The organism is Streptomyces sp. NPDC026659, from assembly GCF_040638245.1.
Classification (GTDB): domain Bacteria; phylum Actinomycetota; class Actinomycetes; order Streptomycetales; family Streptomycetaceae; genus Streptomyces.
Map to the genome: position 1 here is coordinate 1 of NZ_JBEZXY010000012.1, position 110,283 is coordinate 110,283.

The following is a 110,283-nucleotide window of genomic DNA, read 5'->3' on the forward strand; positions in this document are numbered from 1 at the left end:
CGACTCTATCAGATCGTTTTCCGATCCGATTTCCTCGGTGCTTTCCAGGTTCTCGCTTTCGCGTTTCCCTTTCCGGCGGTTCCGACTCTATCAGACGCTCTTCGGTGCCTGATTCCCGGCCGGCGGGATTGCCTTGGGCTTTTCGGCTTTCGCCGTTCGGCCTTTCGACATTCACTACGTTAGCCGATTCCCTCTCGGACTCATAATCGAGTCCCAGCGGATTCAATTCGGACATGCGGGCACGTCGAATCGACCCCCGCCAGGGGGAAGTCGTAGGTAGTGGGGTGGCCGCTTCCGTCTACTGGCGATTGCCGTACCCGGGTCAAGCGGCTCGGAGTACATTACGCATCTTCCAAGAGCGAGTCAACGTGACCTGCGTCTCGGTGCATGGGGGCGGTAGGGGCTCACCGTCGGGTCGCCGTCCACCCAGTAGCGCCAGGGGTGCACATCTCCGTCACCGCCGTCGCCGGCGACACCCGTCCTCGGGCCGTTGCGCACCTGGTCGGAAGGGACCGGGGTGCCGGTGAGGAGGTGGAGCGGGGAGGCCGCCGGGCCGCAGACGTCCGTGCCGTCCAGGGAGCGGTCGATGTCCAGGGCGGTGGCGAGGCGGGCCGGGCCCTTGGCCAGTTCCCTGTCGTTGCGGGCGGAGAGCCTGCGCTTCCGGGCCAGCTCGGCGCCCTCCACGATCTCGCCGGCGCGGAGCAGCACCCCGCTCGCCCGTCCCTCGGGGCCGCAGACGAGGTTCATGCAGTGCCACATGCCGTAGGTGAAGTAGACGTACGCGTGGCCGGGCGGGCCGAACATCACGTCGTTGCGGGCGGTGCGGCCGCGGAAGGCGTGGGAGCCGGGGTCGTTCGGGCCGTCGTACGCCTCGACCTCGGTGAGGCGGACGGTGATCGGGCCGTCGGGGGTGGTGCGCACCAGGAGGCGGCCGAGGAGGTCGGGGGCGACCTCGAGGACGGGACGGTCGAGGAACTCCCGGGGCAGTGGCGTACGGTCCGGTGGCGTGATCATGCCCTCCGAGGGTAGTGCAGCCCCGGTCGCCCTCATGGCGGAACCGGTCGGAGCCGGATCGCGTTTGTACGGGGCGAAGGCCCATTCGTAAGGGGAGAGTAAATGGCGTTCAAGAAGCTGCTCGCGAGCCTGGGGGCCGGGGGCGCCTCGGTGGAGACGGTGCTGACCGAGGTCAACGTGGTGCCCGGTGGTGTCGTGCAGGGCGAGGTCCACATCCAGGGCGGCTCGGTCAACCAGAACATCGAGGGGCTGTCGGTCGGTCTTCAGGCGAAGGTCGAGGTGGAGGGCGGCGACCAGGAGTACAAGCAGGACATCGAGTTCACGCGGGTGCGGCTCGGCGGTGCCTTCGAGCTGCAGGCGGGGGCGGTGCACGCGGTGCCGTTCGGCCTGGAGATCCCGTGGGAGACGCCGGTCACGATGATCGACGGGCAGCAGCTGCGCGGGATGCACATCGGTGTGACCACCGAGCTCCAGATCGCCCGTGCGGTGGACTCCTCCGACCTGGACCCGATCAACGTGCACCCGATGCCCGCGCAGAAGGCGATCCTCGACGCCTTCGTCCAGCTGGGCTTCCGCTTCAAGACCGCGGACATGGAGCGCGGTCACATCCGGGGCACGCGGCAGCAGCTGCCGTTCTACCAGGAGATCGAGTTCTACCCGCCGTCGCAGTACCGGGGTCTGCACCAGGTCGAGATCAGCTTCGTGGCGGACGAGCACGCCATGGACGTCGTGCTGGAGATGGACAAGAAGCCGGGCCTGTTCAGCGAGGGCTCCGACACCTTCCGTTCCTTCCAGGTGGGCCTGCACGACTTCCACACCACCGACTGGGCGGCGTACCTGAACCAGTGGCTGTCCGAGGTCGGCAGCCGCCGTAACTGGTTCTAGGCTCGGACCCACTGAACGGAATCGATCAGGAGGTACCGAGGTGACCGAGCTCAAGCGGCGGCCGCTCCCCCATGACTTCCATCCGCCCGTGCCGTCGTTCACGGTGACGAGTGAGGACATCGAGCCGGGCGGGGTGCTCAAGGGCGCCCAGGTCTATGCCGACGGGAACATCTCGCCGGAGCTGAGCTGGGAGGGGTTCCCGGCGGAGACGAAGAGCTTCGCCGTGACCTGCTTCGACCCGGACGCGCCGACCGGCAGCGGGTTCTGGCACTGGGTGGTGTTCGACATCCCGGCCTCGGTGACGTCGCTCCCGGCCGGTGCGGGCAGCGGGAAGTCCGACGGGCTGCCCGAGGGCGCGGTTCAGGCGCGCAACGACTACGGGACCAAGGACTTCGGCGGGGCCGCCCCGCCGCCCGGGGACGGACCGCACCGCTACGTCTTCACGGTGTACGCCGTGGACCAGGAGAAACTCGGTCCGGACTCGGATGCCTCGCCGGCCGTCGTCGGTTTCAACCTGCGGTTCCACGCGCTGGCGCGCGCCCAGCTGATCGGGGAGTACGAGAACCCCGCGCAGAGCTGATCGCCGCTTCGGTGTTTGCCCGCCCCTGGTCTTGGAAGTGATCAGGGGCGGGCGCTTTTTATTGCGTTGTCCATCTCGACGCGCCCGTCCAGAGTTGATCCACGTCCGCCGGGGGGTGGGCGGGCACACGGGAGGTGGGCTTGATGCGTGGCACCTTGGTCCTGAACGCGAGCTTCGAACCGCTGTCGACGGTGACGCTGAACCGTGCCGTCGTGCTGGTCCTCCAGGACAAGGCGGTCGTGGAGCAGGCGCACCCCGTGCTGCGGATGCGCGGCGTCGATGTGGACATACCCGCGCCCCGGGTGATCCGGCTGTGCAGGTATGTACGGGTGCCCTTCCGAAGACAAGCGCCATGGTCGAGGCGGGGTGTGCTGGTGCGGGACCGGCACCGGTGCGCGTACTGCGGGCGGTCGGCGAGCACGGTCGACCACGTGGTGCCCCGGGCGCAGGGCGGTGGGGACAGCTGGCTGAACACGGTGGCCTCGTGCGCGGAGGACAATCACCGCAAGGCGGACCGGACTCCGGAGCAGGCGGGGATGCCGCTGCTGTGGCAGCCGTTCGAGCCGACGCCCGCGGACGCGATGCTGCTCGCGCTGGGCAACGAGGACTTCGACGCGCTGCCGGACTGGCTGGCGCTGAAGGCCGCGTAGGCAGGAGACACGACAGCGGGGCCCGCCTTTCTGATGAAGGCCGGGCCCCGCTGTCGTACGGCGTCGTTCGTACCGGCGTCAGTCGATGGACGGGCGCTCGCGGCGGTCGGAGCCGGTGCCCTTGTTCTGCTGGGGTACGGAGCTGCCGCCACCGCCCCCGCCGAAGTTGCCGAAGTTGCCCATGGCGCCGGAGAGGCCCTTGAGGGCGTCGCCGATCTCGCTGGGGACGATCCAGAGCTTGTTGGCGTCGCCCTCGGCGATCTTCGGGAGCATCTGGAGGTACTGGTACGAGAGCAGCTTCTGGTCCGGGTCGCCCGCGTGGATGGCCTCGAAGACCGTACGGACCGCCTGGGCCTCGCCCTCGGCGCGCAGGGCGGCGGCCTTGGCCTCGCCCTCGGCGCGCAGGATCTGGGACTGCTTCTCGCCCTCGGCGGTGAGGATCGCGGCCTGGCGCGTGCCTTCGGCGGTGAGGATCGCGGCGCGCTTGTCGCGGTCGGCGCGCATCTGCTTCTCCATCGAGTCCTGGATGGAGGTGGGCGGCTCGATGGCCTTGAGCTCGACGCGGTTGACGCGGATGCCCCACTTGCCGGTGGCCTCGTCGAGGACGCCGCGCAGGGCCGCGTTGATCTCCTCGCGGGAGGTCAGGGTCCGCTCCAGGTCCATGCCGCCGATGATGTTGCGGAGCGTGGTGACGGTGAGCTGCTCGATCGCCTGGATGTAGCTGGCGACCTCGTAGGTGGCGGCCCGGGCGTCGGTCACCTGGTAGTAGATGACGGTGTCGATGTTGACGACCAGGTTGTCCTGGGTGATCACCGGCTGGGGCGGGAAGGGCACGACCTGCTCGCGGAGGTCGATGCGGTTGCGGATGGTGTCGATGAACGGGACCACGATGTTCAGGCCCGCGTTCAGGGTCCGCGTGTAGCGGCCGAAGCGCTCGACGATGGCGGCGCTGGCCTGTGGGATGACCTGGATGGTCTTGATCAGGGCGATGAAGACCAACACCACCAGAATGACCAGGACGATGATGACCGGTTCCATCGTGTTCCCCGTACCCCTCTCCGCTGTCGAAGATCTTGCTGGTCGAGTCTGTCAGACCGCTGCCCAACTCGGGGGCAGATGAATCAGATGACGAGCGCGGTGGCCCCCTCGATGTCCACGACGTCGACCTCCTGACCGATCTCGTAGGCGCGTGAGGCGTCGAGGGCGCGGGCCGACCAGATCTCCCCGGCGAGCTTGACGCGGCCGCCGGAGGCGTCGACGCGCTCCAGGACGACCGCCTGCTTGCCCTTCAACGCGTCCACGCCGGTGGCCAGTCGGGGGCGCTGCCGGTCGTGGCGCAGGGCGATGGGGCGGACGACGGCGATGAGGGCGACGGAGACGACCACGAAGGTGAGCACCTGGATCACCACGCCGAAGCCGAGCCCCGCGACGACGGCGGCGGCCACGGCTCCCACCGCGAACATGCCGAACTCGGGCATCGCGGTGATCACGAGGGGGATTCCGAGCGCCGCAGCGCCGACGAGCCACCACACCCATGCGCCGATGTCGTCCACGGGCTCATGGTAGGGCCGTGGGGCGGGCCGCCGACAGGGTGCGGGCGGGGGCCGCCCGGATCAGGAACGGCTCGGGAACGGATCAGGACAGGGGCAGGCCGCGCGCGGTCCAGCGGTCGCCGGCCTGCTCCACGACGAGCGGGAGGCCGAAGCACAGGGAGAGGTTGCGGGAGGTGAGTTCGAGCTCGATGGGGCCCGCGGTGAGGACCTTGCCCTGGCGGATCATCAGGACGTGGGTGAAACCCGGGGCGATCTCCTCGACATGGTGGGTCACCATGATCATGGAGGGGGCGATCGGGTCGCGGGCCAGCCGGCCGAGGCGGCGGACCAGGTCCTCGCGGCCGCCGAGGTCGAGTCCGGCGGCGGGCTCGTCCAGGAGCAGCAGCTCGGGGTCGGTCATCAGGGCGCGGGCGATCAGGGTGCGCTTGCGCTCGCCCTCGGAGAGGGTGCCGAAGCGGCGGTCGAGGAAGTCGCTCATGCCGAGGCGGTCGAGGAAGGCTCGGGCGCGCTGCTCGTCGACGTCCTCGTACTCCTCGTGCCAGCCCGCGGTCATGCCGTAGGCGGCGGTGAGGACGGTCTGCAGGACGGTCTGGCTCTTGGAGATCTTCTCGGCCATGGCGATGCCGGCCACGCCGACGCGGGGGCGCAGCTCGAAGACGTCCACCTTGCCGAGGGTCTCGCCGAGGATGGTGGTGGTGCCCTTGGTGGGGAACAGGTAGCTGGACGCGACGTTGAGGAGGGTGGTCTTGCCGGCGCCGTTGGGGCCGAGGATGACCCAGCGCTCGCCCTCCTTGACCGACCAGTTGACCTGGTCCACCAGAGCCCGGCCCTCACGGACCACGGATACGTCCTGAAGCTCCAGAACATCGCTCATGAGCGCGTTGTCTCCCCTTGCGTTGTGGCCGGTCTCGGCTGTCGCGTACGCCTGTGGCTCGGGCCGCCACGCCAATGGGCGCAGCCCATATGAAATCTACGCCACGAGTGTGGTGCTCCAATCCATCGGTCCGGTCCTTAGGGTGGGGGGATGCTCACGGAACCGCGTTCAGGACGCCTCGCCGCTTGGGGAAATGCCCTCTTGGCCGGACTTGTCTCCCCGGATGACGCCGTACTCGCCGTGGTGGGCGAAGACGCGGTGCACCGGGTCGAGGGGTTGCCGGGCGAGGAGGGCGTGGTCGGTCTCACGCTGGCGCTGGGGCGGCTGCGGGGGCTCGGGGTGACGGGTTTCCGGGTGGCGCTCCCCGCGCCGGGGCATCCGCTGGGGCTGAGCGGTCCGCCGGAGTTCAACGCGCGGGCGCTGGAGGCCGAGGAGGCGGTGGTCTGCTCCGGGGCGGCGTTCGGCCTGGTCCCGGAGGTGTACGAGGCGGGGCCCGAAGGTGACGTGCACACCGAGGTCGTCTGGCACGTGCTGCCGGTACGGGAGGCGCCGCCCGCGGACGTGCCCTCGCTGGGCGAGGCGGAGCGGGAGCTGGCGGAGGCGCTGCGCGACGCGACGGAGGTGCTGACGCGGCTGGACGTGGCCGCGTCGGGTCCGGTGGCCGAGGCGGCGATCGACGCGTACCGGGCACGGGCGGAGGCGCCGCGCCGTGCGGGGGCCCGGGTGACGGGCGGCCACGGGTACGACGTGCTGTCGCCGGGGTATCCGCCGCGTGCGGTACGGGTGCTCGAACTGGCGGAGCGCATCGGGCTGCTGGTGTCCCTGGCGTACGGGGGCGGGCACGGGGGTGCGGTGAGCGCGTCGGAGATGACGGCGCGGGCGGCCGCGCTGCGGCCGGTGGAGCGGACGGCCCGGCGGGCGCGGGTGGCGGCGTACAACTCGGTGGTGGAGGAGCGGGAACGGCACTGAGGCGCGGGCGCTCGCGCTGAGTTGCCGGGGCCCGGGGTGAGGCACCGGGGCTCGTGGCCGGGCTGCCGGTGATGGTGCCTGGCCGCCGGAGGTTCGTGGCAGACGCAGGGCCCCCGGTGGGGGTGCCGGGGGCCCTGCGAGTCTGTGGGGGTGCGTCAGCCGTTGATGCCCGTGTTGCCGAAGGCCGGGTTCAGCAGGCCGATGACGTTCACGGTGTTGCCGACGACGTTCACCGGGACGTGCACCGGCGCCTGGATGACGTTGCCCGAGACGACGCCGGGCGAGGCCGTGGCCGCGCCGGAGGCGCCGCTGCTGGCGGAGGCCATGCCCGCGCCCGCCGCGATCAGTCCGCCGGTCACCATCGTCACGGCCGCGGCCTTCTTCAGGTTCTTCATGTCCAACCCCTCCTTGGCATTCACCGCGGCGGTTCGCCGCAGCACGCACTGGAGAACGGCGGGGGCGGGACGAGGTTGCGCCGTACGGGTGACATTCCCACGACGGTATGAATCTCGGATCGGACGGTGACCTTTCGGATCGCCGTTCGTGGGGCGGAAGTTGACCGGGTTTCAGCCGGTCACACCGTGACGTACCGCCCACAGCGCCGCCTGGGTGCGGTCGGCCAGGTCGAGTTTCATGAGGATGTTGGAGACGTGCGTCTTGACGGTCTTCTCGGACAGGACGAGGGCGCGGGCGATCTCGCGGTTGGAGCGTCCGTCGGCGATCAGCCCCAGCACCTCGCGCTCCCGGTCGGTGAGTGAACCGCCCCTGCCCTGGCCGGGGTTGGTCTCCTCCTGGGAGAGCAGGGCGTCGGCGACCTCGGCCTGGAGCAGAACGTGTCCGGCGTGCACGGAGCGGATGGCGGCGGCGAGGGCGTCGGGGTCCACGTCCTTGTAGACGTATCCGGCGGCGCCCGCGCGCAGGGCGGGGACGACCGTGCGGCGCTCGGTGAAGCTAGTGACGATCAACACCCGGGCGGGGTTGGCGAGTTCGCGGAGTCTGCGCAGGGCCTCGATACCGTCCATGCCCGGCATCTTGACGTCCATGAGGACGACCTCGGGGCGCAACTCCTCGGCCTGGGCGACTCCTTCGGCCCCGTCGGCCGCCTCGCCGACGACCTCGATGTCGTCCTGCACCTCCAGGAAGGTGCGCAGGCCCCGGCGGACGACCTGGTGGTCGTCGACGAGGAGCACCTTGATCGGGTCAGCCACCGGGCACCTCCATCTCGATCGCGGTGCCCTTGCCGGGCGCCGATTCCACGGTCAGCGTGCCGCCGACCCCGCTCGCGCGGTCCCGCATGGAGACCAGTCCCAGATGGCGTCCGGCGCGGCGGACGGTCGTGGGGTCGAAGCCGTCGCCGTCGTCGGTGACGCGCAGGACGACGCCGTTGCCGCGCCGGGCCATGACGACTTGGACGTGGGCCGCGCCGGAGTGGCGCAGGGCGTTGTGCAGGGCCTCTTGGGCAACCCGGAGCAGGGCCTCCTCCTGGGCGGCGGGCAGGGCGCGGATGCCGTGGCCGGTGAAGGTGACGCGGGCGCTGTGGGCGCGGTCGAGGACCTGGATCTGGGTGCGGAGGGTGGCGACGAGGCCGTCCTCGTCCAGTGCGGCGGGGCGCAACTCGACGACGGCCGCGCGCAGTTCGTCCGCCGCCTCGGCCGCGAGGGCGGCGACCTGGTGCAGCTCCTCCTTGGCGCGGGCGGGGTCGCGGTCCACGAGGGCGGTGGCGGCCTGGGCGGTCAGGCGGAGCGAGAACAGCTTCTGGCTCACCGCGTCGTGGAGTTCGTGCGCGAGGCGGGAGCGTTCCTCGGCGATGGTCAGCTCGCGGCTGCGTTCGTAGAGGCGGGCGTTGGTGAGGGCGATGGCGGCGTGCTGGGCGAGGATGCCGAGCAGCTCCTCGTCCTCGGCGGTGAAGCCGCAACTTCCCTCCGGTTTCCGGCAGTTCTTGTTGGCGAGGAAGAGAGCGCCGATGACCTCGTCGCCGTCGCGGATGGGCAGGCCCAGGAAGTCGGCCAGTTCGGGGTGGGCGTCGGGCCAGCCCTCGAACCGGGGGTCCTGCCGTACGTCCGCCAGCCGCTCGGGGCGGGCCTCGCGCAGCATCGCCGCGAGCACGCCGTGCTGCCGGGGCAGCGGTCCGATCGCCTTCCACTGTTCGTCGCTGACCCCGTCCACGACGAACTGGGCGAAGCCGCCGTGGTCGTCGGGGACGCCGAGGGCGGCGTACTGGGCGTCGAGCAGTTCGCGGGCGGAGGCGACGATCGTCTTGAGGACGTCCCGCACTTCCAGATGCCTGCTCATGGCCAGCAGCGCGGAACTCACCGCGGCGAGGCCGGACCGGGTGCCGTGACTCATGTCCTCACGGTACCGGCGGGGTGCGCCGGGGCGGATCGGCCGGGTGACCTGCTGTTCGGGCCGCTGGACGTAGGGCCTGGGGCGTAGGCCGTCGGACCCCGTCGTCCGGTGGGGCTCCGGACGTACGGCGAAGGGACCGCGCGGGTCGGGGCCGCGGGCCGAGGTGGGCGGGGGCGGGCCGTTCCTAGGTTGGGGTCACCGCCCGCCGGGGCGGTCGAGTGTGACCCAAGGGGATGGTGAGGATGGCTGTCGCGATCATCACGGGGGCGTCGAAGGGGCTGGGCCGGGCACTGGCGAGTGCGCTGGCCGCGCGGGGCTGGGACCTGGTCCTCGACGCCCGGGGCGAGGGGGCGCTGAAGGAGGCCGCCGGGGCGGTCGCCGGGCACGGCACGCGGGTGGTGGCACTCGCCGGGGACGTCACGGACGGCGCGCACCGGGCCGCGCTGGTGGCGGCGGCGCACCGCCTTGGCGGGATGGACCTGCTGGTGCACAACGCGAGCGCGCTGGGCGCCGAGCCCCTGGTGGGGCTGGCGGAGCTGCCGCTCGACGGGCTGCGGCGGGCGGTGGAGGTGAACACGGTCGCCGCGCTGGGCCTGGTGCAGGAGGCGCTGCCCGCGCTGCGGGCCTCGGCGGTGGGCGCCGTGATCATGCTCAGCTCGGACGCGGCGGTGGAGGCGTACCCCACCTGGGGCGGTTACGGCGCCTCGAAGGCGGCCCTCGACCACCTCGCGGCGGTGCTCGCCGAGGAGGAGCCGGGGCTGCGCGTGTGGGCGGTGGACCCGGGCGACATGGCGACCGGGCTGTACGAGGCGGCCGTACCCGGGGACGATGCTCCACGCCCCGCGCCCGAGAGTGTGGCGCCCGCCTTCCTGCGGTTGCTGGAGGACCGGCCGGAGAGCGGGCGGTACACCGCCGACGCGCTGCTGGAGCGGCGATGAGGACGGCCACGGCCCTGCCGTGGGAAAAGGTGCCCCGGGAGCTGTCCGCGCGCGTCCCGGCCGAGCAGCGGGGCCCCGGGCTCGGCCGGGATTCCGTACGGCTGCTGGTCTCGCGCGGTACGGCGGTGACGCATCACGCGTTCGGGGAGCTGCCCCGGCTGCTGCGGGCCGGTGACGTGCTGGTGGTGAACACCTCGGCCACGCTGCCCGCGGCGGTGGACGGGCGGACCGGGTCCGCGCCGGTGGTGGTGCACTTCTCGACCCGCGGGGACGACGGACGGTGGGCCGTCGAGCTGCGGGAGCCGGACGGCCGGGGCACGACGCGCGCGCGGGCGGGCGGACCCGCGCGGACGGAGGTGGGGCTGCCGGGCGGGGCGCGGCTGGTCCTGGAGGAGCCGCTGGCGGGGGGCGGCGACGGCGCGCGGCTGTGGTGGGCGCGGGTGTCCGGGGCGCCGGTCGCCCGGGTGCTGAGCGAGCACGGCCGTCCCATCCGCTACTCCTATACAGAGCGGGACCAGTCGCTCGCGGCGTATCAGACGGTGTTCGCGCTGCCGTCGGCCGACGGGGCGGGGAGCGCGGAGATGCCGAGCGCGGCGCGGCCGTTCACGGCGCGCGTGGTGGCGGAGCTGGTGAGCCGGGGGGTGTGGCTGGCGCCGGTGACGCTGCACACGGGGGTGGCGTCGGTGGAGGCGCACGAGCCGCCGTATCCGGAGCGGTTCGCGGTGCCGGAGGCGTCGGCGCGGCTGATCGGGGCGGCGCGGGCCGGGGGCGGGCGGGTGATCGCGGTGGGGACGACGGCGGTGCGGGCCGTGGAGTCGGCGGCCGGGCCCGACGGCGTGGTGCGGGCGGCCGGCGGCTGGACGGAGCTGGTGGTCACGCCGGAGCGCGGGGTGCGGGTCGTGGACGGGCTGCTGACCGGGCTGCACGAGCCGGCGGCCTCGCATCTGCTGATGCTGCGGGCGGTGGCGGGGCGGGCGGCGGTGGACCGGGCGTACGCGGAGGCGGTGCGCGAGCGGTACCTCTGGCACGAGTTCGGGGACGTCCATCTCCTCCTCCCACAATGAGTGCTTACGCAAAGCACCCCGCCGACGACGGCGAGTGAGAAGGGGAGGTTACCGGTGTGAGCCCTCGCATAGGGCGCACATCACTTACGAACGGACATAGGAGACAAGGTATCCCACGATGAACGGGACAGATGCTCCAATCTGTCCCGTTTTGCCCTTACCTGATCCACTATGCAGGGTCGTACTTCACCTCGTTGCCATGGCATTTTGCGGCCGCTAAGAATTGCTCTCGTCGCTCAGCGCCGCGGGTTCCCCCCGCGGCGTTCGTGCGGGAGGAGCCGATTCCTCCGGCGGACGCAGGAGCGACCTCCGCGCTCACTCAAAGAGGTCCATCAGCCATGCCCAAGAACATCCTCGACACCGATCGTCTCAGTCGTTCCATGGACAAGCTCGGCGCCTTCGCCTCGGCGAAGGTGAGCAAGTTCAACGCGCTCGACAAGCAGCGCAAGATCGCGGTCGCCGGTGTGAGCACCCTCGGTGCCGCCGCCATCGCCCTCGCCGCCGTTCCCGGTGGCAGCACGGCCGTCGCCACCGGCGTCCCGGCCGCGCACACCCAGGTCGCCGCCGAGCACACCCAGGTCCAGGACCTGAAGGGCACGTTCACCGACCCGGCCGCCAACCAGCAGCTCAAGCTCGACGCGATCGCCGCCAAGGCGAAGGCCGAGGCCGACTCCGCCACCAAGAAGCGCTCCGCCGACGCCGACGCGAAGAAGAAGGCCGCCGCCGACGCCGCCCGCAGGGCCGCCGCGGCCCGCTCCGCCAAGAAGGCCGCGAGCCGGTCCGCCGAGCGCCCGCAGATGGAGACGGTCGCCGCGCGCACCTACTCGAACAACCTCGACGGGTGGATCCGCCACTCGCTCGACATCATGCACACCAAGGGCATCCCGGGCAGCTACAGCGGCCTGCACCGCAACATCATGCGTGAGTCCTCCGGCAACCCGCGTGCCATCAACAACTGGGACATCAACGCGATCAACGGCATCCCCTCCAAGGGTCTGCTCCAGGTGATCCCGCCGACCTTCGCCACGTACCACGTGACCGGTACCTCGTGGAACATCTACGACCCGGTCGCGAACATCACCGCCGCCGCCAACTACGCGGCCCACCGGTACGGCACGATCGACAACGTCAACAGCGCGTACTGAGGCCGGCGCGGACCTCTGAGACACGCACAAGGGCGGCAACCCTACGCCGGGGATGCCGCCCTTCACGTACCTCACCAGGCCGTCGCCCGTGGCCGCCCTACTTGCGCATGACCTCCGGCTCGTGCCGTCGCAGGAAGCGCGAGACGAGGAAGCCGCACAGCACGCCGAGCGCGATCAGCGCCACCATGTCCAGCGCCCAGGCCCCGGCCGTGTGGTCCCACAGCGGGTCCGTGCTGCTCGGGTCGTCGAGGTTCGGCGCGATGTTGTTGAAGTCCAGCGTGGCCCCCGCGGCGGCCACCGCCCAGCGCGACGGCATCAGGTACGAGAACTCGTTCACACCCGGGGTGCCGTGCAGGGCGAAGAGGCAGCCGGTGAACACGACCTGGACGATCGCGAACATCACCAGCAGCGGCATGGTCTTCTCGGAGGTCTTCACCAGCGAGGAGATCACCAGGCCGAACATCATCGAGGCGAAGCCCAGCGCCATGACCGGCAGGCACAGCTCGAGGAGCGTCGAGCCGCCGAACACCACACCGCGGTCGGGGATCTCCCGGCTGGAGAGGCCGATCAGGGCCACCATGAGGCCCTGGAGCACGGTGATCACGCCGAGCACGACCACCTTGGACATCAGATAGGCCGAGCGGGACAGACCGGTCGCGCGTTCCCGCTCGTAGATCACCCGCTCCTTGATCAGCTCACGGACCGAGTTCGCCGAGCCCGCGAAGCAGGCGCCCACGGCGAGGATCAGCATCACCGTCGTCGCCGTGCTGTTCGGGATGTGGATGCCGGTCTTGGGATCGACCGCGTTCACCAGCAGGCCCTTGCTGTGGTCGATGAGCAGGCTGACCGCGCCGATCACCGCGGGCAGCAGCACCGTCAGCGCCAGGAAGCCCTTGTCGGAGCCGATGACCGAGACGTACCGCCGGATCAGCGTCAGCAACTGGGAGCCCCAGCTCTGCGGCTTGGCCTTCTTGGTGGCCTTGGACGCCGAGAGGGCTACGGACTGCGGCGCGACCGCGTCGATGTCGGCGGCGTACATCTGGTAGTGCTGGGAGCCCTTCCAGCGCTCGGCCCAGTTGTAGTCGCGGTAGTTCTCGAAAGCGGAGAAGACATCGGCCCAGCTGTCGTAGCCGAAGAAGTTCAGCGCCTCGTCCGGCGGACCGAAGTAGGCGACCGAGCCGCCCGGCGCCATCACCAGGAGCTTGTCGCACAGGGCCAGCTCGGCCACCGAGTGGGTGACCACCAGGACCGTACGGCCGTCGTCCGCGAGGCCGCGCAGCAGCTGCATGACATCGCGGTCCATGCCCGGGTCCAGGCCCGAGGTCGGCTCGTCCAGGAAGATCAGCGACGGCTTGGTCAGCAGCTCCAGGGCCACCGAGACGCGCTTGCGCTGGCCGCCGGACAGGGAGGTGACCTTCTTGTCCTTGTGCACGTCCAGCTTCAGCTCGCGCAGCACCTCGTCGATGCGGGCGTCGCGCTCGGCGGGCGTGGTGTCGGCCGGGAAGCGGAGCTTGGCCGCGTACTTCAGGGCCTTCCGGACGGTCAGCTCCTTGTGCAGGATGTCGTCCTGCGGGACCAGGCCGATGCGCTGGCGCAGCTCGGCGAACTGCTTGTAGAGGTTACGGCTGTCGTACAGCACCTCGCCCTCGTTGGCGGGCCGGTAGCCGGTCAGCGCCTTGAGCAGCGTGGACTTGCCGGAGCCCGACGGGCCGATCACCGCGATCAGCGACTTCTCCGGGGCGCCGAAGGACACGTCCTTCAGGATCTGCTTGCCGCCGTCGACCGTGACGGTGAGGTGGCGGGCCGAGAAGGAGACCTCACCGGTGTCGACGAACTCCTCGAGCCGGTCGCCGACGATCCGGAACGTGGAGTGACCGACACCGACGATGTCGTCCGGGCCGAGCAGCGCCGTGCCGCCCTTGCCGATCGGCTGGCCGTTGACGAACGTGCCGTTGTGCGAGCCGAGGTCGCGGATCTCCGAGCGGCCGTCGGGCGTCGACTGGAACTCGGCGTGGTGCCGGGAGACCTGGAGGTCGGAGACGACCAGGTCGTTGTCCAGCGAGCGGCCGATGCGCATGACGCGGCCGAGCGCGAACTGGTGGAACGTGGTCGGGCTGCGGTCGCCGTACACCGGCTCGGCGGTCTTGTCGACGGACGCCGCGTCCGGGGCGGGGTGCTGGTGCGGAATCCGGCCCGACTGGTGGGGGTGCTGGTGGGAGCCCGGGTTCGCCCCCGGCCAGTCCGTGTCCGGCTGCGCCTGCGGGGTCTGCTGCGGTCCCTGGTTCCAGGCGCCGGCGCCCTGTGCGGCGTACGGCGTTCCCTGCTGCACCTGTGGCACCGCTTGCGTCGGCATCGCGTGGTGGGCCTGGTGGGCCTGGTGCGTCTGCTGGGGCTGCCCGCCGCCCGAGAGGTTCACGCGCGGGCCGTCGGTCGCGTTGCCGAGGTGCACCGCCGAACCGGCTCCCAGGTGCGCCTGACTGATCCGACGGCCTTGCACGAAGGTGCCGTTGGTGCTGCCGTGGTCCTCGATGACCCAGCCCTGGCCGTCGAAACGGACCGTGGCGTGCCGCCAGGAGACCCTGGCGTCTTCGAAGACGATGTCGCCCCGCGGATCACGTCCGAGGGCGTAGGACCTGGACGGATCGAGCGTCCAGGTCCGGCCGTTTGATTCCAGTACGAGTTCCGGCACTCCATGCCCCACTGAGTTGTCCCCCGAATTACCCCCGACACAGGGAGTTTAGGGATGTCGAACATCGTGGGGAACTATTCCAGGCGGAGGGCTGTCCTCCCAATCCGGCCCGGACGGGGGGCGCTTGCGGGTGGGGCGGCTCGCGCCGTTGACGGGGTGGAAAACGGGTCGGAAAGTGGTAATCCCGCCCGAGGGGGTTGCCTCCGGCGGATCGGGGGGGGTTGGGGGCCCGGGGGCTGGGGTTTGAGGCTGGGGCTGGGGCTGGGGGCTGGCGTGAGTTCTGTGGGTTCTCTGCGGGGTGGGGTCAACGGGGGTGCGGGGCGGGGGCGTTCGTTGCCCTGGGGGGACGCCGTTCTTTCCGCTGTCGCGGGGGTCGGGTGGGCGTTCGTGGGGATGGGGGTCACCGCCGCGCTCGGGTTGCATCTCGTCGGGGCGGATTCCCGGGGGGCGCTGGGGGCGCTTACGGCTGCCGTCGTGGCGCTTGCCGTGGGGGGTTCCGTCTCGCCTTCCGTCGACATGTCCGCCTTCGGGATGACGGGGGGCGAGGCGCATGTCGCCTTTCGGGCAACGCCGTTGGGGGTGAGTCTCGTGGGGGCGTTGTTGCTCGGGTGGTTCTTTCTGCGGTCCCTGCGGGTGGCGGGGGCGAGGGGTGGGGGCTCGGCGCGTGAACTCCTCTTCCGGGCCGGCGTGTTGGTGGTGCTGTTCGGCGCCGGGGTGCTGGGGCTTTCGTGGGTGGGGCGGGGGGTTGTCACGCTCGACGGCGATGCGCTGGGGCTGCGCCGCGTTTCGGGGGGTGGGGGGTGGCTCGGGGGGCTCGGGGGGTTGGTGTCGGATCAGGTGGGGGATCTGGCGCACGCCGAGGTTGCGGTTCGGTTCGCCGTGGACTCCGGGGGCACGGTGGTTGGTGGGCTGGTGTGGTGTGCGGGGGTGCTCGTCGTCGCCCTGCTCGCTTCGCGTCGCGTGCCTTTGCCTCCGAGGTGGGAGGGCTTGCTGAAGGGGGTGCGGCCTGCTGCTTCGGCTGTCGTCACCGTGTTGCTGGTCGCGGTTGTGGCGGGGGTCGCGGCTGCCGGTTACGCGGCTGTCGGGGACGATCATCCGGGGCGGATCGCGGGTGCGGCTCTGCTCGGGGCGCCCAATGGGGCTTGGCTCGCTGTGCCGTTGGGGTTGTTCGTGCCCTGGGACGGGAGGGCGAGCGGGGTTATGCGGATGGTGCTTCCGGACCCCGTCGACCAGTTCCTGACCGACTCCCCCGGTCACCCCGTCACCGTGGGGCGGTTGGCCGAGCTGGACGGGCGGGTGTGGCTGCTTGCCGTGGCTGCGGCGTTGCTGATGTTGACGGCGGGGGTGCTGACCGCCGTGCGTACTCCGGCGGGGACGCGGCGCTTGGCCTTGCGGTGTGGGGTTGGGCTGGGGGTGGCTACGGGCGTCGCGTTGCCGCTGCTTGTGTGGTTCACCGCTACGTCGGTTCAGGCGTCGGTGTCTGTGCTGGGCTTCGACGCCTTCGGTACGGGGGTTGAGTTGCGGGGGCGGGTGGGGGTGGCTGTGCTGGCGGGGGTCGTGTGGGGTGGGGTGGCGGGGGTTTTGGGGGCGTGGGTTGCGGGGCGTCGGGTGAGGGTGGCGGGTACGGGGGGTGACGGGGGTATGGGGTCGGTGTGCGGGACGGCCCGGTACGGGGGGCAGGGTGCTGTGGGTGGGCCCTATTCGCCCAGCCGGCCCTATCGGGCGCCCAACCCCGACACGAATCCGTATCTCCGGCTGCCGGAAGTGTCGCCGGAGGCGGGTGGGGACGACGTTTCCGGAGCGCCCACTGTTGCCAGTCCTACCCTTCCGTCTCCGCCTCGGCGGCGGCGTCGGTCCGGGGGGTCGTCCGATCAGGGGCCGCCGCCTCCCCCGCCTCGGACGCCGGGTGGCTGACGCGCCTCCGGTTCCGTGGGGGCGGGGCCGCGGCGGGGGGTATCCGTCCTCGGTCCGGCGGGCTCCCCGCTGACACAAGCACCCTGAGTTTTCGCCGGCCGCTGCGGGCGGACACCCCCCGCCACGTCCCCTCGCCGCCGTACGCGGCTGCGGCGCCGCCTCGCGACGGGCCAGGCAGGGAGGGTAATTGACCGCGGGATGCGCGACGGCCCTCGCCTCTGTGACGGCGGCAGGCCGGCAGCCGCTTGGTCGTCCGTCGACTGGTACTGGAATGGCGCTAAGGTCACCGACATACCTGTTCCGGCGTGGGGTCAGTGATGCAGAACGAGAGGAGCGCCGGAGTCATGCCCGACTTCATCCGTACCGGCCGTCTGTTCAGAGTGACCGGCTTCGATCCTTCGCACCGCCAGCTGATGCTGTGGAGTGAGGCGCTCGCCATGGATAAAACCACCACGCACGTGGAGGTCTACATCGGCCATGTGACGTTGATGCTCCTCAGGCCGTACTACCGGAGCGGCCTGCACATCAGGCGGGCCACCGAGGCGGAGTTCGCCGAGCTGAGCGAGCGGCACGGGTTGTCGGCCGACAACGCGCCGTGGACGTGGATGATCGCGGACGACGGCAGCTTCGTGGTCGGGGGTGCGCCCAGCTGGCGTGAGGCGGAGTACTCCCTGATGGACAGGGAGTCGCTGTTCGACTTCTCGAAGTCGTGGCCGCCGCCGTACCCGGCCGAGTGGGGGACCGTGGACTGAGGGTGCCGGGCCGGCGCTGAGGCGCGGGCCGGGGATGCGGGGCCGTCGGGCGATTCTTCGCCGGGCGGCCCCCGTCCGGTTGGCGGACCTGTCGGGCGGCGGGTGCGGGAGGCCGGATACGGTGGGGGGACCATGAGCGCTACGGAGAACGCCGCTGTGCAGGCTGTTGATGACCCGACTCTGTTGGTGAAGATATTCGGGAAGGACAGGCCGGGGATCACCGCCGGGCTGTTCGACACGCTGGCCGCTTTTCAGGTCGATGTGGTCGATATCGAGCAGGTTGTCACTCGGGGGCGGCTGGTGCTGTGTGCGCTGGTTTCTACGCCGCCGGCGGGGCTCGAGGGTGATCTCCGGTCGACCGTGCACAGCTGGGCCGAGTCGATGAAGATGCAGGCCGAGATCATTTCGGGGCGTGGGGACAACCGGCCTCGGGGGGTTGGGCGGTCGCTCGTGACCGTGCTGGGGCATCCGCTCACCGCTGAGTCGACGGCTGCCATCGCCGCGCGGATAGCCCAGGCCGGGGGCAATATCGACCGGATTTTCCGGCTGGCCAAGTACCCGGTGACGGCGGTTGAGTTCGCCGTTTCCGGTGTGGAGACCGGGTCGCTGCGGAGTGCGCTGGCCACGAGTGCGTCGGCGCTGGGGGTCGACATAGCCGTCGTGTCGGCGGGGCTGCACCGGCGGGCGCAGCGGCTCGTGGTCATGGATGTGGACTCCACGCTGATCCAGGACGAGGTCATCGAGCTGTTCGCGGCGCACGCGGGCTGTGAGGCCGAGGTCGCCGAGGTGACCGCCGCCGCGATGCGCGGGGAGCTGGACTTCGAGCAGTCGCTGCATGCCCGGGTCGCGCTGCTGAAGGGGCTGGACGCCTCGGTCGTCGACAAGGTGCGGGATCAGGTGCGGCTCACGCCGGGGGCGCGGACCTTGATCCGGACGCTGAAGCGGCTCGGTTATCAGGTGGGGGTCGTCTCCGGCGGGTTTACGCAGGTCACTGATGATCTGAAGGAACGGCTGGGGCTCGACTTCGCCCAGGCCAACACCTTGGAGATCGAGGACGGCAAGCTGACCGGGCGGGTCACCGGGGAGATCGTGGACCGGGCGGGCAAGGCGCGGCTGCTGCGCCGGTTCGCCGCCGAGGCCGGGGTGCCGCTGTCGCAGACCGTCGCGATCGGTGACGGCGCCAACGACCTGGACATGCTGAACGCCGCCGGGCTCGGTGTCGCCTTCAACGCCAAGCCGGTCGTCCGCGAGGCCGCCCACACCGCCGTGAACGTCCCCTTCCTCGACACCGTCCTCTACCTCCTCGGCATCACCCGCGAAGAGGTCGAGGCCGCCGAGACCCACGACGAGGACTAGTACCGGGAACAAGAAGGGGGGTCCCGTGCCGCTTGCGGTGCAGGACCCCCCTTCTTCTTCGGCTTTTCGTCATTCCGATGGGGTCCAGTACTCGGTCAGCGTCGCCTTGCCCGGTTCCAGGTTCTTCCAGTCGCCGTCGTACGACAGGACCGCGAAGCCCGCTGCGGGGAAGCCCCGGCGGTTCATGCGCTCGCGGGCGTCGTCCTCCGAGGAGCCCGCGAGGATGTCGGCCAGGTGGTGCACGCCGGGGTTGTGGCCGATGAGGATCAGCGTGCGGACGTCGTCCGGGGTCTCGTTGAGCACGGCGATCAGCTCGCCGGGTGAGGCGTCGTAGACCCGGTCCTCGTAGACCGTCCTCGGGCGGTGGGCCAGCTCGTGGACGGCGAGCTTCCAGGTCTCGCGGGTTCGCAGGGCGGTGGAGCAGACGGCCAGGTCGAAGGCGAGGCCGGTGTCGGCCAGTCTGCTGCCCGCGACCGTGGCGTCCGTGCGCCCCCGCTCGGCGAGGGGGCGCTCATGGTCGGAAACCTGGGGCCAGTCGGCTTTCGCATGGCGGAAGAGGACGATCCTGCGGGGTTCTGCGACGCTCATGGCACCCAGCTTCGCACGAAAGATGCGCCCTGGCGCAGGGAGTTGACATGCGGATTCACCGTACGAGCGAGGGTCTCGCACACCTTGGGCTCACCGTACGAGGAGGGCGCGTATCTGTTCGACGAGGTGGGCGATCACGGGTTCGCCGGTGGCCGCGTGGGCCTCGGACGGGTTCAGCATCAGCGCGAGCAGGATGGTGAAAGCCAGTACGGGCAGCGCCAGCGCCCACCAGGGCAGGCGGGTCCCGGTGCCGCCCGTGGTCGCCGGGTGGGGCCGGGGGTGGGTGCGGACGGACATCGTCGCCTCCGTCTTCGGAACAGGTCGCGACCCCGCGTCGCGGCACACTTCGAAGTTACGGAATCACCGTCCGTGGGCCCATCGGGAAAGCCACCCACTTCACCCTGACTCCTGTCCCCTAGGGGATGGGGGGTCAGCCCCAGGGGTTCTTGGCTCCGGTCCGGGTACGGGCCCCGGTCAGGGGGAGGCGATCGTCGCGATGATGCCGATGATCACGAAGACGGCGAGGAACGAGCCGAAGACGATCAGCATCTTCTTCTGGCCGTTCTTCGGGTTCGGGTCGAGCACAGGCTGCATGGCGTCAGTCTCGCACCCTTCGTCCGGTACGAGTCGGGCGGGGCCGGTCAGCGGGCCGCCTCGTCCTCCACCGTGCGGTCGCGGCCCGCGAGGACGCCGACGATCATCTGCGGCACCATGAGGCCCGCCATCAGGGCGAGCGGCACGCCCCAGCCGCCGCTGCGCTGATAGAGCACGCCGACCAGCAGCGGGCCCGGGATCGAGATCAGATAGCCGGTGCTCTGCGCGAACGCCGACAGCTGGGCCACACCGGGGCCGCTACGGGCGCGCATGCCGACCATGGTCAGCGCGAGCGGGAACGCGCAGTTGGAGACGCCGAGCAGCAGCGCCCACGCCCAGGCGCCGGAGGCGGGGGCGAGGTAGAGACCGGCGTAGCCCGCGAGGCCGCACGCGCCCAGGGTGAGCACGATCGGGCCCTGGTGGGGCAGCCGGGCGGCGACCCTCGGGATGACGAAGGCCAGGGGCACGCCCATCACCATGGTGACCGCGAGCAGGACACCCGCCGTGCCCGCCGGTACGCCCGCGTCCCGGAAGATCTGCGGCATCCAGCCCATGGTGATGTACGCGCCGGTCGCCTGGAGGCCGAAGAACACGGCCAGCGCCCAGGCCGTACGGCTGCGCGCGATCCGGAGGGGAGGCTGTTCCGTCGCGCGATGGGATGGCTCCGGGGCGGCTCCCCCAGGGACACCAGCACCCGCGTCCTCCTCCCGCTTCTTCAGCAGCGGCAGCCACGGCAGGATCGCCGTCCCCGCCAGTGCCGCCCAGATCGCGAGGCCGGACTGCCAGTGGCCGCCCAGGGCGTCCGTCAGGGGCACGGTGACGGCGGCGGCCACCGCCGTGCCCGCGGCGAGCGCCATGGAGTACAGGCCCGTCATGGAGCCCACGCGGTCCGGGAACCAGCGCTTGACGATGACCGGCATCAGGACGTTGCTGACGGCGATGCCCATGAGGGCGAGCGCGCTGGCGGCGAGGAAGCCGGGGGTGCCGCCGACGTAGGGGCGTATCAGGAGGCCCGCGGTGATGGCGGTCATGCCCGCGCAGACCACCGCGCCCAGGCCGAAGCGGCGCGCCAGGCGGGGCGCGGTGGCGCCGAAGACCGCGAAGCACAGCGGGGGGACGGAGGTCAGCAGGCCCGCCACGCTGCCGCTCATGCCGAGCCCGTCGCGGACCTCCTCCAGGAGGGCACCGAGGCTCGTGATGGCCGGGCGCAGGTTCAGCGCGGACAGGACGATGCCGACGACCAGCAGTCGCGTCATCCACGCGCGCGGGGACGCCGTGGCCTGTCCGTCCGTACCGCGCGCGGTGCGCGGCTCTTCCGTACGGGCTGCCACGGTCCCGGTTTCTTCACTCGCCATGCGGCCCATCATAGAATCATGGGATGATTGGTTGTCCATCCCCGGAGCGGCCGCACCCCGCGTTCGCGTGCGAAGGTGTGCCATGCCCCTGAGTCACCCCCGACGTTCGGCGCTGTCCGAGCAGGTCATCGCCGAGCTGCGGAATCAGATCACCTCCGGCGAGTGGCCGGTCGGCTCGCGCATCCCCACCGAGCCGGAGCTGGTCGAGCAGCTGGGCGTCGCCCGCAACACCGTCCGCGAGGCCGTCCGCGCGCTCGCGCACAACGGTCTGCTGGACATCCGCCAGGGCTCCGGGACGTACGTGGTGGCGACGAGCGAGCTGGCCGGTGTGATGCACCGCAGGTTCGCGGACGCCGATCCCCGGCACATCGCGGAGCTGCGGTCCACGCTGGAGTCGGCGGCGGCGCGGATGGCGGCCGAGCGGCGCACCGAGAAGGACCTCAAGCAGCTCGACGCGCTCCTGACCAAGCGCGAGGAGGCGTGGGAGACCGGGGAGGCGGAGGCGTTCGTGGCGGCCGACGCGACCTTCCACCTGGCCGTGGTGGCGGCCTCGCACAACGACGTCATGACGGCGATGTACGCCGACCTCGGCGAGGTCCTGCGCGACTGGCTGCGCGCCGACGTGAGCGACGGGCTGACCCCCGAGACGCACATGGACCATGCCCGTCTGGTGGACGCGATCCGCACGGGCGACGCGGAAATGGCCGCCATGGAGGCCGCCAGCTATCCGTTCCTGTGCCGCGCGGGCCGGTTCAGCGCACCCTCTGGTGGCTGATCCACACCGAGCGGATCTCCTTCCAGCAGCGGCCGGTCAGCCTGACCGTCATGGCCGCGTCGGTGTCCACGGGCGCGCTGTCGGTGTCGATGTCCCACCAGCGGGCGCACTCGATGTGCAGGCGGACCCGGTCGGTGTCCACGTAGGGGTTGTGGCAGTAGGCGACCACGTGCGAGCCCTCGACGGAGGTGCGGCAGGCGGCGCCGAAGGTGGGGGCGGGCGTGGAGTCGTCCGCGCGCGCGGGCGCGAGCGCGGCGGAGGGCAGGGACAGGACGACGGCCAGGGCCGCGGTCACCGGGGCCAGGCTGCGGGACAGGCGCACAAGGGAACCTCCTCGGCCGGGCTGCGGGAGGGGCGGGCGGGACAACGCCTGCTTCGAGCGTGCGGTGCGGGGCGCGGTACGGCCCGGCAGGCGAGCCGAACGAGTGATGCGGCTCGGGGTGGGCGGGCGTACCGCTTGTGGGTGACAGCCCCTACGGGCACGCCCCTGGAACCAGCGCCTGCGACCTACGGCACTCCCCTACGGGACGAGGCCCGCACCCCTTCCGGGATGCGGGCCTCGCAGGCACTGGTACGGCTCAGGCGCCGATCGCGTGCAGACCGCCGTCGACGTGGATGATCTCGCCGGTGGTCTTCGGGAACCAGTCGCTCAGCAGGGCGACGACGCCCTTGCCGGCCGGCTCCGGGTCCTTGAGGTCCCACTCCAGCGGGGAGCGGGTGTCCCACACGGCGGCGAGGTCGGAGAAGCCCGGGATGGACTTCGCGGCCATGGAGCCGATCGGGCCCGCGGAGATGAGGTTGCAGCGGATGTTCTGCTTGCCCAGGTCGCGCGCCATGTAGCGGCTGGTGGCCTCCAGGGCGGCCTTGGCCGGGCCCATCCAGTCGTACTGCGGCCAGGCGTACTGCGCGTCGAAGGTGAGGCCGACGACCGAGCCGCCGTTCTGCATCAGCGGCAGGCAGGCCATGGTCAGCGCCTTCAGGGAGAAGGCGGAGACGTGCATGGCGGTGGCGACCGACTCGAACGGCGTGTTGAGGAAGTTGCCGCCGAGCGCGTCCTGCGGGGCGAAGCCGATGGAGTGGACGATGCCGTCCAGGCCGCCCAGCTCCTCACCGACCACGTCGGCCAGACGCGCGAGGTGCTCCTCGTTGGTGATGTCCAGCTCGATGACCTTGGCGGGCTTCGGCAGCTTCTTGGCGATGCGCTCGGTCAGCGTGGGCCGCGGGAAGGCGGTCAGGATGATCTCGGCGCCCTGCTCCTGCGCGAGCTTGGCGACGTGGAAGGCGATGGAGGACTCCATCAGCACACCCGTGACCAGGATGCGCTTGCCCTCGAGAATTCCGCTCATGGTGATCAGTGACCCATTCCCAGTCCGCCGTCAACGGGGATGACGGCTCCAGTGATGTACGAGGCGTCGTCCGAGGCGAGGAAGCGCACGGCGGCGGCGACCTCCTCCGGCTGCGCGTAGCGGCCGAGCGGCACCTGCGACACGATGCCCTTGCGCTGCTCGTCGGTGAGCGCCTTGGTCATGTCGGTGTCGACGAAGCCGGGGGCGACGACGTTGAAGGTGATGTTGCGCGAGCCCAGCTCACGGGCGAGGGAGCGCGCGAAGCCGACCATGGCGGCCTTGGAGGCGGCGTAGTTCGCCTGCCCGGCCGAGCCCAGCAGACCGACCACGGAGGAGATCAGGACGACGCGGCCCTTCTTGGCGCGCAGCATCCCGCGGTTGGCGCGCTTCACGACACGGAAGGTGCCGGTGAGGTTGGTGTCGACGACCGAGGTGAAGTCCTCCTCGGACATGCGCATCAGCAGCTGGTCCTTGGTGACGCCCGCGTTGGCGACGAGGACCTCGACCGGGCCGTGCTGCTCCTCGATCTCCTTGTACGCCTGCTCGACCTGCTCGGCGTCGGTGATGTCGCACTTGACGGCGAGGAAGCCCGCCGGGGGCTCGCCCGAGCGGTACGTGATCGCGACCTTGTCGCCGGCGTCGGCGAAAGCGCGGGCGATGGCGAGGCCGATGCCCCGGTTGCCTCCGGTGACGAGAACCGAGCGGCTCAACGGATCACCCTTTCGATTAGCGGTCTGCAGCGTTCCGACAATCCGCCCGGACGAATCGACGTCCGTCGGACAGGCGGCTTCACCGAAAACCTATCGGTCGCGCCGCGTCCGAGGGCAAGCGGGCACCGACAGTGGCTCACGGCGAGTGCTGTGGGGTTCCTACAGGCTGGGGTGTCGTCAGTCCGCCATGCCGGGGGCGCAGGCGGGCAGCCCCTCAGCGCGGGCCGTTTCGAGCATCCTGCGGTCATACGTCACCACGGCTGTCAGGTCGTCGCGCAGCGACAGCGCACTGGCCACATGGATCGCGTCCAGCGTCCGCAGCCGTCCGACCAGCAGCGCCGCCCCGTCACGCACCTCCCGGGTGAGGAGGATCTCGGTGATCCGGGCGTCCAGATCCTCCATCGCCTTCGGAAAGTGCCCCATGAGATCCAGTGTCCGTACGGTCTCCACGAAGCCGAGGGTGCTGGTGGCGAGTATCTCGGTGACCTGCTGCCGCAGGAAGGCGTCCAGGTCACCCCAGTGATTGCGGCGGGTCATCCACGTGACCAGCGCGGACGTGTCCATGTAGATCAACGGTCGTCCTCCTCACGCTCGGCCAGGAGCAGCGCCAGAGGATCGATGTCTTCGGGCACCTCGTAATGCGGCATGTCGTGCCGTTCGGCAGCGGTGACCGGCTTCAGCTTGATCTTCCCTTGGGCCACCAGGTGCGCGTACCGCTCCATCGGGCCACCGGCCGGAGACAGTATGGCGATCACGTTGCCGTGCCGGGTGACCTGAATCGCCTCCCCCTTCTCGACACGGGCGAAGACCGCGCTGGGGTTGTACGAGAACTCGCGGACGGAGATCGTGCTCATACCGGGCTCCCTCGCCTCGACAGCGGATTGTGCCTACATCATCTCGATAGTACCCACATCCACGCCTCCAGCCTGCGCGGCCTTCCGCGCCGTCGCGCACGTATGAACAGTGGCAGCCTGGCGAGAGGACGGCCGGAGCGGTGAAGGAGCTGAGGCAATGACGGCGACGTCTCACACATCCGGTGCCGGGCGGCCGGTCGTGTATCTGCTGGTCGGGCTGACCGGCTCCGGGAAGACGACCTACGCCCGGCGGAAGCTGGAGCCGTTCGGGGTGACCCGGCTGTCGGTGGACGAGCTGGTCTACGAGCGGCACGGACGGTACGGCGTCGACTACCCGGAGCCGAGGTACTTCGAGTTGGAGACCCCGGTCGTCGCCGAGGTCCGCGAGCGACTGGCCGAACTCGTCGCCGCCGGGAAGGACGTCGTCCTCGACCACGGGCTGTGGCTGCGCCCGGCGCGCGAGGAGTGGAAGAGGCTGGTCGAGGACGCGGGTGGGCAGTGGCGGCTGTTGTACTTCCCCGTCAGACGGACCGAGTTGCTGCGTCGTCTCGCGGAGCGGAACCAGCGGGAGGACGCGAACGCGTTGCTCGTCACCGAGTCCGCGCTGGACGACTTCTCCGCCCGGTTCGACGTTCCCTCCGGGGAGGGTGAGTTGATCATCGAGCCCGGGTGGCTGCGCTCGGCGTGACATGGTCGCCATCTGCGGCCTGCCTCGCAAGAGTCACCGCGCACTCCGCCCACACCGTCTTGCCCGGGCCCTTGCGCGCGTTGACGCCCCAGCGGGCGGAGAGCGCCGCCACGAGGAGGAGACCCCGGCCGCCGTCCGTCTGCGCGGGGCTCAGCATCGGGTGAGCCGGGTGAGTGTCGGACACCTCTACGCGGACGGTGCCGGCGGAGTCGTAGCGGAGGCAGAGTTCGAAGTCCCGTCCGGGTACGCGGCCGTGGAGTACGGCGTTGGCGGCGAGTTCCGCGACGACCAGGGCGACGGTTTCCGAACCCTCGCTGCCGTACGGCACGTTCCATTCGTCGAGCTGGTGTACGGCCAGTCGTCGCGCGAGTCTCGCTCCGAGCCGGGTCGCGGAGAGCCGCTGCACGAACACACTTACGGTGACGGCCTCTTGGGCCTCTGGTACGGACATGGTGTCCAGGGTTCTGATTCCGCCGAGCCATCAACAGGCACAAAGCCCATACAGAGGTGGCTGTACCAGTGCACACTCTGGGCTGGGTGAGTTACTCAATGTAACGAGTTGAGCGACACGGGAGGCGGCTCGGATGGCGGCGGACCAGGGCAGGGGTAGCAACAATGTCGAGATCGAACCTTCCGAGAGCCTCAAGACCTTCGGCGCGGTGCTGAAGTCGCTGCGGGAACTTGCTGGTCTGACACAGGAAGAGTTCGCGAAGCGCGTGGGTTACTCGGTCGCGTACATCGCCAAAATCGAGCAGGGGAAGCGATTCCCGCCCACGGATCTACCGGGGCGGACAGAGGAGGCTCTAGGGCCTCTGGCGCCCAAACTCCTTGCAGATGCAGCGAAGACCCTGACGAGGCGGACGGGGGTGGCTTCCTGGTTCCAGCAGTGGGTTGGGATCGAAGAGGAGGCGGTCACCTTGTACGCGTACGAATGCCGTGCGGTGCCAGGGCTGTTGCAGCCGGAGGCGTACATCAGGGCGTTGTTCGACTGTCGGCTGCCGCCCGTGGACCAGGAGCAGATCGACCACTACGTGAATGCCCGGCTGGATCGGCAACTGATCATCTCCACCCGGCCCACCACCGAGTTCGGCTTCATCATCGAGCAGTGCATCCTTGATCGGCGCGTGGGGGGCCGCGAGGTGACAAAGCAGGTCATCGACCATCTCCTTGAGATGGGTGCCCGACGTAATGTCGCGATCCAGATCATGCCCAGAGTCCAGGAAGACCACGCTGGCGTCGAGGGCACGATGTACCTGGCCGAGACTCCCGCCAACCAGTGGCTCGCTTACACCGAAGGGCAGCGGTCGAACAATCTGATCCCCACGCCAAAAGACGTAAGCATGTTGCTTAAGCGCTATGGCAAGCTGCGTTCCCAGGCTTTGGACCGCCGGGCTACCGTGGAGCTACTGGAACAGATGCGAGGAGCGCTATGAGCACCACCGATGAGTCGGCGTGGTTCAAGAGCAGCTACAGCGACACCTACGGCGGCAACTGCGTTGAAGTAGCCATGCACCCGGAGGCGGTCCACATCCGCGACTCCAAGAACAAGCACATCCAGCCCCTCACCGTCACCCCCACCGCCTGGGCCGCGTTCACGAGCCTCGCGTCGACAGCTCGCCGCACGGCTGTGAGCACTATCGTGCCCCCATGCCCGGTGACCTGATCCGCATCGTCTCCCGCAACTCCCCGATGGCTCTCGCGCAGGTGGAGCGTGTCCGCGCGGAGCTGGCCGCGCTCCATCCAGGTGTGCGTACCGAAGTCCTGCCGGTGACGACCACCGGCGACCGGTGGATGGGAGACCTCGCCCAGGTCGAGGGCAAGGGCGCCTTCACCAAGGAGGTCGACGCCGCTCTCCTGCGTGGCGACGCCGACCTCGCCGTGCACTGCATGAAGGACGTGCCCGGCGACCGGCCGATCCCGGCGGGCACCCTCTTCGCCGCACACCTCAAGCGCGACGACATCCGGGACGCTCTGGTCGACCCGCAGGGCCGCACCCTCGACCAGCTCCCGGCCGGAACGCGGATCGGCACCTCATCGGTGCGCCGTGTCGCACAGCTCGCCGCCTCCCACCCCCACCTCGCATGCGTGCCCATCCGGGGCAACGCGAACAAGCGCCTGGAGAAGATGGCGGCGGGAGAGGCCGACGCGCTCGTCCTGGCCGTGTCCGGCCTGGAGCGCATCAGCCGCACGGACGCCATCACCGAGGTGCTGCCTCTGGAGACGATGCTCCCGCCGATCGGTGCCGGGGTTCTCGCCCTGCAGTGCCGGGAGGACGACACCGGGACGATCGACATCGTCAGCGGCCTGGGTGACCCGGCCACCCACCGGGAGACCAGCGCCGAGCGGATGCTCCTCCACGTCCTCCAGGGACACTGCAACTCACCGATCGCCGGGTACGCCCGCACCGAGCGCTCCGGTGAACTGTCGCTGCGCGCCGCCGTGTTCACCCCGGACGGCAAGACCGTCCTCCACGCACACGAATGGGCTGGGCGCCTCGACCCCGCGACGCTGGGCACTTCCGTCGCCGTCGCCCTGCTCCGCCAGGGTGCCCGGGAACTCATCGACGGCATCGCCCACTGACCGACCAGCCTCACCGTCCGGTGATTCCCCGGGCGGCCGCACAGCGCCCATCCGGCCCTTGTCATCACCGAAAAGGCGTATCCTCCTGTGCCGCCCCTCATCGTGCCCCGGACGCCTGGGCCGCGTTCATCGCCCTCACCGACAAACCGAGCCGGCGTCTGCCGAACCCCACGGGCGGGTACAGGAGTTGGTTCTGTGCCCGCCCCTTGCGTGGCCAACTGCTGAAGGGAACCCCCGTGCCCCAAGACATCGACCCCTCCTTCCTTGCCCTACCACTCCGCGCCCTCGCCGACGCCGCCCTCGCCCGTGCCCGCGCACTCGGTGCGGAGCACGCGGACTTCCGGCTGGAGAAGGTCCGTAGCGCCTCCTGGCGGTTGAGGGATGCCAAGCCGGCCGGGTCGTCCGACACCACCGACCTCGGGTATGCCGTACGGGTGGTCCACGGGGGGAGTTGGGGGTTCGCCTCCGGGGTGGACCTGACCATGGACGGTGCCGCCAAGGTCGCCTCGCAGGCTGTTGCCATGGCGAAGCTGTCCGCGCAGGTCATCAAGGCGGTCGGGTCGGACGAGCGGGTGGAGCTGGCGAACGAGCCCGTACACGCGGACAAGACCTGGGTGTCCTCGTACGAGATCGACCCCTTCTCGGTGCCGGACGAGGAGAAGGCCGCGCTGCTCGCGGAGTGGAGCAACCGGCTGCTCACGGCCCAGGGCGTGAGCCATGTCGACGCCTCGCTGCTCACCGTGCACGAGAACAAGTTCTACGCGGACACCGCCGGGACCGTGACCACGCAGCAACGCGTCCGGCTGCACCCGGAGTTGACGGCCGTCTGCGTGGACGACTCCAGCGGCGAGTTCGACTCGATGCGGACGCTCGCTCCGCCGGTGGGGCGCGGCTGGGAGTACCTGAAGGGCACCGGCTGGGACTGGGACTCCGAACTGGAGCAGATCCCGGAGCTGTTGGCCGAGAAGATGCGCGCGCCGAGCGTGGACCCGGGGCTGTACGACCTGGTGGTGGACCCGTCCAACCTGTGGCTCACCATCCACGAATCCATCGGCCACGCAACGGAGTTGGACCGCGCCCTCGGCTACGAGGCCGCCTACGCCGGTACCTCCTTCGCCACCTTCGACCAGCTCGGCAAGCTGAAGTACGGCTCCGAGCGGATGAACGTCACCGGTGACCGTACGGCCGAGCACGGTCTCGCGACCGTCGGGTACGACGATGAGGGTGTGGCCGCGCAGTCCTGGGACCTGGTGAAGGACGGCACGCTGGTCGGGTACCAACTGGACCGGCGCATCGCCAAGTTGACCGGCTTCGAGCGGTCCAATGGGTGCGCCTTCGCGGACTCCCCCGCGCATGTGCCGGTGCAGCGCATGGCCAACGTGTCGCTCCAGCCGGACCCCGCCGGGCTCTCCACCGAGGATCTGATCGGTGGCGTGGACCGGGGGATCTATGTCGTCGGTGACCGGTCCTGGTCCATCGACATGCAGCGGTACAACTTCCAGTTCACCGGGCAGCGGTTCTTCCGGATCGAGAACGGGCGGATCACCGGGCAGCTGCGGGACGTCGCCTACCAGGCCACGACCACCGACTTCTGGGGTTCGATGGCCGCCGTGGGCGGTCCGCAGACCTACGTGCTCGGCGGCGCCTTCAACTGCGGCAAGGCCCAGCCGGGCCAGGTCGCGGCCGTCTCGCACGGTTGCCCCTCCGCTCTGTTCAAGGGCGTCAACATCCTCAACACCACGCAGGAGGCCGGTCGATGAGCCCGCGCACCAGCAAGCCGCACGAGGTCGTCGAGCGGGCCCTCGCGCTGTCCCGGGCCGACGGCTGCGTCGTCCTCGCGGACGAGTACTCCACCGCCAACCTCCGCTGGGCGGGCAACGCGCTCACGACCAACGGGGTGACCCGGGGCCGTACCCTCACGGTGATCGCGACCGTGGCCGGGCAGCAGGGCACCGCCTCCGGGGTCGTGTCGCGGTCCGCCGTCACCGACGAGGACCTGGAGCCGCTGGTGCGGGCCGCCGAAGCCGCCGCCCGTGCCGCCGGTCCCGCCGAAGACGCGCAGCCGCTGGTCACCGGCGTGCCGCACTCCCCCGACTTCGCTGACGCGCCCCTGGAGACCTCCTCCGCCGTCTTCGCGGACTTCGCGCCCGCCCTGGGCGAGTCCTTCGCGCGGGCCCGCGCGGGCGGCCGTGAGCTGTACGGCTTCGCCAACCACGAGATGGTCTCGACCTACCTCGGCACCTCCACCGGGCTGCGCCTCAGGCACGACCAGCCGACCGGCACCCTGGAGCTGAACGCCAAGTCGCCCGACCGCACCCGTTCGGCGTGGGCCGGGCGCTCCACGCGGGACTTCAAGGACGTCGACCCGGCCGCGCTGGACACCGAGCTGGCCGTACGCCTGGGCTGGGCCGAGCGGCGCGTGGAGCTGCCCGCCGGGCGGTACGAGACGCTGCTGCCGCCGTCCGCCGTGGCCGACCTGCTGATCTACCAGCTGTGGTCGTCCTCGGGCCGGGACGCGGCCGAGGGGCGCACGGTGTTCTCCAAGCCGGGCGGCGGCACCCGGGTGGGCGACCGGCTCAGCGAGCTGCCGCTCACCCTGCGCAGCGACCCGAACGAGCCGGGGCTCGAATGCGCGCCGTTCGTGGTGGCGCACTCCTCCGGCGGCGACCAGTCCGTCTTCGACAACGGGCTGCCCGTCCACCCCACCGACTGGATCGGGGAGGGCGTCCTGCGCAACCTCACCACCACCCGGCACGGCGCGGGCCTCACCGGTCTGCCCGTCGCCCCCGCCCTCGGGAACCTGATCCTGGACGGCGGCGAGGACCGCTCGCTGGACGAGATGGTCGCGAACACCGAGCGCGGGCTGCTGCTGACCTGCCTCTGGTACATCCGCGAGGTGGACCCCGCGACCCTGCTGCTCACCGGTCTGACCAGGGACGGCGTGTACCTGGTGGAGAACGGCGAGGTGACCGGGCAGGTGAACAACTTCCGGTTCAACGAGTCGCCGGTCGGACTGCTCGGGCGGGCCTCCGAGGCCGGGCGCACCGAGCGCACGCTGCCCCGCGAATGGAGCGACTGGTTCACCCGGGCCGCGATGCCCGCGCTGCGCATCCCGGATTTCAATATGAGCTCTGTCAGCCAGGGCGTATAACCTCGTAGTCGGCTGTCACCCGACTGCCGACTGATCTTCAAGGAGACACGAGAACCGTGACGGACATCGTCGACGAACTGAAGTGGCGCGGGCTGATCGCCCTCTCCACCGACGAAGACGCGCTGCGCAAGGCGTTCGCGGACGGTCCCGTCACGTTCTATTGCGGCTTCGACCCGACCGCGCCCAGCCTGCACCTCGGCAACCTGGTGCAGATCCTGACCATGCGCCGTATCCAGGACGCCGGTCACCGCCCGCTGGGCCTGGTCGGGGGCGCCACCGGTCTGATCGGTGACCCGAAGCCCACCGCCGAGCGCACGCTGAACGCGCCGGAGATCGTCGCCCAGTGGGTGGAGCGGCTGCGCGCCCAGATCCAGCCGCTGCTGAACTTCGAGGGCCCGAACGCGGCCGTCATGGTCAACAACCTGGACTGGACCCAGGGCATGTCGGCCATCGAGTTCCTGCGCGACATCGGCAAGCACTTCCGGGTGAACAAGATGATCGCCAAGGAGGCCGTCTCCCGCCGCCTGAACTCGGACGCGGGCATCAGCTACACCGAGTTCAGCTACCAGATCCTCCAGGGCATGGACTTCCTGGAGCTCTACCGGCGCTACGGCTGCACGCTCCAGACCGGCGGCAGCGACCAGTGGGGCAACCTCACCTCGGGCACCGACCTGATCCACCGGGTCGACCCCGATGCCGTGGTGCACGCCCTGGGCACCCCGCTGATCACCAAGGCGGACGGCACCAAGTTCGGCAAGACCGAGTCGGGCACGGTGTGGCTGGACGCGGAGATGACCACGCCGTACGCCTTCTACCAGTTCTGGCTGAACGCGGACGACCGTGACGTCTCCAAGTTCCTGCGCATCTTCAGCTTCAAGTCCCGCGAGGAGATCGAGGAGCTGGAGAAGCAGACCGAGGAGCGTCCGCAGGCCCGTGCCGCCCAGCGCGCGCTGGCCGAGGAGCTGACCACGCTGGTGCACGGCGCCGACCAGACGGCCGCCGTGGTCGCCGCGTCCAAGGCGCTGTTCGGCCAGGGCGAGCTGGCGGAGCTGGACGAGCGCACCCTCGCGGCCGCCCTCTCCGAGGTCCCGCACATCCAGGTCGCCGAGCTGGGCCTGGTGACCGACCTGTTCGCCGAGGTCGGTCTCGTGGCGAGCAAGTCGGCCGCGCGCCGCACGGTGAAGGAGGGCGGTGCCTACGTGAACAACGTCAAGGTCGCCGCCGAGGACGCCGTACCGGCCGCCGAGGACCTGCTGCACGGCCGCTGGCTGGTGCTGCGCCGGGGCAAGAAGAACCTGGCCGCCGTCGAGGTCACCGGCGCCTGAGCATGGACCGAGGGGGTGACTTCCGCCGTGGAAGTCACCCCCTCGGCATGTCCGCCGGGCCTCGGAACCGGTGTTCTCAGAACCGGCGTTCTCAGACCTGGCGCTGCTTTCGCTTGCCCAGCGTCTCCATGTAGAGCCGGTCGACCACGAACACGATGATGATCGCGGCGACGAGCTGGAAGAGATGCCGGGTCCAGTCGATGCCCCGGGTCTCCCCGACGCCCACCGCGCGGGCGACCGCGTTGCCGACCAGGCCGCCGATCGTGCCGCAGATGACGGTCAGCCACAGGGGGCTGTGCTGCTTGCCGGGGATGACCGCCTTGGCAATGACGCCCAGCACGAATCCCACGATGATCGCCCACAGCCAGCCCATGGCCGCCTCCTCGTAACGGTCCGACACGGTCCGGCCTGGTCCTCTCCCGCGTCCTCGGCCCCAGTCTGGGCGCGCCCCTCGCCCCGCGCACACCGGGTGCGCCGTATGCGCCGGGGCATCCACCGTGTCGCCGCAGGCGGGGGCGGCCCCGGTATCGAGCCGGAGGGCGGGGCGGCGTACCGTGGGGGGTGTTCCGGACCGGTTTCCCCGACGGGCCGGACGCTCGTACGGGACGGGGACGAGTCCCTTGCGGTCGGATGGTGGACTGAGATGCTCAAGCAGCGCGGCGACGGACAGGTGTTCCGGATCACCGGCGCCCGGACCGGACTCGCCGAGGACGTGCGGGGCCGGCAGCGGCGGTACGTCATCTCCATGTCGATCCGGACCGTGTCGGTGATCCTCGCGGCCTCCCTGTGGAACGTGGAGCGGTACGTCGCCATCGTGGCGCTGGTGCTCGGCGCCCTGCTGCCGTACATCGCCGTGGTCATCGCCAACGCGGGCCGGGAGCGGCCGCCGTCGCTGCCCTCGACCTTTGTCGTCACGCCGTCCAAGCCGATGATCGCGCCCGTCGCGGACACCGGGCGGGCACGGTCGGAATCCGGCCCCGGCGGCGCGTCGGAGGGCCCTGCGCCGGAGGCACGCGGCGAGCGGCCGGATAGATCCTGAGCAGGGAAGACGCCCGAAAAGCGGAAGACGACTTCCCGCCAAGCTCAGGAAAAGCTCAGTTCAATCGCGCTGTTCCGGTGCCGGGTCGCGGGTGACCCGTGACATACTTCGTACGCGCTCCGCATCCCCCGTCGGAGCGACGGACCGACGCCGGGCAGCTCCCCCCGTGGCTGCTCGGCGTCGCCATGTTCAGAGCCTTTTCGCAGCCGCTTCGCTGCCCTTCCGCAGCCGTTCTTGTGAGACGACATCGTGAGTGACACACCGATCTGCTCCGCCAAGGGCTGCCGCGTCGACGCCGTCTGGGTGCTGGCGTGGAACAACCCGAAGATCCACACGCCGGAGCGGCGGAAGACCTGGCTGGCCTGCGAGGAGCACCGCGAGCATCTGTCGCAGTTCCTCGGGTTGCGGGGCTTCCTGAAGGACGTCGTGCTGCTGACGGAGTGGGAAGAGCAGGGCCCGGCCGAAGGCTGAGCCTCAGCCGCCGATCGCCGACATCGGGCGGTCGGGCTGCACGAACGACGGGTCGTCCAGGCCCGCGCCCGCCTTCTTGCCCCACATCGCGGTGCGCCAGATGTCCGCGATCTCCTTGTCCTCGGCGTCCGAGCGCAGGGCCGCGCGCAGGTCGGTCTCCTCGGTGGCGAACAGGCAGGTGCGTATCTGTCCGTCGGCCGTGAGCCGGGTGCGGTCGCAGGCCGCGCAGAACGGGCGGGTGACCGAGGCGATGACGCCGACCCGCTGCGGGCCGCCGTCCACGAGCCAGCGTTCGGCCGGTGCCGAGCCGCGCTCGCCCGCGTTCTCGTCGGTGAGCTCGAAGCGGGTGCGCAGCGAGGCGAGGATGTCGGCCGCGGTGACCATGCCCTCGCGCTTCCAGCCGTGCTGGGCGTCGAGCGGCATCTGCTCGATGAAGCGCAGTTCGTACTCGTGCTCCAGGGCCCAGGCGAGCAGGTCGGGGGCCTCGTCCGCGTTCAGGCCCGGCATCAGGACCGAGTTGACCTTGACCGGGGTGAGTCCGGCGTCGCTCGCGGCCTTCAGTCCGTCCAGCACGTCCTGGTGGCGGTCGCGCCGGGTGAGGGTCTTGAAGACGTCGGGGCGCAGGGTGTCCAGGGAGACGTTGACCCGGTCGAGTCCGGCCGCCTTGAGGGCCTCGGCGGTGCGCTTGAGGCCGATGCCGTTGGTGGTGATCGACATCTGGGGGCGCGGCTCCAGGGCCGCGACGCGCTCGACGATGCCGACCAGGCCGGGGCGCAGCAGCGGCTCGCCGCCGGTGAAGCGGACCTCTTCGATGCCGAGCAGGCGTACCGCGATGTCGATCAGGCGGACGATCTCGTCGTCCGTGAGCAGGTCGGGCTTGGCGAGCCACTGCAGGCCCTCTTCGGGCATGCAGTACGTGCAGCGCAGATTGCACCGGTCGGTCAGCGAGACCCGTAGGTCGGTGGCCACTCGGCCGTAGGTGTCGATGAGCACGTGGGCCCCCTCCCTCGCTTCCCGGTCTGGACCGATCGTGTTCCGGACCGCTCTTTTTCCGTCACCTGCGAGCCTACGCGAGAGTGCTGACATCGACAGCCGCGAGCGGGCGTGGGTGTGGAGAAACGGTCCGGCCGCGCCGTACGGGCGAGGAGCCCGCGCGGCGCGGCCGTGATGTCCTACAGCGCTCGGCGCATGCCCATACGGCGCTCAGTGCGCCCCGGTGCCGGTCAGGGACCGTACCTCCAGCTCGGCGTACTTGCCCGCGTCCGGGACCTCCTTGGAGAGCAGGGTGCCGACCGCGCCCAGCAGGAAGCCGACCGGGATCGAGATGATGCCGGGGTTCTCCAGCGGGAACCAGTGGAAGTCCACGTCGGGGAACATCGAGGTGGGCTTGCCGGAGACGACCGGCGAGAACAGCACCAGGCCGACGGCGGTGACCAGGCCGCCGTAGATCGACCACAGGGCGCCGGTGGTGGTGAACCGCTTCCAGAACAGGCTGTAGAGCAGCGTCGGCAGGTTTGCCGAGGCGGCGACGGCGAAGGCGAGCGCGACCAGTCCGGCCACGTTCAGGTCGCGGGCGAGCGCGCCGAGCACGATGGAGACGGCACCGATGCCGACGGTGGCCCAGCGGGCCGCGCCGACCTCCTGCTTCTCGGTGGCCTGGCCCCTCTTGATGACGTTGGCGTAGATGTCGTGGGCGAAGGACGACGAGGAGGCCAGCGTCAGGCCCGCGACCACCGCGAGGATGGTGGCGAAGGCGACGGCGGAGATGGTCGCGAGGAGGACGGCGCCCCAGTTGGAGTCGACCCCGCCGAGATGGAGCGCGAGCAGGGGCGCGGCCGTGTTGCCCGCCTTGTTGGAGCCGATGATCTCGTCGGGCTTGATGAGCGCGGCGGCGCCGAAGCCGAGGGCGAGGGTCATCAGGTAGAAGGCGCCGATCAGGCCGATGGCCCAGATCACGGACTTGCGGGCGGCCTTGGCGGTGGGAACCGTGTAGAAGCGGATCAGGATGTGCGGCAGACCGGCCGTGCCGAGGACCAGGGCGATGCCGAGCGAGATGAAGTCCAGCTTGGTCGTGCCGGTGGCGCCGTACTTCAGGCCGGGCTCCAGGAAGCCCGCGCCCTTGCCGCTGGTCTCGGCGGCCTTGCCGAGCAGCTCGGAGATGTTGAAGTGGAACTTCAGCAGCACCAGGAAGGTCAGCAGCAGGGCTCCGACGATCAGCAGGACCGCCTTGACCATCTGGACCCAGGTGGTGCCCTTCATGCCGCCGATGGTGACGTACACGATCATCAGGACGCCGACCAGGGCGACGATGCCGATCTTGCCGCCGTCGCTGGTGATGCCGAGCAGCAGCGAGACCAGGACGCCCGCGCCGGCCATCTGCGCGAGCAGGTAGAAGATCGAGACGACGATGGTGGAGACACCGGCCGCCGTGCGGACCGGGCGCTGGCGCATCCGGTAGGCGAGCACGTCGCCCATCGTGTAGCGGCCGGAGTTGCGCAGCGGTTCGGCGACCAGGAGGAGCGCGACCAGCCAGGCGACCAGGAAGCCGACGGAGTACAGGAAGCCGTCGTAGCCGAAGAGCGCGATGGCGCCCGCGATGCCGAGGAAGGACGCGGCGGACATGTAGTCGCCGGAGACGGCGAGTCCGTTCTGGAAGCCGGTGAACTGGCGGCCGCCCGCGTAGAAGTCGGCGGCGCTCTTGGTCTGGCGGCCCGCCCAGACGGTGATGACGAGGGTGGCGAGAACGAACACCGCGAACAGGCTGATGATCAGCGGCCGGTGCTCGCTCGCCTCTCCGGCGGCGAGCAGGGTGTGCTGTGCGGAGACCGTGTGCTGTGCGGGGCTCATGCGCCGCCCTCCATCCGGGACTTGATGGCCTCGGCCCTGGGGTCGAGCTTGGCGGCGGCGTGGCGCGCGTACCACCAGGCGATGAGGAACGTGGTCAGGAACTGGGCCAGGCCCAGGACGAGCGCCACGTTGACGTTGCCCACGACCTTGGTGCCCATGAAGCCCTCCGCGTAGCAGGAGAGCAGGACGTAGAGCAGGTACCAGGCGACGAAGGCGATCGTCAGGGGGAACGCGAAGGAGCGGTGCGCGCGGCGCAGTTCACCGAACTCCGCGCTCTGCTGTACCTCGGTGAACTCCTCGGTGGAGGGAAGTGATGGTTGGGGCTTCGCGGGGGGCGGTGTCTCGGTGGCCACTCAAGTCTCCTCGCGTCCGGGCGTGCGCTTGCCGACCTCATGGGACGTGATCACGTTACCCGGAGTCAATGACCGGCTCCGTAACGTGATCCCGCCGGGGGCACGTGATCCGCACGGCCCCCTCTCAGGGGGCACGGCGCCCCGGTCGGGACGGTTCAACTCCCTTTCGCCCTTTCGGAGATCGCGTCGACAGAGATAGTTTCGCTCTGCCCACCCGTCATGTACCTGCCCGGCGGCCCCGCGTGTCCCGGGCGGTCCTTCATCCGGATGATGTGGAGTTTTCATGGCTCATCTGCGCTCCCGGCGCCGTTTCGCGCCGGCCGTGCCGCTCGTGCTCTCCCTGACCGCCTCGCTCGGCTTCCTGCCGGCGACGGCCTCGGCGGCGGCGCCGACGGCCCCGGCCGGGCAGGAGTCGGACGCCTCCGCCCGCGCGTACGACGGCCCCGCGCTGTCGTACGTCGTCAACACCTCGGCGGACCGTCGCACGATCGAGTCGGTGCGGCGCGCGATAGGACGCAACGGCGGCACGGTCGTCACGAGTTACGACCGCATAGGCGTGATCGTCGTCCACTCCGCGAACCCGGACTTCGCCCAGGCCATCCGCCGTGTGCACGGCGTCGATTCGGCCGGTGCCACCCGCAACGCCCCGCTGCCCGCCCAGTCCACGGCCGACCTCGGCACGCCGAAGGCGCTCAGCGCGGCGCAGCTGGCCGACGCGGAGAAGTCCGCCGCGCAGGGCCAGGACCCGCTGGAGCCGCTCCAGTGGGACCTGCCCGCCATCAAGGCCGACAAGGCGCACGAGAAGACGCTCGGCAGCAGCAAGGTCACCGTCGCGGTCATCGACACCGGTGTGGACGACACCCACCCGGACATCGCGCCCAACTTCGACCGCTCGGCCTCCGTCAACTGCGTCTCCGGCAAGCCGGACACCACGGACGGCGCCTGGCGCCCGAACGCCGGGGAGAGCCCGCACGGCACGCATGTCGCCGGTGAGATCGCGGGCGCCAAGAACGGCGTCGGCATCACGGGCGTGGCCCCGGGTGTGAAGGTCGCGGGCATCAAGGTCTCCACCCCGGCCGGCTACTTCTACACCGAGGCCGTGGTCTGCGGCTTCGTCTGGGCGGCCGAGCACCACGTGGACGTGACCAACAACAGCTATTACACCGACCCCTGGTACTTCAACTGCACCGGCGACCCCGACCAGAAGGCCCTGGTCACCGCCGTCCGGCGGGCCTCCCAGTACGCCGAGCGCAAGGGCACGGTCAACGTCGCGGCGGCGGGCAACGAGAGCTACGACCTCGCGGCCGACTCGATCACCGACCCGGTCTCCCCGAACGACGGCACCCCCTCGGACCGGACGATCGACCCGCGCAAGTGCTTCGACATACCGACCCAGCTCCCGGGCGTGGTCACCGTCGCCGCGACCGGCGCCAAGGGCCTGAAGTCCTCCTTCTCGAACTACGGCCTCGGCGTCATCGACATCGCCGCGCCCGGCGGCGACTCGACCGCCTACCAGACCCCCGCTCCCCCGGCCACCAGCGGCCTCATCCTCGGCCCGCTGCCCGGCGGCACCTGGGGCTACATGGCCGGTACGTCGATGGCGACCCCGCACGTCGTGGGCGTGGCCGCGCTGATCAAGTCGACCCACCCGCACGCCACTCCGGCCCAGGTCAAGGCCCTGCTCTACGCGCAGGCGACGCCCACCGCCTGCGACGACCCGTACGACATCAACGGCGACGGCAAGGTGGACGCGGTCTGCGAGGGCGCCAAGAACCGGAACGGGTTCTACGGGCGGGGCATCGCGGACGCGCTGAAGGCCGTGACGCGCTAGCGAAGGTTCCGGCCGTGGGGCCGGTGGACGCGCAGGGGGAGGCGCGCGGCAGACGGGCGCCTCCTTGTCGCTCACCGGCGGCTGATCCATAGTGCCTCCATGACCGATCCCATGATCAAGTCCGCCTGGGCCGCGCTGGGCGGCGATCCCGAGCTGCTCGCGCGGCTGGTCTCCGTGGAGCGCCCCGCGGCTCTGATCGCCCATCTGCCGGTGCAGCGGCTGGCGCGCGCGTGCGTGGGCACGTGCGCGCTGGCCGCGGCCGAACTGGGCGCACTGCGGGCGGGGCTCGGCGCGGTGCCGCGTGCCGTGGTGGACGACGGGGCGGTCGTCACCGCCTTCCACAGCGAGCGGGTGCTGCGGATCGACGGCCGCGCCCCGGTCAACTTCGCACCGCTGTCGCGCTGGTGGCGGGCGGGCTACGGCTGGGTGCGCACCCACGCCAACTATCCGCACCACCGGCTCCGTCTCCTCGGCGCGCTGGGCCTGCCCGACGGCGCGGACCCCGAGGACGTGGAGCGGCTGTTCCTGGAGCGCTCCGCCCTGGAGATCGAGGAGGCGGTGTACGCCGCCGGGGGCCTCGCGGTGGCCCTGCGCACCCCGGGCCAGTGGGCGGCGCATCCGCAGGGCGCCGAGGTGGCGCAGCGGCCACTGGTGGAGCGCGCCCCGATCGGCGCCGCCTCGGCACGCGAACTCCCGCCTCTGGAAGGCGAGTCCGTGCCTCTGCTGCCTGCCGCCGGGCTGCGTGTCCTGGACCTCACCCGGGTCCTCGCCGGGCCCGTGGCCACCCGTACCCTCGCGCTGCTCGGCGCCGACGTGCTGCGCGTGGACGGGCCCGAGCTGCCCGAACTGCCCGACCAGCACGCGGACACGGGCTTCGGAAAGCGGTCGACCACCATCGAACTCAGCGCCGACACGAAGGTGTTGGAGGAGCTGCTGGCCTCGGCGGATGTGGTCGTCACCGGCTACCGCCCCGGCACCCTCGACCGCTTCGGTCTCTCCCCCGAGGCACTGTCCGAGCGGTATCCCGGCCTGATCGTCGCGCAGATCTCGGCGTGGGGCGCGTACGGGCCCTGGCGCGAGCGGCGCGGCTTCGACAGCCTCGTCCAGGTCGCGACCGGCATCGCGGCCACCGAGGGCTCGACCATGGAGCCCGGCGCGCTGCCCGCACAGGCCCTGGACCACGGCTCGGGCTATCTGATGGCGGCGGGCATCCTGCGGGCCCTGGGCGAACGGTCCCGCGACGGCCAGGGGCGCCTGGTGCGCCTCGCGCTCGCCCGGACCGCGCACTGGCTGACCCACGAGGCCGGTCCCGACCCGTCCCTGGGCGGCCCGAAGTACGAGGAGGAGGCATGGCTGGCCGAACGGGACAGCCCCCTGGGGCGGTTGCGGTACGCCCGGCCTCCGGTGTCGTTCACGGGCGGCCCGACGGACTGGGCCGCTCCGCCGGTTCCGTGGGGGTCGAGCGCGGCGACGTGGAGTTAGGACGCCTCAACCAGCTTCCACATAGGCGCACTTGTCCGGCGAACACCCAATTGGCCAGTATCTTCACGTGAGTTCTCCGCGTGCCCCTTCCGCCGCCTCCCCGGAGGTGCGGGCCGGTGTGCGGCGGGGCGTGGCGGTGCTGGCCCTCGTACTACTCGCCGCGCTCATACCGCTGTTGGGGCCGGAGGTCGCGCTGCACGACACCGGGGAGGCGACGGCGCCCGGTGCGGGTGGTACGGCACTGCTGCGCGGGGTGCTGTTCGCCGCGCTGAGCGTGTCGCTGGGCGAGCTGTTCGCGGGGAGGCTGGCGGCCGGGCTGCCCGGTGCTCCCAGTGAACGGCCGCGCTCCTGGGCGCCGTTGGCGAACACGGCCGGGTTCCTCGCCGCGCTGGCCCTGGCCTCCGTCGTCGCGACCGGCAACCTCGTCCCGCGCGGCCTCGGCCAGATCGACCTCGGTGGTCTCTACGCCTCCCGCGACGGCAGGCTGGCCCTCCTGGAGGTCAACGCCTTCCTGCTGGCCGCGCTGTGCGCCCGCTCGCGCCGCCCCGGGCTCCAACTGTGGCCGCTGACGGCCGTGTTGGTCGCGGAGGCGCTGCGCGCGCATCCGTCCGCCGAGCACGGCCCGCTCACCGGCTCGCTGCTCACGCTCACGCATCTGACCTGTGCGGCGCTGTGGGTGGGCGGACTGCCGTACACCCTGCGGACGTTGCGGGTGTGGCGGGGCGGCACCGCCGGGGCCGCGCTGCTCGGGCGGTACGCGCGCGTGGCCGCCGCACTGCTCGCCGTACTGACCGCGACGGGGGTGTGGAGCACGCTGCGCCGGATGCCGCCGGGCACGGTCCTGGACCAGCTGACGACGACGGCGTACGGGCGCACCCTGTTCGCCAAGGTGCTGCTCGTCGCCGCCGTCGCCGTGCTCGCGCTGTGGGCGCGGGTGCGGCTGGGGCGGAGCGGTGACCCGCTCGCCGCGGCCGCGCCCGCGCGGGCCGAGGTGGCCGTGCTGGGCGCGGTGGTGGCGGTCTCGGGGCTGCTCACGGCGCTGCCGCTGCCGATCCGCTGGTCCTGACCGGCCGCGCCCCCCCGTAGGGGCGGTCAGCCGTTGGTGACGAGCACCTTGAGGGCCGTGCGCTCGTCCATCGCCTTGTAGCCGTCCGGGACGCCCTCGATGTCCACGGTCATGTCGAAGACCGGGGAGGGGTCGATCGTGCCGTCGAGCACGTCGGGCAGCAGGTCGGGGATGTAGGCGCGGACCGGGGCGACACCGCCGCGCAGGGCGATGTTCCGGTCGAACATGACGCTGAGGTCGAGGCCGGTGCCGCTGCCGTGGGGCACGCCGACGTAGCCGATGGAGCCGCCGTCGCGGGTGATGTGGACGGCCGTGCTCATGGACTGCTCGGTGCCGACGGCCTCGATCACGCAGTGCGCGCCCTGGCCCCGGGTCAGCTCGCGGACGGCGGCGACGGCCTCCTCGCCGCGCGAGGCGACCACGTCGGTGGCACCGAAGCGGCGGGCGATCTCGGTGCGGACCTCGTGCCGGCCGAGCGCGATGATCCGCTCGGCGCCGAGCCGCTTGGCGGCGAGCACGGCGCACAGGCCGACCGCGCCGTCACCGACGACGGCGACCGTGGAGCCGGGGCGGACGCCCGCGCCGAGGGCGGCGTGGTGACCGGTGCCGAGCACGTCGGACAGGGTGAGCAGGGAGGTCAGCAGGTGGTCGTCGGCGGCCGCCTCCTTGGGCAGCTGGACCAGCGTGCCGTCGGCGAACGGCACGCGCACGGCCTCGCCCTGGCCGCCGTCGTAGCCGACGGAGCCCCAGAAGCCGCCGTGCACACAGGAGGTGGTCAGGCCCTCGCGGCAGTACTCGCAGGTGCCGTCGGACCACATGAACGGGGCGACGACGAGGTCCCCGCGCTTGACCGTGCCGACCTCGGAGCCGGTCTCCTCGACGATGCCGAGGAACTCGTGACCGATGCGCTGTCCTGCCTGGCGGGCGGCCTCGCCGCGGTAGGCCCACAGGTCGCTGCCGCAGATGCAGGCGCGCAGCACCCGTACGACGGCGTCGGTGGGCAGCTGCACCACCGGCTCGGGCACGTCCTCCACGCGCATGTCGAAGGGGGCGTGGATGGTGGTGGCGCGCATGGTGCGGGTCTTTCTGGTGCGAGGGGGCTCGGCGGTGGTCGAGCGCCTCTCACGGTACGCCGTGCCGGGGGCGTGCCGCGCCCCCAGGGGGCACCGGACCAGGGCAAAGGGGCACCCCGCGCGAACTCGGCACCGGCTCGGCGGGGTTCACGGGACACCGCCGCCCGGGTCCGTACGGCGTCCCCGCCCCGGGCACGAACAGGCGCTCGCCCGGGGCCGTACAGGCATACGAGGGCCGGCCCGGGAGGGCGGGGAGTCCGCCCCTGGGGGCCCTGGATGTCGGCGGCGGCCCGTATCCTCAATGACCATGCTCGAAGACCGTGCGACCGTTGTGTCCTCCTCCACCCCGTGGCCGGCCGTGTATCCGAAGGGATACGCGGTCGTTGACGTGGAGACCACCGGCCTGGCCCGCGACGACCGGATCATCTCGGCCGCCGTCTACCGCCTGGACGCGCGCGGCGAGGTCGAGGACCACTGGTACACGCTGGTCAACCCCGAGCGCGATCCGGGCCCGGTGTGGATACACGGGCTGACGAGCGAGGTCCTCGAAGGGGCCCCGCTCTTCGCGGAGGTCGCGGAGGAGTTCGCGGCGCGGCTCGCGGACCGCGTGCTGGTCGCGCACAACGCGGTCTTCGACTGGCAGATGATCGCGCGGGAGTACGCGCGCGCCGACAAGGAGCCCCCGGTGCGGCAGCGGCTGTGCACCATCGCGCTCTCCAAGGAGCTGGGGCTGCCGCTGCCCAACTTCAAGCTGGAGTCCCTCGCGGCGCACTTCGGCGTCGTACAGCAGCGCGCGCACCACGCCCTGGACGACGCGCGGGTGCTGGCCGAGGCGTTCCAGCCGAGCCTGCGCGCGGCCGCCGCGGGGAACGTACGGCTGCCGCTGCTGGAGTGCCGTCCGCTCACCGAGTGGTCGGACGCGCCCCGCATCGGCCGCCAGGGCGGGGGCGGTTACGGGGGCTCGTCGAGCTGGCGTCCCGCGCGCAAGCGGCCCGCGTGTCCGTATCCCAACCCCGGACGGTACGAACCGGGCAAAAGACTCAAGCAGGGCATGCGGGTGGCGTTCTCCGGCGACACCTCCACCGAGCGCGACCTGCTGGAGGACCGGGCGACCGAGGCCGGACTGCACGTGGCCACGAGCCTGTCCCGGCTGACCAGCCTGCTCGTCACCAACGACCCCGATTCGGGCACCTCCAAGACGGCCAAGGCCCGCCAGTTCGGCACGCCGGTGGTGGACGAGGCGGCGTTCGGGCAGCTGCTGCGGGACGTGGAGTCGGCCGACGGAGAGGCGTAGTCGGCGCGGACGGAGTCGACGACGGGGGCGCGGCCGACACGGAGGCGTGGCCGGCGCGGACGGATGGGCATGCCAGGCGTCCGGGCGGACGGGTGATTCGCCGCGAGTCGCCCCCACCCCCGCTCGCCCACCGGCCCGGGACGGCTCACGCTGAGCCGTATGGCGAGATGCGAAGTTTGCGGCAATGACTACGGAATGACCTTCGAGGTCCACGCGCAGGGCGCGGTGCACGTCTTCGACTGCTTCTCCTGTGCGATTCACCGCATGGCCCCCATCTGCGAGCACTGCCGGGTGCAGATCATCGGGCAGGGCGTCGAGGTGGAGGGCCACTGGTACTGCGGTGCCCACTGCGCGCGGGCCGAGGGCAGGACGGGGGTGGTCGACCGGGTGTGACCTGGTGCCCGGGTGTGACCCGGTACCCGCCCGAATGCGCCCCACGGCCCGGGGGTACCGTCGTGGGGTGCACCGCTACCGCTTCCTGCTGACCCCCCAGTGGGTGATCCTCACCCTCGTCGCGATCGCGCTGATCCCGACGATGATCAAGCTCGGTTTCTGGCAGCACCACCGCTACGAGGAGCGCACCGCCCGCAACGACCTGGTCTCGCGGGCGCTGCACGCGGACCCCGTCCCGGTCGAGCGGCTCACCTCCCCCGGGCACGCCGTGACACGGCTGGACAAGTACCGCACCGTCACCGCGACCGGCACCTTCGACACCGCCCACGAGGTGGTCGTCCGGCGCCGCACCAACTCCGACGGCGAGGTCGGCTTCCACGTCCTGACCCCGCTGCGGCTGACGGACGGCACGGTCCTGCTGGTCAACCGGGGCTGGATTCCCGCCAACGGCGTGCAGACGGCCTTCCCGAAGATTCCGGCGCCCCCGGCCGGGCAGACGACCATCACCGGGCGGCTCAAGGCCGACGAGACGACCGCGGCCAGCGGCATCAAGAACGTCAAGGGTCTGCCCGACCGCCAGATCATGCTGATCAACAGTGCGGAGGAGACCCGGCGCCTCGGCGCGAGGGTGCTCGGCGGCTATGTCGAGCAGACCGCGCCCACGCCCAGGGGCGACACCCCGGAGCAGATCTCCAGCCCGGGCAGCGAGGACGCTCCGCTGAACTACGCGTACATGATCCAGTGGTGGCTGTTCGCCGCCGGTGTCCCAGTGGGCTGGTGGTTCCTGGTCCGCCGCGAGATCCGGGACCGGGCGGAGGCGGCTGCGGGGGGCGACGCGGAGGGCAGCTCCCCGGAGACCGAGCCCGCCGCCGTATAGCGCCCGCGCCCGGCGGAGCCCGGCGCCCGGCTCCGCGGTACGGGCCCCGTACGGAGCCCGTACCGCGCGCCCCGGGGCGTCACTCCCCCGGCCGCACCGCCTGATTGCCCCTCAGACCCGCCGGGAACGCGCTTCCCGTGAACGCGCGCATCGAGGACTACGCCCTCATCGGGGACGAGCAGACCGCGGCCCTGGTCGGCCTGGACGGCTCGATCGACTGGCTGTGTCTTCCCCGCTTCGACTCCGGCGCCTGCTTCGCCCGGCTCCTCGGCGACGACGACAACGGCCACTGGCGGATCGCCCCGAAGGGCGCGCACCTGTGCACCCGGCGCGCCTACCGGCCCGACACCCTCGTCCTGGACACCGAGTGGGACACCCCCGACGGGACCGTGCGCGTCACCGACCTGATGCCGCAGCGCGCCAGGATGCCCGACGTCGTACGGATCGTGGAGGGCGTCAGCGGGCGGGTCACCGTGCACAGCACCCTGCGGCTGCGCTTCGACCACGGCTCGATCGTGCCGTGGATGCGGCGCTCGGACGGGCACCGGGTGGCCGTGGCGGGGCCCGACTCCACGTGGCTGCGCACCGAGCCGCCGGTGCGCACCTGGGGGCAGGACTTCGGCACGCACTCGGAGTTCACCGTCGGGGAGGGCGAGCGGGTGGCGTTCGTGCTCACCTGGCACCCCTCGCACGAGCCGCGCCCCCGGCTGATCAACCCGTTCGAGGCGCTGGAGTCCAGCGTGCGCGACTGGCGGAGCTGGGCGGGGCGCTGCCGGTACGAGGGGCCGTACCGCGACGCCGTGGTCCGCTCGCTGATCACCCTCAAGGCGCTCACCTACCGCCCGACCGGCGGGATCGTGGCCGCCGCGACCACCTCGCTCCCGGAGAAGCTCGGCGGAGTGCGCAACTGGGACTACCGCTACTGCTGGCTGCGCGACTCCACCCTGACCCTCGGCACGCTGCTCGCGGCGGGGTACCACGAGGAGGCCGAGGCGTGGCGTGACTGGCTGCTCCGGGCGGTCGCGGGCAGCCCCGAGGACCTCCAGATCATGTACGGGGTCGCGGGCGAGCGGCGGCTGCCGGAGAGCGAGCTGCCCTGGCTCGCCGGGTTCGCGCGCTCGGCGCCGGTCCGGATCGGCAACAGCGCCGTGGACCAGCTCCAGCTGGACGTGTACGGCGAGGTGATGGACTCCCTGTGGCTCGCACACCGGTCTGGTCTGTCGCCCCGGCCGCACATGTGGTCCCTCCAGCGCGCGCTGATCGAGTTCCTGCGCTCGGAGTGGCGGCAGCCGGACGAGGGGCTGTGGGAGGTGCGCGGGGGCCGCCGGCAGTTCACGCACTCCAAGGTGATGGTGTGGGTGGCCGTCGACCGCGCCGTACGCACCCTGGAGGAGCACCCCGGTCTCGAAGGCGACCTCACGGGCTGGCGGGAGCTGCGGGACGACATCCACCGGGAGGTGTGCGCGAAGGCGTACGACCCGGAGCGCAACACCTTCACCCAGTACTACGGCTCGCGCACCCTGGACGCCGCGCTGCTGCTGATCCCGCGCGTGGGCTTCCTGCCGCCGGACGACCCCCGGGTGATCGGCACCGTGGACGCGATCCGCGCGGGGCTCGGCCAGGACGGCTTCGTGCGCCGCTACGACACCGAGGACCCCGGGGGCCCGGTGGTGGACGGGCTGCCCGAGGGCGAGGGCGCCTTCCTGGCCTGCTCGTTCTGGCTGGCCGACGCCCTGCACCTGACCGGCCGCACCGAGGAGGCCAAGGATCTCTTCGCGCGCCTTGTCGACCTGTCCAACGACGTGGGGCTGCTGGCCGAGGAGTACGACCCGGCGGACGGCCGCCAGCTCGGCAACTACCCGCAGGCGTTCAGCCACATCGCCCTGGTGAACACCGCCCGCACGCTCTACGGAGGCGAGGGGGCAGGATAGGGGCCATGGATCTTGGACTGAAGGACCGGGTGTACATCGTGACCGGGGCCTCGCGGGGGCTCGGCAACGCCGCCGCGCGGCAGCTGGTCGCCGACGGGGCGAAGGTGGTCGTCAGCGGGCGGGACGAGAAGCGGGTGGCCGACGCGGCCGCCGAGCTGGGCCCGAACGCGGTGGGCGTGGCCGTCGGCAACGCCGATCCGGAGGCGCCGCAGCGGCTGATCGCGGCCGCCCGTGAGCACTTCGGGGGCTTCGACGGCATCCTCGTGAGCGTGGGCGGTCCGCCGCCCGGCTTCGTGGCGGACGTGACCGACGAGCAGTGGCGGGACGCCTTCGAGTCGGTGTTCCTGGGCGCGGTGCGCCTGGCCCGCGCGGCGGCGGCCGAGCTGGAGCCGGGCGGGGTCATCGGCTTCGTGCTGTCCGGCTCGGTGCACGAGCCGATCCCGGGGCTGACCGTCTCCAACGGGCTGCGCCCCGGGCTCGCCGGGTTCGCGAAGTCCCTCGCGGACGAGCTGGGCCCGCGCGGCATCCGGGTCCTCGGGCTGCTGCCGGGCCGTATCGACACCGACCGGGTGCGTGAGCTGGACAGTCTGTCCGCCGACCCCGAGGCGACCCGGAGGGCCGCCGAGTCCCGTATCCCCGTGCGCCGTTACGGCACCCCGGAGGAGTTCGGCCGGGTGGCCGCCTTCCTGCTGTCCCCGGCGGCGTCCTATGTGACGGGCGTGATGGTGCCGGTGGACGGGGGGATGCGGCGCGGGTTCTGACACGCCGTCAATTCCCCGCGCGGTTCTCGCGGGGAGTCAACTCCCTTGTCCCGGGCGTCAGGTGACGCGTCCGGCGCGGTGCCTGATCACCCGCAGCCGGACCTCGGCGGGCAGCGCCGCCAGGCCCGCCGAGTCCCGGGCGCGGGCCAGGGGGCCGGAGGTGAACTCCGCGAGCGCGGCGCCGGGGGGCATGTCCGGCTCCAGCCGGAACCACGCCCGTACGGCGGGGGCGCCCCGGCGACCGGTCAGCAGGACGTCGCTCTGGGCCATGCCCTCCTGGCCCGAGGCGTCCCGGGAGAGGGCGTTCTCCAGGGCCGAGCCGCGCAGCCGCGCGGTGCCGCCGTCGCCGGTGTCGACCCGGACCTCGGCCACGCGGTGCCGGCGCAGTGCCGACACCAGCCACCACACGCCGATCAGGAACAGGATCGCCAGGCCCGCGATGAGGGCGGGCCACCACCAGCCGGTGTCCCGGAAGCCGGTGCGCTCGGCCCGGCTGAGCAGTACGTCGTGCGTGCTCGTGTGGATCCACCAGCGCGGGAAGGGCGCGCCGAGTCCGGCGGCGAGGACCACCCCGCCGAGGGCGAGCAGCAGCAGGCCCGCCACGGCGAGCAGGACCCGGTTGACCGTGCCGGTGCGCATCGCGCTCACCCCTTCCGTCCGGGCCTGCGGACCCGTACCGACAGCTTCGGCGGGCGGCTCAGCCCCAGCTCGCGGACCGCGCCGCCGAGCGTGGTGTCCAGGTCCGCGCGGACCTCGTCCGGTTCGCGGAAGTGCGAGACCACCTTCACGTCCGCCTTTCCGCGGCCGACGCGCACACGGGCCTCGCGGACGCCGGAGATGTCCATGGCGCGGTCGCGCAGCAGCACGGCGGCGGCCTCGCGGCGCAGCGCGGCACGCACGTCGGGGTGCGGGCGGCTCATGGGCAGCAGGCGGCGCAGTCCGGGCGTGAGCGCGAGGAGGAGCAGCCAGAGTCCGACGGCGGCGACGAAGGCCGCGCCCGCCAGCACCGGGATCGCGTCGACCCGCTGCTCGGCGAGTTGCCGGGCCAGTTCGCGGCGCCAGTACATCGCGGGGTGCCCGGCGCGCACGGCGGCCACGTCGTACAGCAGCAGGCCCGCGCCGCCGAGCAGGCACAGGGCGACGAGGGCGGCCGGGACGCGGCGCGCGGACCAGAAGCGGCCGCTGCCCTGCTCGGGCGGGGGTGTGGGCTGCTCGCCGGGGTCGAGGACGGGCAGGCGGTGGGTGGTGTGCTCGCTCATGACGTCCTCCCGTGCGCGTCACCGGGCGCGGCCACGTGATGCAGCCGCTCGACCTGGACGACCACCTCGGGCACCGTCATGTCGACCAGCGAATTCACCCGTTCGATGACCCGGCGGCGTACGGCGGCGCAGCGGGCGCCGATGTCGGCCGGGTAGGCGAGTTCGAGCGAGACCCGCACGCGTGCCGTGCCGACCGGGCCGTCCTCGCCGCGCGCGGCGCCGGAGCCGTGCGGGCGGACGGCGACCGTGGCGTGCGGCCGGGCGGCGCCCGGCGGCAGCGGGGCGATCGCCTCGCGGGCCGCCTGCGCGGCGATCTTCGCGACGACCTTGTCCGCGATCCTGGTGGCGCCGCGCTCGGCCACCGGGGTGGGCTCCGCGGCCGGGCGGCCGGCCGCCGTCGCGCTCACGGCGCTCACCGCCGCCGGTCGCGCCGGCCGTCGCGGGCGCGGAAGAAGTCGCCCGGTTCCAGGTCGCCGTCCAGCACGCGGCCGACGACGAACCCGACGGCCCCGAGCGCCGCCACCAGCAGGAAGGCCCCGAATCCGCCGAAGTACCCGGCGAATCCCAGCGCCAAGCCGGCGATCATGCCGGCCACGGCCATGCTCATAGCGCTCCTCAGTTCGTCAGGCCCCTGTAAGCCGGATTCCCCCTACGGCCCGGTGAATACGCGCGTCTCACTGAATACGCGGCTGGGCCGGCTCCTCCTCGTCCTCCTCGTCGGGGAGCTTGACGTCGCTGACGGCGATGTTGACCTCCACGACCTCCAGCGAGGTCATGCGTTCCACGGCGGCGACCACGTTCTCCCGCACCGCGCGGGCGACGTCGCCGATGGAGTAGCCGTACTCCACGACGATCTCCAGGTCGAGCGCGGTCTGCACCTCGCCGACCTCGGCCTTCACCCCTCGGGTCACGGCCTTGGAGCCACCGGGCAGCCGGTCGCGCGCGGCACCGAAGGTACGGGCGAGCCCGCTGCCCATGGCGTGCACACCGACCACGTCGCGTGCGGCCATTCCGGCGATCTTCTCCACCACGCCGTCCGCGATGGTGGTACGGCCACGGGCCGCCGGGTCACCGCCGCCGCGCCGCGTGGTCTTGCGGGTGGACACCTGCGACTCGTTGTCTCCGCCGGGGCTCGTCGTCGTCTCGGTCATCGCCGTAGGTCCCTTTCGGTCGTGGTTCCCCGCCCACCGTAAGCACGGCTGCGCGAATGCGCGCCAGGTATACGGCAGGCTGGAGGAATGACGTCGGAGTGGACACAGGCGGTACGGCAACGGCTGGGCGTGGGCAGACTGTTGCCGCTCGGCGGCGGCCGGGACGGCGCGTGGATCTCGGAGCAGGCGGCCGGGGCGGTGCTGGGGAGCGCGGCCAGGGACGAGGTGCCGGGGGTACGCCTCGGCGGGCTCAGGATCGGGCTCGCCGATCCGGCGGACGCCGGGGAACCGGTCGTACCGCCGCCGCCGAGCGCGCTGCCGCCGGGGGCCCTGCGGGTGACGGCGGACTTCGCGGCGACCACCGAGCGGCCGCTGCCGGTGACGGCGGAGCTGCTGCGGACGGCCCTGACGGATGCCGCGACCGAGCGTCTCGGGCTCGCGGTCACGGAGGTGGACCTGCGGGTGACGGATCTGCTGGGCCCGGCCGACGCGGGGCCCGAGCCGAGCCCCGCACCCGGTCCGCCGTCGGCCGCCGAGGCCAAGGACCCCGACGGCTATCTGGTGGCCACCGCCGCGCGGGCGGTCCCCGGGGTGACCCGGCTGACGGCCGTGCTCGGGGACCGCTGCGGGGTGGTCCGTACGGAACGGCCCGCCGTGCCCGCGTCGCTCCCGCGCCGCCATGTGTGCGTGGAGCTGGCCGCCGACCCCGTCCACCGCACCGTCGAGGTGGCCCGCGCGGTCCGCACGGCGGTGCGGGACGCGCTGGAGGACCGTCCGACGGTGGCGGTGCTGGTGACGGCGGTGGAGGAGCCGGAGGCGGAGTCGGGGCCCGTCACGTGACGTGAACGGCTGGGTGCTCAGTCGCCGATGCCCGCCAGGTCGCGCAGGCGGCGGGTCTGGGCGGCACGTTCGGCCGTGCGCTGGTCGTCGTAGGTGCGCTCGGGGGCGCCGCGCAGCAGGGCCTTGGTCTCCACCACGGCGTCACGGGGCGCGGCCAGGAGCGCGGCGGCCAGGTCGGCGGTCGCCGCGTCGAGTTCGGCGGCCGGGACCGCCGCGTTGGCCAGCCCGGAGACGACCGCCTCCTCGGCGTGCACGAAGCGGCCCGTCGCGCAGATCTCCAGGGCGCGGGCGTACCCGACCAGGCCGACCAGCGGGTGGGTGCCCGTCAGGTCGGGCACCAGGCCCAGGCTCGTCTCCCGCATGGCGAACTGCACGTCGTCCGCGACGATGCGCAGGTCGCAGGCGAGCGCGAGCTGGAATCCGGCCCCGATCGCATGGCCCTGGACAGCGGCGATGGACACGAGGTCGTTCCGTCGCCACCAGGTGAAAGCCTCCTGGTACTCGGCGATGGTCGCGTCGATCCCGGCGTCGTCACGGCGCGCGAGATCGATGAAGGTCGGCTCGCCCTCGATCCCCTCCGGGGTGAACATGCGTCGGTCGAGCCCGGCGGAGAAGGACTGGCCCTCGCCGCGCAGCACGACGACACGCACGGTGCCCGGCAGCAGCTTCCCCGCCTCGGCCAGCGCCCGCCACATGGCGGGGCTCTGCGCGTTGCGCTTGGCCGGGTTGGTCAGCGTCACCGTGGCGAGCGCGTCGTCGACGGTGAGCCGTACGCCGTCCTTGTCGAGTACAGGAACGAGGTCCTTGTCGGGCGAAGCCATGGGGCGCCTCCGATGGGTGCGGTCAGCACGCGGTGCCGTACGGCACCGCGAAGTGACTGCACAGTAACCACCCGGGCGATCACACGACCGACCGGGTGGCCACCATCGAAGCCGATGGGCCGCCCGGAGTCAGGACGTCGCGGCCTTCTTGCCCCGGGTCGCTCCGCCACGCCCACGCAGCGTGACGCCCGACTCGCTGAGCATCCGGTGTACGAAGCCATACGAGCGGCCGGTCTCCTCGGCCAGCGCCCGGATGCTCGCACCGGAGTCGTACTTCTTCTTCAGGTCTGCCGCGAGCTTGTCGCGCGCGGCGCCGGTCACCCGGCTGCCCTTCTTCAGAGTCTCGGCCACCCGTGCCTCCTCATGGGAAGTGCGCTCTGGTCTTCTCATGATCACCCCTCCGGGGCGGGATGGCCACCCATTCGGCAAGGTCCGTGAGACAAGGTTGTGACGACAGGAGCACATCCCCACATGCGGAGTCCTTGATTCCACGGCCGGGTGCACGGACCTTCGGCGCGTTCTTCGGGTGAAGCACCAGGTCACAGACGCGAAGCGGCCGGCCCCTCCGCCATGGAGGGACCGGCCGCGAAATCCGTGTACGACACACCTCGGTACGAGGAGATCTCACACAGATGAGGGATCACGGATCGGCCGAATGATCCATCCCCGGTGGATCACGCCAGGGCGACGAGGTCCGCGTAGTCGGAGCCCCAGAGGTCCTCGACGCCGTCCGGGAGCAGGATGATCCGCTCCGGCTGGAGCGCCTCGACGGCGCCCTCGTCGTGGGTGACCAGGACGACGGCGCCCTTGTAGGTGCGCAGGGCGCCGAGGATCTCCTCGCGGCTGGCGGGGTCGAGGTTGTTGGTGGGCTCGTCCAGGAGCAGCACGTTGGCCGAGGAGACGACCAGGGTGGCGAGGGCGAGGCGGGTCTTCTCGCCGCCGGAGAGGACCCCGGCGGGCTTGTCCACGTCGTCGCCGGAGAAGAGGAACGAGCCGAGCGTCTTGCGGACCTCGACCAGGTCCAGGTCCGGCGCGGCCGAGCGCATGTTCTCCAGGACCGTGCGCTCGGGGTCCAGGGTCTCGTGCTCCTGGGCGTAGTAGCCGAGCTTGAGGCCGTGGCCGGGGACGACCTCGCCGGTGTCGGGCTGCTCCGCGCCGCCGAGGAGGCGCAGCAGGGTCGTCTTGCCGGCGCCGTTGAGGCCGAGGATGACGACGCGGGAGCCCTTGTCGATGGCCAGGTCGACGTCGGTGAAGATCTCCAGCGAGCCGTACGACTTCGACAGGCCCTCCGCCATCAGCGGGGTCTTGCCGCAGGGGGCGGGCTCGGGGAAGCGGAGCTTGGCGACCTTGTCGGACTGGCGGACCGCCTCCAGGCCGGAGAGCAGCTTGTCGGCGCGCTTGGCCATGTTCTGCGCGGCGACCGTCTTGGTGGCCTTGGCGCGCATCTTGTCGGCCTGCGAGTGCAGGGCGGCGGCCTTCTTCTCGGCGTTCTGCCGCTCGCGCTTGCGGCGCTTCTCGTCGGCCTCGCGCTGCTGCTGGTAGAGCTTCCAGCCCATGTTGTAGACGTCGATCTGGGCGCGGTTGGCGTCCAGGTAGAACACCTTGTTGACGACCGTCTCGACCAGGTCGACGTCGTGGGAGATCACGATGAAGCCGCCGCGGTAGGTCTTGAGGTAGTCGCGCAGCCAGGCGATCGAGTCGGCGTCGAGGTGGTTGGTGGGCTCGTCGAGGAGCAGGGTGTCGGCGTCCGAGAAGAGGATGCGGGCCAGCTCGACACGGCGGCGCTGACCGCCGGAGAGGGTGTGCAGGGGCTGGCCGAGCACGCGGTCGGGCAGGTTGAGCGCGGCGGCGATGGTCGCGGCCTCGGCCTCGGCGGCGTACCCGCCCTTGGTGAGGAACTCCGTCTCCTGGCGCTCGTACTGCTTGAGCGCCTTCTCGCGGGTGGCGCCCGAGCCGTTGGCGATGCGCTGCTCGTTCTCGCGCATCTTGCGGATCAGTACGTCGAGGCCGCGCGCGGAGAGGATGCGGTCGCGGGCGAGCACGTCGAGGTCGCCGGTGCGGGGGTCCTGCGGCAGATAGCCGACCTCGCCGGAGCGGGTGATCTGACCGGCGGCCGGGATGCCCTCGCCGGCCAGGCACTTGGTGAGGGTGGTCTTGCCGGCGCCGTTACGGCCGACCAGACCGATGCGGTCGCCCTTGGCGACACGGAAGCTGGCGTTCTCGATGAGGATGCGGGCACCGGCGCGCAGCTCGATACCGGAGGCGGAGATCACGGACAGGCTCCTGGGCGTACGGGACGGGATCGTCGGACGGTCTGCTGAGGGCGTTCCCGCCGTCTAATGCGCGAGGAGAAAGGCCATGCGGGCAATTCTAACGGGGGCGGGCAAGGGGTTTTCCGGACGTGGACCCTCCGGGGGTTGGCGGGGGCCTGGGGCCGAGGGGTGGGCCCCACAGGGGTCGCGGTGGTCGTCGAGGGGTGGACGGGTAAGGATGGCGGCAGGGCGTCGGACGAGGGTGGCGCCGGGACGGGAGGCGAGGGGCCGGTGCAGTTCGACGATGACGCGAATCTCGACACGTCCGAGGTGCAGGACGCGCGCGGGAGCCGGATTCCTGGTGGCCGGATGACCATCGGGGGTGGCATCGGGGGGCTGATCGCCCTGTTGCTGGCGCTGTTCCTGGGGGTGGGGCCGGACCAGCTGGGGCTGTCGTCCGGCGGTGACCAGGCGGCGTCGCAGCCGTCGTCGCTCGGTGACGTCCAGGAGTCCTGCCGTACCGGCAGGGACGCGAACACGCGGACCGACTGCCGGATGGTGGCGGTGGTCAACAGCGTGCAGGACTACTGGTCGCAGGAGTTCCGCGGCCGGGGACAGACCTACACCCCGGCGCCGACCGTGCTCTTCACCGGCCAGATCCGCACGGCCTGCGGGGCGGCGACCGCGGCGGTGGGGCCGTTCTACTGCCCCGGTGACCGCAAGGTCTATCTGGACCTGGGCTTCTTCGACGAGCTGCGGACGAAGTTCGGGGCGAGCGGGGGCCCGTTCGCGCAGGCGTACGTCGTCGCGCACGAGTACGGCCACCACGTGCAGGACCTGGAGGGCACCCTCGGCCGCACCCAGGACGGGCTGACCGGCGAGAACAGCAACTCGGTGCGCACGGAGCTCCAGGCCGACTGCTACGCCGGGGTGTGGGCCCACCACGCGACGACGACGCCGGACCCGGCGACCGGGCGGCCGCTGATCACCAGCCTGACCCCGGAGGACATCAAGGACGGGCTGAACGCGGCGGCGGCCGTGGGCGACGACCGCATCCAGCAGGAGTTCCAGGGCCGGGTGACCCCGGAGACCTGGACGCACGGCTCCTCGCTCCAGCGCCAGCAGTGGTTCGACCAGGGGTACAGCACGGGCGACCCGTCCCGGTGCGACACCTTCGGCTGACGGGGGCGGGGAAACGGCCCAGGCGTTGTCAGTGGCGGGTGTCACACTGAGCGGCGAGTCACCACAGATCCGGGCAGGACGTCCGGAGGTACCCGGCGCACAAGGGAGTGAATCGCCATGACGGCAGCGGACGGACGGCCGAGTGTCTACCCGACGGTGCTCTACGCGGACGCGAAGGCCGCGATCGGACAGCTGACGGAGGCCCTCGGCTTCACCGAGCTGACGGTGTACGAGTCGGAGGACGGCATGGTGCTCCACGCCGAGCTGGCCCAGGGCAACGGCGCGGTGATGCTCGGCTCCAAGGGACGCGGCGGCCTCTTCGACTCGGTGATGAAGGACGCCGGGCCCGCGGGGGTGTACATCGTCGTGGACGACGTGGACGCCCACCACCAGCGGGCCGTGGAGCACGGCGTGGAGATCCTGATGCCCCCGACGGACCAGGACTACGGCTCGCGGGACTACATGGCGCGGGACGCCGAGGGCAACGTCTGGAGCTTCGGGACGTACGCCCCGGCGATCGCGCTCTGAGCCGTTGAGCCCCTGAGCCGCCGACCGCGTGGGCCCCCGCTAACCGCCCGTGTGCACCTGGAAGGCGGCGCGGCGTACGGCCTTGGCGAGGGCGGGGTCGGGGTGCGCGGCGGCCAGCGCGACCAGTACCTGCACGGTGCGGGGGTGGCCGACGGCGCGCACCTCCTCCAGCAGGGCGGGGACGGTCGGCTGCACGGATGCCTCCAGGTGCCGTACCAGCATCTCCGTCTCACCGTGGTCGGCGACGGCCGCGGCGGTGTCGACCCAGAGCCAGGTGGCCTCCTCGCGGGTGAGCACCTCGTGCGCGTCCTCGGGGTCCACGCCGTCGTGCTCGGCCAGCCACAGCAGGGCGTACGGCCGCAGCGCGGGCTCCTCGACGACCGCGTGCACGTCCGGCTCGGCGGGGGCGCCGACGACGCGCAGCGCCTCGAAGGCGAGTCCGCGCAGCAGGGCGTCCTCACCCCGGGCGGCCTCGATGAGCTGGCCGACGGCACCGCCGACGGGGCGGGCGGCGAGCCAGGCGCGGTACTCGGCGCGGGCCGCGTTGGGGCGGAGCTGGGCGCAGCCGCGCAGCATGTCCTCGGCGGACTGCTCGATGTTCCCGGCGGGGCTCTGGGCGGCCACGCAGATCTGCTCCAGCTTGACCCAGACGGCCCAGCTGCCGAGGGGGGTGAGGGTCGCGTGGCCGTCGCCGTGGGTCAGGGCGCCGACGGAGGCCAGCGCCTGGACGGCCCAGTCGAGGAGGGGGGCGAGGGGGGCGTCAACGGGCGCGTCGTCCGGGGCGGCGAGCGGTGCGGGGACGCCGGGGGCGTAGGAGACCTCGCAGCGCTCGGTGCGCAGTTCGGTGACGCGCTGCTCCAGCAGGTCGAGCAGCTGCTCGACGGGCACGGGTCCGGCGGAGAGCTGGAGGAAGGAGAGCACCTGGGGCATGGCCGAGACGACCTCGGCGACGGCGGCCGGTTCGTGGTCCGCCGGTTCGGGGCAGGCGAGCGACCAGGCGTCGAAGAGGGCGACCCAGCCGCGCAGTACGGCGCTGTCGTCGCGGTCCCAGGCGCGCAGGCGCCAGCCGGGGCGGGCGCTGTCGCCGTGCACCTCGACGAGTCCGGCGAGGCGGGCGGTGTCCCAGTCGGCGCGGATCTGACGGGTGGAGAGGCCGAGGTCGGCGGCCGCGCGGGCGGCGGTCGCGTCGGAGAGGGTGGCCTTGCCGTCGGCGGTGGCGGCGTCGCTGCCGGGGCCGAGGGCGGCGTCGGCCCAGCGTGCGACGCGGACCGGGCCTGCCAGGCCGGTGCGTGCCATTCTGGCCAGTTCGGCGGGGGCCGGAGTGCCCTCCGGGGGCCGGGGTGCGGCGCGGCGCGGGCGCCGCTGGTTCACAGCTGTGGGGGCGGCGGCCAGGGGTCGCGGTCGGACGAGTCGGAGCCTGGAGTCGCGCGGGATACGGGACGTCACGGGTGCAGTCTTCCGGTTGACGGTCCGAAAACCCAAACGGGATGTCACGGGCGGCTACGGAGAAGGCCAACGCACCAGGTCGGAGGAGGGGCGCGGAGTCAGGATCAGGCCATGGGCGCGGGGGCCTCCGACGGGGGACGAAGCGGTACGGAACCGGGGATTCCGGCTCGTTGAGGGGCCGTCGGCAGAGTTCACGCCGACGGAAGGCGGGCGCTCACATCAGCGGAACGCGGACGCTCACATCAGCGGAACCAGGAACCGGCGCAGCCGCTCCTCGTACTCCTCCGGGTCGGCGTTCCACATCGCGGCGTGCGGGGCGCCGGGGACGGTGTGCAGGGCGACCAGGTCGGGTCTGCGGTCGGCCAGGCGGCGGGAGTGCAGCCAGGGGGCGACGGTGTCGCCGGGGCCGTGGATGATCAGGGTGGGCGCCGGGACCTCGGGCGGGCCCGAACCGGCCGCTCCGGCGGCGCGGCCGGGGCGCAGTCCGGCCCGGCCCTGCGCGGCGCGCACGGCGAGCGGCAGCAGGGGGCGCGGGAGGTGGCGGGCGCGGGCGAGGGCGCGCAGCGTGGACTCCCAGTCGAGGACGGGCGAGTCGAGGATCAGCCCGGCGACGCGGTCGGCCAGCGGGGAGTGCTGGGCGGCGCGCAGGGCCATGGTGGCGCCGGTGGACCAGCCGAGCAGGACGACCCGCTCGGCGCCGTGGCCCACGGCCCAGCGGATCGCGGCGTCCACGTCGCGCCACTCGGTCTCCCCGAGGTGGTTGATGCCGTCGGGCGGGGCGGGCGCTCCAGGGTCGCCCCGGTAGGACAGCGCGAGCACCGGAAGGCGCAGCGCGTGCAGGGCGCGCAGCACGTTCAGCGACTGCTCGCGGGTGGCGCCGAGTCCGTGCACGGCGATCACCCAGGTGTCCCGCTGTCCGGGCACGAACCAGGCGGGCAGCAGGCCGTTCTCGCCGGGCACCTCGACGTCGGCGAAGTCCAGGCCGAGCGCGGTCCGCGGGTCTCCCAGGTGGACGTTCGGGGTCAGCCGTACCGCCTCGCCGGGGGTGAGGGTGCCGTGGGTGACGCGTTCGAGGCGGCGTACGACCGTGTCGGCGGTGTGCTCGGCCGAGTCCAGCACGGGTCCGACGACCGCGTGTGTGCCATGGCCCGTGATCCCGTAGGTCCCCCGCCGCAGCGAGGCCAGATCCCGGGTGAGCGTGATCCGCCCGGCCTGCGTGGCGTGCACGGTGAGCCGCGGCTCGGTCGGCAGCGGCCGCCCCGCGGGCGCCTTGAGCGCGGCCCCGCTCGCATACCGCCCCACGGCCAGGGACACGGCCCCCGCCGCGACGACGGCACCGACGACGGCAGCGGACACTTTGACTGTACGCACGGCTCCAGTGTCGGGGGGCGGGGCGGGGGCGGCCAGTGGAAGCGGGCCGGGACCGGTCAGCCCCGCTGCCCGTACCCCTGCAGGCGATCCGTCACCTCGGCCAGTTCCGCCTCCGTCAGCAGGGACGGGGTGTGGCCCGGCACCGAGGACGCGGTGAGCCAGAGCCGGCACATCCACTCCAGCTGGGCCGTGCGGTCGTAGGCCTCGGCGAGGGTGGCGCCGTAGGTGAGGGTGCCGTGGTTGCGCAGGAGGCAGCCGGTGCGGTCGATCAGGGCGGCGACGGCGTGGGCGGCGAGTTCGGGGGTGCCGTAGGCGGCATAGGGGGCGACCCGTACGGGGCCGCCGAGGGCGCAGGTCATGTAGTGGATCGGGGGCAGCTCGGGGACCAGCGTGGAGACGGCGGTGGCGTGCACGGCGTGGGTGTGGACGACGGCGCGGGCGTCGGTGGCGCCGTAGACCGCGAGGTGCAGGGGGAGTTCGCTGGTCGGTCTCAGCGTGCCGAGCACCTGGCGGCCGGTCGGGGCGACGCCGGTGATGTCGTCGGGGCCGAGTTGGTCGTAGGGCACGCCCGTGGGGGTGACCAGCACCGTGTCGCCGACGCGTGCGGAGACGTTCCCCGAGGTGCCGACGACCAGGCCCTCGGCGGCCGTGCGCCGCGCGGTGGCGACCACCTCCGCCCACGCCTCGGCCTCCGCCGCGCCGATCCGTCCCGTGTCACCCCGCTGCCGGTCCATGCGCCGATCCTGCCAGCCGGGCGCCGATGACGGGCAGCACTCCCGCGACTCCGGGACCGGCCGTCCCGTACGTCCGATCGAACGAAAATCATGACACAACACCGCAAATCACCCTCCCCCTCCCGCCCCACCCCTTGAATTGGGCCTCCGCCGACCGACCGGACGACGACGTTTCACCGCCACCCGGGGAGACGCATGGCCCTCTCTGCCCACCGCCGCGCCGGAGTCCTCGCGGCGGCCACCGCGGCGCTCGCCCTGACGGGCGCCCATCCCACCGCCGCCGGACCGCTCCACACCACCACCACCGCCGCCGCACCGCCCGGCGCCGCCCTCCCGGCGCTCCCCCGGGGCCACGACGTCTCCTCGCACCAGAAGCGCGTGGACTTCAACCGCGCCCGCGCGAGGGGCGCCCGGTTCGCGTACGTCAAGGCGACCGAGTCGACGGGCTACCGCAACCCGTACTTCGCCGGGCAGTACGACGGCGCCCGCCGGGCGGGCCTGATCCGGGGCGCGTACCACTTCGCCCGCCCCGACCGCTCCTCCGGCGCCCGCCAGGCCGCGTACTTCGTGCGGCACGGCGGCGACTGGCGCGCCGACGGCCGCACGCTGCCGCCCGCACTCGACATCGAGTACAACCCGTACGACAAGCACCACAAGTGCTACGGCCTGAGCCACCAGCGGATGGTCCGCTGGATCTGGTCGTTCAGCGACGAGGTCCGCCGCCTGACGGGCCGCCGCCCGGTCATCTACACCACCGCCCACTGGTGGAACGCCTGCACGGGCCGCAGCCGCGCCTTCGCCGCGAGCCACGCGCTGTGGGTCGCCGGACACGGCTCGTCGGGCCCCGGAAAACTCCCCGCAGGCTGGCGTTACTGGACGTTCTGGCAGTACGGCGTCAAGGGCCGGCTGCCGGGTGACCAGGATCTCTTCAACGGCTCCGTGAACCACCTGAAGACCTTCGCCCGCGGCTGGTGACCCAAGGGGCGCCCGGGCTGTGCGGAATCCTTGATTCCGGTCGGAATCCGGCCCCCCGCTTCCGACACCGTGATGCCCGGCCGAGTTCACCTTCCGTTCACCCAGGTTGCCTACGTTCATCCAGCCAATGACGCTCGAACGATTGCCTGGGTAAATGGAAAGCTTCTCGCTGATCCTCGCGATTGTGGTGATAACCGCACTTGCGTTCGATTTCACGAACGGTTTCCACGACACCGCCAACGCGATGGCCACGACCATCTCGACCGGTGCACTCAAGCCCAAGGTCGCGGTGGCCATGTCGGCCGCCCTCAACCTGGTGGGCGCTTTTCTCTCGGTGGAGGTCGCCAACACGATCTCCAAGGGTCTCGTCGACGAGACCGGCATCCGTCCCGAGGTCATCTTCGCCGCGCTGACCGGCGCGATCCTCTGGAACCTCCTCACTTGGCTGGTCGGCCTGCCCTCCAGTTCCTCGCACGCCCTGATGGGCGGCCTGATCGGCGCCACCGTCGCGTCGGCGGGCCTCGGCGCCGTCCACGGCGACGTGCTGGTCACAAAGGTGCTGCTCCCGGCCGTCGCCGCCCCCGTGGTGGCCGGTCTCGCCACCATGCTCGCCACCCGTCTGTCGTACGGCGTCTCCCCGAACTCCGGCGGCGAGGCCACCCGCAAGGGCTACCGCACCGGCCAGATCGCCTCGGCCGGACTGGTCTCCCTGGCCCACGGCACCAACGACGCGCAGAAGACGATGGGCATCATCACCCTCGCGCTGATCGCGGGCGGTGCCATCGCCCCCGGCTCCAACCCGCCGGTCTGGGTCGTCCTCTCCGCGGGCCTGGCCATCGCGGCCGGTACCTACATCGGCGGCTGGCGCATCATCCGCACCATGGGCACCGGCCTCACCGACCTGGAGCCGCGCCAGGGCTTCGCCGCCCAGACCAGCGCCGCCACCGCCATCCTGGCCTCGTCGCACCTCGGCTTCTCCCTGTCCACCACCCACGTCGTCTCCGGCGCGGTGATGGGTGCGGGCCTCGGCCGCAAGGGCGGTGTGGTCCGCTGGTCCACCGCGACCCGGATGTTCGTCGCCTGGGCGCTGACCCTGCCGGCGGCCGCCCTGGTCGGCGCGGGCGCCGAGTCGGTGACCGACCTGGGCGACTGGGGCACCGCCGCCGTCGCCGTCTTCCTGGTCGCCGCGAGCGCCGCGATCTGGAAGATCTCCCGCCGCGAGGTCATCGACCACACCCACGTCTCCCCCGTCGGCACGCACGACGAGCCCGCCGGTGTGGTCACCACCGCCATGGCCGCGGTGACCCCGCCCCCCGCGGGCACCGTCACCGCGGGCACCGTCGCCGAGGGCCTGACGGCCACCATCCCGGCCCCGGCCGTCGTCGAACCCGCCACCGCGACCCCCGTCGCCCCGCCCGCCTCCGCGGCCTGACCCGGAAACCGAAGGAGCAACCCCATGAAGATCGACTGGGCGGCCATCGGTTCCGTCTTCGGTGTCAGCCTCGTGGCGAGCGTGGCCCTGGTGGTCCTGTTCACCCTGGGCGTCGGCGGCCTCGCCCGCCGCGAGAAGGCCGCCGCGCGCGGCGAGTCGGCCGCCCTCGCGGTGACCGGCGCGTACGTCTGCTTCGCCGCGTGCGCGGCGGCGGTGACGTACGGGTTCTATCTGATCGTGGCCAAGGCCTGAGCCAGTAGCCCCGACCGAGCAGCATGTGTGTGAGGCCCCTTCCGGCACCCGCCGGGAGGGGCCTCATCACTTTGCCGAGCCCCGGCGTACGCCCCGCCCGCGCCTGATATGGCCTCGATGTGGGCCCGCCCACACTCTCCCCCCGCAGGTCAAGGGCAGGTTGACGGCCCTTCGGGGGCCGTGGTGGACTTCCGAGGCCATGTACGGCGGCAGAAGAGGAAGCCGGTGCGAATCCGGCGCGGTCCCGCCACTGTCACCGGGGAGTGATCCCCGGGAGCCAGGAACTCCTGCCGCCGGTCTCGTCGAACCAGGGCGTGGACACCCTGAGTGAGGACATACCGCCATGCCCGGCTGCCCGTTGAGTACCTCTCCAAGGACCGCTCCCGCGCCCACGGCCGGCTGAGCCGATGGGTGCCGATCGCTCTTACGCGTACGGCGCCGCCGCCGGCCTCCTGGGCGACCTGCTCCTCGGTGATCCCCGCCGCCGCCACCCCGTGGCCGCGTTCGGACGCGCCGCCGGGGCCGTCGAGCGCGCGCTGTGGCACGACCACCGCGGCTGGGGCGCCCTGCACACGCTGGTGTGCGCCGGGGGCGCCGTCGCGACGGGCACGCTGGCCGAACGCGCCGTACGCCGCTCCCCCGCCGCGTCGCTCGCGCTGACCGCCGCCGCCACCTGGGCCGTCGTCGGCGGCACCTCGCTGGCCCGGGAGGCGCGCGCCGTCGGCCGCGCCCTGGCCGACGGTGACCTGACCGCCGCCCGCGCCCGGCTTCCGCACCTGTGCGGCCGCGACCCGCAGGCGCTGGACGCCGACGGGATCGCCCGCGCCGTGGTCGAGTCGGTCGCCGAGAACACCTCCGACGCCGTCGTGGGCGCCCTGGTGTGGGGCGCCGCGGCCGGGGTGCCCGGGCTGCTCGGTTTCCGGGCCGTCAACACGCTCGACGCCATGGTGGGCCACAAGTCGCCCCGGCTGCGCCGCTTCGGCTGGGCCGCCGCCCGCCTGGACGACGTGGCGGGCTGGCCCGGCGCCCGCCTGACCGCACTGCTGGCGACGCTGGCCGGACCCGACCCGCGCGGCGCCGTCCGCGCCTGGCGCGCCGACGCCCACCGGCACCCGAGCCCCAACGCCGGTCCGGTGGAGGCGTCGTTCGCGGGCGCCCTCGGCGTACGTCTCGGCGGCACGCTGTCCTACGGCGGCCGGATCGAGCACCGGCCCGTGCTCAACGGCTCCGGGCGCCCGGTCCGGGTCGCCGACATCGACCGGGCGGTACGGCTCTCCCGCCGCGTCGGTCTGCTCGCACTCGGCGTCACGGCCGGGGCGAGCCTGATCCTGAAGGGACGCGGAAGGTGAACGGTGGTCTCCTCGTCGCGGGTACGACCTCCGACGCGGGCAAGAGCGTCGTGACGGCCGGGATCTGCCGCTGGCTGGTCCGTCAGGGCGTGAAGGTGGCGCCCTTCAAGGCGCAGAACATGTCCCTCAACTCCTTCGTCACCCGCGAGGGCGCCGAGATCGGACGCGCGCAGGCGATGCAGGCCCAGGCGTGCCGCGTCGAGCCGACCGCGCTGATGAATCCCGTGCTGCTCAAGCCCGGTGGCGAACAGAGCAGCCAAGTGGTGCTGCTGGGAAAGCCGGTGGGCGAGATGAGCGCGCGCGGCTATCACGGCGGACGCCAACAGCGGCTGCTCGGAACGGTGTTGGACTGTCTTGCCGAGTTGCGGGGCACGTATGACGCGGTGATCTGTGAGGGGGCCGGTTCGCCCGCCGAGATCAATCTGCGGCGCACCGACATCGTGAACATGGGGATCGCGCGCGGCGCGCGGCTGCCCGTCCTCGTCGTCGGCGACATCGACCGCGGCGGCGTCTTCGCCTCCTTCTACGGCACACTCGCCCTCCTCTCCCCCGAGGACCAGGAGCTGGTCGCCGGGTTCCTGGTGAACAAGTTCCGGGGCGATGTCTCGCTGCTGGAACCGGGGTTGGACATGCTGCGCGGCCTGACGGGACGCGACACCTACGGCGTGCTGCCCTTCCAGCACGGGCTCGGCATCGACGAGGAGGACGGACTCCGCGTCTCCCTGCGCGGCACCGTCCGCGAGTCCACGGTCGCCCCGCCGGTCGGCGAGGACGTGCTGCGGGTCGCGGTGTGCGCGGTGCCGCTGATGTCCAACTTCACCGACGTGGACGCGCTGGCCGCCGAACCCGGTGTGATCGTGCGGTTCGTGGACCGCCCGGAGGAACTGGCCGACGCCGACCTGGTGGTGGTGCCCGGCACGCGCGGGACCGTACGGGCGCTGGCCTGGCTGCGCGAGCGCGGCCTCGCGGACGCGCTGGCCCGCAGGGCGGCCGAGGGCCGCCCGGTCCTGGGCATCTGCGGCGGCTTCCAGCTCCTCGGCGAGCGCATCGAGGACGAGGTGGAGTCGCGCGCCGGGACGGTCGAGGGGCTCGGCCTGCTGCCGGTGCGGGTGCGGTTCGCCCGCGAGAAGACCCTCACCCGGCCGACCGGCGAGGCCCTCGGCGAACCGGTCGAGGGGTACGAGATCCATCACGGCGTCGCTCAAGTCCTGGGCGGAGAAGCCTTCCTGGACGGCTGCCGGGTCGGCCAGGTCTGGGGCACCCACTGGCACGGCTCACTGGAGTCGGACGGCTTCCGGCGCGCCTTCCTGCGTGAGGTCGCCGCCGCTACCGGGCGCCGCTTCGTCCCGGCCCCCGACACCTCGTTCGCCGCGCTGCGCGAGGAGCAGCTCGACCGGCTCGGCGACCTCATCGAACAGCACGCGGACACGGACGCGCTCTGGCGGCTCATCGAGTCCGGCGCGCCACGAGGACTGCCCTTCATCCCCCCGGGAGCGCCCGCATGAGCACAGTGTTGTTGTTGTCGACCGCCGACACCGATCTGCTGGCCGCCCGCGCCAGCGGTGCCGACTACCGGATCGGCAACCCCGTCCGCGTGGACGTCACCGGCGAGCTGCCGGGGCTCCTGGAGGGCGCCGACCTCGCGGTCGTACGGCTCCTCGGCGGCAAGCGCGCCTGGGAGGACGGGCTCGCCGCGCTGAAGGCGGCCGGGGTGCCGACCGTGCTCCTTGGCGGCGAGAGCGTGCCGGACGCCGAGCTGATGGCCGAGTCGTCGGTCCCGGCCGGAGTCGTGGCGGAGGCGCTGCGCTACTTGGTCGAGGGCGGCCCGGAGAACCTGCTTGAGCTGTCCCGGTTCCTCTCGGACACCGTGCTGCTGACCGGCGAAGGCTTCGAACTCCCGCGCTCGATGCCGGAGTTCGGGGTGCACGGCTCGTATGCGCTGCGAGACGGCCGCCCGACGGTGGGCGTGCTCTTCTACCGCGCCCACGAACTCAGCGGCAACACCGGCTTCGTGGACACCCTGTGCGAGGCGATCAAGGCACGCGGCGCCAACGCCCTTCCGGTGTACTGCGGTTCACTGCGCGGCGCGGACCGGGCGCTGTACGAACTGCTGGGCCGGGCCGACGCCCTGATCGCCACGGTGCTCGCCGCCGGAGGGACGCACGCCTCTCAGGCTTCGGCGGGCGGCGACGAGTCGTGGGACATCGGCGCGCTCGCCGACCTCGACATCCCGGTGCTGCAAGGACTTTGCCTCACCTCCTCGCGCGCCGCGTGGGACGCCTCGGACGCGGCCCTCTCCCCCATGGACGCGGCGATGCAGGTCGCCATCCCGGAGTTCGACGGCCGTCTGATCACCGTGCCGTTCTCCTTCAAGGAGCAGGGCCCCGACGAGGTCCCGGTCTACGTCGCCGACCCCGAGCGGGCCGCACGGGTCGCCGGAATCGCCGTACGCCACGCGGCCCTTCGGCACAAGCCGAACGCCGAGAAGCGGGTCGCGCTCGTCTTCACCGCCTACCCGACCAAGCACTCCCGCGTCGGCAACGCGGTCGGCCTCGACACCCCCGCCTCGGCGGTACGCGTCCTGGACGCGCTGCGGGACGCCGGGTACGGGGTGAGCGGATACCCCTCCGGGGGCGACGAGTTGATTCACCGGCTCATCGAGGCGGGCGGCCACGACGTGGAGTGGCTGACCGAGGACCAGCTCGCGGCCGCGCCCGCGCGGGTGCCGCTCGCGGACTACCGGACGTGGTTCGCCACGCTCGACCCGTCGCTGCGCGAGGCCATGGTGGAGGCGTGGGGCGAGCCGCCGGGGAACCTGTACGTGGACGGCGACGACATCGTGCTCGCCTCGCTCCGGTTCGGGAACGTCGTCGTGATGATCCAGCCGCCGCGCGGCTTCGGGGAGAACCCGATCGCGATCTACCACGACCCCGACATGCCGCCCTCCCACCACTACCTGGCCGCCTACCGCTGGCTGGAGAACAGCTTCGGCGCGGACGCCGTCGTCCACATGGGCAAGCACGGCACGCTGGAATGGCTGCCGGGCAAGGGACTTGGGCTGTCGGGCGGCTGCGCCCCGGACGCGGTGCTCGGTGAACTCCCGCTGGTCTACCCGTTCATCGTCAACGACCCCGGCGAGGGCACCCAGGCCAAGCGGCGCGGGCACGCCACGGTGGTCGACCATCTGGTCCCGCCGATGGCCCGCGCGGACACCTACGGCGACCTCGCCAAGCTGGAGCAACTCCTCGACGAGTACGCCCTCGTGTCCGACCTGGACCCGACGAAGGCGCCCGCCGTCCGCGCCCAGATCTGGACCCTGGTCAAGGCGGCCGAGCTGCACCACGACCTGCACGTGGACGAGCAGCCGGAGGACGGCGATTTCGACGCGTTCGTGATGCACATCGACGGCTATCTGTGCGAGATCAAGGACGTACAGATCCGCGACGGCCTCCACATCCTCGGCGGCGGCCCTCTCGGTGAGCCGCGCGTGAACCTGGTGCTGGCCGTGTTGCGCGCCTCCCAGGTCTGGGGCGGCCAGGCGAACGCCCTGCCCGGCCTGCGGGCCTCACTGGCGGCCCATTTCGGGCTGGTGGAGAAGGAGTTGCTGGCCGAGCCGGGCGCTGCGGTGAAGGTGCCGGTGGAGCTGACCGCGCTGGTCGAGGGCCCGGCGCGGACCGGTGCCGACGCGATCGACCTGCTGGAGCAGTTGTGCCGCCTGATCGCGGAGCGGATGGAGACGCGGCGCTGGAACGGAGCGGCCGTACCGGCCGTGCTGGACGAGGTGCTCGGCTTTGAACTTGCCGAGGCTGCGGTGGTGTTGGAGTTCGCCTGCACGGAGGTAGTGCCCCGGCTCGCGCGCACGAGTGACGAGATCGGGCACATTCTGCGTGCGCTGGACGGGGGTTACGTCCCGGCGGGCCCTTCGGGTTCCCCGACGCGCGGCCTGGTCAACGTCCTTCCGACGGGCCGGAACTTCTACTCCGTCGACCCCAAGGCGATTCCCTCCCGGCTGAGTTGGGAGGTCGGCCAGTCGCTGGCGGACTCACTGGTGCAGCGGTATCTCACCGACACCGGCGGCTACCCGCAGTCGGTCGGCCTCACGGTCTGGGGCACCTCCGCCATGCGCACCCAGGGCGACGACATCGCCGAGATCCTCGCCCTGCTCGGCTGCCGCCCGGTGTGGGACGACGCCTCGCGCCGGGTGACCGGCTTCGAGATCGTGCCGCTCTCGGAGCTGGGGCGTCCTCGCATCGACGTCACGGTCCGTATCTCCGGCTTCTTCCGCGACGCGTTTCCGCACGTGGTGGGTCTGATCGACGACGCGGTGCGGGCGGTGGCCGAGCTGGAGGAGCCGGCGGAGTCCAACTACGTGCGGGCGCACGTGGACGAGGACGCGGCCGAACATGGGGATCGGCGGCGTGCGACGGCGCGCATCTTTGGCTCCAAGCCGGGGGCTTATGGCGCGGGTCTGCTGCCGCTGATCGACGCGCGGAACTGGCGGTCGGACGCGGATCTGGCCGAGGTGTATGCCGTGTGGGGCGGCTACGCGTACGGGCGCGGGCTCGACGGGCGGGCGGCACGTGGGGACATGGAGACGGCGTTCCGGCGGATCGCGGTGGCGGCGAAGAACGTCGATACCAGAGAGCATGACTTGGTCGACGCGGACGACTACTTCCAGTACCACGGCGGCATGGTCGCCATGGTGCGGCACCTGACGGGCGACAACCCCGAGGCGTACGTGGGTGATTCGGCGGTGCCGGATCAGGTGAAGACCCGGACGCTGGGCGAGGAGACGCACCGGGTCTTCCGGGCGCGCGTGGTCAATCCCCGCTGGATGGCGGCCATGCGGAGGCACGGGTACAAGGGCGCCTTCGAGATGGCGGCGACCGTGGACTACCTGTTCGGGTACGACGCCACGGCGGGCGTGGTGGACGACTGGATGTACGAGAAGCTCAGCGCCGAGTACGTCTTCTCGCCGGAGAACCAGGACTTCATGAAGAAGTCCAACCCCTGGGCCCTGCGGGGCATTACCGAGCGCCTGTTGGAGGCGGCGGACCGGGGGCTGTGGGCGGAGCCTGACCAGGACACGCTGGAGCGGCTGCGGACCACGTACCTGGAACTCGAAGGGGAACTGGAGGGAGACGAGTGAGCACGCAATTCCCGTTCACCGCCGTGGTCGGGCAGGAGGACCTGCAACTGGCCCTTCTACTCAACGCGGTGGCGCCGAAAATCGGTGGCGTCCTCGTGCGCGGCGAGAAGGGAACCGCCAAGTCCACGGCCGTACGCGCCCTTTCGGCGCTGCTGCCGGAGGTGAACGTGGTCCCCGGGTGCCGTTTCTCCTGTGACCCCGCATCCCCCGACCCTTCTTGCCCGGACGGCCCGCACACCCCGGGGTCGGCCGCCGCGCGGCCCGCGCGGATGGTCGAGCTGCCCGTCGGCGCCTCCGAGGACCGGCTCGTCGGTGCGCTGGACATCGAGCGGGCGCTCGCGGAGGGCGTGAAGGCGTTCGAGCCGGGGCTGCTCGCCGCCGCGCACCGGGGCATCCTCTACGTGGACGAGGTCAACCTGCTCCACGACCACCTGGTGGACCTGCTGTTGGACGCGGCCGCCATGGGTGCCTCGTACGTCGAGCGCGAGGGCGTCTCCGTTCGGCACGCGGCGCGGTTCCTGCTCGTGGGGACCATGAACCCTGAAGAGGGGGAACTGCGGCCGCAGTTGCTCGACCGGTTCGGGCTGACCGTGGAGGTCGCGGCCTCGCGGGAGACGGACCAGCGGGTGGAGGTCGTGCGGCGCAGGCTGGCGTACGACGACGATCCCGCCGGGTTCGCCGCGCGGTGGGCCGGCGAGGAGTTCGCCGTACGACAACGGATCGTGGCGGCCCGGGAGTTGTTGCCCAGGGTGCGGCTCGGGGACGGGGCGTTGCGGCAGATCGCGGCGACATGCGCGGCCTTCGAGGTGGACGGGATGCGGGCCGACATCGTGATGGCTCGCACGGCGACAGCGCTGGCCGCTTGGGCGGGGCGAACCGACGTACTCGCGGAGGACGTGCGGCAGGCCGCGCTCTTGGCACTGCCCCACCGACGGCGGCGAAACCCCTTCGACGCGCCCGGACTTGACGAAGACAAGCTCGACCAGACCCTGGAGGAGTCCTCGGAGTCTTCCGGGGACGACGATCCCGACCCCGACGGTCCCGGTGGTGGCGGTCAGCCGTCTCCTGACGCGGGGCCGCAGGACGGTGACGGGGGTGCCGCCGCTTCCGAGGGCGGGGAGTCGGAGGGCGCCGGTGCCGGGGCGGGTGAGCAGGCTCCCGTACGGGCCGCCGAGCCGTTCCGCACCAAGGCGTTGAACGTGCCCGGGATCGGTGAGGGCGCGGCCGGGCGGCGTTCGCGGGCGCGGACCGCGCAGGGGCGGACTACGGGGGCCCGACGGCCTCAAGGCGCCCTGACCAAGCTGCACTTGGCGGCGACCGTGCAGGCGGCGGCGCCGCATCAGCGGGCGCGGGGGCGCTCCGGGGCCGGACTCGTGCTGCGGCGGGACGACCTGCGGCAGGCGGTGCGGGAGGGGCGGGAGTCGAATCTCGTGCTGTTCGTCGTGGACGCCTCGGGGTCGATGGCGGCCCGGCAGCGGATGAGTGCGGTGAAGGGTGCCGTGCTGTCGTTGCTGCTGGACGCGTATCAGCGGCGGGACAAGGTGGGGCTCGTGACCTTCCGGGGTTCCACCGCGGATGTGGCGCTGCCGCCCACCTCGTCCGTCGATGCCGCCGCCGCGCGACTGGAGTCGCTGCCCACCGGTGGGCGTACGCCGCTGGCGGCCGGGCTGCTGCGGGCGCACGAGGTGTTGCGGGTGGAGCGGTTGCGTGATCCGGCACGGCGGGCGCTGGTCGTGGTGGTGACGGACGGGCGAGCGACCGGTGGTCCGGAGCCGGTCGCCCTGGCCGGGCGGGCGGCGCGGCTGTTCGCGGCCGAGGGGGTCGCTTCGGTGGTCGTGGACTGCGAGTCGGGGCCCGTGCGGCTCGGACTCGCAGGGCGGCTCGCGGGTGAACTGGGCGGCACGGCGGTGACGTTGGACGAGTTGCGGGCGGATTCCATCGCCGGGCTCGTGAGGGATGTACGGGGTACGTCGAGGAGGGCCGCGTAGTGCCGCAGGGACAGCCGAGTGTCGTACCGGACGACGGATTGACGACGCGTCAGCGACGCAACCGGCCGTTGGTCGTCGTGCACACCGGGATCGGGAAGGGTAAGTCGACGGCCGCTTTCGGGCTGGCGTTGCGGGCCTGGAATCAGGGGTGGCCGATCGGGGTGTTCCAGTTCGTCAAGTCGGCGAAGTGGAAGGTCGGCGAGGAGAACGCGCTGCGGGTGCTGGGGGCTTCCGGACAGGGCGGGTCGGTCGACTGGCACAAGATGGGCGAGGGCTGGTCCTGGGTGCAGCGAGACGCGCAACTCGACAACGAGGAGAAGGCGCGGGAGGGGTGGGCGCAGGTCAAGCGGGATCTGGCCGCCGAGACGTACCGGCTGTACGTGCTGGACGAGTTCGCGTACCCGATGCACTGGGGGTGGGTGGACACGGAGGAGGTCGTCGAGGTGCTGCGGGGCCGGCCGGGCAACCAGCATGTGGTGATCACCGGTCGTAACGCGCCTGCTCCGCTGGTGGAGTTCGCGGATCTGGTGACCGACATGTCCAAGGTCAAGCACCCGATGGACGCGGGGCAGAAGGGGCAGAGGGGCATCGAGTGGTGACGTCCGTACCCCGGCTGGTCATCGCGGCGCCTTCGTCGGGCAGCGGGAAGACGACGGTCGCCACGGGGCTGATGGCCGCGTTCGCCGCGCGCGGGCTCGCGGTGTCTCCGCACAAGGTGGGGCCGGACTACATCGATCCCGGGTATCACGCGCTGGCCACCGGGCGGGTGGGGCGGAACCTCGACGCGTATCTGTGTGGGGCGGAGTTGGTGGCTCCGCTGTTTCTGCATGGGGCTCGGGGGTGTGATCTCGCCGTTGTCGAGGGGGTGATGGGGCTCTTCGACGGGGCGGCCGGGCAGGGGGAGCTTGCGTCTACGGCGCAGGTGGCGAAGTTGCTGCGGGCGCCGGTGGTGTTGGTGGTCGATGCGTCCTCGCAGTCCCGGTCGGTTGCCGCGCTGGTGCATGGGTTCGCTTCCTGGGACACGGGGGTGCGGATCGGGGGCGTGATCCTCAACAAGGTCGGTTCGGACCGGCATGAGGAGTTGCTCCGGGAGGCGCTGGAGTCGGTGGGGGTTCCGGTGTTGGGGGTGTTGCGGCGCTCGGTTGGACTGGAGACGCCTTCTCGGCATCTGGGGTTGGTGCCTGTCGCCGAGCGGCGGGCTGCTGCAGTGGAGGCTGTGGCGGCGATGGGGGCGGTGGTCTCCGAGGGGTGCGACCTCGATGCGCTGCTGGCGCTGGCTCGGGGTGCGGGTGCGGTGTCGGGTGCGGCTTGGTGTGCGGCTGAGGTCACAGACTCGCCCACCCACGACCACCCGTCTCGGTCGGCTGAAAAGGCAACGTCCGGTCCGGATCCGTCCGCCGAGAAGTGCACGACCCGTTCGGATCGGCCCACTGCGAAGACTCGGCCCCGTATCGCCGTAGCCGGTGGGCCCGCCTTCACCTTCTCCTACGCCGAGCACACCGAGTTGCTGGCCGCCGCCGGGGCCGAGGTCGTCACCTTCGACCCCCTGCGGGACGAGGAACTGCCCGACGGATGTGCCGGGTTGGTCATCGGGGGTGGGTTCCCCGAGGTGTACGCGGCCGAGTTGTCGGCCAACGACAGGCTGCGGAAGGCCGTCGCGGAGCTCGCGGGGAGCGGGGCGCCCATAGCCGCCGAGTGTGCCGGACTGCTGTACCTGTGCCGGGAGTTGGACGGTGCGCCGATGTGCGGGGTGCTGGACGCGTCCGCGCGGATGAGCGAGCGGTTGACGTTGGGGTACCGGGACGCGGTGGCGGTCGGCGACAGCGTGCTGGCGGCGGCCGGTACCCGGATGCGGGGGCACGAGTTCCACCGGACCGTCGTGGAGCCCGGTGCCGGTGCGGCTCCCGCCTGGGGGGTGCTCTCGCCTGCCCGGCGGGTGGAGGGCTTCGTACAGCACGGCGTGCACGCGAGTTATCTGCACACCCACTGGGCGGCCGAGCCGTCGGTGGCCCGTCGGTTCACGGAGAGGTGCCGTACGTCATGAGCAGCAGGTTGATCGGGGTCGGGGTGGGTCCTGGCGATCCGGAACTGGTGACGGTGAAGGGGGTCAACGCGCTGCGGGCCGCCGATGTGGTCGTCGTACCGGTGATGGACTCCGGGGAGCGGGGGCGCGCCGAGGCGACGGTGCTGCACTACGTGGACGCCGCGAAGGTGGTCCGGGTGGTGTTCGCGCTGAACGAGCGGACCGACCGGGCGCGCCGGGAGGCCGCGTGGGACGCGGCGGGGGCGCGGGTCGCGGGGCTCCTGGAGGAGTACGGCTGCGTCGCGTTCGCCACCATCGGTGACCCCAACGTGTACTCGACGTTCACGTACCTCGCGCAGACCGTCGCGGGGCTGGTGCCCGGGGTCGTGGTGGAGACGGTGCCGGGGATCACCGCCATGCAGGATCTGGCGGCGCGGTCGGGCGCCGTGCTGACGGAGGGCACCGAGCCGCTGACCCTCGTGCCGGTGACGGCGGGCGAGTCCGCGCTGAAGGAGGCGCTGGCCGGTCCCGGCACGGTGGTGGCGTACAAGTTCGGCCGCCGGGCCGGCGAGGTCGCCGAGGCGCTGCGTGAGTCCGGCCGTCTCGACGACGCGGTCTGGGGGTCCGCCCTCGGTCTCCCGGAGGAGTCGATTCGCCCGGCCGCCGAGCTGGACGGCGCCACGCTGCCGTACCTGTCGACGCTGATCGCGCCGCCGCGACGGGACGGCGGCCGGGGCGGGAAGCTGTGAGGGGGCCGCGCGCGGGGGCCGCGGGCCGGGCGGTGTCAGCCGCCCGACAGCCCCACCACCAGCCAGATGAACGCCGCGCCCGCCACCGTGCACAGCAGCGTCGAGCGGGCGGGGTGGTCGTGGTGGGCCTCCGGCAGGATCTCCGCGGCGGCGAGGTAGAGGAGGGCGCCGCTGAAGAGGCCGAGGTAGCCGCCGAGCAGGGGCTCGGGGATGTGCACGAAGACCGTGGACAGGGCGCCCAGCATGGGTGCGCAGGCGTCGGCGACGAGCATGGCGACGGCACGGCGGCGGGCGTTGCCGTAGAGGCTCGTGATGGTGAAGGTGTTGAAGCCGTCGGCGAAGTCGTGCGCGATGACGGCGAGGGCGACGGAGAGGCCCATGCCGCCGCCGACCTGGAAGGCCGCGCCGATCGCGACGCCGTCCATGAGGCTGTGGCCGACCATCGCGGCGGCGGCCGTGAGGCCGACCTCGGGGGCCCGGTGGCGGTCGTGCTCCTCCCCGCCGTGCGCGGCCTGGCGTGCGGCGAGGAGACGTTCCACCAGATGGGCCAGCAGGAATCCGCCGACGAAGAGGAGCAGGGCGGCGGGTACGCCGAAGACCTCGCGGCCGGCCGCGCGCAGCGCCTCCGGCAGCAGGTCGAGGCCGACCACGCCCAGCATCAGGCCGCCTGCCAGGCCCAGCACCAGGTGGCGACGGTCGGTCACACGCTGTGCCGTCCAGCCGCCGGCCAGCGTCATCAAAAACGCGCCGAGCGCGACGAGGACCGCCATAACGACCTTCGTATCCGATGAAGGGCCCTCCGCGCACATCCGACGCCTGTGAAACCTCCCCAGACCCTGACATTTCGCTCACTTCTTTTCGTACGAGAGGACCTTTCCTCATGGCCGAGCCCCAAGCCGAGCCCCAAGCCGCGCCGCAGGACGCGTCGCAGGCCGCTCCCGTGGCCGGGCCCCCCGCCGCCGCCCCCGCCACCGGCAAGGTGACCTTCGTCGGTGCCGGTCCCGGTGCCGCCGATCTGCTGACCTTCCGCGCCGCCCGCGCGATCGCCGAGGCCGACGTGGTGATCTGGGCGGCGAGCCTGGTCCGGGCAGAGGTCCTGGAGCACGCGCGCGCGGACGCGGAGATCCTGGACTCGGCCACGCTGTCCCTGGAGGACGTGGTGGCCGTCTACCGGCGTGCCCTGGCCGAGGGGCTCAGGGTGGCCCGCGTCCACTCGGGCGATCCGGCCCTGTGGGGCGGCACCCAGGAGCAGCTGGACCGGTGTACGGAGATCGGGATCGCGACGGAGATCGTGCCGGGGGTGTCGTCGTTCTCGGCGGTGGCCGCGCTCGCGGGGCGCGAGCTGACGATCCCCGAGGTGGCGCAGTCGGTCATCCTGACCCGGCTCGGCGGCGGCAAGACGCCGATGCCGCCGGGCGAGGAGGTACGGGAGTTCGCCCGGCACGGTACGACCATGGCGGTGTTCCTGTCGGCGGCACGCAGCGGCCAGCTGGTGCGGGAGCTGCTGGAGGGCGGTTATCCGACGAGCACACCGGTGGTGGTCGCCCATCAGGTGACCTGGCCGGAGGAACTGGTGGTGCGCTGCACCATCAGCACGCTGGAGGAGACGGTCAAGGAGCACCGGCTGTGGAAGCACACGCTCTTCCTGGTCGGCCCGGCCCTGGACGCCCAGGGCACCCGCTCACACCTCTACCACCCCGGCCACTTCCACGGCTTCCGCAAGGCGGACCCGGAGGCGCGGCGGGCGCTGCGGGAGCGGGGGGCGAGCAGTTGACGCGGGACGCGGAAACGCCGCCCCTCACGGGCACGGCCACGGACAGGGGCGCGGGTACGGGCGCGGACACGGGCACGGGCGCCCCGCTGATCACGGTCGTCGGCACCGGCACCGGCGCCCCCCTCTCCACCGACGCCCTCGCCAAGGCCGCCCTGGTGATCGGCGGCCAACGCCACCTGGACGCCGCCGGCCTCCCCGAGGACGTCCAGCGCATCGCGCTCGGCCCCCTGTCCCCCGCCCTCGACGCGATCGCCAAGACCCTGGCCAAGGACCTCCCAGTGGTCGTGCTGGCCTCCGGCGACCCCGGTTTCTTCGGGATCGTCCGCGTGCTGGCCGAGCGGTTCGGTCCGGAGCGGCTGGACGTACGGCCCGGGGTGTCCTCGGTGGCGGGCGCGTTCGCGCGGCTCGGGCTGACCTGGGACGACGCGGTGGTGGTGAGCGCGCACGGGCGTGATCCGCGTACGGCGGTGCAGCTGTGCCGGGCGTATCCGAAGGTGGCCGTGCTGACCGGGCCCGGGTCCGGACCGGCCGAGCTGGGTGCCCGGCTGGCCGGCAGCGGGCGGACGCTGGTCGTGGTGAGCGACCTCGGTGAGCCGGAGTACGAGCGGGTGGAGCGGGTGACGCCCGCCGAGGCCGCCCGGCGGAACTGGGGCACGGCGGTGAACGTGGTGCTGTGCCTGGACGAGTCCCGGGCGCCACGCGGTCCGCGCACGATGGCGGGCCCGGCTCCAGGCCCCGGCCGCTGGGCCCTGGAGGAGGACGCGTTCGCGCACCGGGACTCGATGATCACCAAGTTCGAGGTGCGCGCGCTGGCGCTGGCCCGGCTCGGGCCGCGCCCCGGTGACCTGGTGTGGGACGTGGGCGCGGGGTCGGGCTCGGTGGCGGTGGAGTGCGCGCGGCTGGGCGCGGCCGTGGTCGCGGTGGAGAAGACCGAGGACGGCTGCGAGCGGGTCCGGGCCAACGCGCGCGCCCATGACGTGGACGTGTCCGTGGTGCACGGCACGGCTCCGGAGGCCCTGGCCGCCCTGGCCGACGACCCCGACGCGGTGTTCGTCGGCGGCGGGGGCCGTGAGCTGGGCGCCGTGGTGGAGGCGTGCGCGCGGCGGGCCCGGCGCGTGGTCGTGGTCGCGATGGCCGCGCTGGACCGGGTGCCCGAGGCGCGCGCGGCCCTCGCGCGGGCCGGATTCGGCTGCGCCGGCGTGCTGTTGCAGTCCTCACGGCTCGCGCCGCTGCCCGGTGACGTGACCCGGCTCGCGGCCACCAACCCCGTTTTCCTGCTGTGGGGCGAGCGCGCCTCCCGGCCGAACGAAGGAGCAGTTCAGTGATCGGCCTGATTTCCGCCACCTCGGCGGGGGCGGCGGCCCGGGACCGGCTGGCGGCCGCGTGGCCGGACCGTACCCGGGTGTACGAGGGCCCGGTGGGCGACGCGGTGCGGACCGCGTTCGCGGAGTGCGAGCAGCTGGTGTGCTTCCTGGCGACGGGTGCGGTGGTCCGTCTGGTCGCGCCGCTGATCGGGGACAAAGCGGCCGATCCGGGTGTGGTGTGCGTGGACGAGGGCGGCCGGTTCGCGGTGTCGCTGCTCGGCGGGCACGCGGGAGGCGCCAATGAACTCGCCCGTGAGGTAGGTGAGTTGCTGGGCGCGGAGCCGGTGGTGACGACGGCCACGGACGCGGTGGGTGTGGCCGGTCTCGACACGCTCGGCCTGCCCTGCGAGGGCGCGGTGGCGGCGGTGTCGCGGGCGCTCCTGGACGGTGAACCGGTGGCTCTGGAGGCCGAGTTGGCGTGGCCGCTGCCTCCGTTGCCGGTGGCGGAGCGCGGGGCGTACACGGTACGGCTCACCGACCGCGCGCTCGAACCGGGGCCGCGCGAAGTGCTGTTGCGGCCGCCGTCGCTGGTGGTCGGGGTGGGCGCCTCGCGGGGTGCGCCCGTGGAAGAGGTACTGGAGCTGATCGAGTCCACGCTCTCGGAGGCGGGGCTCTCGGTGCGGTCGGTGGCACAACTCGCCACGGTGGACGCCAAGTCGGAGGAACCGGGGCTGGTGGGTGCCGCCGAGCGGTTGGGCGTACCTCTGATCGCTTACCCGGCCGAGGAGTTGGCGTCGGTCGCCGTGCCGAACCCGTCCGACGCGCCGCTCGCGGCGGTCGGCACGCCGTCCGTGGCGGAGGCGGCCGCGCTGCTCGGCGGGGGTGAACTCCTCGTGCCCAAGCGGAAGTCGGCGGGCAGTCCGGCGATGGCGACCTGTGCGGTCGTACGGCGTCCCGCGCGCGGGCGGCTCGCGGTGGTGGGGCTCGGTCCCGGCGCCCGGGATCTGCTCACCCCGCGCGCGGTGGCCGAACTCCGGCGCGCCTCCGTGCTGGTGGGGCTCGACCAGTACGTGGACCAGATCCGCGATCTGCTGCGTCCGGGCACGCGGGTGCTGGAGTCGGGGCTCGGCGCGGAGGAGGAGCGGGCGCGTACGGCCGTCACGGAGGCCCGTGCGGGCCACGCGGTCGCGTTGATCGGGAGCGGGGACGCGGGGGTGTACGCGATGGCGTCCCCGGCGCTCGCGGAGGCGTCCGACGACATCGACGTGGTGGGCGTGCCCGGGGTGACGGCGGCGCTGGCGGCCGGGGCGCTGCTCGGGGCGCCGCTGGGCCACGACCATGTGTCGATCAGCCTGTCCGACCTGCACACGCCGTGGGAGGTCATCGAGCGGCGGGTGCGCGCGGCGGCCGAGTCGGACCTCGTGGTGACCTTCTACAACCCGCGTTCGCGTGGCCGTGACTGGCAACTCCCCAAGGCGCTGGCCACCTTGGCGGAGCACCGGGCGCCGACGACGCCGGTCGGCGTGGTCCGCAACGCCTCCCGTCCCGACGAGTCGAGCCGGGTGACCACGCTGGCCGCCCTGGACCCGGCGTCCGTGGACATGATGACCGTGGTGACCGTGGGCAACACCGCGACCCGGGAGATCGCCGGGCGCATGGTGACCCCGCGCGGCTACCGCTGGCAGGCGAGCGCCGAGGAGGGTGCCCGGTGAACCGTGTGGTCCATCCCATCGAGCAGGAGTCCTTCCGGCGGCTGCGCGCCCGCCTGGACACCTCCGAACTGCCCTTGCTGACCAGGGCGGTGGTGGAGCGGGTGATCCACTCCGCCGCCGACCTCGACTACGCGACCGATCTCGTCATGGCCGAGGCCGACCTCGTACGCGGACATGCCGCGCTGCACGCGGGCGCACCCGTCGTCGTCGACGTGGAGATGGTCGCGGCGGGGATCACCCGGCGCGAGACGGTCTGCCGTCTGCGCGACGCCAAGTCGGGCCCTTCACTTACCCGTTCGGCTCATGCCGTGCGGCTCGCGTACGAGGAGGTCGGGCCCGGCGCCCTGTGGGTGATCGGCTGTGCGCCGACCGCTCTGGAGGAGCTGCTGACCCTGGACGCCGATCCGGCGCTCGTCATCGGTCTGCCCGTCGGCTTCGTCGGCGCGACCGAGTCCAAGGAGGCGCTGCGCGCGAGCGGGCTGCCCGCCGTGAGCAACGTTTCCGAGAAGGGCGGTTCGGCGGTGGCCGCCGCCGCGCTCAACGCCCTGCTGTACCAACCGATTTCCCCCGAGGAGAAACAGTGACCACCCAGCCGCCCGCCCTGCTCGTCGCCGGACACGGCACCCGGGACGAGGCCGGAGCCGAGGCCTTCCGTGACTTCGTAAGGGAGTTGGGCCGCCGTCGTCCCGAACTGCCCGTGGCGGGCGGCTTCATCGAGCTGTCCCCGCCCCCGCTCGGCGATGCCGTCGCCGAGCTGGTCGAGCGGGGCGTTCGGAAGTTCGCGGCCGTGCCGCTGATGCTGGTCTCCGCCGGGCACGCGAAGGGCGACATCCCCGCCGCGCTGGCCCGCGAGAAGGAACGGCACCCGGGCATCTCGTACACCTACGGCCGCCCCCTCGGCCCGCACCCCGCCCTGCTGCGCGTGCTGGAGCGACACCTGGACGAAGCCCTCGCGGGCACCGACCGCGGCGACGTCACCGTGCTCCTCGTGGGGCGCGGCTCCACCGACCCGGACGCCAACGCCGAGGTGTGCAAGGCGGCCCGGCTGCTGTGGGAGGGGCGTGGATACGCCGCCGTCGAGACGGCGTTCGTCTCGCTCGCGGCGCCGGACGTGCCGAGCGGGCTCGACCGGTGCGCCCGGCTGGGGGCGCGGCGGATCGTCGTCCTGCCGTACTTCCTGTTCACCGGCATCCTCCCGGACCGCGTACGGCGCCAGACCGAGGAGTGGGCCGCCGCGCACCCGGAGACCGAGGTGCGCTCCGCCGAGGTCATCGGACCGGAGCCGGAGCTGCTCGACCTGGTGCTGGAGCGGTACGAGGAGGCGGTGCGGGGGGATCTGCGGATGAACTGCGACTCGTGCGTGTACCGGATCGCGCTGCCGGGCTTCGAGGACAAGGTGGGGCTGCCCCAGCAGCCGCACTTCCATCCGGACGACGATGGGGCCGACGAACATGGACACGGGCACGGACCTGGGCATCACCACCATGGCGGCCACACCCACAGCCATGCGCACTGAGGAGGGCGGCGGCAGCCTGGACCTCCGGCATCACGGGGACGCCGAGGTCCGCGACGACGGGGCGGCCCTGGTCGACCTTGCGGTCAACGTCCGCACGGGGACGCCCCCGCCGTGGCTCCGCGAGGAGATCGCCGCGTCCCTGTCCTCTCTCGCGGCCTACCCGGACGGCCGTGCCGCGTGGGCGGCGGTCGCCGCGCGGCACGGCGTACCGGTGGAACGGGTCCTGCTGACCGCCGGGGCGGCCGAGGCGTTCGTCCTGCTGGCGCGGGCGCTGAAGGTACGGCGCCCGGTGGTCGTGCACCCCCAGTTCACCGAGCCGGAGGCGGCGCTGCGGGACGCGGGCCACACCGTCGACCGTGTCCTCCTCCGCGAGCGGGACGGCTTCCGACTGGCCCCCGAACTCGTCCCCGAGGACGCGGACCTGGTGGTCGCCGGCAACCCGACCAACCCGACCTCCGTACTGCACCCGGCGTCCGCACTGCTGCGGCTCGCCCGGCCGGGGCGGACGCTCGTCGTGGACGAGGCGTTCATGGACGCGGTCCCGGGCGAACGGGAATCCCTGGCCGGGCGCTGCGACGTGCCCGGCCTCGTGGTGCTGCGAAGCCTCACCAAGACATGGGGGCTCGCGGGGCTGCGGATCGGCTACGTACTCGCGGAGCCGGAGATCGTCTCGCAACTGGAGCGGGCCCAGCCCCTGTGGGCGGTCTCCACGCCGGCACTGGTGGCGGCCCGGGCGTGCGTTTCGCCCCGGGCTGCCGCCGAGGCGGAAGCGGCCGCGCGGCAGATCGCCGTGCACCGGGAGTTCCTGATCAAGGGACTGGCGGAGCAGGGCGTACAGGTGGCCGGTCCCGCGGAGGGGCCGTTCGTGCTGGCCCGGATTCCCGGCGCCGTCGATGTACGGTCGCGGCTGCGGGACTTGGGCTACGCGGTCCGCCGCGGCGACACCTTCCCCGGCCTCGGGCCGGAGTGGATACGGGTGGCGGTACGCGACGCGGCCACGACGACGGGGTTCCTGACGGCACTCGGGACTGCCTTGAGCTGAGCGGCATTGACCGCTGACGTCACCGAGGCCGTATTCCGGAACACATGGCCCGGGACCGCCGATTCACTCGGCGGCCCCGGGCCAACTCGCTCAGAGAGCGCCCCCGTTGCTCAGCCCCTTCGGCGCCGCGCCACGACCGCCGCTCCCCCGCCGAGCAGCAGCAGCGCCAGCGCGCCGCCCGCCAGGTACGGCGTCGACGAGCTCGCGCCCGTTTCCGCGAGGTCGCTCTTCGTGCCGCCCTGGGGCTTCACGTCGTTGGCGGGCTTGGCGGGGGCGGGTGAGCCGGTGTCGGAAGGCGGGGTGGGCTTGGTGCCCGGGGCGGTGCCGCCGTCGCTCGGGGGTGTGCTCTGGGTCGGCTCCGAGTCGTCGCCGGGCTCGTCCGTCTGCGGCGGGACCTGGCCGTCGTCGCCGTCGTCGTGGCCGCCGCCACCGGGGCCGCCCCCGTGACCGCCGCCGCCCCATCCGCCGCCGCGAGGCGTCTCGCAGGTGGCCTTCGCCAGCGTCACCGTGCCCTCGACCTCCGCGACGTTCAGCCTCAACGGGTTGACGGAGACCTTGAGTTCGAGGGCGGTTGCGGCGGCCGTGCGGGAGGTGGTGCGGCGCTGGGAGAGGTCGAGGCGGACCTCGCCGACGCCGGGGACCTTGACCACGGAGGGGCCGCCCGCCGTGAGGTTCACGTGCTTGCCGAGGACGGTGACGCCGCCGAGGACGTTCGCCCTGGCCTCCGGCCGCTCCCCCGCCTCGCAGGTGGCGCGGGCGGTGACCGTGCCGACCTCGATGAGGGAGAGCAGCGGGAGGCCGGGGACGTGCACGCGGGCGTGGACCAGCCGTACGGAGCCCTCCGCGCGCTCCGCCGTGGCGGTCGCGCGGGCCTGGGCGACCTCCGCGCCGAGGACGGAGAAGGGCCGGCCGTCGTTCACCCCGTCCAGCCGGGCCGTGAGCGCCGTGCGGTCGGCGTCGCCGGGCGCCTCGACCTCGTTGAGGCTGACCTCGAGCGGGACGTCGAGGGACTTGTGGAGCAGGGACACATCGAGCCCGGTGCGCAGGACGACGGCGGAGGCGTGACCGTGCCGGCCGGTGGCGTGCGCGGTGCCCGCGCCCAGGACCGCGGGACCTGCGGTGAGGGCGGTGACGGTCGCGACGGCGGCCAGACGGCGTGCGGGCATGCGGAAGTTGAGGCTGTTCAAGGCGGTGGGCTCCCGAGAAGGAACTTGCTTGGGACGCGTCAACTTTTACGCACTGTGGGTGAACGGTCAGCAATCCTGGGTTACTTCACTCCATCGTGGAGTTCCCGCACTCCTCTTCGATTCCTGGGGCACAGGAGTTCTCCCACGCCCCGGCAGGTCACTGCGTGACTCGCCCGTTCAACACCACGCGACGCGGGGCGGCCAGTACTCGTACATCGGCGCGGGGGTCGGACTCGTAGACGACGAGATCGGCGGGCGCGCCCTCTTCGAGGCTGGGGCGGCCGAGCCAGGCGCGGGCGCCCCAGCTGGTCGCGGAGAGCGCGGCCAGGGGCGGGATGCCCGCGGTGACGAGTTCCTCGACCTCCGCCGCGACCAGACCGTGGGGCAGCGAGCCGCCCGCGTCGGTGCCGACGTACACCGCGATCCCGGCGTCATAGGCGTCGCGCACAGTGTCGTAGCGGCGTTCATGGAGGCGGCGCATATGTGCGGACCACCGGGGGAACTTGGTGTCGCCCCCTGCGGCCAGGCGCGGGAAGGTCGCGATGTTGACCAGGGTCGGGACGATCGCCACCCCGTGCTCGACGAAGAGCGGGATCAGCTCGGGGGTGAGGCCGGTGGCGTGTTCGACGCAGTCGATGCCGGACTCCACCAGGTCGCGCAGCGAACTCTCCGCGAAGCAGTGCGCGGTGACGCGGGCGCCCTGCCGATGGGCCTCGGCGATGCCCGCCGCGACTGCCTCGCGCGGCCAGCAGGGGGTCAGGTCACCGAGGTCGCGGTCGATCCAGTCACCGACCAGCTTGACCCAGCCGTCCCCGCGCCGGGCCTCCTGGCGGACGTAGGCGACGAGGTCCTCGGGCTCGATCTCGTGGGCGTAGCCCCGGATGTAGCGGCGGGTACGGGCGATGTGCCGCCCGGCGCGGATGATCTTCGGCAGGTCGTCGCGGTCGTCGATCCAGCGGGTGTCCGAGGGCGAACCGGCGTCGCGGATCAGCAGGGTCCCGGTCTCCCGGTCGGTCAGCGCCTGCTTCTCGGCGGTCTCGGCGTCCACGGGCCCCTCCGCGCCGAGCCCCACATGGCAGTGCGCGTCGACCAGGCCGGGCAGCGCCCACCCCGACACGGTCGTCACGTCCCCGGCGCCCACGGGACGGTCGTAGGTGACCCGCCCCCCGACCACCCACAGCTCGTCCCGGACGTCCTCGGGTCCCGCGAGCACCCGTCCCCTGACGTGCAGCACCGCCTGATCGCTCATGTACGGCACCTTAAACCGCCTTCCCGGCGGCGCGGCAGGTCCGGTAACGTCCTCGGCGTGAACACCGGACCGGCCCTGGCGGGCCACTCACGGACAGGCGACCCGGTGGGTAGCTGATCGCCACACGTGTGCGCCGCACACACCCCCGCACAGCGCATCCCCGCCACCCGTCCCGCGGACCTCCCCGCGCCCGAGCACCGAGCATCCCTTTTCTCCGTGCCGGACCACAGCGAGGTCAGCCGTATGACAGTCACGTTCAACCACACCATCATCGCCGCCAAGGACAGGGACGAGTCCGCGCGCTTCTTCCGGGAGCTGCTGGAGCTTCCCGAAGCTCCGTCCTGGGGGCCGTTCCTCAACATCCAGCTCACCGACGGGGTGCTGCTCCAGTTCGCGGAGCCGCCGGTGGAGATCCAGATGCAGCACTACGCGTTCCTGGTCGACGACGAGCTGTTCGACCGGGCGTACCGGTGGCTGTGCGAGCAGGGCGTCACGCACTGGGCCGATCCGCAGATGCGGCGCCCTGGCGAGATCAACCACGAGCACGGCGGGCGCGGGGTGTACTTCAAGGACCCCGCCGGGCACGCGATCGAGCTGATCACGCGCCCGTATCTGTAAGCGGACGCCACATCGCAAGCGGACGCAGACCCCGTACCGCAGGCGGACATGGAACGGCCGGGCACCCGCACAGGGGTGCCCGGCCGGGCCGGTGTCACATCGCGGCCATCGCGGCCATCGGGGCCATCGCGGCCGTCAGGAGCCGGTCTTCTCCGGACCCGCCCCCACCGGCCCGTCCGTCTCCTCCACCTCGGCCATCGCCGGGTCGAGGACGCGGGAGAGGAAGTGGCGGGTGCGTTCGTTGCGGGGGTTGCCGATGACCTGCTCGGGGGTGCCCTCCTCGACGATGACGCCGCCGTCCATGAAGACGACGCGGTCGGCGACCTCGCGGGCGAAGGTCATCTCGTGGGTGACGACCATCATGGTCATGCCCTCCTCGGCGAGCCCGCGCATGACCGCGAGTACGTCGCCGACGAGCTCCGGGTCGAGCGCGGAGGTCGGCTCGTCGAAGAGCATCACCTCGGGGCCCATGGCGAGCGCGCGGGCGATGGCCACGCGCTGCTGCTGGCCGCCGGAGAGGGCGCCCGGGTGGGCGTCGGCCTTCTCCGCGAGGCCCACGCGGGCCAGGTTCTCGGCGGCGATCCGCGCGGCCGTCGCCTTGTCCCGCCCGAGGACCCGGCGCTGGGGCAGCGTGAGGTTCTCGGTGACGCTCAGGTGCGGGAAGAGGTTGAACTGCTGGAAGACCATGCCGATACGGCGGCGTACGGCGTCGAGGTCGACGTCCGGGTCGGTCAGCTCGGTGCCGCCGACGAAGACCTTGCCGTCGCTGGGCTCTTCGAGCAGGTTGACGCAGCGCAGCAGCGTGGACTTGCCGGAGCCGGAGGGCCCGATGACACAGACCACCTCGCCCTGGCCGATCTCCAGGTCGACGCCGCGCAGGACGTGGTTGTCGCCGAAGGACTTGTGCAGCCCCTCGATACGGATCTCGGGGGTGCTCACCGGATCGCCTCCTGGGACCTGGACTCCATGCGCCGCACGACGAAGCCGAGCGGGACCGTGACCAGCAGATAGCACAGGCCGGCCACCAGGATCGGCGTGGAGTTGGCGGTGGTGCTGGCCAAGTCGTTGCCGAACTTGGACAGTTCGCGCTCCTCCAGGGTGACGCCGAGGAACAGCACCAGCGAGGAGTCCTTGAAGAGCAGGACGAGTTCGTTGGTCAGTGGCGGCAGGATGATGCGGAACGCCTGCGGGATGATGATCGAGATCATGGCCCGCGCGGGCGAGAAGCCCAGCGAACGGGCCGCCTCCATCTGCCCCTTGGGCACGGCCTGGATGCCCGCGCGGATCGTCTCGGCCATGTAGGCGGCGGAGACGAGTCCGAGCGCGACGGCGACCTTGCCGTAAGTACCGCCCGGATACTGCACGTTCGGGAAGGCCAGCGGCACGCCGACGCCCACGAAGATGAAGATCAGCAGGGCGGGCAGGCCGCGGAAGATCTCGATGTAGATCCCGGCGACCCAGCGGTAGGGCGCCACCGAGGACAGCCGCATCAGGGCGATGACGATGCCGAGACCGAGTCCGACGACGAAGCCGGACAGGGTGTAGAGCACGGTGTTCTTGAGCGCCAGGGTGATGACGTCCGGGAACATCTGCTCGGCGATGGGCAGTTGCAGGAACTGGTTCTGCAGCCGCCCCCAGTCCGCCGAGAACGCGAAGGCGAGTACGGCGGCGACGAAGACGGCGTACTGCGCGCCGCGCGAGACCCGCCGGCGCTGGCGGCGGGTCAGGCCCTGCTTCTTCGGTTGGATACGGGTGTCCGTGTCGGTCATGGAGTCAGCGGGATTCAGGAGGAGGGCGTCGCGGCCGGGGAGGCGGCCGAGGCGTCGTACGGGCCGATCCACTTCTCGTAGATCTTCTTGTAGGTGCCGTCGGACTTGGCCTTGGCGAGCTGCTCGTTGATGACGGTGAGCAGGGCGGTGTTGCCCTTCTTCACCGTGAAGCCGTACTGCTCGCCGGTCTTGAGGTTGCCGACGACCTTGAAGGCGTCGGCGTTGGCCTTGTTCTTCAGCCAGCTCTGGACCACCGGGTAGTCGACGATGATCGCCTGGACCTGGTTGGTGCGCAGGCCGTTGAGGAGCGCGTCGGAGGAGTGGAAGGAGACCGGGTCGAAGCCCTTGCCCTTCGCGTAGTCCTCACCGGTGGTCTGCGCCTGGGCGCCGAGCTGCTTGTGCTGCGCCTTGATGTCCTCGAAGGACTTCAGGCCGCTGTTCTTGCCGACCAGGACGGCCTGGGTGGCCTCGAAGTACGGGTCGGAGAAGTCGACGTTCTTCTTGCGCTCGTCGGTGATCGTCATGCCCGCCGCGGCCAGGTCGCACTGGCCGGAGTTGAGGAACGCGCCGGTCTTGAAGTTCTCGAACGGCGTGTCGAGGATCTCCTGCTTGACGCCCAGGTCCTTGGCGGCCAGGTCGATCAGGGAGACGTCGAAGCCCTGCACCTTGCCGTCGATCACCGACTGGAACGGCGGGTAGGGCAGATGGGTGCAGACGGTCAGCTGACCGGCCTTGACGAGGTGGACCCCCTTGACGGTGGTCTTGCCGCTCCCGCCGCCGTTCGACGAGGAGCAGCCCGCGACGAGCGCGATCGCGGCCGCAGCGGTGGCGGCGGCCAGAAGACGGGTCCGGCGCCCGAGGAGCGTTTTCATGGGGGGATCTCCCTGTGGGGGAACTGTAGGTTCTGATTATAAGGAGAGGTTTGGGTCTCTCAAATCAAACCGATGGCCTTTGGGCCGTTCGGCCTGAGAAGTCGCCGGTCAAAGGGGCATGGAGGCCGCGAGTTACCCTCGTCACCGTCGGCCTCCGGCCGGCCCCGTGGACCTCGTGAGCGAAGAGAGCACCCCCGTGACCCACCCCTTCCTCGACCTGCCCCCGCTGACCGCCGCGCGGTTCGCCGCCATCGAGGACCAGGTGGCCGGGCTGCTGGAGACCCGGCAGGACGTGCTGATCACCCAGGGCGAGGCGCTGCTGCCGCTGGAGGGCGCGATCCGCTCCGCCGCGGGGCCCGGCACGGTCGCCCTGAACGTGATCACGGGTCCGTACGGCCAGACCTTCGGCAACTGGCTGCGCGACAGCGGCGCCACCGTGCACGATCTCGCGGTCCCCTTCCACGCGGCCGTCACCGCCGAGCAGATCCGGGAGGCGTTCGCCGAGCACCCGGAGATCGACTTCGTGTCCCTGGTGCACGCCGAGGCGGCGACCGGCAACACCAACCCGGTCGCCGAGATCGGTGAGGTCGTGCGGGAGCACGGCGCCCTCTTCTATCTGGACGCGGTCGCCTCGGTCGGCGCGGAGCCGGTGCTGCCGGACGCATGGGGCGTGGACCTGTGTGTGATCGGGGCGCAGAAGGCGATGGGCGGCCCGGCCGGGGTGTCCGCGATCTCGGTGAGCGAGCGCGCCTGGGCCCGGATGGCCGCCAACCCGCACGCCCCGCGCCGCTCCTATCTGTCCCTGCTGGACTGGAAGGAGCGCTGGATCGACGCGGGCCGCGCGGTGCTGCCGCACGCCCCGGCACAGCTGGAGATGCTGGCCCTGGAGGCGTGCCTGGAGCGCATCGAGGCGGACGGCGCGGAGACGGTGATGGCCCGGCACCGGGCGGCCGCGCGGGCCACGCGGGCGGGCGCGACCGCGCTGCGCGGCGGCCTGGAGCCGTACGTCCACGACGCGCGGGACGCGGCCCCGGTGGCGACGACGCTGCGGGTGCCGGAGCAGGTGGTGGCCGCCGAGCTGGTGGCCGAGGCGCTGCGCGCGGACCCGGGGCTGCCGCTGGCCGCCGGGGGCGGCGCGCTGGCCAAGGAGATGGTCCGGGTCAACCACTACGGCCCCGACGCGACCCTGGACGCGGTGCGCCGTTCGCTGACGGCGCTGGGCGCGGCGCTGGCCGGGCAGGGGCTCGCGGTGGACCCGGAGGGTGCCCTGCGGGCGGCCGGAGAAGCCTGGCACTGACCGGCACTCCCTTTCCGACGGCGGCCTGCGCGAATTCGCGCAGGCCGCCTTTTTCGCGGCCTTTCATGGCCGCCCAATTGTCTCTCATTCTCTCCGAATTCCATGGAACAGACTCCGGCTTTTCGCCTGCCCGCTTTTTGCAAGGCTAAACAAGACGAAAAACGGGCGGCTTTTCGCACTGTGACACACCACACAGCGAGCCCCGTTTTGTGCCGTTTTACCCCAGGTCAAACCAGGCATATCGCCGACCCGGTCGTACACAACCGACTCCACGGCCGTGCATTCGCGCATTCACCTCGCTAAATTCGTGCCGCATGACCGCAGCACCCGCAGACCTGATCGTCGACAGACCGGCGGTGGCCGACGGAGCCGCTCTCTGGCGTCTCGCCAAGGAATCGAAAAACCTCGACCTGAACTCCTCGTACAGCTATCTGCTGTGGTGCCGGGACTTCGCCGGCACCTCGGCGGTGGCACGCGGCGCGGACGGCGAGCCGGTCGGCTTCGTGACCGGTTACGTACGGCCCGACCGTCCGCACACCCTGCTCGTCTGGCAGGTGGCCGTCGACGACGCCCAGCGGGGGCGCGGGATCGCCGCCGCGCTGCTGGACGGGCTGACCGCACGGCTGGCCGCCGAGCGGGGGATCACCGGCGTGGAGACCACGATCACCCCCGGGAACACCGCCTCCGAGCGGCTGTTCGCCTCGTTCGCCGCCCGGCACGGCGTGCGGCCGGAGCGCGAGACGCTGTTCCCCGCCGAGCTGTTCCCGGACGGTCCGCACGACCCCGAAGTCCTGTACCGCATAGGCCCGTTGACGCCCACCCCGGCCCACTGAACGCCGCACCGAGGAGCGAATCACCGTGACCATCACCCAGCCCGACCTGAGCGTGTTCGAGACCGTCGAGTCCGAGGTGCGCAGCTACTGCCGCGGCTGGCCCACCGTGTTCGACCAGGCGCGGGGCAGCCGGATGTACGACGAGGACGGCCGCGCCTGGCTCGACTTCTTCGCCGGGGCCGGATCACTCAACTACGGCCACAACAACCCGGTCCTCAAACGGGCGTTGATCGACTATCTGGCCCGGGACGGCGTGACCCACGGCCTGGACATGTCGACCACGGCCAAGCGGTCGTTCCTGCGCACCTTCCAGGAACTGGTGCTCGGCCCGCGCGAGTTGCCGTACAAGGTCATGTTCCCGGGGCCGACCGGCACCAACGCGGTGGAGTCCGCGCTGAAGCTTGCCCGGAAGGTGAAGGGGCGCGAGGCGATCGTGTCGTTCACCAACGCGTTCCACGGCATGTCGCTCGGCTCGCTCGCGGTCACCGGCAACGCCTTCAAGCGGGCCGGGGCGGGCGTTCCGCTGGTGCACGGCACGCCGATGCCGTTCGACAACTACTTCGACGGGCAGGTCCCGGACTTCCTGTGGTTCGAGCGGCTCCTGGAGGACCAGGGGTCGGGGCTGAACAAGCCCGCCGCCGTGATCGTGGAGACCGTGCAGGGCGAGGGCGGCATCAACGTCGCCCGGCCCGAATGGCTGCGCGCGCTCAAGGAGTTGTGCGAGCGGCAGGACATGCTGCTGATCGTCGACGACATCCAGATGGGCTGCGGGCGCACGGGCGCGTTCTTCTCCTTCGAGGAGGCGGGCATCGTCCCCGACATCGTCACCGTGTCCAAGTCCATCAGCGGCTACGGACTGCCGATGTCGCTGTGCCTGTTCCGGCCGGAGCTGGACATCTGGGAGCCGGGCGAGCACAACGGCACGTTCCGCGGCAACAACCCGGCGTTCGTCACCGCGACCGCCGCGCTGGAGACGTACTGGGCCGACGGTGCCGCCATGGAGAAGCAGACCCGCGCCCGGGGCGAGCGCGTCGAGCGGGAGCTGGTCTCCATGGCCGAGGAGAACCGGGCCGCCGTGAAGGACTACCGGGGGCGCGGACTGGTCTGGGGCCTGGAGTTCCACGACAAGGAGCGGGCCGGACGGGTAGCCGCCCGCGCCTTCGAACTCGGGCTGCTCATCGAGACGTCGGGCCCCGAGAGCGAGGTCGTCAAGCTGCTGCCCGCGCTCACGATCACCCCGGAGGAGCTGGACGAGGGCATGAGCATCCTCGCCCGCGCCGTACGCGAGACCGCCTGAGCAAAAGACCACGAGACCGCCGCCGACACGTGACAACAGGAGGCACCCACCCGTGATCGTCCGATCGTTCAAGGACATCGAGGACACCGACCGCCACGTACGGGCCAGGTCCGGCACCTGGGAGAGCAAGCGGATCGTGCTCGCCAAGGAGCGCGTCGGCTTCTCCCTGCACGAGACCGTCCTGTACGCGGGAACCGAGACGTCGATGTGGTACGCGAACCACATCGAGGCCGTCGTCTGCACCGAGGGCGAGGCCGAACTGACCGACCACGAGACCGGGGAGACGTACACGATCACCCCCGGCACGATGTACCTCCTCGACGGACACGAGCGGCACACGCTGCGCGTCAAGGAGGACTTCCGCTGTCTCTGCGTGTTCAACCCGCCGGTGACCGGGCGGGAGGACCACGACGAGAACGGCGTCTACCCCCTGCTCACCGAACCCGAGCTCACCGAACCCGAGGAGGTGTGATCCCCATGACCCAGGCCCCCACCGCCCCCGTCACCGATCTCTACCCGAGCCGTGCCGTCGCCGAAGTGGCCGTCCCGCGCAAGGACCCGGTCGTCTGGAGCGCCCCCGGCGCCTACGGCCCGATCCCCGCGGCCGACCTGGAGGGGTACGAGCGCGACGGCTTCCTGGGCGTGGACCAGCTGATCACCCCGGCCGAGGTCGAGGTGTACCGGCGGGAGCTGGAGCGGCTGGTCGCCGACCCGGTGATCCGGGCCGACGACCGGGCGATCGTGGAGCCCCGCTCGAAGGAGATCCGCTCGGTCTTCGAGGTCCACCGGCTCAGCGAGCTGTTCGCGAACCTGGTGAGCGACGAGCGCGTGGTCGGGCGGGCCCGGCAGATCCTCGGCTCGGACGTGTACGTCCACCAGTCCCGGATCAACGTCAAGCCCGGGTTCGGCGCGAGCGGCTTCTACTGGCACTCCGACTTCGAGACCTGGCACGCCGAGGACGGGCTGCCCCGGATGCGCACGGTGTCGGTCTCGATCGCGCTGACCGAGAACTTCGACACCAACGGCGGCCTGATGATCATGCCGGGCTCGCACCGGACGTTCCTGGGCTGCGCGGGTGCGACGCCCAAGGACAACTACAAGAAGTCGCTCCGGATGCAGGACGCGGGCACCCCGTCCGGCGAGGCGCTGACCCGCATGGCGGGCGAGCACGGCATCCGGCTCTTCACCGGCAGGCCCGGCTCGGCCACCTGGTTCGACTGCAACTGCATGCACGGCTCCGGCGACAACATCACGCCGTTCCCGCGCAGCAACGTCTTCATCGTGTTCAACAGCGTGGAGAACACGGCGGTGGAGCCGTTCGCGGCGCCCGTGCGCAGGCCGGAGTACATCGGGGCGCGGGACTTCACGCCCGTGCGGTAACCGCGCTCCCCCAGTCCCCGGGCCGGGGCCTCCTTGTTGTGGGACGGGAGGCTCCGGCCCGGTCATGTCCCGTGCGGAGACAGGGACTTGAAAGGGAGGGACTTGAAAAGGTCAGTCGGAGAGCGCGTCCAGCAGCCGGTCCACGTCCGCCTCGGTGTTGTACAGGTGGAAGGCGGCGCGCAGGTTGCCCGCCCGGGCGGAGACCTCGATGCCCGCGCGGCTCAACTCCGGCTGCCGGTCCCCGAGTCCGGGCACCGAGACGATCGCGGAGCCGGACGAGGGCAGCGGCTCGTGGCCGAGGGAGGCAACGCCCGCGCGATAGCGGTCGGCGAGGGCCGTGTTGTGGGAGTGGATCGCGGACACGCCGAGTTCCTCGATGAGTTCGAAGGAGCGCCGCAGTCCCGCGTAGCCGAGCAGCGCGTGGGTGAGGTCGAACCGCCGCGCGGAGTGGGCGAGTTCGGTGACGGGGCCGTAGCAGCTGTCCCAGGGACGCTCGCCCGCGACCCAGCCGGCAAGGAGCGGGGTGAGGCCGCCGAAGTCCTCGGGCAGGACGAGGAAGGCGATGCCGTTCGGGCCGAGCAGCCACTTGTAGGCCACGGAGGCGCTGAAGTCCCACTCCCCCGCGTCCATCGGGAGCCAGCCCGCACCCTGGGAGAAGTCGACGTAGGTGCGGGCGCCGTGGTCGCGGGCGGCCTCGCGCAGTGCGGGCAGGTCGGCGATCAGTCCGTCGGCGGACTGGACGGCGCTGACCGCGACGAGGTCGGTCTCCGGGCGGACGGACTCCGCGATCCGCTCCACGGGGACCTCGCGCACCTTGAGGTCGCCGCGGACGTGGAACGGGTTGAGTACGGAGGTGAAGTCGCCCTCGGCGGTGAGGACTTCGGCGCCCGGCGGCAGGGAGGCGGCGATCACGCCGGTGTGCGCGGCGACCGAGGCGCCCGCCGCGACGCGTTCGACGGGGACGTGGGCGAGCCGGGCGTAGGCGGCCCGGCACGCCTCCACGTCCTCGAAGAGCGAGTTCAGCGGGACCCCCCGCGCCCGCAGCAGCGCCGCCTCGTGCAGGGCGGTGACGGTACGGGCGGGCAGCAGTGAGTTGCTCGCCGTGTTGAGGTAGGTGCCTGCGGGGGTGAACTCGGCGCGGACGAGGCGGTCGAACGTCTCCGTGGTCTCCATGGGTCCACTGTGCGTCCCCATGGAGTCACCGTCCATCGCGTCTTTTTACGCGGTGTCTCTCAGCAATCCTTATGGATCGCCTCCCACCTGCGGTTTCCTACTTCTGCGGCACCGCGCACCCGTCCGGGCCGCACGTGTCGGCGTCGTCCTGGCCGACCACGGTGAGCGGGGAGCGGGCGTCCCACGCCTGGGTGAGCGCCTGGGTGAAGACCTCGGCGGGCTGGGCGCCGGAGACGCCGTAGGCGCGGTCGAGGACGAAGAAGGGGACACCGTTGGCGCCGAGCTGGGCGGCCTCGCGCTCGTCGGCGCGGACCTCGTCGGCGTAGGCGGTGGGGTCGGCGAGGACCTTGCGGGCGGCCTCGGGGTCCAGGCCCGCCTGCCCGGCCAGCTCCACGAGGCGCTCGTCGCCCTCGGTGAAGACGGACCGCTCCTCGGCGAAGTTGGCCCGGTACAGCAGCGCGAGCAGCTCGTCCTGCTTGCCCTGCTCCTTGGCGAAGTGCAGCAGGCGGTGCATGTCGAAAGTGTTGCCGTGGTCGCGGCCCCGGGTGCGGTAGGGCAGGCCCTCGGCGCCGGCCTGGGCACCGAGGTTGTCCTCGCCGGCCTCGGCCTGGGCCTCGCTCATGCCGTACTTCTTGGTGAGCATGGTGAGCACGGGCTGGACGTCGCCCTTGGCGCGGCCGGGGTCCAGCTCGAAGGAGCGGTGCACGACCTCGACGTCGTCGCGGTGCGGGAAGGCGGCGAGCGCCTTCTCGAAGCGTGCCTTTCCTACGTAGCACCAAGGGCAGGCGATGTCGCTCCAGATCTCGACGCGCATTCTTCGGGCTCTCTTCGGTTCGTTCGTACGGGGCGGAGGCTCTCCCCACCCGGTACGTGAACGTTCAAGCAGCGGGGTTCATTCCCCGGGCGGGGTCCAGCGCAGGAAGAGGTGGTGGTCGCCCTCGGCGGGCGGGTTCCCGGGGTCGGGCACCCAGCCGTGGCGGGCGTAGAAGGACTGGGCGCGCTTGTTGTCCACGTGCACGTCGAGCACGGCGACCCGCTTGCCGTCGGCCAGCCAGCGCTCCACGCAGGCGGCGTGCAGGGCGGTGCCGAGTCCCGCACGCCAGTGGTCGGGGTCGACGTGGAACTGAAACAGCTTGACCTTCTCCGCGGGCGCGCCCTCGGGGGTGCGGAAGGAGGCGATGGCGACGATCCGGCCGTCCTGGACTCCGCACAGGACCCGGCCGTCGGGCCGCTCAATGGAGGCGCGCCAGGAGTCCGTCCAGTCGAAGTCGGCGGGCGGCAGGCCGCCGGGGTAGTAGGTGGAGCGGGCGCGTTCGTGCAGTGCGGCGATCGTCCCGGCCTCGGCGGGCTCGGCCGGGCGGATCACCAGGGCACCGTCTGCTCGTTCACTGATCATGCCGGGGAGGACGTGGCCCCGGCGGGCACGGTTGCGTACCGGCGGAACTGGGCGCGGTAGGCACTGGGGGTCAGTCCGGTGCGGCGGACGACATGGGCGCGCAGCGAGTCGGCGGTGCCGAGGCCGCAGGCGGTGGCCACCTGGTCCATGGGCAGGGTGGTGGTCTCCAGGAGTTCCCTGGCCCGTTCGACGCGCTGGTGCAGGAGCCACTGGAGGGGGCTGACCCCGCTCTCGGCGTGGAAACGGCGGGTGAGGGTGCGCACGCTGACGCCGGAGTGGCGGGCGAGGTCGGTGAGGGTGAGCGGCTTGTCGAGGTTGCGCATGGCCCAGCCGCGCACGTCGGCGCAGGCGGTGCCGCGCTCGGGCGGCAGCGGGGTGTGGGTGAACTGGGTCTGCCCGCCCGGCCGTACGGGTGCGACGAGGGCGCGCCGGGCGACCTCGTTGGCGACGGCGGCGCCGTAGTCGGTGCGGACGATGTGCAGACACAGGTCGATTCCGGCGGCGTAGCCGCTGGAGGTGAGGAACTGGCCGTCCTCGGTGTAGAGCACGTCGCCCTCGAAGGCGATGGCGGGGTGGCGGCGGCGCATCTCGTCGGCGTGCGCCCAGTAGGTGGTGGCGCGGCGGCCGTCGAGGAGTCCGGCCTTGGCGAGGGAGAAGGCGCCGGTGCAGATGGAGGCGATGCGGGTGCCCGCGTCGGCGGCCTCGCGCAGCGCGGCGACCACGCGCGGGTCGGGCTCGTACGTCTCGCCGGTGCCCGCGACGAGCACGGTGTGCGCCTCGCGCAGCGCCTCCAGACCGTGCGGCACGGTGAGTTCGAGGCCGCCGGTGGTGACCACCGGGCCCGGGTCCGGCGCGCAGACGACGACCTCGTAGCCGCGTCCGCCCGCCACCTCGACCTTGCCGAAGAGCAGGTCCGGGATGGCCAGGTTGAACATCGACACGGGCGGGGCGGCGATGACGACGACTCGGATCATGGCCAGAACCTCCGGACGTATGGCAATCAGGCCACTACTGTATGCGCCGCGTGATCCGCAAGCTGGAGGCATGCCCCTGAACAAGACCCTCACCCCTCTCCAACCTGCCCTCTCGGACGGCCCGTTGGAGCGGCGGACGGCGCCCGCCCTCGCCCTGGCCGCCGCTCTCCTCGGCTCGGCGCTGATCACCCTCGACGCCTCGATCGTGAACGTCGCCCTCCCCGCCATCGGTTCCGGCCTCGGCGGCGGACTGCGCGGACTGCAGTGGGTGGTGGACGCCTACACCCTCCCGTTCGCGGCCCTGATGCTCTCCACCGGCGCCTTCGCCGACCGGGTCGGGGCGAGCCGGGCGTACGGCATCGGTATCGCGGTGTTCACGCTGGCCTCGGCGGCCTGCGGCTTCGCGCCGGACCTCGCGGTCCTGACCGGTGCCCGGGTGGCGCAGGGCGCGGCGGCGGCCGTGGTGCTGCCCGCGTCGCTGTCCCTGGTGCGCGAGGCGTACGCGGACGCGGCGCGCCGGGCCCGGGCGGTGGCCGTGTGGGCGGCCGGGGGTTCGACCGCGCTGGCCCTGGGCCCGGTGGCGGGTGGCGCGCTGACCACGGCCTGGGGCTGGCGGGGCATCTTCTTCGTCAACCTGCCGGTGGGCGCGGTGGCGCTGGTCCTGCTGCTGCGCGCCCCGCGCTCCACGCGCCGTCCGGCACCGCTGGACCTGCCCGGGCAGGCCGCGGCGGCGCTCGCCCTGACGGGTGTGACCTTCGCGGTGATCGAGGGCGGTACGACCGGCGCGGTGGCGCTCGCGGTGGCGGTGGTCGCGGCGGTGGTGTTCGTCCGGGTGGAGAGGCGGCGGGCGCATCCGGTGGTCCCGCTGGGGATGTTCCGCGACCGGGCGGTGCGCGCGGCGGTCGCGGCGGGGGCGGCGTGCAGCGTGGCGTTCTACGGCGTCCTGTTCGTCTTCTCGCTCTTCTTCCAGCAGGTGCAGGGCCGTTCGGCGCTGTACGCCGGGCTGATGTTCCTGCCGATGACCGGGGTGATCGCGGTGACGAACCTGGTCTCGGGCAAGCTGACCGGCCGCTACGGGCCCCGGGTGCCGATGATCGCGGGCCTCGCGCTCTCCGTGGTGGGCCTGCTGGGGCTGCTCGGGGTCGGCACGGCGACGCCTGCCTTCGAGGCCGCGCTGCTCCTGGTGCCGCTGGCGCTGGGCTGCGCGCTGGCCATCCCGGCGCTGACGGCGGTGATGCTGGACGCGGTGCCCGCCGGACGGGCCGGGCTCGCGGCGGGGGTGCTCAACGCGGCTCGGCAGGTGTCCGGCGGGCTCGGGATCGCGGTGTTCGGCGCGCTGATGGCGGGCGGCTTCGTGACCGGGCTGCGCACGGGCCTGGCCGTCTGCGTGGCCGCGCTGCTCGTGGCCCTCGCGCTCAGCTTCCGTCTCGCAGGTCGTCCGGCCACTGGGGTCTGAACTCCAGGTGGTCGTAGGTGACCACGCAGCCCCCGCCGAGCGGCGACTGGGTCATGAAGCCGACCAGGGCGTCGGAGGTCTCCTTCTCGTCGCCCAGGGTGAACAGGCGGACGAAGGTCCAGCGTTCACCGTCGCGGGAGGCGTGGAAGGCGAGCGCGCGGCCGGTGCGGCTCAGCCGGAGCCAGACCGAACTTCCGCTCACCGTGAAGGAGTTGGCGTCGTCGGAGTGCCCCCGGGTGACCACCGTGCACACGGTGGCCACGTTCGGGGAGTACTCCAGACAGAGCTTGGCCCAGGCCCGGTCGCCGACGTGGACGTAGAGCGCCCCGGCGTCGAACGAGGTGTTGAAACCGACGGTGACCCGGGCGATCAGCTGGAAGTCGCCCTCGGGCGCCCCGAGCAGCCGGGGCGCGTCGGAGGCGGGGTCCAGGGCCTCCCCGGTCGGGGTGACGAACCGGTCCTGACGGGCTCCGGCCCAGCCGGAGAGCACGCCGTCCTCGTGGACCCAGTGGCCGTCCGGCCCGTAGGTCCGCAAGGGGAAAGGGAGTTCGGGAAGGGCTATGTCCATCCGGGGATTCTCGCAGGGGACGGGGCCGGAGCCCGAGGGGTTCCCGGACTCCGTTCGTGAAGAACCGGGCCGCTCCTCAGCTCTCCCTCACGCCGTCGCAACGGCGGGGAATACCAAGGGGGTTGCCGTCCCGCAGCTCCAACGGCAGCAGCGGCTCCGGGGTGTTCTGGTACGCCACCGGGCGCAGCCACCGCTCGATCGCCGTGCCGCCGACCGAGGTCGAGGTGGAGGTGGTCGCCGGGTAGGGGCCGCCGTGGTGCTGGGCCGGGGCGACAGCGACACCGGTCGGCCAGCCGTCGACCACCAACCGGCCCGCGAGCGGGGCGAGTCGGGCGAGGAGGTCCGCCGCGCCTCCCTCGCCCGCGGCTTCCGCCGAGGACAACTGCACGGTCGCGGTGAGACTGCCCGGCAACCGGGCGAGGACGGCGGCCAGTTGGTCCGGGTTCTCGTAGCGCGCGACCACGGTGACCGGGCCGAAGCACTCCTCCAGGAGCAACTCGTATGCCTCTTCCGCCAGTTCGGCCGCCGGGACGGTGAGGAAGCCCGCGCTGACCGTGTGCGGGCCGCCCGCGCCCGGGGTGACCGGGGACTCGACGCCGGGCAGCGCCGCGCGCTCGGCGACGCCCGCGACGAAGGCGTCCCGCATCCGGGGGTCGAGCATCACCCCGGCGTCGGTGTCGCTCACCGCGTCCACGAGCGCCTTGACCAGGCCGTCGCCGGAAGCACCGGAAGGCACCAGCACCAGGCCCGGCTTGACGCAGAACTGGCCGACGCCGAGCGTCATGGACCCGGCCAGGCCCAGACCGATCTCACCGCCGCGCTCGGCGGCGGCCGCCTCGGTCACCACGACCGGGTTCAGCGAGCCGAGTTCGCCGTGGAAGGGGATCGGCACCGGGCGGGCGGCGGCCGCGTCGAACAGGGCCCGGCCGCCGCGCACCGAGCCGGTGAACCCGGCGGCGGAGAGCAGCGGATGCCGGATCAGCTCCACGCCCGCGTCGAAGCCGTGCACCAGGCCGACGACGGCCTCGGGCAGGCCGTGCGCGGCGGCGGCCCGGCGCAGCACCTTGGCGACCAGCTCGGACAGGGCCGGGTGGTCGGGGTGGGCCTTGACGACGACCGGGCAGCCCGCAGCGAGCGCGCTCGCGGTGTCGCCGCCCGCGACGGAGAAGGCGAAGGGGAAGTTGGAGGCCGCGTAGACGGCCACCACGCCGAGCGGGATCTTCATGCGGCGCAGGTCGGGGACCGGCGGGACGGCGGCGGGGTCGGGGTGGTCGATCACCACGTCCAGGAAGGCGCCCTCGTCCACGACACCCGCGAAGGCCCGCAACTGGTAGGCGGTACGCGCCAGTTCACCGGTGAGCCGGACCGGACCGAGGGCGCTCTCGGCGTCGGCGACCTCGATCAGCAGGTCCCGTACCGCCTCCAGGCCGTCCGCCGCCGTCCGCAGGAAGGCGGCGCGGACCGTGCGGTCGGCGAGGCTTCCGCGCGCGGCGTGCGCGGCCCGGACGGCCGCGTCGACCTCCTCGGCCGTGGCCTCCACCGCCACTTGCTCCCGCCGCTTCCCGGTGCGCGGGTCGACGCTCCACACTGGTGCTGCTGTCACCGCGGATACCTCCAGACAACGCCGTACGGTCGAGGTCGCTCATCAGCCGTGTTCGCTATATTGAACGCCGTCTTCGATGGTGAACCGGCAGTCCGGAGTCTAGGGCTCCGGGTCCTCGTACTTCCAGGTCGCCGTCGGACGAAGTCGAACGAGATCGAACGACGCCGAACCGGGCCCGGCACGCGCACGCGCACGCGGGCTCCGGCGCGGCCGAGCGAAGGAGCCGGGGCGATGTCGGCAGCGGAGGCGGGCGGCGGGGCGCAGGTGAAGTCCGCGGTGCGGACCGTGGAACTCCTTGAGTACTTCGCCGGGCGGCCCGGGATGCACTCCCTCGCGGACGTCCAGGAGGCCGTCGGCTACCCCAAGTCCAGTCTGTACATGCTGCTGCGCACGCTGGTGGAGCTGGGCTGGGTGGAGACGGACGCGACCGGCACCCGGTACGGCATCGGGGTGCGCGCGCTGCTGGTCGGCACCGCTTACATCGACGGCGACGAGGTGGTCGCGGCGGCCCGGCCCACCCTGGACCGCCTCGCCGACGACACCACCGAGACCATCCACCTGGCCCGGCTCGACGGCACCGACGTGGTCTACCTCGCCACCCGCCAGTCCCAGCACTATCTGCGCCCCTTCACCCGCGTCGGGCGCCGGCTGCCCGCGCACGCGACCTCGCTCGGCAAGGCGCTGCTCGCCACGCACACCGACGACCAGGTGCGGGCGCTGCTGCCGGAGGAGCTGCCCGCGCTCACCGCACACACGGTCACCGACCGCGAGAAGCTGATCGAGGAGCTGCACCGCATCCGCGAGCAGGGCTTCGCCGTGGACCGCGAGGAGAACACGCTCGGGCTGCGCTGCTTCGGGGTCGCGATCCCGTACCGCACCCCGGCCCGTGACGCCGTGAGCTGCTCGGTGCCGGTGGCGCGGCTGACGGACGCGCACGAGCAGACGATCAAGGACGCGCTGTTCGACGCGCGGGAGCGGCTGACGCTGGCGACGCGGCGGCTGTGAACGGGTCGTCCGCCCGGTGAACGGCTCGCACGCCTGGCGATCGTGCCCGTCTGAACGTTCCCTGAGAAACACAAACGGCCGGGAACGTTCCGCTCCGATCGCACGTCTGTCCGGTCGGGATGAACAAGACGATCAGACACGCGTCCGTCTTCGCACTGCTGCTCGTCCTGGGGCTGCTGCTCCGGGCGACCTGGGTGCAGTTCTACGAAGGCCAGGCGCTCGCGGACGACAACGACAACCGGCGCAACGCGATCGCGACGTACTCGCGCCCGCTCGGCGACATCGTCGTGGCCGGTAAGGCGGTCACAGGTTCGGCGCGCACCAAGGGCGACCTCGCCTACAAGCGCGCCTACAAGGACGGCGAGCTCTACGCCGCGGTGACCGGCTACGCCTCGCAGGCCTACGCCCCGACCCAGCTGGAGGGCGTCTACGCCGATCTGCTCAAGGGCACCGACAACCGGCTGACCACGATGATGGACACGGTCACCGGGCGCCGCGCCGACCCCGGTGACGTGGTCACCACCATCGACCCGGCGGTGCAGAAGGCGGGGTACGCGGCACTCGACGGGAAGAAGGGCGGCGCCGTCGCGATCGACCCGAAGACCGGGAAGATCCTCGCGATGGTCTCCACCCCGTCCTACGACCCGGGACAGCTGACCGACGCGAACACGGCCGGCTCGGCGTGGACCCGGCTCACCAAGGACCCGGACAAGCCGCTGACCAACCGTGCGATGCGCCAGCCGCTGCCGCCGGGCTCGACCTTCAAGCTGGTCGTGGCGGCCGCCGCGCTGGAGGACGGGCTGTACTCGGACGTGGACCAGCGCACCACGAGCCCCGAGCCGTACATCATGCCGGGCACGAGCCAGGAGCTGCCGAACGAGAGCGCCTCGGCGCCGTGCGAGAACGCCTCGATCCGGGTCGCGCTCCAGTACTCCTGCAACAACGTCTTCGGCAAGCTGGCCGTGGACCTCGGGCAGGACAAGGTGCGGGCGATGGCCGAGAAGTTCGGCTTCAACGACGAGAAGCTGGACGTGCCGGCGCGGGCGTACACCAGCGTGTACCCGTCGAAGATGGACAAGGCGCAGACCGCGCTCTCCGGGATCGGCCAGTTCGACGTGACCGCCACCCCGCTCCAGATGGCCATGGTGTCGGCCACCATGGCCAACGGCGGAGAGCTGGTGGCGCCCCATGTGGTGTCCCAGCTCACCGACGCCGACGGCGATGTGCTGAAGGACTTCGGTCGGGACGCCGGGTCGAAGCGGATCGTCAGCGCCCGTACGGCCGAGCAGCTGCGCTCCGCGATGGAGACGGTGGTACGCGACGGCACCGGCCGCAACGCCCTGATCGACGGCGTGACGGTCGGCGGCAAGACCGGTACCGCGCAGCACGGCGAGAACAACAGCGGTACGCCGTACGCCTGGTTCACCTCGTACGGGAAGTCGGACGCCACCGGCAAGGAGGTGGCCGTCGCGGTGATGGTCGAGCAGTCGGACGCGGCGCGGGGTGAGGTCAGCGGCAACGGGCTCGCGGCTCCGGTGGCGCGGGCGATGATGAAGGCGGCGCTGAAGTAGGCGCTCGCGAACCCGTGGGGGCGGTCGGTGCCGTGCACACCGGCCGCCCCCTCGCGCGTACGGCTCGGCTCACTTCACGCCGAGAAGCTGCTCCACCGGGTCGATCGCGAAGTACACCAGGAACAGCGCCGAGACCGCCCAGAGCAGCCAGTTGACCTCCCTGGCCTTGCCCACGACCGCCTTGATGACGACGTAGGCGAGGAAGCCCGCGCCGATGCCGTCGGTGATGGAGTAGGTGAAGGGCATCGCGGCGATGGTGAGGAACGCCGGGACGGCGATCTCGTAGTCGTCCCAGTCGATGTGCTTGACGTGGGTCATCATCAGGAAGCCCACCGCGATCAGCGCGGGCGCCGCCGCCTGGAGCGGGACGATGGTGAGCAGCGGGGTGAGGAAGAGCGCGAGGCCGAAGAGGCCGCCGGTGATCACGTTGGCGAAGCCGGTGCGGGCGCCCTCGCCGACCCCGGCGGCGGACTCGATGTAGGCGGTGTTGGAGGAGGCGGAGCCGACGCCGCCCGCGACGGCCGCGGCGCCGTCGATGAACAGCACCCGTCCGATGCCGGGCACCTTGCCCCGCTCGTCCAGGAGTCCGGCCTCGGCGCTGATGCCCACGATGGTGCCCATGGCGTCGAAGAAGTCGGACAGGACGAGGGTGAACACCAGCAGGACGGCGGTCAGTACGCCCGCCTCGGCGAAGCCGCCGAACAGGTCGAAGTGGCCGACGAGCCCGAAGTCCGGTGCGGCGACGACGCTGTCGGGGACCTTCGGGGTGGTCAGCCCCCAACTCTTCACATCGGCGACCGCGTTGACGACGATCGCGACGACGGTCATCGTGACGATGCTGATGAGGATCGCGCCCCTCACCTTGCGGGCGAGCAGGGCGATCGTGAGCAGGACGCCGACGCAGAAGACGAGCACGGGCCAGCCGGTGAGCCGGCCGGTGGCGCCGAGCTGTACGGGCACGGTGGTGTGGGCGACGTCGGGGATGCGGCTGACGAAGCCGGAGTCCACGAGTCCGATGAAGGCGATGAACAGGCCGATGCCGACGCCGATGGCCTGTTTGAGCTGCTGCGGGATCGCGTTCATGATCGCCTCGCGCAGTCCGGTGAGGACCAGGACGCAGATCACGACGCCCTCGATGACGACCAGGCCCATCGCGTCGGACCAGCTCATCAGCGGGGCGAGCTGGAAGGCGACGACGGCGTTGAGGCCGAGGCCCGCGGCGATGGCGAGCGGGAGGTTGCCGCCGACACCCATGATGATCGTCATCACGCAGGCCACCAGGGCGGTGGCGGTGGCGAGTTGACCGGTGTCGAGGGTGTGCCCGAACTTGTCCTTGGCGCTGCCGAGGATGATCGGGTTGAGCACGAGGATGTAGGCCATGGTGAAGAACGTGGCGACACCGCCGCGTATCTCCCGGCCGAAGTTCGATCCCCGCTCGGATATCCGGAAGTACCGGTCGACTCCGTTGCCGGCGGGGGGCGCGGCTCTGCCGGGCTGTGAATCCACCTTCTGCGTCTCGGACATGGGCGTACTCCTCGTCGCGCCGCCGTGGCGGGTGTGGGTGTGCGGATGCTGGCTGGATTGTTCCCCTGTTCCGCCTGTTTCAGGTTTTCCCCGTGTAACGGAATCGGACATGGGTCCGGCCCCGGCGGAAGGCCGGGGCCGGACGACAACTTCCCTACGTGTGTGCTGCGTTGGATCTCAGCTGACGAAGTACGTCGGGTTGGGCAGCTTGTAGGTGCGGTCGGCGTAGCCGCCGTCCAGGTCGGAGTACTGGTCGCCGAAGTTGGCGATGATGTCGTACCCGAGGTCCTGCTCGATGTGCTTGCGGGTACCGGACTTGTACTGCACGGTCGTGCAGGTCCAGGCACCCGGCGTGGCGCAACCCGACAGGTAGGCGGGCGGGTTGGCCTTGTCCTTGAGGAACATGTGGGCCGGGTCGAGGTTCACGTCGGCCCCGACCTTCTTCAGGTTCTCCACGGCACCGGCGCGCTGCGCCTCGCTGAGCCCGGAGTTGTAGAAGACGGCGACACCCTTGGACTCGGCGTACCGCACGAGGGCGGGGCTGCCGAAGACCTCGGGCCGGTCGGCACGATTGACGTAATCGTTCCAAGTGACCGGGTCGTACGTGTAGTTGTACCGCTTCTCGTAGTCGAGGCTCAGCAGCAGCGTGTCGTCGATGTCGAAGACGACGGCCGGCTTGTTCCCCCGGTGGTGCGTCTTGCGCGCCGCCTGGTCGATCCAGCGCTTGGCGTCGGCGTCGATCCGCGCCAGGTCCGTGGCGTACGGGCTGCTCGGCGACGCCTGGTACACCCCCTTGCTGTCGGCGGTCGTGCCGTAATAGGTGTCGATGTCCTTCACCAGAAGCCCGATGTTGTAGGGCTCGTGGGTGGAGTTCGCCGTCGACTGCCCGGCGGTGGCCGCACCGGCGCCGTACAGCAGTCCCCCGGCGAGCGCACAGGCGGCGGTGGCCGCCGCGATCCGCAGTGATTTATGCATGACAGGTTTTCTACGCGCGTCATCGCTGCGGCGGGGCGGACGTTGCACGATCGATATCAAGCCATGGCCCTCCGGGGGGCGCGGGACCGAACCGGACGAACTACCTCCGCCACTCCGGGTCACGCCCGCTCAGCCCCAGCGCCCGGTCGAGGAGCGGTGCGTCCTCCGGGATCCGCACGATCGGGCCGAAGAGGCCGGCCGGGCGGTCGGGGAGTTCGGCGGTCGCCTGGAGGAAGGTGTGGGCGGAGGACAGGGCGTCGGGGTCGGGAGTGTAGGGGAGGTCCAGGGCTCGGGAGAGGTCCCAGGCGTGGACGACCAGCTCGTCGGCGGCCACGGCGCCCGCGACCGCGCCGGGGAGGTCGACGCCGCCCGCGCGGGTGTCGCCGGTCCAGGCGGAGGGGTCGCGCCAGGCGTCGGCGAGGGCGTCCAGGGCCTTGGGCAGCTCCGTGCGCCAGTCCGGGGAGAGGACGGGCCTGGCCGTGGTGGGGGCGGTGTCGGTTCTTGGGCCGAAGTCCTTGAGGGCCGCCGAACGGAAGGCGACGGACAGGGCGTGCAGGTGGGCCAGCAGGTCGCCGACCATGTAGTCCGGGCACGGAGTGGGGGCCGTCAGCTGGTCGTCGGACACATGGTCGGCGAGTTGGGCCACGATCCGGGTCTGGGGGCCGAGGTCGGGCAGCGGGGCGGTCATGGCGGGGCTCCTCACACAGGGGGGGCACGGCGGGCGTCCGTGTACGGAGGTATGACCTGCCCGGGGGCGCGAACTCATCGGCGCCCTCCGGACAGCCCCCGGACAGCCCCCGAAATAGGGCATCCTCCCGATCCCCGACCCCCCTCCTCAGACCCACGATCGAGCGGCATGACGACTTTCTCGACCGTGCGGCGCGTGCTGCGGGACCGGTCCGCGGGGCTGTGTCTGGCGACCACGGTGGTCTCCGGGTTCGGCTCGTCCGCGCTGTGGCTGGCGTCGGGTGTGTGGGTGAAGGACATCACCGGGTCCGACGGGCTGGCGGCGCTGTGTGTGTTCGCCCTGTGGGCGCCCACCCTGGCCGGACCCGCGCTGGGCGCACTCGCCGACCGGATGCGCAGACGGCCCCTGATGATCACCACGAACCTGTTCCTGGCCGCCCTGCTGCTCCCCCTGATCACCGTCGACTCCCCCGCCCGCCTGTGGCTGCTGTTCGCGGTGCTGTTCCTGTACGGCGCCGCCGACGCCGTGCACGACGCCGCCGAGTCGGCGCTGGTCGGAGCCGCCGTGGACCCGGAGCTGCTCGGTGCCTTCAACGGGCTGCGCATGACCGCCAGGGAGGGCATGAAGCTGCTCGCGCCCCTGGCGGGCGCCGGTCTCTACACCGCCTACGGCGGCCCGGCCGTCGCCCTGCTCGACGCGGCCACCTTCGTGCTCGCCGCCGCGCTCTGCGCCCTGCTGCGGGTGCGGGAGGGGCACCCGGCCCGCGCCGCGCACCCGAAGGCCGCAGCCGAGGCCGAGGCCGGAATCGCCCTGGGGCTGCGCCACGTGTGGGGCCACCCCGCCCTCCGGCCGCTGGTCATGGCGGCCGGCACCACCATGTTGCTCGCCGCACTGAACGGCGCCACGGTGTACGCCGTCGTGGACCGCCTCGGTCGCGCCCCCGCCTACGCGGGCGTGCTCTACGCCGCCCAGGGCGTCGGTTCGGTGGTGATCGGCGTGGCCGCCGGTCCGCTGCTCGCCCGGCTCGGCGGACACCGGTTCGCGGCGGCCGGGATCGCCCTGACGGCGGTCGCGGTGGCGGCCCGCGTGGTGCCCTCCGCCCCGGTGGCGCTGGCGGCGGGCGCGGTGGCCGGTCTGGGACTGCCGTGCGCGCTGATCGCGGCGTTCACGGCCGTGCAGCGCGAGACGCCCGAGGACCTGCTGGGCCGCGCCTCGGCGGCCGCCAACACGCTGGTCTTCGCGCCCAACGTACTGGGCCTGGCCCTCGGCGCCGCCCTCGTCGAGACCGCCGGCCTCAGGCTGTTGCTGCCGCTCTACGCCCTCCCCCTGCTCGCGACGGCGGCCTTCCTCGCTCAGTGCCCCGACAGGGCCTCCCGCACCGCCGCGAGGTCGCCGTCCGACGCCAACCCGGCGTGATACAGCCGCAGTTCCGTCGCCCCGGCGTCCTGCGCACGGGCCGCGTCGGCCGCGAGGGTGCCCGGGCTGCCGCCCAGGCCGGAGACGACGGTGAGGTTGGCGGCCAGGACCGTGTCGAGTCCGGCCCGCGCGGCGAAGGGCGCCAGCGGCGCCATACCGCCCACACAGGGGACCACCACACCGTCCGCGACGGAGAGTATGTGGGCGGGGTCCACCCCGGCGTTGGCGCCGCAGTGGTACGACACGGGGTCCGCGTGCAGGAGCACCTGGAAGCCCTCGGGCGCGGCGGCGCGTACGGCCGCGACGGCGTCCTCCTGGAGCGTGCGGGCGGTGTGCTCGCGCCAGGCGAGCGTGGCGGCCGCCGTGTCCGCGCCGAGCAGCCGCTCCACGTCCCCCCACCCCCCGCCGTCCGGCGCCCCGCGCCACACCGGCTCCAGGGCGGTCCGTACGACGGCGGCCAGCTTGTCGGCGTCCAGGCCGTGTCCGCCGTACCCGTCCCGGCAGTCGGGGCAGAAGCACAGCGACATCAGATACTCGCCCGCGTCGCCCAGCACGACCCCGCCCGTCTTGTCGTGGGCGTGCAGATGCCGCAGCCCGTACCAGCCGAGGGACTCCAGTTCGGTGCCGTGCGCGCCGGGGCGTACGGCGGCCTCGGCGGCCAGGTCCACCAGGTAGGCGCGGACGGCGGGCTGGGCGATGCAGGGTGCCCAGGGGTAGCGGTCGCCATAGGCGTTGACGACCGACGTGTGCGGATGGTCCGCGCCCAGGCGGGAGTTGTGGGCGAGGACGACCCAGGTGTGCGTCTCCAGGCCCGCCGCCGCGAGCGCTCCCGCGGCCTCGCCCCAGGCGTCGCCGGGGGCCCAGTCGCCCGCCGGGTACGGGCGGAGTTCGCGGCCCGCCCACCGGCCCCCGGGCGGGTAGAGCACCGCCGCGTGCCCGGCGGTGACGATCCGGTGGCGCGGATGGCGCGGGGTGAGGGCGCGGGTGGAGTGGTAGGCGGCGGCGAGGGTCGCCTGCTCCACGCCGAGCCCGGCGATCCGGTCGGCCGCGCCGGGATCACCGGCCACGTCCCAGGGGTAGACGAACGCCGACGCCTTCACATGGTCCTCCTCCGGCGGCCCGACCCGGAGCAGCGTACGTATGTATCCCTGACCGGCGTCCAAGTCCATGAACAGCGGCACGCTACGGTCCCGCTCTCCGGCCGGTCAAGCACCCAACAAGCCACCCGTGCACGGGTGTTCCGCCCCGTGATGTCCTCTTGACCGGCCCCGGCGCCTCTCCTAGCTTGCCCATGCATGTGAATCATGTTCGCCCACACGACCGGCACCCCCGGCGGCAAGGAGACCGAGAATGCCCGCGCCCCGCACGATCCTGCTCACCGGCGCCGCCGGCGGACTCGGCACCCTCATGCGCTCCCTGCTGCCGCGGTACGGCTACACGCTGCGCCTGCTGGACGTCCGCCCCGTCGAGGGCGAGCCGGACGCGATCACCGCCGACCTCGCGGACCAGGAGGCCCTGCGCGAGGCGGTGCGCGGGGTGGACGGAATCCTCCACCTCGCGGGCATCTCCCTGGAGGCGCCCTTCGAGAAGATCCTCCGCGCGAACATCGAGGGCACCTACAACCTCTACGAGGCCGCCCGCCTCGAAGGCGTCCCCCGCGTGGTCTTCGCCTCCTCCAACCACGCCGTCGGCTACACCCCCGCGCCCCTGGACGGCGGCCACCCGATCCCCGCCGCCACCCCGCACCGCCCGGACACCTTCTACGGCCTGTCCAAGTGCTTCGGCGAGGACCTGGCCCAGCTCTACTGGGACAAGCACGGCCTGGAGACCGTCTCCGTGCGCATCGGCTCCTGCTTCCCGGAACCGACCACCGTGCGGATGCTGTCGATCTGGCTGAGCCCCGCCGACGCCGCCCGCCTCTTCCACGCGGCCCTGACCGCCGAGGGCGTCGGCCACACGGTCGTCTACGGCGGCTCGGCCAACACGCGCGCGTGGATGGACCTGAGCGGCGCGCGGGCGCTGGGCTACGAGCCGAGGGACGACTCCGAGCCGTACGCCGCCGACCTGATCGCCAAGGAGGGCGAGCTGGACCCGGCGAACCCGGCCCACCACCACCTGGGCGGCCCCTTCGTCACGGACCCGCCGATCTGGCCGTACTGAGGCCCGTACGGGAACCCGTACTGAAGCCCGTACGGAAACCGGAACGGCACCTCCTGCCGGAACCCGTACCCAAGCCCGTACGGCACCTCCTACGAAATCCGCAGGGAACCCCTGCGAAATCCCGCCGCGCCCTCCCCGGCGCGGCCGAAAACGATCCCTCGCGGCGGCGGGCGGGCACCAAACGGGCCCGCCCGCCGCCGTTTCGGGCACCTCCTAAGCCCGCTTTCATCTCCGTTCGGGCAGCCGCGCAGGTCCGGGGCGGGCATGGCACTGTGTGAACGGGCACACACGGGCAGGATCGGACTCCCAACAGACCTGGTCAGCGCCGCGCGACCGCTGTAGAACTCTCCCCAGGGCCCGAACGGGCATCTCAATGACGAGAGCGGGTGACTACATGGGCACCAACACGGCCGAAGAGCGCCAGCGCGCGATCGTGCGCGCGGCACGCGAGACCGGCGCCGTGGACGTCACCGCCCTCGCCGCCGAGCTGGGCGTGGCCAAGGAGACCATCCGGCGCGATCTGCGCGCGCTGGAGGACCACGGCCTGGTCCGCCGCACGCACGGAGGCGCCTACCCGGTGGAGAGCGCCGGCTTCGAGACGACGCTCGCCTTCCGTGCCACCAGCCACGTCCCCGAGAAACGCAGGATCGCGGCAGCCGCGGCCGAGCTGCTCGGGGACGCCGAATCGGTCTTCGTCGACGAGGGCTTCACCCCGCAGCTCATCGCCGAGGCCCTGCCGGCCGACCGGCAGCTGACCGTGGTCACCGCCTCCCTGCCGGTCGCGGGCGCCCTCGCGGAGGCCGAGAACGTCTCGGTCCTGCTGCTCGGCGGCCGCGTCCGAGCCGGCACGCTCGCCACGGTCGACCACTGGACGACCAAGATGCTGGCCGGGTTCGTCCTGGACCTCGCCTTCGTCGGCGCCAACGGCATCTCCCGCGAACACGGTCTGACCACGCCCGATCCCGCCGTGAGCGAGGTCAAGGCGCAGGCCATCCGGGCCTCGCGGCGCACGGTGTTCGCGGGCGTGCACACCAAGTTCGGGGCGGTCAGCTTCTGCCGGTTCGCCGATGTCGGCGCGGTGGACGCGATCGTCACGAGCACCCAGCTCCCGGCCGCCGAGGCCCACCGCTACTCACTCCTCGGGCCGCAGGTCATCAGGGTCTGACCGCAGCCCCGGAAGCACCTCCCCGGACGTACCGCACCCACATACCCGCACCACCCGGCCGTCCGCCGTACCCCCGGCGAGCCGCACGGCCGGTCCCGCCGCACCCCGGCACCCCCGCACCACCCGCAAAAACCCGTCACCGCACCACCCGCACCACCCGCATTCCGCTTACGGGACCGACAAGCGATCAGGAGCCCCCTGCCATGCCAACCCAGATCCGACGTACGCCTCGCGTCCTCCTCGCCGCCGCTGCCGCGGGAACGCTCGTCTCCCCCCTGCTCACCGGCTGCGCGGGCGCGGGCGGTGCCGGAGGCGGCGGGTCCGCCGCCCACTCCATCAACGTCCTGATGGTGAACAACCCGCAGATGGTGGAGCTGCAGAAGCTCACCGCCGCCAACTTCACCAAGAAGACCGGCATCAAGGTCAACTTCACGACGCTGCCGGAAAACGATGTCAGAGACAAGATCAGCCAGGACTTCGCCAACCAGGCGGGCCAGTACGACGTCGCCACCCTCAGCAACTACGAGATCCCGATCTACGCCAAGAACGACTGGCTCCACTCGGTCGACAGCTACGTCAAGAGCGACAAGACGTTCGACCAGCAGGACATCCTCACCCCGATGACGCAGGCGCTGACCGGCGCCGACGGCAAGCTCTACGGTGAGCCCTTCTACGGCGAGTCCTCCTTCCTGATGTACCGCAAGGACGTCCTGGCGAAGAAGAAGCTGACGATGCCGGCCCACCCGACCTGGCAGCAGGTGGCCGACATCGCCGCCAAGGCGGACGGCGCCGAGCCCGGCATGAAGGGCATCTGTCTGCGCGGCCTGCCCGGCTGGGGCGAGGTCATCGCCCCGCTGACCACGGTGGTCAACACCTTCGGCGGCACCTGGTTCGACAAGGACTGGAACGCCCGCCTGAACTCCCCCGAGTTCAAGAAGGCCACGCAGTTCTACGTCGACCTCGTGCGCAAGCACGGCGAGTCGGGAGCCGCGCAGTCCGGCTACGCCGAGTGCCTGAACAACATGACGCAGGGCAAGACCGCCATGTGGTACGACGCCACGGCGGGCGCGGGCTCACTGGAGGCGGCCGGCTCCCCGGTCAAGGGCAAGATCGGCTACGTGGCGGCCCCGGTCGACAAGACCAAG

General features: G+C 72.0%; 110 protein-coding genes and 1 riboswitch (1 of these 111 only partly in view). Of the genes, 60 read left to right on the plus strand and 50 right to left on the minus strand.

The features are described from left to right. Positions 1–363: 363 nt before the first annotated feature. Positions 364–1,014 carry a DNA-3-methyladenine glycosylase gene (locus AB0E91_RS26715; RefSeq protein ID WP_361786939.1) on the minus strand — a complete coding sequence of 217 codons (651 nt, stop codon included), beginning with the start codon at positions 1,012–1,014 and terminating at the stop codon, positions 364–366. Between the two features lie 102 nt (positions 1,015–1,116). On the opposite strand from AB0E91_RS26715, the gene AB0E91_RS26720 reads away from it, so the two are divergent. From AB0E91_RS26720 to AB0E91_RS26730, 3 genes are all read left to right on the plus strand, one after another. Further along, positions 1,117–1,899, plus strand: a complete 783-nt coding sequence (locus tag AB0E91_RS26720) for a sporulation protein (protein ID WP_361786942.1) — start codon at positions 1,117–1,119, stop codon at positions 1,897–1,899. A gap of 40 nt (positions 1,900–1,939) precedes the next feature. After that, positions 1,940–2,479, plus strand: a complete 540-nt coding sequence (locus AB0E91_RS26725; RefSeq protein ID WP_361786945.1) for a YbhB/YbcL family Raf kinase inhibitor-like protein — start codon at positions 1,940–1,942, stop codon at positions 2,477–2,479. Between the two features lie 143 nt (positions 2,480–2,622). Beyond that, entirely contained in the window at positions 2,623–3,129 is a 507-nt protein-coding gene (locus AB0E91_RS26730) for an HNH endonuclease (protein ID WP_361786948.1), read from the plus strand. Positions 3,130–3,207: 78 nt separating this feature from the next. On the opposite strand, the gene AB0E91_RS26735 is transcribed toward AB0E91_RS26730, so the two are convergent. The 3 genes from AB0E91_RS26735 to AB0E91_RS26745 form a co-directional block, all read right to left on the minus strand. Further along, complete coding sequence (locus tag AB0E91_RS26735; RefSeq protein ID WP_361786951.1) at positions 3,208–4,167, minus strand: SPFH domain-containing protein; 960 nt, start codon at positions 4,165–4,167, stop codon at positions 3,208–3,210. Positions 4,168–4,250: 83 nt separating this feature from the next. After that, the gene (locus AB0E91_RS26740) at positions 4,251–4,682 is read right to left on the minus strand and encodes an NfeD family protein (RefSeq protein ID WP_361786954.1); all 432 of its coding nucleotides are present in this window, start codon (positions 4,680–4,682) and stop codon (positions 4,251–4,253) included. A gap of 82 nt (positions 4,683–4,764) precedes the next feature. Continuing rightward, positions 4,765–5,556, minus strand: coding sequence for an ABC transporter ATP-binding protein (locus AB0E91_RS26745; RefSeq protein WP_361786957.1), 792 nt, complete (start codon positions 5,554–5,556; stop codon positions 4,765–4,767). 150 nt (positions 5,557–5,706) lie between these two features. Here AB0E91_RS26745 and AB0E91_RS26750 point away from each other — a divergent pair, with 150 nt between their 5' ends. Continuing rightward, the gene (locus AB0E91_RS26750) at positions 5,707–6,525 is read left to right on the plus strand and encodes a hypothetical protein (RefSeq protein WP_361786960.1); all 819 of its coding nucleotides are present in this window, start codon (positions 5,707–5,709) and stop codon (positions 6,523–6,525) included. A gap of 155 nt (positions 6,526–6,680) precedes the next feature. Here AB0E91_RS26750 and AB0E91_RS26755 read toward each other — a convergent pair whose 3' ends face one another. The 3 genes from AB0E91_RS26755 to AB0E91_RS26765 all read right to left on the minus strand — a co-directional run bounded on the left by AB0E91_RS26755 (position 6,681) and on the right by AB0E91_RS26765 (position 8,871). Then, positions 6,681–6,920: a chaplin gene (locus AB0E91_RS26755; protein WP_361786963.1), complete on the minus strand. Its 240-nt coding sequence runs from the start codon at positions 6,918–6,920 to the stop codon at positions 6,681–6,683. A 171-nt stretch (positions 6,921–7,091) separates the two neighbouring features. Continuing rightward, positions 7,092–7,733: a response regulator transcription factor gene (locus tag AB0E91_RS26760; RefSeq protein WP_361786966.1), complete on the minus strand. Its 642-nt coding sequence runs from the start codon at positions 7,731–7,733 to the stop codon at positions 7,092–7,094. After that, the gene (locus tag AB0E91_RS26765) at positions 7,726–8,871 is read right to left on the minus strand and encodes a GAF domain-containing sensor histidine kinase (protein WP_361786969.1); all 1,146 of its coding nucleotides are present in this window, start codon (positions 8,869–8,871) and stop codon (positions 7,726–7,728) included. The genes AB0E91_RS26760 and AB0E91_RS26765 overlap by 8 nt, the downstream gene beginning before the upstream one ends. 242 nt (positions 8,872–9,113) lie before the next feature. Between AB0E91_RS26765 and AB0E91_RS26770 the strand changes: the two genes are divergently transcribed. The 3 genes from AB0E91_RS26770 (at position 9,114) to AB0E91_RS26780 (ending at position 12,018) form a co-directional block, all read left to right on the plus strand. Beyond that, a complete protein-coding gene (locus tag AB0E91_RS26770) occupies positions 9,114–9,809 on the plus strand; it encodes an SDR family NAD(P)-dependent oxidoreductase (protein WP_361786972.1) in 696 nt (231 codons plus the stop codon). Further along, positions 9,806–10,873: an S-adenosylmethionine:tRNA ribosyltransferase-isomerase gene (locus AB0E91_RS26775; RefSeq protein WP_361786975.1), complete on the plus strand. Its 1,068-nt coding sequence runs from the start codon at positions 9,806–9,808 to the stop codon at positions 10,871–10,873. Before AB0E91_RS26770 ends, AB0E91_RS26775 begins: the two co-directional genes overlap by 4 nt. Before the next feature lie 380 nt (positions 10,874–11,253). Continuing rightward, positions 11,254–12,018: a transglycosylase SLT domain-containing protein gene (locus AB0E91_RS26780; protein ID WP_361787456.1), complete on the plus strand. Its 765-nt coding sequence runs from the start codon at positions 11,254–11,256 to the stop codon at positions 12,016–12,018. Positions 12,019–12,115: 97 nt separating this feature from the next. Here AB0E91_RS26780 and AB0E91_RS26785 read toward each other — a convergent pair whose 3' ends face one another. After that, on the minus strand, positions 12,116–14,707 hold the full coding sequence (locus tag AB0E91_RS26785; protein ID WP_361786978.1) for an FHA domain-containing protein: 2,592 nt from the start codon (positions 14,705–14,707) through the stop codon (positions 12,116–12,118). Positions 14,708–15,100: 393 nt separating this feature from the next. Here AB0E91_RS26785 and AB0E91_RS26790 point away from each other — a divergent pair, with 393 nt between their 5' ends. From AB0E91_RS26790 to serB, 3 genes are all read left to right on the plus strand, one after another. Beyond that, positions 15,101–16,621 (plus strand): streptophobe family protein, encoded by a 1,521-nt coding sequence (locus AB0E91_RS26790; RefSeq protein ID WP_361786981.1) that lies wholly within the window; start codon positions 15,101–15,103, stop codon positions 16,619–16,621. Positions 16,622–16,965: 344 nt separating this feature from the next. Beyond that, positions 16,966–17,373 (plus strand): hypothetical protein, encoded by a 408-nt coding sequence (locus AB0E91_RS26795; protein ID WP_361786984.1) that lies wholly within the window; start codon positions 16,966–16,968, stop codon positions 17,371–17,373. Between the two features lie 132 nt (positions 17,374–17,505). Then, positions 17,506–18,729 carry a phosphoserine phosphatase SerB gene (gene serB / locus AB0E91_RS26800; RefSeq protein ID WP_361786987.1) on the plus strand — a complete coding sequence of 408 codons (1,224 nt, stop codon included), beginning with the start codon at positions 17,506–17,508 and terminating at the stop codon, positions 18,727–18,729. 69 nt (positions 18,730–18,798) lie between these two features. Here serB and AB0E91_RS26805 read toward each other — a convergent pair whose 3' ends face one another. From AB0E91_RS26805 to AB0E91_RS26820, 4 genes are all read right to left on the minus strand, one after another. After that, a complete protein-coding gene (locus AB0E91_RS26805) occupies positions 18,799–19,317 on the minus strand; it encodes a histidine phosphatase family protein (RefSeq protein WP_361786990.1) in 519 nt (172 codons plus the stop codon). A 90-nt stretch (positions 19,318–19,407) separates the two neighbouring features. Continuing rightward, positions 19,408–19,614, minus strand: coding sequence for a hypothetical protein (locus tag AB0E91_RS26810; protein ID WP_361786993.1), 207 nt, complete (start codon positions 19,612–19,614; stop codon positions 19,408–19,410). A 177-nt stretch (positions 19,615–19,791) separates the two neighbouring features. Next, positions 19,792–19,911 (minus strand): SGM_5486 family transporter-associated protein, encoded by a 120-nt coding sequence (locus AB0E91_RS26815; RefSeq protein WP_361786996.1) that lies wholly within the window; start codon positions 19,909–19,911, stop codon positions 19,792–19,794. A gap of 47 nt (positions 19,912–19,958) precedes the next feature. Further along, a complete protein-coding gene (locus tag AB0E91_RS26820; protein ID WP_361786999.1) occupies positions 19,959–21,278 on the minus strand; it encodes a CynX/NimT family MFS transporter in 1,320 nt (439 codons plus the stop codon). Between the two features lie 70 nt (positions 21,279–21,348). Here AB0E91_RS26820 and AB0E91_RS26825 point away from each other — a divergent pair, with 70 nt between their 5' ends. After that, the gene (locus AB0E91_RS26825; RefSeq protein ID WP_361787002.1) at positions 21,349–22,041 is read left to right on the plus strand and encodes a FadR/GntR family transcriptional regulator; all 693 of its coding nucleotides are present in this window, start codon (positions 21,349–21,351) and stop codon (positions 22,039–22,041) included. Here the strand turns inward: AB0E91_RS26825 and AB0E91_RS26830 are convergent. The 5 genes from AB0E91_RS26830 to AB0E91_RS26850 form a co-directional block, all read right to left on the minus strand. Next, complete coding sequence (locus AB0E91_RS26830; protein WP_361787005.1) at positions 22,019–22,363, minus strand: hypothetical protein; 345 nt, start codon at positions 22,361–22,363, stop codon at positions 22,019–22,021. The two genes, AB0E91_RS26825 and AB0E91_RS26830, sit on opposite strands and share 23 nt — an antisense overlap. 256 nt (positions 22,364–22,619) lie before the next feature. Further along, positions 22,620–23,387 carry an enoyl-ACP reductase FabI gene (gene fabI / locus AB0E91_RS26835; protein WP_361787008.1) on the minus strand — a complete coding sequence of 256 codons (768 nt, stop codon included), beginning with the start codon at positions 23,385–23,387 and terminating at the stop codon, positions 22,620–22,622. A 5-nt stretch (positions 23,388–23,392) separates the two neighbouring features. Continuing rightward, positions 23,393–24,097, minus strand: coding sequence for a 3-oxoacyl-[acyl-carrier-protein] reductase (gene fabG / locus AB0E91_RS26840; RefSeq protein ID WP_161182883.1), 705 nt, complete (start codon positions 24,095–24,097; stop codon positions 23,393–23,395). A 177-nt stretch (positions 24,098–24,274) separates the two neighbouring features. After that, positions 24,275–24,661 carry a type II toxin-antitoxin system VapC family toxin gene (locus AB0E91_RS26845; protein ID WP_361787458.1) on the minus strand — a complete coding sequence of 129 codons (387 nt, stop codon included), beginning with the start codon at positions 24,659–24,661 and terminating at the stop codon, positions 24,275–24,277. Between the two features lie 5 nt (positions 24,662–24,666). Next, positions 24,667–24,951, minus strand: a complete 285-nt coding sequence (locus AB0E91_RS26850; RefSeq protein WP_361787012.1) for a hypothetical protein — start codon at positions 24,949–24,951, stop codon at positions 24,667–24,669. 157 nt (positions 24,952–25,108) lie between these two features. On the opposite strand from AB0E91_RS26850, the gene AB0E91_RS26855 reads away from it, so the two are divergent. Then, entirely contained in the window at positions 25,109–25,639 is a 531-nt protein-coding gene (locus tag AB0E91_RS26855) for an ATP-binding protein (protein ID WP_361787015.1), read from the plus strand. Here the strand turns inward: AB0E91_RS26855 and AB0E91_RS26860 are convergent. After that, on the minus strand, positions 25,608–26,090 hold the full coding sequence (locus tag AB0E91_RS26860) for an ATP-binding protein (RefSeq protein ID WP_361787018.1): 483 nt from the start codon (positions 26,088–26,090) through the stop codon (positions 25,608–25,610). The two genes, AB0E91_RS26855 and AB0E91_RS26860, sit on opposite strands and share 32 nt — an antisense overlap. A 133-nt stretch (positions 26,091–26,223) precedes the next feature. Here AB0E91_RS26860 and AB0E91_RS26865 point away from each other — a divergent pair, with 133 nt between their 5' ends. From AB0E91_RS26865 to tyrS, 6 genes are all read left to right on the plus strand, one after another. Beyond that, a complete protein-coding gene (locus AB0E91_RS26865) occupies positions 26,224–27,072 on the plus strand; it encodes a helix-turn-helix transcriptional regulator (protein ID WP_361787021.1) in 849 nt (282 codons plus the stop codon). After that, the gene (locus AB0E91_RS26870) at positions 27,069–27,302 is read left to right on the plus strand and encodes a DUF397 domain-containing protein (RefSeq protein WP_361787024.1); all 234 of its coding nucleotides are present in this window, start codon (positions 27,069–27,071) and stop codon (positions 27,300–27,302) included. Before AB0E91_RS26865 ends, AB0E91_RS26870 begins: the two co-directional genes overlap by 4 nt. Beyond that, complete coding sequence (hemC, locus tag AB0E91_RS26875) at positions 27,287–28,219, plus strand: hydroxymethylbilane synthase (protein ID WP_361787027.1); 933 nt, start codon at positions 27,287–27,289, stop codon at positions 28,217–28,219. Before AB0E91_RS26870 ends, hemC begins: the two co-directional genes overlap by 16 nt. 236 nt (positions 28,220–28,455) lie before the next feature. Continuing rightward, positions 28,456–29,979 (plus strand): TldD/PmbA family protein, encoded by a 1,524-nt coding sequence (locus AB0E91_RS26880; protein ID WP_361787030.1) that lies wholly within the window; start codon positions 28,456–28,458, stop codon positions 29,977–29,979. Continuing rightward, complete coding sequence (locus AB0E91_RS26885; protein ID WP_361787033.1) at positions 29,976–31,370, plus strand: metallopeptidase TldD-related protein; 1,395 nt, start codon at positions 29,976–29,978, stop codon at positions 31,368–31,370. The genes AB0E91_RS26880 and AB0E91_RS26885 overlap by 4 nt, the downstream gene beginning before the upstream one ends. A 56-nt stretch (positions 31,371–31,426) precedes the next feature. After that, positions 31,427–32,695, plus strand: coding sequence for a tyrosine--tRNA ligase (gene tyrS, locus AB0E91_RS26890; protein ID WP_361787036.1), 1,269 nt, complete (start codon positions 31,427–31,429; stop codon positions 32,693–32,695). A 91-nt stretch (positions 32,696–32,786) separates the two neighbouring features. Here the strand turns inward: tyrS and AB0E91_RS26895 are convergent, their stop codons facing one another. Beyond that, positions 32,787–33,068: a GlsB/YeaQ/YmgE family stress response membrane protein gene (locus AB0E91_RS26895; RefSeq protein WP_361787460.1), complete on the minus strand. Its 282-nt coding sequence runs from the start codon at positions 33,066–33,068 to the stop codon at positions 32,787–32,789. A 270-nt stretch (positions 33,069–33,338) separates the two neighbouring features. On the opposite strand from AB0E91_RS26895, the gene AB0E91_RS26900 reads away from it, so the two are divergent. Beyond that, entirely contained in the window at positions 33,339–33,734 is a 396-nt protein-coding gene (locus AB0E91_RS26900; RefSeq protein WP_361787039.1) for a DUF3099 domain-containing protein, read from the plus strand. A gap of 246 nt (positions 33,735–33,980) precedes the next feature. After that, positions 33,981–34,205: a hypothetical protein gene (locus tag AB0E91_RS26905; RefSeq protein ID WP_361787462.1), complete on the plus strand. Its 225-nt coding sequence runs from the start codon at positions 33,981–33,983 to the stop codon at positions 34,203–34,205. A 3-nt stretch (positions 34,206–34,208) separates the two neighbouring features. Here the strand turns inward: AB0E91_RS26905 and moaA are convergent, their stop codons facing one another. The 3 genes from moaA to AB0E91_RS26920 all read right to left on the minus strand — a co-directional run bounded on the left by moaA (position 34,209) and on the right by AB0E91_RS26920 (position 37,405). After that, positions 34,209–35,198 carry a GTP 3',8-cyclase MoaA gene (gene moaA, locus AB0E91_RS26910; protein ID WP_343245804.1) on the minus strand — a complete coding sequence of 330 codons (990 nt, stop codon included), beginning with the start codon at positions 35,196–35,198 and terminating at the stop codon, positions 34,209–34,211. A gap of 210 nt (positions 35,199–35,408) precedes the next feature. Further along, the gene (locus AB0E91_RS26915; protein WP_361787042.1) at positions 35,409–37,052 is read right to left on the minus strand and encodes a cation acetate symporter; all 1,644 of its coding nucleotides are present in this window, start codon (positions 37,050–37,052) and stop codon (positions 35,409–35,411) included. Beyond that, on the minus strand, positions 37,049–37,405 hold the full coding sequence (locus AB0E91_RS26920; protein ID WP_361787045.1) for a DUF485 domain-containing protein: 357 nt from the start codon (positions 37,403–37,405) through the stop codon (positions 37,049–37,051). Before AB0E91_RS26920 ends, AB0E91_RS26915 begins: the two co-directional genes overlap by 4 nt. A gap of 283 nt (positions 37,406–37,688) precedes the next feature. Here AB0E91_RS26920 and AB0E91_RS26925 point away from each other — a divergent pair, with 283 nt between their 5' ends. From AB0E91_RS26925 to AB0E91_RS26935, 3 genes are all read left to right on the plus strand, one after another. Further along, the gene (locus tag AB0E91_RS26925; RefSeq protein WP_361787048.1) at positions 37,689–39,236 is read left to right on the plus strand and encodes a S8 family serine peptidase; all 1,548 of its coding nucleotides are present in this window, start codon (positions 37,689–37,691) and stop codon (positions 39,234–39,236) included. Positions 39,237–39,335: 99 nt separating this feature from the next. Further along, positions 39,336–40,718, plus strand: a complete 1,383-nt coding sequence (locus AB0E91_RS26930) for a CoA transferase (RefSeq protein ID WP_361787051.1) — start codon at positions 39,336–39,338, stop codon at positions 40,716–40,718. 67 nt (positions 40,719–40,785) lie between these two features. Next, complete coding sequence (locus tag AB0E91_RS26935) at positions 40,786–41,784, plus strand: CopD family protein (protein ID WP_361787054.1); 999 nt, start codon at positions 40,786–40,788, stop codon at positions 41,782–41,784. Positions 41,785–41,810: 26 nt separating this feature from the next. Here AB0E91_RS26935 and AB0E91_RS26940 read toward each other — a convergent pair whose 3' ends face one another. Next, on the minus strand, positions 41,811–42,857 hold the full coding sequence (locus AB0E91_RS26940; RefSeq protein WP_361787057.1) for a zinc-dependent alcohol dehydrogenase family protein: 1,047 nt from the start codon (positions 42,855–42,857) through the stop codon (positions 41,811–41,813). Positions 42,858–43,164: 307 nt separating this feature from the next. On the opposite strand from AB0E91_RS26940, the gene AB0E91_RS26945 reads away from it, so the two are divergent. The 5 genes from AB0E91_RS26945 (at position 43,165) to AB0E91_RS26965 (ending at position 48,113) form a co-directional block, all read left to right on the plus strand. Beyond that, on the plus strand, positions 43,165–44,151 hold the full coding sequence (locus tag AB0E91_RS26945) for a DEDDh family exonuclease (protein ID WP_361787060.1): 987 nt from the start codon (positions 43,165–43,167) through the stop codon (positions 44,149–44,151). A gap of 159 nt (positions 44,152–44,310) precedes the next feature. Continuing rightward, a complete protein-coding gene (locus AB0E91_RS26950; protein WP_020939201.1) occupies positions 44,311–44,544 on the plus strand; it encodes a hypothetical protein in 234 nt (77 codons plus the stop codon). Between the two features lie 34 nt (positions 44,545–44,578). After that, positions 44,579–45,421 carry an SURF1 family protein gene (locus AB0E91_RS26955; RefSeq protein WP_361787065.1) on the plus strand — a complete coding sequence of 281 codons (843 nt, stop codon included), beginning with the start codon at positions 44,579–44,581 and terminating at the stop codon, positions 45,419–45,421. 137 nt (positions 45,422–45,558) lie between these two features. Further along, positions 45,559–47,352, plus strand: a complete 1,794-nt coding sequence (locus AB0E91_RS26960; RefSeq protein WP_361787068.1) for a glycoside hydrolase family 15 protein — start codon at positions 45,559–45,561, stop codon at positions 47,350–47,352. Positions 47,353–47,357: 5 nt separating this feature from the next. Next, positions 47,358–48,113, plus strand: coding sequence for an SDR family oxidoreductase (locus AB0E91_RS26965; protein WP_361787071.1), 756 nt, complete (start codon positions 47,358–47,360; stop codon positions 48,111–48,113). Positions 48,114–48,170: 57 nt separating this feature from the next. Here AB0E91_RS26965 and amaP read toward each other — a convergent pair whose 3' ends face one another. The 5 genes from amaP to AB0E91_RS26990 all read right to left on the minus strand — a co-directional run bounded on the left by amaP (position 48,171) and on the right by AB0E91_RS26990 (position 50,523). Continuing rightward, positions 48,171–48,752, minus strand: a complete 582-nt coding sequence (amaP, locus tag AB0E91_RS26970) for an alkaline shock response membrane anchor protein AmaP (protein ID WP_361787074.1) — start codon at positions 48,750–48,752, stop codon at positions 48,171–48,173. Between the two features lie 5 nt (positions 48,753–48,757). Next, a complete protein-coding gene (locus AB0E91_RS26975; RefSeq protein ID WP_361787077.1) occupies positions 48,758–49,372 on the minus strand; it encodes a DUF6286 domain-containing protein in 615 nt (204 codons plus the stop codon). Beyond that, positions 49,369–49,779: a hypothetical protein gene (locus tag AB0E91_RS26980; protein ID WP_361787079.1), complete on the minus strand. Its 411-nt coding sequence runs from the start codon at positions 49,777–49,779 to the stop codon at positions 49,369–49,371. The genes AB0E91_RS26975 and AB0E91_RS26980 overlap by 4 nt, the downstream gene beginning before the upstream one ends. A gap of 5 nt (positions 49,780–49,784) precedes the next feature. Further along, positions 49,785–49,979, minus strand: coding sequence for a hypothetical protein (locus tag AB0E91_RS26985; RefSeq protein WP_361787082.1), 195 nt, complete (start codon positions 49,977–49,979; stop codon positions 49,785–49,787). A gap of 67 nt (positions 49,980–50,046) precedes the next feature. After that, positions 50,047–50,523: an Asp23/Gls24 family envelope stress response protein gene (locus AB0E91_RS26990; RefSeq protein WP_361787085.1), complete on the minus strand. Its 477-nt coding sequence runs from the start codon at positions 50,521–50,523 to the stop codon at positions 50,047–50,049. Positions 50,524–50,610: 87 nt separating this feature from the next. Here AB0E91_RS26990 and AB0E91_RS26995 point away from each other — a divergent pair, with 87 nt between their 5' ends. Further along, positions 50,611–51,363 (plus strand): nucleopolyhedrovirus P10 family protein, encoded by a 753-nt coding sequence (locus AB0E91_RS26995; RefSeq protein WP_361787088.1) that lies wholly within the window; start codon positions 50,611–50,613, stop codon positions 51,361–51,363. A 17-nt stretch (positions 51,364–51,380) separates the two neighbouring features. Here the strand turns inward: AB0E91_RS26995 and AB0E91_RS27000 are convergent, their stop codons facing one another. The 3 genes from AB0E91_RS27000 to abc-f form a co-directional block, all read right to left on the minus strand. Next, the gene (locus AB0E91_RS27000; RefSeq protein ID WP_361787091.1) at positions 51,381–52,184 is read right to left on the minus strand and encodes an enoyl-CoA hydratase/isomerase family protein; all 804 of its coding nucleotides are present in this window, start codon (positions 52,182–52,184) and stop codon (positions 51,381–51,383) included. A gap of 129 nt (positions 52,185–52,313) precedes the next feature. Further along, the gene (locus tag AB0E91_RS27005; RefSeq protein WP_010355597.1) at positions 52,314–52,535 is read right to left on the minus strand and encodes a helix-turn-helix domain-containing protein; all 222 of its coding nucleotides are present in this window, start codon (positions 52,533–52,535) and stop codon (positions 52,314–52,316) included. Between the two features lie 323 nt (positions 52,536–52,858). Beyond that, entirely contained in the window at positions 52,859–54,457 is a 1,599-nt protein-coding gene (gene abc-f, locus AB0E91_RS27010) for a ribosomal protection-like ABC-F family protein (protein ID WP_361787094.1), read from the minus strand. 270 nt (positions 54,458–54,727) lie between these two features. On the opposite strand from abc-f, the gene AB0E91_RS27015 reads away from it, so the two are divergent. Together AB0E91_RS27015 and AB0E91_RS27020 are read left to right on the plus strand one after the other, a co-directional pair. Next, entirely contained in the window at positions 54,728–55,618 is an 891-nt protein-coding gene (locus tag AB0E91_RS27015) for a neutral zinc metallopeptidase (protein ID WP_361787097.1), read from the plus strand. Between the two features lie 117 nt (positions 55,619–55,735). Next, positions 55,736–56,146, plus strand: a complete 411-nt coding sequence (locus AB0E91_RS27020; protein WP_361787100.1) for a VOC family protein — start codon at positions 55,736–55,738, stop codon at positions 56,144–56,146. Between the two features lie 39 nt (positions 56,147–56,185). Here AB0E91_RS27020 and AB0E91_RS27025 read toward each other — a convergent pair whose 3' ends face one another. The 3 genes from AB0E91_RS27025 to AB0E91_RS27035 form a co-directional block, all read right to left on the minus strand. Beyond that, positions 56,186–57,592 carry a hypothetical protein gene (locus AB0E91_RS27025; protein ID WP_361787103.1) on the minus strand — a complete coding sequence of 469 codons (1,407 nt, stop codon included), beginning with the start codon at positions 57,590–57,592 and terminating at the stop codon, positions 56,186–56,188. A gap of 237 nt (positions 57,593–57,829) precedes the next feature. Further along, positions 57,830–58,963 (minus strand): alpha/beta fold hydrolase, encoded by a 1,134-nt coding sequence (locus tag AB0E91_RS27030; RefSeq protein WP_361787105.1) that lies wholly within the window; start codon positions 58,961–58,963, stop codon positions 57,830–57,832. A gap of 56 nt (positions 58,964–59,019) precedes the next feature. Further along, entirely contained in the window at positions 59,020–59,697 is a 678-nt protein-coding gene (locus AB0E91_RS27035) for a class II aldolase/adducin family protein (RefSeq protein WP_361787108.1), read from the minus strand. Between the two features lie 195 nt (positions 59,698–59,892). On the opposite strand from AB0E91_RS27035, the gene AB0E91_RS27040 reads away from it, so the two are divergent. The 10 genes from AB0E91_RS27040 (at position 59,893) to cobI (ending at position 73,614) form a co-directional block, all read left to right on the plus strand. Beyond that, positions 59,893–60,672, plus strand: a complete 780-nt coding sequence (locus tag AB0E91_RS27040) for a GH25 family lysozyme (protein ID WP_361787111.1) — start codon at positions 59,893–59,895, stop codon at positions 60,670–60,672. 154 nt (positions 60,673–60,826) lie between these two features. After that, positions 60,827–62,104 (plus strand): inorganic phosphate transporter, encoded by a 1,278-nt coding sequence (locus AB0E91_RS27045; protein ID WP_361787114.1) that lies wholly within the window; start codon positions 60,827–60,829, stop codon positions 62,102–62,104. Positions 62,105–62,128: 24 nt separating this feature from the next. Beyond that, a complete protein-coding gene (locus AB0E91_RS27050) occupies positions 62,129–62,356 on the plus strand; it encodes a hypothetical protein (RefSeq protein ID WP_361787117.1) in 228 nt (75 codons plus the stop codon). Positions 62,357–62,546: 190 nt separating this feature from the next. Then, a riboswitch (cobalamin riboswitch) is annotated at positions 62,547–62,666 on the plus strand. Positions 62,667–62,763: 97 nt separating this feature from the next. Beyond that, positions 62,764–63,705, plus strand: coding sequence for a cobalamin biosynthesis protein (locus AB0E91_RS27055; protein WP_361787120.1), 942 nt, complete (start codon positions 62,764–62,766; stop codon positions 63,703–63,705). Beyond that, the gene (locus AB0E91_RS27060) at positions 63,702–65,210 is read left to right on the plus strand and encodes a cobyric acid synthase (protein WP_361787123.1); all 1,509 of its coding nucleotides are present in this window, start codon (positions 63,702–63,704) and stop codon (positions 65,208–65,210) included. The genes AB0E91_RS27055 and AB0E91_RS27060 overlap by 4 nt, the downstream gene beginning before the upstream one ends. After that, on the plus strand, positions 65,207–68,854 hold the full coding sequence (gene cobN, locus AB0E91_RS27065) for a cobaltochelatase subunit CobN (RefSeq protein WP_361787126.1): 3,648 nt from the start codon (positions 65,207–65,209) through the stop codon (positions 68,852–68,854). Before AB0E91_RS27060 ends, cobN begins: the two co-directional genes overlap by 4 nt. After that, entirely contained in the window at positions 68,851–70,842 is a 1,992-nt protein-coding gene (locus tag AB0E91_RS27070; protein ID WP_361787130.1) for a putative cobaltochelatase, read from the plus strand. The genes cobN and AB0E91_RS27070 overlap by 4 nt, the downstream gene beginning before the upstream one ends. Beyond that, positions 70,842–71,441, plus strand: a complete 600-nt coding sequence (gene cobO, locus AB0E91_RS27075; protein WP_161178269.1) for a cob(I)yrinic acid a,c-diamide adenosyltransferase — start codon at positions 70,842–70,844, stop codon at positions 71,439–71,441. Before AB0E91_RS27070 ends, cobO begins: the two co-directional genes overlap by 1 nt. Next, positions 71,435–72,886 (plus strand): cobyrinate a,c-diamide synthase, encoded by a 1,452-nt coding sequence (locus AB0E91_RS27080; protein ID WP_361787133.1) that lies wholly within the window; start codon positions 71,435–71,437, stop codon positions 72,884–72,886. The genes cobO and AB0E91_RS27080 overlap by 7 nt, the downstream gene beginning before the upstream one ends. Beyond that, positions 72,883–73,614: a precorrin-2 C(20)-methyltransferase gene (cobI, locus tag AB0E91_RS27085; protein WP_361787136.1), complete on the plus strand. Its 732-nt coding sequence runs from the start codon at positions 72,883–72,885 to the stop codon at positions 73,612–73,614. The genes AB0E91_RS27080 and cobI overlap by 4 nt, the downstream gene beginning before the upstream one ends. Positions 73,615–73,649: 35 nt before the next feature. Here the strand turns inward: cobI and AB0E91_RS27090 are convergent, their stop codons facing one another. Next, positions 73,650–74,384: a ZIP family metal transporter gene (locus AB0E91_RS27090; protein ID WP_161178272.1), complete on the minus strand. Its 735-nt coding sequence runs from the start codon at positions 74,382–74,384 to the stop codon at positions 73,650–73,652. A 110-nt stretch (positions 74,385–74,494) separates the two neighbouring features. Between AB0E91_RS27090 and cobM the strand changes: the two genes are divergently transcribed. From cobM to cobC, 6 genes are all read left to right on the plus strand, one after another. Continuing rightward, positions 74,495–75,388, plus strand: a complete 894-nt coding sequence (gene cobM / locus AB0E91_RS27095; protein ID WP_361787139.1) for a precorrin-4 C(11)-methyltransferase — start codon at positions 74,495–74,497, stop codon at positions 75,386–75,388. Between the two features lie 86 nt (positions 75,389–75,474). Beyond that, positions 75,475–76,713: a precorrin-6y C5,15-methyltransferase (decarboxylating) subunit CbiE gene (gene cbiE / locus AB0E91_RS27100; RefSeq protein WP_361787464.1), complete on the plus strand. Its 1,239-nt coding sequence runs from the start codon at positions 75,475–75,477 to the stop codon at positions 76,711–76,713. Next, positions 76,710–78,404 (plus strand): precorrin-3B C(17)-methyltransferase, encoded by a 1,695-nt coding sequence (cobJ, locus tag AB0E91_RS27105; protein ID WP_361787142.1) that lies wholly within the window; start codon positions 76,710–76,712, stop codon positions 78,402–78,404. Before cbiE ends, cobJ begins: the two co-directional genes overlap by 4 nt. Beyond that, positions 78,401–78,988 carry a precorrin-8X methylmutase gene (locus AB0E91_RS27110; RefSeq protein WP_361787145.1) on the plus strand — a complete coding sequence of 196 codons (588 nt, stop codon included), beginning with the start codon at positions 78,401–78,403 and terminating at the stop codon, positions 78,986–78,988. The genes cobJ and AB0E91_RS27110 overlap by 4 nt, the downstream gene beginning before the upstream one ends. Then, on the plus strand, positions 78,985–79,920 hold the full coding sequence (locus AB0E91_RS27115; RefSeq protein WP_361787148.1) for a sirohydrochlorin chelatase: 936 nt from the start codon (positions 78,985–78,987) through the stop codon (positions 79,918–79,920). Before AB0E91_RS27110 ends, AB0E91_RS27115 begins: the two co-directional genes overlap by 4 nt. After that, positions 79,910–80,962: an Rv2231c family pyridoxal phosphate-dependent protein CobC gene (gene cobC / locus AB0E91_RS27120; RefSeq protein ID WP_361787466.1), complete on the plus strand. Its 1,053-nt coding sequence runs from the start codon at positions 79,910–79,912 to the stop codon at positions 80,960–80,962. The genes AB0E91_RS27115 and cobC overlap by 11 nt, the downstream gene beginning before the upstream one ends. A gap of 110 nt (positions 80,963–81,072) precedes the next feature. Here the strand turns inward: cobC and AB0E91_RS27125 are convergent, their stop codons facing one another. After that, positions 81,073–82,149, minus strand: a complete 1,077-nt coding sequence (locus AB0E91_RS27125; protein WP_361787151.1) for an SCO1860 family LAETG-anchored protein — start codon at positions 82,147–82,149, stop codon at positions 81,073–81,075. 157 nt (positions 82,150–82,306) lie between these two features. Then, entirely contained in the window at positions 82,307–83,398 is a 1,092-nt protein-coding gene (locus AB0E91_RS27130) for an amidohydrolase family protein (RefSeq protein ID WP_361787154.1), read from the minus strand. A gap of 243 nt (positions 83,399–83,641) precedes the next feature. On the opposite strand from AB0E91_RS27130, the gene AB0E91_RS27135 reads away from it, so the two are divergent. Beyond that, complete coding sequence (locus AB0E91_RS27135; RefSeq protein WP_361787157.1) at positions 83,642–84,016, plus strand: VOC family protein; 375 nt, start codon at positions 83,642–83,644, stop codon at positions 84,014–84,016. Between the two features lie 135 nt (positions 84,017–84,151). On the opposite strand, the gene AB0E91_RS27140 is transcribed toward AB0E91_RS27135, so the two are convergent. Genes AB0E91_RS27140 through AB0E91_RS27150 form a run of 3 tightly spaced genes read right to left on the minus strand, consistent with a single transcriptional unit; the run spans position 84,152 to position 86,657 of the window. Next, positions 84,152–84,955: an amino acid ABC transporter ATP-binding protein gene (locus AB0E91_RS27140; protein ID WP_361787160.1), complete on the minus strand. Its 804-nt coding sequence runs from the start codon at positions 84,953–84,955 to the stop codon at positions 84,152–84,154. Further along, positions 84,952–85,785, minus strand: coding sequence for an amino acid ABC transporter permease (locus tag AB0E91_RS27145; protein ID WP_361787163.1), 834 nt, complete (start codon positions 85,783–85,785; stop codon positions 84,952–84,954). Before AB0E91_RS27145 ends, AB0E91_RS27140 begins: the two co-directional genes overlap by 4 nt. A gap of 14 nt (positions 85,786–85,799) precedes the next feature. Next, positions 85,800–86,657 carry a transporter substrate-binding domain-containing protein gene (locus AB0E91_RS27150; protein WP_361787166.1) on the minus strand — a complete coding sequence of 286 codons (858 nt, stop codon included), beginning with the start codon at positions 86,655–86,657 and terminating at the stop codon, positions 85,800–85,802. A gap of 196 nt (positions 86,658–86,853) precedes the next feature. On the opposite strand from AB0E91_RS27150, the gene AB0E91_RS27155 reads away from it, so the two are divergent. From AB0E91_RS27155 to thpD, 5 genes are all read left to right on the plus strand, one after another. Next, positions 86,854–87,954, plus strand: coding sequence for an aminotransferase class V-fold PLP-dependent enzyme (locus AB0E91_RS27155; protein WP_361787468.1), 1,101 nt, complete (start codon positions 86,854–86,856; stop codon positions 87,952–87,954). A 314-nt stretch (positions 87,955–88,268) separates the two neighbouring features. After that, positions 88,269–88,787, plus strand: coding sequence for a diaminobutyrate acetyltransferase (gene ectA / locus AB0E91_RS27160; RefSeq protein ID WP_361787169.1), 519 nt, complete (start codon positions 88,269–88,271; stop codon positions 88,785–88,787). 25 nt (positions 88,788–88,812) lie between these two features. Continuing rightward, the gene (gene ectB / locus AB0E91_RS27165) at positions 88,813–90,084 is read left to right on the plus strand and encodes a diaminobutyrate--2-oxoglutarate transaminase (protein ID WP_361787172.1); all 1,272 of its coding nucleotides are present in this window, start codon (positions 88,813–88,815) and stop codon (positions 90,082–90,084) included. A gap of 52 nt (positions 90,085–90,136) precedes the next feature. Beyond that, a complete protein-coding gene (locus AB0E91_RS27170) occupies positions 90,137–90,556 on the plus strand; it encodes an ectoine synthase (protein WP_361787175.1) in 420 nt (139 codons plus the stop codon). A 5-nt stretch (positions 90,557–90,561) separates the two neighbouring features. Continuing rightward, a complete protein-coding gene (gene thpD, locus AB0E91_RS27175; protein ID WP_361787178.1) occupies positions 90,562–91,464 on the plus strand; it encodes an ectoine hydroxylase in 903 nt (300 codons plus the stop codon). Between the two features lie 111 nt (positions 91,465–91,575). On the opposite strand, the gene AB0E91_RS27180 is transcribed toward thpD, so the two are convergent. From AB0E91_RS27180 to AB0E91_RS27195, 4 genes are all read right to left on the minus strand, one after another. Beyond that, complete coding sequence (locus tag AB0E91_RS27180) at positions 91,576–92,637, minus strand: aminotransferase class V-fold PLP-dependent enzyme (protein ID WP_361787181.1); 1,062 nt, start codon at positions 92,635–92,637, stop codon at positions 91,576–91,578. Positions 92,638–92,734: 97 nt separating this feature from the next. Then, positions 92,735–93,451, minus strand: coding sequence for a DsbA family oxidoreductase (locus tag AB0E91_RS27185; protein WP_361787184.1), 717 nt, complete (start codon positions 93,449–93,451; stop codon positions 92,735–92,737). A 78-nt stretch (positions 93,452–93,529) separates the two neighbouring features. Continuing rightward, positions 93,530–94,033: a GNAT family N-acetyltransferase gene (locus tag AB0E91_RS27190; protein ID WP_361787187.1), complete on the minus strand. Its 504-nt coding sequence runs from the start codon at positions 94,031–94,033 to the stop codon at positions 93,530–93,532. Next, complete coding sequence (locus AB0E91_RS27195) at positions 94,030–95,007, minus strand: helix-turn-helix domain-containing protein (protein WP_361787190.1); 978 nt, start codon at positions 95,005–95,007, stop codon at positions 94,030–94,032. The genes AB0E91_RS27190 and AB0E91_RS27195 overlap by 4 nt, the downstream gene beginning before the upstream one ends. Positions 95,008–95,077: 70 nt before the next feature. Here AB0E91_RS27195 and AB0E91_RS27200 point away from each other — a divergent pair, with 70 nt between their 5' ends. Then, positions 95,078–96,463, plus strand: a complete 1,386-nt coding sequence (locus AB0E91_RS27200; RefSeq protein WP_361787193.1) for an MFS transporter — start codon at positions 95,078–95,080, stop codon at positions 96,461–96,463. Here AB0E91_RS27200 and AB0E91_RS27205 read toward each other — a convergent pair. After that, entirely contained in the window at positions 96,423–97,031 is a 609-nt protein-coding gene (locus AB0E91_RS27205; protein WP_361787196.1) for a DUF1349 domain-containing protein, read from the minus strand. The two genes, AB0E91_RS27200 and AB0E91_RS27205, sit on opposite strands and share 41 nt — an antisense overlap. Positions 97,032–97,107: 76 nt before the next feature. Continuing rightward, positions 97,108–98,634 carry an aldehyde dehydrogenase (NADP(+)) gene (locus AB0E91_RS27210; RefSeq protein WP_361787199.1) on the minus strand — a complete coding sequence of 509 codons (1,527 nt, stop codon included), beginning with the start codon at positions 98,632–98,634 and terminating at the stop codon, positions 97,108–97,110. 231 nt (positions 98,635–98,865) lie between these two features. On the opposite strand from AB0E91_RS27210, the gene AB0E91_RS27215 reads away from it, so the two are divergent. Continuing rightward, positions 98,866–99,639 (plus strand): IclR family transcriptional regulator, encoded by a 774-nt coding sequence (locus tag AB0E91_RS27215; protein WP_361787202.1) that lies wholly within the window; start codon positions 98,866–98,868, stop codon positions 99,637–99,639. Positions 99,640–99,758: 119 nt separating this feature from the next. Next, entirely contained in the window at positions 99,759–101,210 is a 1,452-nt protein-coding gene (locus AB0E91_RS27220) for a penicillin-binding transpeptidase domain-containing protein (RefSeq protein WP_361787205.1), read from the plus strand. A 69-nt stretch (positions 101,211–101,279) separates the two neighbouring features. Here AB0E91_RS27220 and AB0E91_RS27225 read toward each other — a convergent pair whose 3' ends face one another. The 3 genes from AB0E91_RS27225 to AB0E91_RS27235 form a co-directional block, all read right to left on the minus strand. After that, on the minus strand, positions 101,280–102,734 hold the full coding sequence (locus AB0E91_RS27225) for an NCS2 family permease (protein ID WP_361787208.1): 1,455 nt from the start codon (positions 102,732–102,734) through the stop codon (positions 101,280–101,282). Positions 102,735–102,911: 177 nt separating this feature from the next. Beyond that, on the minus strand, positions 102,912–103,709 hold the full coding sequence (locus AB0E91_RS27230) for an HAD family acid phosphatase (protein ID WP_361787211.1): 798 nt from the start codon (positions 103,707–103,709) through the stop codon (positions 102,912–102,914). 100 nt (positions 103,710–103,809) lie between these two features. After that, positions 103,810–104,397 carry a TIGR03086 family metal-binding protein gene (locus tag AB0E91_RS27235; protein ID WP_361787214.1) on the minus strand — a complete coding sequence of 196 codons (588 nt, stop codon included), beginning with the start codon at positions 104,395–104,397 and terminating at the stop codon, positions 103,810–103,812. A 168-nt stretch (positions 104,398–104,565) separates the two neighbouring features. Between AB0E91_RS27235 and AB0E91_RS27240 the strand changes: the two genes are divergently transcribed. Next, a complete protein-coding gene (locus AB0E91_RS27240) occupies positions 104,566–105,813 on the plus strand; it encodes an MFS transporter (RefSeq protein ID WP_361787217.1) in 1,248 nt (415 codons plus the stop codon). Here AB0E91_RS27240 and AB0E91_RS27245 read toward each other — a convergent pair. Continuing rightward, positions 105,750–106,913, minus strand: coding sequence for a hypothetical protein (locus tag AB0E91_RS27245; protein ID WP_361787470.1), 1,164 nt, complete (start codon positions 106,911–106,913; stop codon positions 105,750–105,752). The genes AB0E91_RS27240 and AB0E91_RS27245 overlap by 64 nt on opposite strands. 250 nt (positions 106,914–107,163) lie before the next feature. On the opposite strand from AB0E91_RS27245, the gene AB0E91_RS27250 reads away from it, so the two are divergent. From AB0E91_RS27250 to AB0E91_RS27260, 3 genes are all read left to right on the plus strand, one after another. Beyond that, entirely contained in the window at positions 107,164–107,973 is an 810-nt protein-coding gene (locus AB0E91_RS27250) for an NAD(P)-dependent oxidoreductase (RefSeq protein ID WP_361787220.1), read from the plus strand. Between the two features lie 394 nt (positions 107,974–108,367). Beyond that, entirely contained in the window at positions 108,368–109,138 is a 771-nt protein-coding gene (locus AB0E91_RS27255) for a DeoR/GlpR family DNA-binding transcription regulator (protein ID WP_361787223.1), read from the plus strand. Positions 109,139–109,341: 203 nt separating this feature from the next. Then, on the plus strand, positions 109,342–110,283 hold the 5' portion of the coding sequence (locus tag AB0E91_RS27260; RefSeq protein ID WP_361787226.1) for a sugar ABC transporter substrate-binding protein. 432 nt of this gene lie beyond the right edge of the window; only the first 942 of its 1,374 coding nucleotides appear in the window; the start codon lies at positions 109,342–109,344; its stop codon lies off the right edge, out of view.

Excerpts from the sequence above, each read along its gene's own strand:
- AB0E91_RS26715 (WP_361786939.1), bottom strand. The coding sequence starts at position 1,014 with ATGATCACGCCACCGGACCGTACGCCACTGCCCCGGGAGTTCCTCGAC.
- AB0E91_RS26720 (WP_361786942.1), top strand. The coding sequence starts at position 1,117 with ATGGCGTTCAAGAAGCTGCTCGCGAGCCTGGGGGCCGGGGGCGCCTCG.
- AB0E91_RS26730 (WP_361786948.1), top strand. The coding sequence starts at position 2,623 with ATGCGTGGCACCTTGGTCCTGAACGCGAGCTTCGAACCGCTGTCGACG.
- AB0E91_RS26735 (WP_361786951.1), bottom strand. The coding sequence starts at position 4,167 with ATGGAACCGGTCATCATCGTCCTGGTCATTCTGGTGGTGTTGGTCTTC.
- AB0E91_RS26745 (WP_361786957.1), bottom strand. The coding sequence starts at position 5,556 with ATGAGCGATGTTCTGGAGCTTCAGGACGTATCCGTGGTCCGTGAGGGC.
- AB0E91_RS26750 (WP_361786960.1), top strand. The coding sequence starts at position 5,707 with ATGCTCACGGAACCGCGTTCAGGACGCCTCGCCGCTTGGGGAAATGCC.
- AB0E91_RS26755 (WP_361786963.1), bottom strand. The coding sequence starts at position 6,920 with ATGAAGAACCTGAAGAAGGCCGCGGCCGTGACGATGGTGACCGGCGGA.
- AB0E91_RS26765 (WP_361786969.1), bottom strand. The coding sequence starts at position 8,871 with ATGAGTCACGGCACCCGGTCCGGCCTCGCCGCGGTGAGTTCCGCGCTG.
- AB0E91_RS26770 (WP_361786972.1), top strand. The coding sequence starts at position 9,114 with ATGGCTGTCGCGATCATCACGGGGGCGTCGAAGGGGCTGGGCCGGGCA.
- AB0E91_RS26775 (WP_361786975.1), top strand. The coding sequence starts at position 9,806 with ATGAGGACGGCCACGGCCCTGCCGTGGGAAAAGGTGCCCCGGGAGCTG.
- AB0E91_RS26780 (WP_361787456.1), top strand. The coding sequence starts at position 11,254 with ATGGACAAGCTCGGCGCCTTCGCCTCGGCGAAGGTGAGCAAGTTCAAC.
- AB0E91_RS26790 (WP_361786981.1), top strand. The coding sequence starts at position 15,101 with ATGGGGGTCACCGCCGCGCTCGGGTTGCATCTCGTCGGGGCGGATTCC.
- AB0E91_RS26795 (WP_361786984.1), top strand. The coding sequence starts at position 16,966 with ATGCCCGACTTCATCCGTACCGGCCGTCTGTTCAGAGTGACCGGCTTC.
- serB (WP_361786987.1), top strand. The coding sequence starts at position 17,506 with ATGAGCGCTACGGAGAACGCCGCTGTGCAGGCTGTTGATGACCCGACT.
- AB0E91_RS26805 (WP_361786990.1), bottom strand. The coding sequence starts at position 19,317 with ATGAGCGTCGCAGAACCCCGCAGGATCGTCCTCTTCCGCCATGCGAAA.
- AB0E91_RS26810 (WP_361786993.1), bottom strand. The coding sequence starts at position 19,614 with ATGTCCGTCCGCACCCACCCCCGGCCCCACCCGGCGACCACGGGCGGC.
- AB0E91_RS26815 (WP_361786996.1), bottom strand. The coding sequence starts at position 19,911 with ATGCAGCCTGTGCTCGACCCGAACCCGAAGAACGGCCAGAAGAAGATG.
- AB0E91_RS26820 (WP_361786999.1), bottom strand. The coding sequence starts at position 21,278 with ATGATGGGCCGCATGGCGAGTGAAGAAACCGGGACCGTGGCAGCCCGT.
- AB0E91_RS26825 (WP_361787002.1), top strand. The coding sequence starts at position 21,349 with ATGCCCCTGAGTCACCCCCGACGTTCGGCGCTGTCCGAGCAGGTCATC.
- fabI (WP_361787008.1), bottom strand. The coding sequence starts at position 23,387 with ATGAGCGGAATTCTCGAGGGCAAGCGCATCCTGGTCACGGGTGTGCTG.
- AB0E91_RS26845 (WP_361787458.1), bottom strand. The coding sequence starts at position 24,661 with ATGGACACGTCCGCGCTGGTCACGTGGATGACCCGCCGCAATCACTGG.
- AB0E91_RS26850 (WP_361787012.1), bottom strand. The coding sequence starts at position 24,951 with ATGAGCACGATCTCCGTCCGCGAGTTCTCGTACAACCCCAGCGCGGTC.
- AB0E91_RS26855 (WP_361787015.1), top strand. The coding sequence starts at position 25,109 with ATGACGGCGACGTCTCACACATCCGGTGCCGGGCGGCCGGTCGTGTAT.
- AB0E91_RS26860 (WP_361787018.1), bottom strand. The coding sequence starts at position 26,090 with ATGTCCGTACCAGAGGCCCAAGAGGCCGTCACCGTAAGTGTGTTCGTG.
- AB0E91_RS26865 (WP_361787021.1), top strand. The coding sequence starts at position 26,224 with ATGGCGGCGGACCAGGGCAGGGGTAGCAACAATGTCGAGATCGAACCT.
- AB0E91_RS26870 (WP_361787024.1), top strand. The coding sequence starts at position 27,069 with ATGAGCACCACCGATGAGTCGGCGTGGTTCAAGAGCAGCTACAGCGAC.
- hemC (WP_361787027.1), top strand. The coding sequence starts at position 27,287 with ATGCCCGGTGACCTGATCCGCATCGTCTCCCGCAACTCCCCGATGGCT.
- AB0E91_RS26885 (WP_361787033.1), top strand. The coding sequence starts at position 29,976 with ATGAGCCCGCGCACCAGCAAGCCGCACGAGGTCGTCGAGCGGGCCCTC.
- AB0E91_RS26895 (WP_361787460.1), bottom strand. The coding sequence starts at position 33,068 with ATGGGCTGGCTGTGGGCGATCATCGTGGGATTCGTGCTGGGCGTCATT.
- AB0E91_RS26900 (WP_361787039.1), top strand. The coding sequence starts at position 33,339 with ATGCTCAAGCAGCGCGGCGACGGACAGGTGTTCCGGATCACCGGCGCC.
- AB0E91_RS26915 (WP_361787042.1), bottom strand. The coding sequence starts at position 37,052 with ATGAGCCCCGCACAGCACACGGTCTCCGCACAGCACACCCTGCTCGCC.
- AB0E91_RS26925 (WP_361787048.1), top strand. The coding sequence starts at position 37,689 with ATGGCTCATCTGCGCTCCCGGCGCCGTTTCGCGCCGGCCGTGCCGCTC.
- AB0E91_RS26930 (WP_361787051.1), top strand. The coding sequence starts at position 39,336 with ATGACCGATCCCATGATCAAGTCCGCCTGGGCCGCGCTGGGCGGCGAT.
- AB0E91_RS26940 (WP_361787057.1), bottom strand. The coding sequence starts at position 42,857 with ATGCGCGCCACCACCATCCACGCCCCCTTCGACATGCGCGTGGAGGAC.
- AB0E91_RS26945 (WP_361787060.1), top strand. The coding sequence starts at position 43,165 with ATGCTCGAAGACCGTGCGACCGTTGTGTCCTCCTCCACCCCGTGGCCG.
- AB0E91_RS26950 (WP_020939201.1), top strand. The coding sequence starts at position 44,311 with ATGGCGAGATGCGAAGTTTGCGGCAATGACTACGGAATGACCTTCGAG.
- AB0E91_RS26955 (WP_361787065.1), top strand. The coding sequence starts at position 44,579 with ATGCGCCCCACGGCCCGGGGGTACCGTCGTGGGGTGCACCGCTACCGC.
- AB0E91_RS26965 (WP_361787071.1), top strand. The coding sequence starts at position 47,358 with ATGGATCTTGGACTGAAGGACCGGGTGTACATCGTGACCGGGGCCTCG.
- amaP (WP_361787074.1), bottom strand. The coding sequence starts at position 48,752 with ATGCGCACCGGCACGGTCAACCGGGTCCTGCTCGCCGTGGCGGGCCTG.
- AB0E91_RS26975 (WP_361787077.1), bottom strand. The coding sequence starts at position 49,372 with ATGAGCGAGCACACCACCCACCGCCTGCCCGTCCTCGACCCCGGCGAG.
- AB0E91_RS26985 (WP_361787082.1), bottom strand. The coding sequence starts at position 49,979 with ATGAGCATGGCCGTGGCCGGCATGATCGCCGGCTTGGCGCTGGGATTC.
- AB0E91_RS26990 (WP_361787085.1), bottom strand. The coding sequence starts at position 50,523 with ATGACCGAGACGACGACGAGCCCCGGCGGAGACAACGAGTCGCAGGTG.
- AB0E91_RS26995 (WP_361787088.1), top strand. The coding sequence starts at position 50,611 with ATGACGTCGGAGTGGACACAGGCGGTACGGCAACGGCTGGGCGTGGGC.
- AB0E91_RS27000 (WP_361787091.1), bottom strand. The coding sequence starts at position 52,184 with ATGGCTTCGCCCGACAAGGACCTCGTTCCTGTACTCGACAAGGACGGC.
- AB0E91_RS27020 (WP_361787100.1), top strand. The coding sequence starts at position 55,736 with ATGACGGCAGCGGACGGACGGCCGAGTGTCTACCCGACGGTGCTCTAC.
- AB0E91_RS27035 (WP_361787108.1), bottom strand. The coding sequence starts at position 59,697 with ATGGACCGGCAGCGGGGTGACACGGGACGGATCGGCGCGGCGGAGGCC.
- AB0E91_RS27040 (WP_361787111.1), top strand. The coding sequence starts at position 59,893 with ATGGCCCTCTCTGCCCACCGCCGCGCCGGAGTCCTCGCGGCGGCCACC.
- AB0E91_RS27045 (WP_361787114.1), top strand. The coding sequence starts at position 60,827 with ATGGAAAGCTTCTCGCTGATCCTCGCGATTGTGGTGATAACCGCACTT.
- AB0E91_RS27050 (WP_361787117.1), top strand. The coding sequence starts at position 62,129 with ATGAAGATCGACTGGGCGGCCATCGGTTCCGTCTTCGGTGTCAGCCTC.
- AB0E91_RS27055 (WP_361787120.1), top strand. The coding sequence starts at position 62,764 with ATGGGTGCCGATCGCTCTTACGCGTACGGCGCCGCCGCCGGCCTCCTG.
- cobN (WP_361787126.1), top strand. The coding sequence starts at position 65,207 with ATGAGCACAGTGTTGTTGTTGTCGACCGCCGACACCGATCTGCTGGCC.
- cobI (WP_361787136.1), top strand. The coding sequence starts at position 72,883 with ATGAGCAGCAGGTTGATCGGGGTCGGGGTGGGTCCTGGCGATCCGGAA.
- AB0E91_RS27090 (WP_161178272.1), bottom strand. The coding sequence starts at position 74,384 with ATGGCGGTCCTCGTCGCGCTCGGCGCGTTTTTGATGACGCTGGCCGGC.
- cobM (WP_361787139.1), top strand. The coding sequence starts at position 74,495 with ATGGCCGAGCCCCAAGCCGAGCCCCAAGCCGCGCCGCAGGACGCGTCG.
- cobC (WP_361787466.1), top strand. The coding sequence starts at position 79,910 with ATGCGCACTGAGGAGGGCGGCGGCAGCCTGGACCTCCGGCATCACGGG.
- AB0E91_RS27130 (WP_361787154.1), bottom strand. The coding sequence starts at position 83,398 with ATGAGCGATCAGGCGGTGCTGCACGTCAGGGGACGGGTGCTCGCGGGA.
- AB0E91_RS27135 (WP_361787157.1), top strand. The coding sequence starts at position 83,642 with ATGACAGTCACGTTCAACCACACCATCATCGCCGCCAAGGACAGGGAC.
- AB0E91_RS27145 (WP_361787163.1), bottom strand. The coding sequence starts at position 85,785 with ATGACCGACACGGACACCCGTATCCAACCGAAGAAGCAGGGCCTGACC.
- AB0E91_RS27150 (WP_361787166.1), bottom strand. The coding sequence starts at position 86,657 with ATGAAAACGCTCCTCGGGCGCCGGACCCGTCTTCTGGCCGCCGCCACC.
- ectA (WP_361787169.1), top strand. The coding sequence starts at position 88,269 with ATGACCGCAGCACCCGCAGACCTGATCGTCGACAGACCGGCGGTGGCC.
- thpD (WP_361787178.1), top strand. The coding sequence starts at position 90,562 with ATGACCCAGGCCCCCACCGCCCCCGTCACCGATCTCTACCCGAGCCGT.
- AB0E91_RS27180 (WP_361787181.1), bottom strand. The coding sequence starts at position 92,637 with ATGGAGACCACGGAGACGTTCGACCGCCTCGTCCGCGCCGAGTTCACC.
- AB0E91_RS27185 (WP_361787184.1), bottom strand. The coding sequence starts at position 93,451 with ATGCGCGTCGAGATCTGGAGCGACATCGCCTGCCCTTGGTGCTACGTA.
- AB0E91_RS27190 (WP_361787187.1), bottom strand. The coding sequence starts at position 94,033 with ATGATCAGTGAACGAGCAGACGGTGCCCTGGTGATCCGCCCGGCCGAG.
- AB0E91_RS27195 (WP_361787190.1), bottom strand. The coding sequence starts at position 95,007 with ATGATCCGAGTCGTCGTCATCGCCGCCCCGCCCGTGTCGATGTTCAAC.
- AB0E91_RS27200 (WP_361787193.1), top strand. The coding sequence starts at position 95,078 with ATGCCCCTGAACAAGACCCTCACCCCTCTCCAACCTGCCCTCTCGGAC.
- AB0E91_RS27205 (WP_361787196.1), bottom strand. The coding sequence starts at position 97,031 with ATGGACATAGCCCTTCCCGAACTCCCTTTCCCCTTGCGGACCTACGGG.
- AB0E91_RS27215 (WP_361787202.1), top strand. The coding sequence starts at position 98,866 with ATGTCGGCAGCGGAGGCGGGCGGCGGGGCGCAGGTGAAGTCCGCGGTG.
- AB0E91_RS27220 (WP_361787205.1), top strand. The coding sequence starts at position 99,759 with ATGAACAAGACGATCAGACACGCGTCCGTCTTCGCACTGCTGCTCGTC.
- AB0E91_RS27225 (WP_361787208.1), bottom strand. The coding sequence starts at position 102,734 with ATGTCCGAGACGCAGAAGGTGGATTCACAGCCCGGCAGAGCCGCGCCC.
- AB0E91_RS27230 (WP_361787211.1), bottom strand. The coding sequence starts at position 103,709 with ATGCATAAATCACTGCGGATCGCGGCGGCCACCGCCGCCTGTGCGCTC.
- AB0E91_RS27235 (WP_361787214.1), bottom strand. The coding sequence starts at position 104,397 with ATGACCGCCCCGCTGCCCGACCTCGGCCCCCAGACCCGGATCGTGGCC.
- AB0E91_RS27240 (WP_361787217.1), top strand. The coding sequence starts at position 104,566 with ATGACGACTTTCTCGACCGTGCGGCGCGTGCTGCGGGACCGGTCCGCG.
- AB0E91_RS27250 (WP_361787220.1), top strand. The coding sequence starts at position 107,164 with ATGCCCGCGCCCCGCACGATCCTGCTCACCGGCGCCGCCGGCGGACTC.
- AB0E91_RS27255 (WP_361787223.1), top strand. The coding sequence starts at position 108,368 with ATGGGCACCAACACGGCCGAAGAGCGCCAGCGCGCGATCGTGCGCGCG.